Source organism: Lentzea sp. NPDC051213 (assembly GCF_044455585.1).
Taxonomy (GTDB): domain Bacteria; phylum Actinomycetota; class Actinomycetes; order Mycobacteriales; family Pseudonocardiaceae; genus Lentzea.
Map to the genome: position 1 here is coordinate 55,646 of NZ_JBITEX010000012.1, position 113,211 is coordinate 168,856.

General features: G+C 68.0%; 120 protein-coding genes and 2 riboswitches (2 of these 122 only partly in view). Of the genes, 55 read left to right on the top strand and 65 right to left on the bottom strand.

Annotation, left to right across the window (positions count from 1 at the left end; genetic code table 11):
• Both ACIA8G_RS40170 and ACIA8G_RS40175 read right to left on the bottom strand, forming a co-directional pair.
• Positions 1-791: the 5' portion of an NAD-dependent malic enzyme gene (locus tag ACIA8G_RS40170; protein ID WP_396424038.1), read on the bottom strand. It extends 592 nt beyond the left edge of the window; the window shows 791 of its 1,383 coding nt (coding positions 1-791); it begins with the start codon at positions 789-791; its stop codon lies beyond the left edge, outside the window.
• Positions 792-953: 162 nt separating this feature from the next.
• A complete protein-coding gene (locus ACIA8G_RS40175; RefSeq protein WP_396424039.1) occupies positions 954-1,139 on the bottom strand; it encodes a hypothetical protein in 186 nt (61 codons plus the stop codon).
• Positions 1,140-1,241: 102 nt separating this feature from the next.
• On the opposite strand from ACIA8G_RS40175, the gene ACIA8G_RS40180 reads away from it, so the two are divergent.
• A complete protein-coding gene (locus tag ACIA8G_RS40180) occupies positions 1,242-3,494 on the top strand; it encodes a helicase-associated domain-containing protein (protein ID WP_396424040.1) in 2,253 nt (750 codons plus the stop codon).
• A gap of 117 nt (positions 3,495-3,611) precedes the next feature.
• The gene (locus tag ACIA8G_RS40185; RefSeq protein WP_396424041.1) at positions 3,612-4,277 is read left to right on the top strand and encodes a hypothetical protein; all 666 of its coding nucleotides are present in this window, start codon (positions 3,612-3,614) and stop codon (positions 4,275-4,277) included.
• Between the two features lie 137 nt (positions 4,278-4,414).
• On the opposite strand, the gene ACIA8G_RS40190 is transcribed toward ACIA8G_RS40185, so the two are convergent.
• Genes ACIA8G_RS40190 through ACIA8G_RS40205 form a run of 4 tightly spaced genes read right to left on the bottom strand, consistent with a single transcriptional unit; the run spans position 4,415 to position 9,520 of the window.
• Entirely contained in the window at positions 4,415-5,020 is a 606-nt protein-coding gene (locus tag ACIA8G_RS40190; protein WP_030470877.1) for an ATP/GTP-binding protein, read from the bottom strand.
• Positions 5,001-5,747 (bottom strand): DUF742 domain-containing protein, encoded by a 747-nt coding sequence (locus ACIA8G_RS40195; protein WP_396424042.1) that lies wholly within the window; start codon positions 5,745-5,747, stop codon positions 5,001-5,003. Before ACIA8G_RS40195 ends, ACIA8G_RS40190 begins: the two co-directional genes overlap by 20 nt.
• 30 nt (positions 5,748-5,777) lie before the next feature.
• Positions 5,778-6,197, bottom strand: coding sequence for a roadblock/LC7 domain-containing protein (locus ACIA8G_RS40200; RefSeq protein WP_396424043.1), 420 nt, complete (start codon positions 6,195-6,197; stop codon positions 5,778-5,780).
• Positions 6,194-9,520, bottom strand: a complete 3,327-nt coding sequence (locus ACIA8G_RS40205; protein WP_396424044.1) for a nitrate- and nitrite sensing domain-containing protein — start codon at positions 9,518-9,520, stop codon at positions 6,194-6,196. The genes ACIA8G_RS40200 and ACIA8G_RS40205 overlap by 4 nt, the downstream gene beginning before the upstream one ends.
• 591 nt (positions 9,521-10,111) lie before the next feature.
• On the opposite strand from ACIA8G_RS40205, the gene ACIA8G_RS40210 reads away from it, so the two are divergent.
• Positions 10,112-10,981 (top strand): ABC transporter substrate-binding protein, encoded by an 870-nt coding sequence (locus ACIA8G_RS40210; RefSeq protein ID WP_396424045.1) that lies wholly within the window; start codon positions 10,112-10,114, stop codon positions 10,979-10,981.
• Positions 10,982-11,040: 59 nt separating this feature from the next.
• On the opposite strand, the gene ACIA8G_RS40215 is transcribed toward ACIA8G_RS40210, so the two are convergent.
• From ACIA8G_RS40215 to ACIA8G_RS40230, 4 genes are all read right to left on the bottom strand, one after another.
• On the bottom strand, positions 11,041-11,859 hold the full coding sequence (locus ACIA8G_RS40215) for a hypothetical protein (protein ID WP_396424046.1): 819 nt from the start codon (positions 11,857-11,859) through the stop codon (positions 11,041-11,043).
• An 84-nt stretch (positions 11,860-11,943) separates the two neighbouring features.
• On the bottom strand, positions 11,944-12,492 hold the full coding sequence (locus tag ACIA8G_RS40220) for a hypothetical protein (RefSeq protein ID WP_396424047.1): 549 nt from the start codon (positions 12,490-12,492) through the stop codon (positions 11,944-11,946).
• 105 nt (positions 12,493-12,597) lie between these two features.
• A complete protein-coding gene (locus tag ACIA8G_RS40225) occupies positions 12,598-13,080 on the bottom strand; it encodes a hypothetical protein (RefSeq protein ID WP_396424048.1) in 483 nt (160 codons plus the stop codon).
• A 50-nt stretch (positions 13,081-13,130) separates the two neighbouring features.
• On the bottom strand, positions 13,131-13,715 hold the full coding sequence (locus ACIA8G_RS40230; RefSeq protein WP_396424049.1) for a hypothetical protein: 585 nt from the start codon (positions 13,713-13,715) through the stop codon (positions 13,131-13,133).
• A gap of 109 nt (positions 13,716-13,824) precedes the next feature.
• On the opposite strand from ACIA8G_RS40230, the gene ACIA8G_RS40235 reads away from it, so the two are divergent.
• Entirely contained in the window at positions 13,825-15,465 is a 1,641-nt protein-coding gene (locus ACIA8G_RS40235) for a DNA repair helicase XPB (RefSeq protein WP_396424050.1), read from the top strand.
• Complete coding sequence (locus tag ACIA8G_RS40240) at positions 15,462-15,890, top strand: hypothetical protein (protein WP_396424051.1); 429 nt, start codon at positions 15,462-15,464, stop codon at positions 15,888-15,890. The genes ACIA8G_RS40235 and ACIA8G_RS40240 overlap by 4 nt, the downstream gene beginning before the upstream one ends.
• Before the next feature lie 55 nt (positions 15,891-15,945).
• On the opposite strand, the gene ACIA8G_RS40245 is transcribed toward ACIA8G_RS40240, so the two are convergent.
• Positions 15,946-16,584 (bottom strand): phosphonatase-like hydrolase, encoded by a 639-nt coding sequence (locus ACIA8G_RS40245; RefSeq protein WP_396424232.1) that lies wholly within the window; start codon positions 16,582-16,584, stop codon positions 15,946-15,948.
• Entirely contained in the window at positions 16,584-17,330 is a 747-nt protein-coding gene (locus tag ACIA8G_RS40250; RefSeq protein ID WP_396424052.1) for a GntR family transcriptional regulator, read from the bottom strand. The genes ACIA8G_RS40245 and ACIA8G_RS40250 overlap by 1 nt, the downstream gene beginning before the upstream one ends.
• Before the next feature lie 96 nt (positions 17,331-17,426).
• Between ACIA8G_RS40250 and ACIA8G_RS40255 the strand changes: the two genes are divergently transcribed.
• The 8 genes from ACIA8G_RS40255 (at position 17,427) to ACIA8G_RS40290 (ending at position 24,427) form a co-directional block, all read left to right on the top strand.
• Positions 17,427-18,542 (top strand): TIGR03364 family FAD-dependent oxidoreductase, encoded by a 1,116-nt coding sequence (locus ACIA8G_RS40255; protein WP_396424053.1) that lies wholly within the window; start codon positions 17,427-17,429, stop codon positions 18,540-18,542.
• Entirely contained in the window at positions 18,542-19,426 is an 885-nt protein-coding gene (locus ACIA8G_RS40260; RefSeq protein WP_396424054.1) for a phosphate/phosphite/phosphonate ABC transporter substrate-binding protein, read from the top strand. Before ACIA8G_RS40255 ends, ACIA8G_RS40260 begins: the two co-directional genes overlap by 1 nt.
• Entirely contained in the window at positions 19,426-20,043 is a 618-nt protein-coding gene (locus ACIA8G_RS40265) for a phosphonate ABC transporter ATP-binding protein (protein ID WP_396424055.1), read from the top strand. Before ACIA8G_RS40260 ends, ACIA8G_RS40265 begins: the two co-directional genes overlap by 1 nt.
• Positions 20,040-20,825, top strand: a complete 786-nt coding sequence (gene phnE, locus ACIA8G_RS40270; RefSeq protein ID WP_396424056.1) for a phosphonate ABC transporter, permease protein PhnE — start codon at positions 20,040-20,042, stop codon at positions 20,823-20,825. The genes ACIA8G_RS40265 and phnE overlap by 4 nt, the downstream gene beginning before the upstream one ends.
• Positions 20,826-20,902: 77 nt before the next feature.
• On the top strand, positions 20,903-21,583 hold the full coding sequence (locus ACIA8G_RS40275) for a response regulator (protein ID WP_396424057.1): 681 nt from the start codon (positions 20,903-20,905) through the stop codon (positions 21,581-21,583).
• On the top strand, positions 21,580-22,953 hold the full coding sequence (locus ACIA8G_RS40280) for an ATP-binding protein (protein WP_396424058.1): 1,374 nt from the start codon (positions 21,580-21,582) through the stop codon (positions 22,951-22,953). The genes ACIA8G_RS40275 and ACIA8G_RS40280 overlap by 4 nt, the downstream gene beginning before the upstream one ends.
• Complete coding sequence (locus ACIA8G_RS40285; protein WP_396424059.1) at positions 22,950-23,483, top strand: hypothetical protein; 534 nt, start codon at positions 22,950-22,952, stop codon at positions 23,481-23,483. The genes ACIA8G_RS40280 and ACIA8G_RS40285 overlap by 4 nt, the downstream gene beginning before the upstream one ends.
• Positions 23,484-23,491: 8 nt before the next feature.
• Entirely contained in the window at positions 23,492-24,427 is a 936-nt protein-coding gene (locus ACIA8G_RS40290; protein ID WP_396424233.1) for an o-succinylbenzoate synthase, read from the top strand.
• On the opposite strand, the gene ACIA8G_RS40295 is transcribed toward ACIA8G_RS40290, so the two are convergent.
• From ACIA8G_RS40295 to ACIA8G_RS40345, 11 genes are all read right to left on the bottom strand, one after another.
• On the bottom strand, positions 24,415-24,972 hold the full coding sequence (locus tag ACIA8G_RS40295) for a Uma2 family endonuclease (protein ID WP_396424060.1): 558 nt from the start codon (positions 24,970-24,972) through the stop codon (positions 24,415-24,417). The two genes, ACIA8G_RS40290 and ACIA8G_RS40295, sit on opposite strands and share 13 nt — an antisense overlap.
• A gap of 66 nt (positions 24,973-25,038) precedes the next feature.
• Complete coding sequence (locus tag ACIA8G_RS40300; RefSeq protein WP_396424061.1) at positions 25,039-25,428, bottom strand: hypothetical protein; 390 nt, start codon at positions 25,426-25,428, stop codon at positions 25,039-25,041.
• Positions 25,415-26,071 carry a DUF433 domain-containing protein gene (locus ACIA8G_RS40305; RefSeq protein ID WP_396424234.1) on the bottom strand — a complete coding sequence of 219 codons (657 nt, stop codon included), beginning with the start codon at positions 26,069-26,071 and terminating at the stop codon, positions 25,415-25,417. Before ACIA8G_RS40305 ends, ACIA8G_RS40300 begins: the two co-directional genes overlap by 14 nt.
• Before the next feature lie 102 nt (positions 26,072-26,173).
• On the bottom strand, positions 26,174-27,289 hold the full coding sequence (locus ACIA8G_RS40310; protein WP_396424062.1) for a CapA family protein: 1,116 nt from the start codon (positions 27,287-27,289) through the stop codon (positions 26,174-26,176).
• Between the two features lie 5 nt (positions 27,290-27,294).
• A complete protein-coding gene (locus ACIA8G_RS40315; protein WP_396424063.1) occupies positions 27,295-27,891 on the bottom strand; it encodes an SRPBCC family protein in 597 nt (198 codons plus the stop codon).
• Positions 27,888-28,712, bottom strand: coding sequence for an FAD binding domain-containing protein (locus tag ACIA8G_RS40320; protein ID WP_396424064.1), 825 nt, complete (start codon positions 28,710-28,712; stop codon positions 27,888-27,890). The genes ACIA8G_RS40315 and ACIA8G_RS40320 overlap by 4 nt, the downstream gene beginning before the upstream one ends.
• A complete protein-coding gene (locus ACIA8G_RS40325) occupies positions 28,709-31,135 on the bottom strand; it encodes a xanthine dehydrogenase family protein molybdopterin-binding subunit (RefSeq protein ID WP_396424065.1) in 2,427 nt (808 codons plus the stop codon). The genes ACIA8G_RS40320 and ACIA8G_RS40325 overlap by 4 nt, the downstream gene beginning before the upstream one ends.
• Positions 31,132-31,665: a (2Fe-2S)-binding protein gene (locus ACIA8G_RS40330; protein ID WP_396424066.1), complete on the bottom strand. Its 534-nt coding sequence runs from the start codon at positions 31,663-31,665 to the stop codon at positions 31,132-31,134. Before ACIA8G_RS40330 ends, ACIA8G_RS40325 begins: the two co-directional genes overlap by 4 nt.
• A gap of 80 nt (positions 31,666-31,745) precedes the next feature.
• Entirely contained in the window at positions 31,746-32,837 is a 1,092-nt protein-coding gene (locus ACIA8G_RS40335; protein ID WP_396424067.1) for an XdhC family protein, read from the bottom strand.
• A complete protein-coding gene (locus ACIA8G_RS40340) occupies positions 32,830-33,804 on the bottom strand; it encodes a VWA domain-containing protein (protein ID WP_396424068.1) in 975 nt (324 codons plus the stop codon). The genes ACIA8G_RS40335 and ACIA8G_RS40340 overlap by 8 nt, the downstream gene beginning before the upstream one ends.
• The gene (locus ACIA8G_RS40345) at positions 33,801-34,631 is read right to left on the bottom strand and encodes an AAA family ATPase (protein WP_396424069.1); all 831 of its coding nucleotides are present in this window, start codon (positions 34,629-34,631) and stop codon (positions 33,801-33,803) included. The genes ACIA8G_RS40340 and ACIA8G_RS40345 overlap by 4 nt, the downstream gene beginning before the upstream one ends.
• A gap of 79 nt (positions 34,632-34,710) precedes the next feature.
• Here ACIA8G_RS40345 and ACIA8G_RS40350 point away from each other — a divergent pair, with 79 nt between their 5' ends.
• A complete protein-coding gene (locus tag ACIA8G_RS40350; RefSeq protein ID WP_396424070.1) occupies positions 34,711-34,941 on the top strand; it encodes a PspC domain-containing protein in 231 nt (76 codons plus the stop codon).
• Here the strand turns inward: ACIA8G_RS40350 and ACIA8G_RS40355 are convergent, their stop codons facing one another.
• The 5 genes from ACIA8G_RS40355 to ACIA8G_RS40375 all read right to left on the bottom strand — a co-directional run bounded on the left by ACIA8G_RS40355 (position 34,942) and on the right by ACIA8G_RS40375 (position 40,042).
• The gene (locus ACIA8G_RS40355) at positions 34,942-36,309 is read right to left on the bottom strand and encodes a beta-N-acetylhexosaminidase (RefSeq protein ID WP_396424071.1); all 1,368 of its coding nucleotides are present in this window, start codon (positions 36,307-36,309) and stop codon (positions 34,942-34,944) included.
• Positions 36,306-37,139, bottom strand: a complete 834-nt coding sequence (locus tag ACIA8G_RS40360) for a carbohydrate ABC transporter permease (RefSeq protein ID WP_396424072.1) — start codon at positions 37,137-37,139, stop codon at positions 36,306-36,308. The genes ACIA8G_RS40355 and ACIA8G_RS40360 overlap by 4 nt, the downstream gene beginning before the upstream one ends.
• A complete protein-coding gene (locus ACIA8G_RS40365) occupies positions 37,136-38,020 on the bottom strand; it encodes a carbohydrate ABC transporter permease (protein ID WP_396424073.1) in 885 nt (294 codons plus the stop codon). Before ACIA8G_RS40365 ends, ACIA8G_RS40360 begins: the two co-directional genes overlap by 4 nt.
• 2 nt (positions 38,021-38,022) lie before the next feature.
• Complete coding sequence (locus tag ACIA8G_RS40370; protein ID WP_396424074.1) at positions 38,023-39,303, bottom strand: extracellular solute-binding protein; 1,281 nt, start codon at positions 39,301-39,303, stop codon at positions 38,023-38,025.
• A gap of 79 nt (positions 39,304-39,382) precedes the next feature.
• Complete coding sequence (locus ACIA8G_RS40375; RefSeq protein ID WP_396424075.1) at positions 39,383-40,042, bottom strand: copper homeostasis protein CutC; 660 nt, start codon at positions 40,040-40,042, stop codon at positions 39,383-39,385.
• 353 nt (positions 40,043-40,395) lie between these two features.
• On the opposite strand from ACIA8G_RS40375, the gene ACIA8G_RS40380 reads away from it, so the two are divergent.
• Positions 40,396-41,001: an RNA polymerase sigma factor gene (locus ACIA8G_RS40380; RefSeq protein WP_396424076.1), complete on the top strand. Its 606-nt coding sequence runs from the start codon at positions 40,396-40,398 to the stop codon at positions 40,999-41,001.
• Positions 41,002-41,006: 5 nt separating this feature from the next.
• On the top strand, positions 41,007-41,483 hold the full coding sequence (locus tag ACIA8G_RS40385; RefSeq protein WP_396424235.1) for a carboxypeptidase regulatory-like domain-containing protein: 477 nt from the start codon (positions 41,007-41,009) through the stop codon (positions 41,481-41,483).
• A gap of 718 nt (positions 41,484-42,201) precedes the next feature.
• Here the strand turns inward: ACIA8G_RS40385 and groL are convergent.
• From groL to ACIA8G_RS40405, 4 genes are all read right to left on the bottom strand, one after another.
• On the bottom strand, positions 42,202-43,821 hold the full coding sequence (gene groL, locus ACIA8G_RS40390; protein ID WP_396424077.1) for a chaperonin GroEL: 1,620 nt from the start codon (positions 43,819-43,821) through the stop codon (positions 42,202-42,204).
• Between the two features lie 226 nt (positions 43,822-44,047).
• Positions 44,048-45,271, bottom strand: coding sequence for a serine/threonine-protein kinase (locus ACIA8G_RS40395; protein WP_396424078.1), 1,224 nt, complete (start codon positions 45,269-45,271; stop codon positions 44,048-44,050).
• A gap of 83 nt (positions 45,272-45,354) precedes the next feature.
• The gene (locus tag ACIA8G_RS40400; protein WP_396424079.1) at positions 45,355-45,558 is read right to left on the bottom strand and encodes a cold-shock protein; all 204 of its coding nucleotides are present in this window, start codon (positions 45,556-45,558) and stop codon (positions 45,355-45,357) included.
• 76 nt (positions 45,559-45,634) lie between these two features.
• On the bottom strand, positions 45,635-46,276 hold the full coding sequence (locus tag ACIA8G_RS40405; RefSeq protein WP_396424236.1) for an AIM24 family protein: 642 nt from the start codon (positions 46,274-46,276) through the stop codon (positions 45,635-45,637).
• Between the two features lie 71 nt (positions 46,277-46,347).
• Between ACIA8G_RS40405 and glp the strand changes: the two genes are divergently transcribed.
• The 4 genes from glp to pssA all read left to right on the top strand — a co-directional run bounded on the left by glp (position 46,348) and on the right by pssA (position 50,870).
• A complete protein-coding gene (glp, locus tag ACIA8G_RS40410; RefSeq protein ID WP_396424080.1) occupies positions 46,348-47,553 on the top strand; it encodes a gephyrin-like molybdotransferase Glp in 1,206 nt (401 codons plus the stop codon).
• 25 nt (positions 47,554-47,578) lie between these two features.
• Positions 47,579-49,003, top strand: a complete 1,425-nt coding sequence (locus ACIA8G_RS40415; RefSeq protein WP_396424081.1) for a M48 family metalloprotease — start codon at positions 47,579-47,581, stop codon at positions 49,001-49,003.
• A gap of 203 nt (positions 49,004-49,206) precedes the next feature.
• Positions 49,207-49,902 (top strand): phosphatidylserine decarboxylase, encoded by a 696-nt coding sequence (locus ACIA8G_RS40420; protein WP_396424082.1) that lies wholly within the window; start codon positions 49,207-49,209, stop codon positions 49,900-49,902.
• Entirely contained in the window at positions 49,902-50,870 is a 969-nt protein-coding gene (gene pssA, locus ACIA8G_RS40425; RefSeq protein ID WP_396424083.1) for a CDP-diacylglycerol--serine O-phosphatidyltransferase, read from the top strand. Before ACIA8G_RS40420 ends, pssA begins: the two co-directional genes overlap by 1 nt.
• A 443-nt stretch (positions 50,871-51,313) precedes the next feature.
• On the opposite strand, the gene ACIA8G_RS40430 is transcribed toward pssA, so the two are convergent.
• Positions 51,314-51,712, bottom strand: coding sequence for a hypothetical protein (locus tag ACIA8G_RS40430; RefSeq protein ID WP_396424084.1), 399 nt, complete (start codon positions 51,710-51,712; stop codon positions 51,314-51,316).
• Between the two features lie 476 nt (positions 51,713-52,188).
• Positions 52,189-52,650, bottom strand: a complete 462-nt coding sequence (locus ACIA8G_RS40435) for a hypothetical protein (RefSeq protein WP_396424085.1) — start codon at positions 52,648-52,650, stop codon at positions 52,189-52,191.
• A gap of 63 nt (positions 52,651-52,713) precedes the next feature.
• Between ACIA8G_RS40435 and ACIA8G_RS40440 the strand changes: the two genes are divergently transcribed.
• A complete protein-coding gene (locus ACIA8G_RS40440) occupies positions 52,714-52,860 on the top strand; it encodes a hypothetical protein (RefSeq protein WP_396424086.1) in 147 nt (48 codons plus the stop codon).
• Between the two features lie 110 nt (positions 52,861-52,970).
• Here the strand turns inward: ACIA8G_RS40440 and ACIA8G_RS40445 are convergent, their stop codons facing one another.
• The 3 genes from ACIA8G_RS40445 to ACIA8G_RS40455 all read right to left on the bottom strand — a co-directional run bounded on the left by ACIA8G_RS40445 (position 52,971) and on the right by ACIA8G_RS40455 (position 54,385).
• The gene (locus ACIA8G_RS40445) at positions 52,971-53,219 is read right to left on the bottom strand and encodes a hypothetical protein (RefSeq protein WP_396424087.1); all 249 of its coding nucleotides are present in this window, start codon (positions 53,217-53,219) and stop codon (positions 52,971-52,973) included.
• A 42-nt stretch (positions 53,220-53,261) separates the two neighbouring features.
• Positions 53,262-53,780, bottom strand: a complete 519-nt coding sequence (locus ACIA8G_RS40450; RefSeq protein ID WP_396424088.1) for a DUF4265 domain-containing protein — start codon at positions 53,778-53,780, stop codon at positions 53,262-53,264.
• 188 nt (positions 53,781-53,968) lie between these two features.
• Complete coding sequence (locus tag ACIA8G_RS40455; protein WP_396424089.1) at positions 53,969-54,385, bottom strand: hypothetical protein; 417 nt, start codon at positions 54,383-54,385, stop codon at positions 53,969-53,971.
• A gap of 218 nt (positions 54,386-54,603) precedes the next feature.
• Between ACIA8G_RS40455 and ACIA8G_RS40460 the strand changes: the two genes are divergently transcribed.
• Positions 54,604-56,769, top strand: a complete 2,166-nt coding sequence (locus ACIA8G_RS40460; protein WP_396424090.1) for an AAA family ATPase — start codon at positions 54,604-54,606, stop codon at positions 56,767-56,769.
• A 3-nt stretch (positions 56,770-56,772) separates the two neighbouring features.
• Here ACIA8G_RS40460 and ACIA8G_RS40465 read toward each other — a convergent pair whose 3' ends face one another.
• Together ACIA8G_RS40465 and ACIA8G_RS40470 are read right to left on the bottom strand one after the other, a co-directional pair.
• Positions 56,773-57,369, bottom strand: coding sequence for a LytR C-terminal domain-containing protein (locus tag ACIA8G_RS40465; RefSeq protein ID WP_396424091.1), 597 nt, complete (start codon positions 57,367-57,369; stop codon positions 56,773-56,775).
• Entirely contained in the window at positions 57,369-57,647 is a 279-nt protein-coding gene (locus tag ACIA8G_RS40470; RefSeq protein WP_396424237.1) for a DUF3263 domain-containing protein, read from the bottom strand. Before ACIA8G_RS40470 ends, ACIA8G_RS40465 begins: the two co-directional genes overlap by 1 nt.
• Before the next feature lie 108 nt (positions 57,648-57,755).
• On the opposite strand from ACIA8G_RS40470, the gene ACIA8G_RS40475 reads away from it, so the two are divergent.
• Entirely contained in the window at positions 57,756-58,331 is a 576-nt protein-coding gene (locus tag ACIA8G_RS40475; RefSeq protein ID WP_396424092.1) for a peptide deformylase, read from the top strand.
• Here the strand turns inward: ACIA8G_RS40475 and ACIA8G_RS40480 are convergent.
• The gene (locus ACIA8G_RS40480; protein ID WP_396424093.1) at positions 58,328-59,275 is read right to left on the bottom strand and encodes an aldo/keto reductase; all 948 of its coding nucleotides are present in this window, start codon (positions 59,273-59,275) and stop codon (positions 58,328-58,330) included. The two genes, ACIA8G_RS40475 and ACIA8G_RS40480, sit on opposite strands and share 4 nt — an antisense overlap.
• 74 nt (positions 59,276-59,349) lie before the next feature.
• On the opposite strand from ACIA8G_RS40480, the gene ACIA8G_RS40485 reads away from it, so the two are divergent.
• From ACIA8G_RS40485 to thiD, 5 genes are all read left to right on the top strand, one after another.
• Entirely contained in the window at positions 59,350-59,952 is a 603-nt protein-coding gene (locus ACIA8G_RS40485) for a LysE family translocator (RefSeq protein WP_396424094.1), read from the top strand.
• Between the two features lie 96 nt (positions 59,953-60,048).
• The gene (locus ACIA8G_RS40490; RefSeq protein ID WP_396424095.1) at positions 60,049-60,186 is read left to right on the top strand and encodes a hypothetical protein; all 138 of its coding nucleotides are present in this window, start codon (positions 60,049-60,051) and stop codon (positions 60,184-60,186) included.
• Between the two features lie 22 nt (positions 60,187-60,208).
• Positions 60,209-60,490, top strand: coding sequence for a hypothetical protein (locus ACIA8G_RS40495; RefSeq protein ID WP_396424096.1), 282 nt, complete (start codon positions 60,209-60,211; stop codon positions 60,488-60,490).
• Positions 60,491-60,661: 171 nt separating this feature from the next.
• A riboswitch (TPP riboswitch) is annotated at positions 60,662-60,784 on the top strand.
• Positions 60,776-62,416, top strand: coding sequence for a phosphomethylpyrimidine synthase ThiC (gene thiC, locus ACIA8G_RS40500; RefSeq protein WP_396424097.1), 1,641 nt, complete (start codon positions 60,776-60,778; stop codon positions 62,414-62,416). Its footprint overlaps the riboswitch before it by 9 nt.
• Positions 62,413-63,231 carry a bifunctional hydroxymethylpyrimidine kinase/phosphomethylpyrimidine kinase gene (gene thiD, locus ACIA8G_RS40505; RefSeq protein WP_396424098.1) on the top strand — a complete coding sequence of 273 codons (819 nt, stop codon included), beginning with the start codon at positions 62,413-62,415 and terminating at the stop codon, positions 63,229-63,231. The genes thiC and thiD overlap by 4 nt, the downstream gene beginning before the upstream one ends.
• On the opposite strand, the gene ACIA8G_RS40510 is transcribed toward thiD, so the two are convergent.
• Complete coding sequence (locus ACIA8G_RS40510; RefSeq protein WP_396424099.1) at positions 63,174-63,719, bottom strand: TetR/AcrR family transcriptional regulator; 546 nt, start codon at positions 63,717-63,719, stop codon at positions 63,174-63,176. The two genes, thiD and ACIA8G_RS40510, sit on opposite strands and share 58 nt — an antisense overlap.
• A 58-nt stretch (positions 63,720-63,777) precedes the next feature.
• Between ACIA8G_RS40510 and ACIA8G_RS40515 the strand changes: the two genes are divergently transcribed.
• Entirely contained in the window at positions 63,778-64,197 is a 420-nt protein-coding gene (locus ACIA8G_RS40515; RefSeq protein WP_396424100.1) for an SRPBCC domain-containing protein, read from the top strand.
• Positions 64,198-64,223: 26 nt separating this feature from the next.
• On the opposite strand, the gene ACIA8G_RS40520 is transcribed toward ACIA8G_RS40515, so the two are convergent.
• The 4 genes from ACIA8G_RS40520 to thiO form a co-directional block, all read right to left on the bottom strand.
• Entirely contained in the window at positions 64,224-64,667 is a 444-nt protein-coding gene (locus ACIA8G_RS40520; protein WP_396424101.1) for a MarR family winged helix-turn-helix transcriptional regulator, read from the bottom strand.
• A 162-nt stretch (positions 64,668-64,829) separates the two neighbouring features.
• A complete protein-coding gene (locus ACIA8G_RS40525; RefSeq protein WP_396424102.1) occupies positions 64,830-65,585 on the bottom strand; it encodes a thiazole synthase in 756 nt (251 codons plus the stop codon).
• Between the two features lies 1 nt (position 65,586).
• A complete protein-coding gene (gene thiS / locus ACIA8G_RS40530) occupies positions 65,587-65,787 on the bottom strand; it encodes a sulfur carrier protein ThiS (RefSeq protein WP_396424103.1) in 201 nt (66 codons plus the stop codon).
• Positions 65,784-66,761 carry a glycine oxidase ThiO gene (gene thiO, locus ACIA8G_RS40535; RefSeq protein WP_396424238.1) on the bottom strand — a complete coding sequence of 326 codons (978 nt, stop codon included), beginning with the start codon at positions 66,759-66,761 and terminating at the stop codon, positions 65,784-65,786. The genes thiS and thiO overlap by 4 nt, the downstream gene beginning before the upstream one ends.
• Before the next feature lie 3 nt (positions 66,762-66,764).
• Positions 66,765-66,876: riboswitch (TPP riboswitch) on the bottom strand.
• 26 nt (positions 66,877-66,902) lie between these two features.
• Between thiO and thiE the strand changes: the two genes are divergently transcribed.
• The gene (thiE, locus tag ACIA8G_RS40540) at positions 66,903-67,541 is read left to right on the top strand and encodes a thiamine phosphate synthase (RefSeq protein WP_396424104.1); all 639 of its coding nucleotides are present in this window, start codon (positions 66,903-66,905) and stop codon (positions 67,539-67,541) included.
• A 31-nt stretch (positions 67,542-67,572) separates the two neighbouring features.
• Positions 67,573-68,331: a dioxygenase gene (locus ACIA8G_RS40545; protein WP_396424105.1), complete on the top strand. Its 759-nt coding sequence runs from the start codon at positions 67,573-67,575 to the stop codon at positions 68,329-68,331.
• Positions 68,332-68,333: 2 nt separating this feature from the next.
• Here ACIA8G_RS40545 and ACIA8G_RS40550 read toward each other — a convergent pair whose 3' ends face one another.
• Positions 68,334-69,317, bottom strand: a complete 984-nt coding sequence (locus tag ACIA8G_RS40550) for a S1 family peptidase (RefSeq protein ID WP_396424106.1) — start codon at positions 69,315-69,317, stop codon at positions 68,334-68,336.
• Positions 69,318-69,823: 506 nt separating this feature from the next.
• The gene (locus ACIA8G_RS40555; protein ID WP_396424107.1) at positions 69,824-70,405 is read right to left on the bottom strand and encodes a hypothetical protein; all 582 of its coding nucleotides are present in this window, start codon (positions 70,403-70,405) and stop codon (positions 69,824-69,826) included.
• On the opposite strand from ACIA8G_RS40555, the gene ACIA8G_RS40560 reads away from it, so the two are divergent.
• Both ACIA8G_RS40560 and ACIA8G_RS40565 read left to right on the top strand, forming a co-directional pair.
• The gene (locus tag ACIA8G_RS40560) at positions 70,376-71,308 is read left to right on the top strand and encodes a threonine/serine dehydratase (protein WP_396424108.1); all 933 of its coding nucleotides are present in this window, start codon (positions 70,376-70,378) and stop codon (positions 71,306-71,308) included. The genes ACIA8G_RS40555 and ACIA8G_RS40560 overlap by 30 nt on opposite strands.
• Positions 71,305-72,207, top strand: coding sequence for a threonine/serine dehydratase (locus tag ACIA8G_RS40565; RefSeq protein ID WP_396424109.1), 903 nt, complete (start codon positions 71,305-71,307; stop codon positions 72,205-72,207). Before ACIA8G_RS40560 ends, ACIA8G_RS40565 begins: the two co-directional genes overlap by 4 nt.
• On the opposite strand, the gene ACIA8G_RS40570 is transcribed toward ACIA8G_RS40565, so the two are convergent.
• Together ACIA8G_RS40570 and ACIA8G_RS40575 are read right to left on the bottom strand one after the other, a co-directional pair.
• The gene (locus tag ACIA8G_RS40570; RefSeq protein WP_396424110.1) at positions 72,184-73,641 is read right to left on the bottom strand and encodes an MFS transporter; all 1,458 of its coding nucleotides are present in this window, start codon (positions 73,639-73,641) and stop codon (positions 72,184-72,186) included. The two genes, ACIA8G_RS40565 and ACIA8G_RS40570, sit on opposite strands and share 24 nt — an antisense overlap.
• Entirely contained in the window at positions 73,638-74,393 is a 756-nt protein-coding gene (locus ACIA8G_RS40575; RefSeq protein WP_396424111.1) for a GntR family transcriptional regulator, read from the bottom strand. The genes ACIA8G_RS40570 and ACIA8G_RS40575 overlap by 4 nt, the downstream gene beginning before the upstream one ends.
• Before the next feature lie 223 nt (positions 74,394-74,616).
• On the opposite strand from ACIA8G_RS40575, the gene ACIA8G_RS40580 reads away from it, so the two are divergent.
• The 6 genes from ACIA8G_RS40580 (at position 74,617) to ACIA8G_RS40605 (ending at position 81,196) form a co-directional block, all read left to right on the top strand.
• On the top strand, positions 74,617-75,891 hold the full coding sequence (locus tag ACIA8G_RS40580; RefSeq protein WP_396424112.1) for a sugar ABC transporter substrate-binding protein: 1,275 nt from the start codon (positions 74,617-74,619) through the stop codon (positions 75,889-75,891).
• 10 nt (positions 75,892-75,901) lie between these two features.
• The gene (locus ACIA8G_RS40585) at positions 75,902-76,903 is read left to right on the top strand and encodes a carbohydrate ABC transporter permease (protein WP_396424113.1); all 1,002 of its coding nucleotides are present in this window, start codon (positions 75,902-75,904) and stop codon (positions 76,901-76,903) included.
• Positions 76,900-77,715, top strand: coding sequence for a carbohydrate ABC transporter permease (locus ACIA8G_RS40590; RefSeq protein ID WP_396424114.1), 816 nt, complete (start codon positions 76,900-76,902; stop codon positions 77,713-77,715). Before ACIA8G_RS40585 ends, ACIA8G_RS40590 begins: the two co-directional genes overlap by 4 nt.
• 3 nt (positions 77,716-77,718) lie before the next feature.
• Positions 77,719-79,137, top strand: coding sequence for a glycoside hydrolase family 3 protein (locus ACIA8G_RS40595; protein ID WP_396424115.1), 1,419 nt, complete (start codon positions 77,719-77,721; stop codon positions 79,135-79,137).
• Positions 79,134-80,177, top strand: coding sequence for an SIS domain-containing protein (locus ACIA8G_RS40600; protein ID WP_396424116.1), 1,044 nt, complete (start codon positions 79,134-79,136; stop codon positions 80,175-80,177). Before ACIA8G_RS40595 ends, ACIA8G_RS40600 begins: the two co-directional genes overlap by 4 nt.
• A gap of 359 nt (positions 80,178-80,536) precedes the next feature.
• Positions 80,537-81,196 carry a hypothetical protein gene (locus tag ACIA8G_RS40605; protein ID WP_396424117.1) on the top strand — a complete coding sequence of 220 codons (660 nt, stop codon included), beginning with the start codon at positions 80,537-80,539 and terminating at the stop codon, positions 81,194-81,196.
• A gap of 214 nt (positions 81,197-81,410) precedes the next feature.
• Here the strand turns inward: ACIA8G_RS40605 and nagA are convergent, their stop codons facing one another.
• Positions 81,411-82,610: an N-acetylglucosamine-6-phosphate deacetylase gene (gene nagA / locus ACIA8G_RS40610; RefSeq protein ID WP_396424118.1), complete on the bottom strand. Its 1,200-nt coding sequence runs from the start codon at positions 82,608-82,610 to the stop codon at positions 81,411-81,413.
• A 189-nt stretch (positions 82,611-82,799) separates the two neighbouring features.
• On the opposite strand from nagA, the gene ACIA8G_RS40615 reads away from it, so the two are divergent.
• On the top strand, positions 82,800-83,474 hold the full coding sequence (locus ACIA8G_RS40615; RefSeq protein WP_396424119.1) for a FadR/GntR family transcriptional regulator: 675 nt from the start codon (positions 82,800-82,802) through the stop codon (positions 83,472-83,474).
• Here ACIA8G_RS40615 and ACIA8G_RS40620 read toward each other — a convergent pair.
• From ACIA8G_RS40620 to ACIA8G_RS40630, 3 genes are read right to left on the bottom strand one after another with little or no spacing between them, the layout of a single operon-like run.
• Complete coding sequence (locus ACIA8G_RS40620) at positions 83,460-83,645, bottom strand: DUF397 domain-containing protein (protein ID WP_396424120.1); 186 nt, start codon at positions 83,643-83,645, stop codon at positions 83,460-83,462. The genes ACIA8G_RS40615 and ACIA8G_RS40620 overlap by 15 nt on opposite strands.
• An 8-nt stretch (positions 83,646-83,653) precedes the next feature.
• A complete protein-coding gene (locus tag ACIA8G_RS40625) occupies positions 83,654-84,466 on the bottom strand; it encodes a helix-turn-helix domain-containing protein (protein ID WP_396424121.1) in 813 nt (270 codons plus the stop codon).
• 48 nt (positions 84,467-84,514) lie between these two features.
• Positions 84,515-85,393: a LysR family transcriptional regulator gene (locus tag ACIA8G_RS40630; protein WP_396424122.1), complete on the bottom strand. Its 879-nt coding sequence runs from the start codon at positions 85,391-85,393 to the stop codon at positions 84,515-84,517.
• A gap of 71 nt (positions 85,394-85,464) precedes the next feature.
• Between ACIA8G_RS40630 and dapA the strand changes: the two genes are divergently transcribed.
• The gene (gene dapA, locus ACIA8G_RS40635) at positions 85,465-86,325 is read left to right on the top strand and encodes a 4-hydroxy-tetrahydrodipicolinate synthase (protein WP_396424123.1); all 861 of its coding nucleotides are present in this window, start codon (positions 85,465-85,467) and stop codon (positions 86,323-86,325) included.
• Positions 86,326-86,332: 7 nt separating this feature from the next.
• On the opposite strand, the gene ACIA8G_RS40640 is transcribed toward dapA, so the two are convergent.
• The 11 genes from ACIA8G_RS40640 to ACIA8G_RS40690 all read right to left on the bottom strand — a co-directional run bounded on the left by ACIA8G_RS40640 (position 86,333) and on the right by ACIA8G_RS40690 (position 97,096).
• Positions 86,333-86,830, bottom strand: a complete 498-nt coding sequence (locus ACIA8G_RS40640; RefSeq protein WP_396424124.1) for a class I SAM-dependent methyltransferase — start codon at positions 86,828-86,830, stop codon at positions 86,333-86,335.
• Positions 86,831-86,854: 24 nt separating this feature from the next.
• The gene (locus ACIA8G_RS40645; protein ID WP_396424125.1) at positions 86,855-88,057 is read right to left on the bottom strand and encodes a DUF222 domain-containing protein; all 1,203 of its coding nucleotides are present in this window, start codon (positions 88,055-88,057) and stop codon (positions 86,855-86,857) included.
• Between the two features lie 490 nt (positions 88,058-88,547).
• On the bottom strand, positions 88,548-89,378 hold the full coding sequence (locus ACIA8G_RS40650) for an amidohydrolase family protein (protein ID WP_396424127.1): 831 nt from the start codon (positions 89,376-89,378) through the stop codon (positions 88,548-88,550).
• Positions 89,375-90,331 (bottom strand): aldo/keto reductase, encoded by a 957-nt coding sequence (locus ACIA8G_RS40655; RefSeq protein WP_396424128.1) that lies wholly within the window; start codon positions 90,329-90,331, stop codon positions 89,375-89,377. Before ACIA8G_RS40655 ends, ACIA8G_RS40650 begins: the two co-directional genes overlap by 4 nt.
• A complete protein-coding gene (locus ACIA8G_RS40660; RefSeq protein ID WP_396424130.1) occupies positions 90,328-90,639 on the bottom strand; it encodes an L-rhamnose mutarotase in 312 nt (103 codons plus the stop codon). Before ACIA8G_RS40660 ends, ACIA8G_RS40655 begins: the two co-directional genes overlap by 4 nt.
• A 3-nt stretch (positions 90,640-90,642) precedes the next feature.
• Positions 90,643-91,659, bottom strand: a complete 1,017-nt coding sequence (locus tag ACIA8G_RS40665) for an ABC transporter permease (RefSeq protein ID WP_396424131.1) — start codon at positions 91,657-91,659, stop codon at positions 90,643-90,645.
• Positions 91,656-93,131, bottom strand: coding sequence for a sugar ABC transporter ATP-binding protein (locus tag ACIA8G_RS40670; protein WP_396424132.1), 1,476 nt, complete (start codon positions 93,129-93,131; stop codon positions 91,656-91,658). Before ACIA8G_RS40670 ends, ACIA8G_RS40665 begins: the two co-directional genes overlap by 4 nt.
• Positions 93,131-94,165: a sugar ABC transporter substrate-binding protein gene (locus ACIA8G_RS40675; protein ID WP_396424133.1), complete on the bottom strand. Its 1,035-nt coding sequence runs from the start codon at positions 94,163-94,165 to the stop codon at positions 93,131-93,133. Before ACIA8G_RS40675 ends, ACIA8G_RS40670 begins: the two co-directional genes overlap by 1 nt.
• Positions 94,166-94,182: 17 nt before the next feature.
• Positions 94,183-94,935 carry an SDR family NAD(P)-dependent oxidoreductase gene (locus ACIA8G_RS40680; RefSeq protein ID WP_396424134.1) on the bottom strand — a complete coding sequence of 251 codons (753 nt, stop codon included), beginning with the start codon at positions 94,933-94,935 and terminating at the stop codon, positions 94,183-94,185.
• The gene (locus ACIA8G_RS40685; protein ID WP_396424135.1) at positions 94,928-96,238 is read right to left on the bottom strand and encodes an enolase C-terminal domain-like protein; all 1,311 of its coding nucleotides are present in this window, start codon (positions 96,236-96,238) and stop codon (positions 94,928-94,930) included. The genes ACIA8G_RS40680 and ACIA8G_RS40685 overlap by 8 nt, the downstream gene beginning before the upstream one ends.
• 3 nt (positions 96,239-96,241) lie before the next feature.
• Entirely contained in the window at positions 96,242-97,096 is an 855-nt protein-coding gene (locus ACIA8G_RS40690; protein WP_396424136.1) for a fumarylacetoacetate hydrolase family protein, read from the bottom strand.
• A 383-nt stretch (positions 97,097-97,479) separates the two neighbouring features.
• Between ACIA8G_RS40690 and ACIA8G_RS40695 the strand changes: the two genes are divergently transcribed.
• From ACIA8G_RS40695 to ACIA8G_RS40720, 6 genes are all read left to right on the top strand, one after another.
• Positions 97,480-100,026, top strand: coding sequence for a S8 family serine peptidase (locus tag ACIA8G_RS40695; RefSeq protein ID WP_396424137.1), 2,547 nt, complete (start codon positions 97,480-97,482; stop codon positions 100,024-100,026).
• A 51-nt stretch (positions 100,027-100,077) separates the two neighbouring features.
• The gene (locus tag ACIA8G_RS40700; RefSeq protein WP_396424138.1) at positions 100,078-100,995 is read left to right on the top strand and encodes an N-acetylglucosamine kinase; all 918 of its coding nucleotides are present in this window, start codon (positions 100,078-100,080) and stop codon (positions 100,993-100,995) included.
• Positions 100,996-101,062: 67 nt separating this feature from the next.
• Complete coding sequence (locus ACIA8G_RS40705; protein WP_396424139.1) at positions 101,063-101,590, top strand: YbaB/EbfC family nucleoid-associated protein; 528 nt, start codon at positions 101,063-101,065, stop codon at positions 101,588-101,590.
• Complete coding sequence (locus ACIA8G_RS40710; RefSeq protein ID WP_396424140.1) at positions 101,590-101,916, top strand: hypothetical protein; 327 nt, start codon at positions 101,590-101,592, stop codon at positions 101,914-101,916. The genes ACIA8G_RS40705 and ACIA8G_RS40710 overlap by 1 nt, the downstream gene beginning before the upstream one ends.
• The gene (locus ACIA8G_RS40715) at positions 101,913-103,169 is read left to right on the top strand and encodes a hypothetical protein (protein WP_396424141.1); all 1,257 of its coding nucleotides are present in this window, start codon (positions 101,913-101,915) and stop codon (positions 103,167-103,169) included. Before ACIA8G_RS40710 ends, ACIA8G_RS40715 begins: the two co-directional genes overlap by 4 nt.
• The gene (locus ACIA8G_RS40720; RefSeq protein ID WP_396424142.1) at positions 103,166-104,350 is read left to right on the top strand and encodes a hypothetical protein; all 1,185 of its coding nucleotides are present in this window, start codon (positions 103,166-103,168) and stop codon (positions 104,348-104,350) included. The genes ACIA8G_RS40715 and ACIA8G_RS40720 overlap by 4 nt, the downstream gene beginning before the upstream one ends.
• A gap of 1 nt (position 104,351) precedes the next feature.
• On the opposite strand, the gene ACIA8G_RS40725 is transcribed toward ACIA8G_RS40720, so the two are convergent.
• On the bottom strand, positions 104,352-104,996 hold the full coding sequence (locus ACIA8G_RS40725; protein ID WP_396424143.1) for a DUF3159 domain-containing protein: 645 nt from the start codon (positions 104,994-104,996) through the stop codon (positions 104,352-104,354).
• A 126-nt stretch (positions 104,997-105,122) separates the two neighbouring features.
• Between ACIA8G_RS40725 and ACIA8G_RS40730 the strand changes: the two genes are divergently transcribed.
• The 8 genes from ACIA8G_RS40730 to ACIA8G_RS40765 form a co-directional block, all read left to right on the top strand.
• Complete coding sequence (locus ACIA8G_RS40730) at positions 105,123-106,334, top strand: ROK family protein (protein ID WP_396424145.1); 1,212 nt, start codon at positions 105,123-105,125, stop codon at positions 106,332-106,334.
• Positions 106,335-106,350: 16 nt separating this feature from the next.
• Positions 106,351-107,679: an extracellular solute-binding protein gene (locus tag ACIA8G_RS40735; protein ID WP_396424146.1), complete on the top strand. Its 1,329-nt coding sequence runs from the start codon at positions 106,351-106,353 to the stop codon at positions 107,677-107,679.
• 12 nt (positions 107,680-107,691) lie between these two features.
• On the top strand, positions 107,692-108,666 hold the full coding sequence (locus ACIA8G_RS40740; RefSeq protein WP_396424147.1) for a carbohydrate ABC transporter permease: 975 nt from the start codon (positions 107,692-107,694) through the stop codon (positions 108,664-108,666).
• Positions 108,663-109,556, top strand: a complete 894-nt coding sequence (locus ACIA8G_RS40745) for a carbohydrate ABC transporter permease (RefSeq protein WP_396424148.1) — start codon at positions 108,663-108,665, stop codon at positions 109,554-109,556. Before ACIA8G_RS40740 ends, ACIA8G_RS40745 begins: the two co-directional genes overlap by 4 nt.
• Positions 109,553-110,821 carry a 6-phospho-beta-glucosidase gene (locus ACIA8G_RS40750; protein WP_396424149.1) on the top strand — a complete coding sequence of 423 codons (1,269 nt, stop codon included), beginning with the start codon at positions 109,553-109,555 and terminating at the stop codon, positions 110,819-110,821. The genes ACIA8G_RS40745 and ACIA8G_RS40750 overlap by 4 nt, the downstream gene beginning before the upstream one ends.
• 5 nt (positions 110,822-110,826) lie before the next feature.
• Positions 110,827-111,849 carry an N-acetylglucosamine kinase gene (locus ACIA8G_RS40755; RefSeq protein ID WP_396424150.1) on the top strand — a complete coding sequence of 341 codons (1,023 nt, stop codon included), beginning with the start codon at positions 110,827-110,829 and terminating at the stop codon, positions 111,847-111,849.
• A gap of 244 nt (positions 111,850-112,093) precedes the next feature.
• On the top strand, positions 112,094-112,285 hold the full coding sequence (locus tag ACIA8G_RS40760) for a hypothetical protein (RefSeq protein ID WP_396424151.1): 192 nt from the start codon (positions 112,094-112,096) through the stop codon (positions 112,283-112,285).
• A gap of 379 nt (positions 112,286-112,664) precedes the next feature.
• On the top strand, positions 112,665-113,211 hold the 5' portion of the coding sequence (locus ACIA8G_RS40765) for an SGNH/GDSL hydrolase family protein (RefSeq protein WP_396424239.1). Its footprint extends 239 nt past the window's final position; only the first 547 of its 786 coding nucleotides appear in the window; the start codon lies at positions 112,665-112,667; the stop codon falls past the right edge of the window.

Consider the following 113,211-nt stretch of genomic DNA (forward strand, 5'->3'; position numbering starts at 1 on the left):
ATCCGGCAGTCCTTGATGTCCTTCTTCACCACGCGCAGGGCGTTGCGCAGCGCGGCGACGACCACGATCGCGGTGCCGTGCTGGTCGTCGTGGAAGACCGGGATGTCGAGCTTCTCGCGCAGGCGGGCCTCGATCTCGAAGCAGCGCGGTGCGGAGATGTCCTCGAGGTTGATGCCGCCGTACACGGGAGCGATGAGCTCGACCGCGCGGATGATCTCCTCGGTGTCCTGGGTGTCCAGGCAGACCGGCCAGGCGTCGACGCCGGCGAACTTCTTGAACAGCGCCGCCTTGCCCTCCATCACCGGCAGCGCGGCGGCGGGGCCGAGGTTGCCCAGGCCCAGCACGGCCGACCCGTCGGTGACGACGGCGACGGTGTTGCGCTTGATCGTCAGGCGGCGCGCGTCGTCCGGGTTCTTGGCGATCGCCTCACACACACGAGCCACACCCGGCGTGTACGCGCGGGAGAGGTCGTCACGGTTGCGGAGCGGGACCTTCGACGCGATCTCGATCTTGCCGCCGAGGTGCACGAGGAACGTGCGGTCCGACACCTTGCGGACGACGATGCCGGGCAACGTCTCCAGCGTGTCGGTGATGTCCTTGGCGTGGTTCGCGGAAAGCGCGTTGCACGTGAGGTCGATGACGACGCGGTCGTTGTGCGACTCCACGACGTCGAACGCCGTGATCACACCGCCGGCGCGGCCGACGGCCGAAGTGAGGTCACCCGCGGCGCTCGCGGACGGCGGCGCCTCCAGACGAACGGTGATCGAGTAACCAGGGCCGGGGACCGGCATCGTCGTCCTCCCACGAATTGCTGCTCACGCGGGAAGTGAGCCTATCCCCGGCCTCTATCCGGAACGCACGCGACTCGGCCGAAGTTAAGACCGGCCTGACAAACGTAACGCGGGGGCCCCGCGTTACCCAGAAGGAAACGAAAGGCCCCCGCGTTACGTTGTTCAGGACTTGTTGATCTCGGTCACCGGGTGGGTGTAGCCGAGGGTCTCCACCGGCAGCGGGAACGTCACCGTGCCGAACGGGGAGAGCGCACCCTGCACGTCGCTGGTGAGCTCGGTGACGGGGTGACCGCCGTCGGGACCCTCCGGCCAGTGCGGGTCGACCCGTCCAGGGCGTCCTTTCGCCACGTTTCCTCCTCGGTGGTGCCTGCGACGGGCACAAGTGTGACAGACCCGGTTTCTGGTCCGGGCGACGACGAGATCGTCAGCGCCCCATATACCGTGGTGAGAATGTCCGGCATCACTCTCGCCGACTGGCTGCGCGCCCAGGACGACGTCTCGCTCGTCGCTCTGCTGCGCACGCGTCCTGACCTGGCAACGCCCCCACCTGCCGATATGTCCGTGCTGGCGACACGGGTCGGCACCAGGGCGTCGATCGCGCGCGCCTGCGAGGACCTCGACACGTTCACGCTCACCGTGCTCGAAGCCCTGGTCGTGCAGGGTGCGGACGCCGAGCCCGTGGCGTTGACCACACTCGCGGAGGTGCTCGGGCCGGACGTGAAGCCCCGTCCGCTCAAGCAGGCCCTCGTCAAGCTCAGGTCACTCGCGCTCCTGTGGGGTGACGACGAAGCGATGTCGGTCCCGCCGGTCACGCGGGAGGCCTTCGGCACGTATCCCGGCGGTCTCGGCCGGTCGACCGGCCAGACGTACGACCTGGGCGGCATCACCGAGGGCGAGCAGCGCGTGCTGCACAAGCTCGCCGCCGGCCCGCCGATCGGTGACACCAAGGACGCCTCCCGGATCGTGCCGCTCGACAAGGCGGAGACGCCCGTGCAACGGCTGCTGGCCCGCGGCCTGCTGCTGCGCCGCGACCCCGGCACCGTCGAGCTGCCGCGAGAGATCGCGCTCCACCTGCGCGGCGAGCGCCCGCTCGGCCCGATCCAGGTCAGCGAGCCGAAGCCCAAGACGAGCACCCTTCAGCAGACGAGCATCGACGCCACGGGCGGCGGTGAGGCGCTGGAGCTGGTCCGGCACGTGGAGAACCTGATCGCGAGCTGGTCAGTCGAGCCGCCACCGGTGCTGCGGACCGGTGGGCTGGGCGTCCGCGAGCTGCGCAAGGTCGTCAAGGACCTGGACGTCGACGAACGCCGTGCCGCGTTGCTGATCGAGCTGGTGGTCGGCGCCGACCTGGCCGCGAACACCGAGGCCGCCGAGCCGGAGTGGGTGCCGACGACCAAGGCCGACGTCTGGATCGCCGCGACCACCGAGGTCCGCTGGGCCACACTCGCGCACGCCTGGCTGGAGCTGCCCCGGCTGCCCGCGCTGGTCGGCCGCCGCGACGAGAAGGACAAGCTCTTCAACGCGCTCGCGGACGAGATCCGCCGCGTCCAGGCTCCCCGCGACCGCAGGTGGATCCTCGAGTCGCTCGGCGCGTTCCCCAAGGGCACCGCGATCGCGAACGCGGTCGACCTGGCCGCCCTGCTCGCCTGGCGGGCACCGCGCCGGGGCGGGCGGCAGCGCGACGAGGTCGTGCGCTGGACGATCGAGGAGGGCACCGCTGTCGGCGTGCTCGCCCTCGGCGGGATCACCAGCGCCGGGCGCGTGCTGCTCGACGAGGGGCCCGGCCACGCGGCGAAGACGCTCGCGGACGCGTTGCCCGCCCCGCTCGACCACGTGCTCGTGCAGGCGGACCTGACCGTCATCGCGCCAGGCCGCCTCGAGCCGGATCTCGCGGACGAGATGGCCCTCGTCGCGAACGTCGAGTCCGCGGGCAGCGCCACGGTCTACCGGATCAGCGAGACCACGGTCCGGCGCGCTCTCGACTCCGGGCGCACCGCCGATGAGCTGCAGGAACTCTTCAAGGTCCGCTCGCGCACGCCCGTTCCGCAGTCGTTGAGCTACCTGATCGACGACGCCGCCAGGCGGCACGGGAGACTGCGCGGCGGTGCCGCCGGTTCGTTCCTGCGGTGCGACGACCCGGTGCTGATCAGCGAGGTGCTCGCGCACCCGGAGGCGACGAGGCTCGAGCTGCGCCGCGTCGCACCGACGATCCTGGTCAGCCCGTTGCCGCTGGCAGACGTGCTGGACGGGCTGCGCGGGGCAGGGTTCGCCCCGGCCGCGGAGGGTCCGGACGGCCAGGTCCTCGACCTGCGACCGGGCGGACGCCGGACCACGCCGAGGCAGCGGACGGCACGCAAAACCGCGTCACCCGCAGTGCCCACCGAAGAGCGGTTGGGTGACCTCGTCCGGCTGGTGCGGGCCGGTGATCGTGCCGCCGCGACACCACGGGGTGAACGCATCGCGGTTCCCGGCCACCTCGGTGCCGGGCCGTCCGCCACCCTGTCGTTGCTCCAGCAGGCAGCACGGGCGCGACAGAGGGTGCTCGTCGGGTTCGTCGACTCCCACGGCACGGCCGCACAGCGCGTGGTCGAACCGCACGTGGTGGGCGGGGGCGTGCTCGAGGGCTACGACCACAGCTACGGAGAGGTGCTCAGGTTCCCTCTTCATCGCATCACGTCCGCCGCTTTGGTGGACGAGGCCTGACTGGCAGTCATCCCCCGGTAGGGCCGCACGTCCACCCTTGCGGGAGTGCGTCGCGACCTAGCGTCGAGTGGCGTGGGCGTTTCACGACGCTCGCTCGACGAAGGAGGAGCAGCGCAAATGGCCATCTCCCGGTGGGCGCGTAGAGCCGTCCTCACCGCAACGGCACTGGCAGTCGCTTTGCCGTTCACGACCGGAACAGCACAGGCCGACCCGATCATCCAGGTTCTCGCGGACAACAACGTCAACTTGACGGTTGGCGCGTCCAACAACAACGTGAACTCGATCCCGGTCAGCCTGAACGCGGGCGCGAGCCTCAACACGGGTAGCGGCATCACCCTCGACACCAACGAGGGCATCCAGCTCGCCCTGGACATCGGCCACGCCGAGATCTGGGCCGACGCGTCGGTCGGTGTTCCCTTCACCGACATCGGCGTCGAGGCCTCGGCCGCCGCCTCGGTCGACGCTCCGGCGGTGACCATCGCGGTCGAGCACGCCGAGGTGGGCGTCACGGCGGACACGACGGCGAACGTCGACGTGTCCGTGAACATCGCGGCACCACCGGCCGAGCCTGAGGTCGCCGCACTCCAGGCCGCACCGATCCTGGAGGCCGCCGTCACGATCACCGACGAGACCGCGGCCACGCCGGAAACCATCGCCGACGAGTCCAAGGGCGACGAGGAGGAGGTGCCGGACGAGGCCGGGCCGTCAGGCTGCCCCAACATCACCGTCGGGTCACTCCTGAGCGCGTGCCTGCTGCCGAACCTGCTCCAGCTCCACATCTGAGCCCGGCCGACTGACCCGAGAGGAGACAGCCAGGACGTGACCTACAGCTGAATCAGACCGCAACTACGAGGCGAGCGCCGCACCCGAAGGTGGCGCTCGCCTCGTCACGTTTGCAGTTGTGTCCCGGCGACTGGAGATCAGCCGGCGCGGACGGACATCCACTGGCGCATGGCGTGCTCGACCAGCGTGATGAGCGTCTGCTTCGTCGACTGCCGGTTGCGCGCGTCGCACGTGACGATCGGCACCGACTCGTCGATCGTCAGCGCCTCACGCACGTCCTCCAGCCTGTGGTGGAGGAGACCGTCGAAGCAGTTGACGCCGACGACGTACGGCAGCTGCCGGTCGTCGAAGAAGTCGATCGACGCGAACGCGTCCGCGAGTCTGCGGGTGTCGACCAGCACGATGGCGCCGATGGCACCCCGTACGAGGTCGTCCCACATGAACCAGAACCGGTGCTGACCCGGCGTACCGAAGAGGTACAGGATCAGATCGCTGTCGAGCGACACACGGCCGAAGTCCATCGCGACCGTCGTGGTGACCTTGTTGGGCGTCGCGGAGAGGTCGTCCACCCCCGCGCTGGCCTCGGTCATCACCGCCTCGGTGGTCAACGGGACGATCTCGGACACCGAGCCGACGAACGTCGTCTTGCCAACACCGAAGCCACCAGCCACCACGATCTTGGCGGAGGTCGTCGGCTTCCGTGCGCCCTCGGCGCCCTGGGGACTAGAGCCTGCGAAGCCCACTGAGCACCCTCTCCAGGAATTCCATGGAAGGCCGGTCCCCCACGACCAGACCGCCCTGGTGAATCAAAACCAATCCCATGCTTGCCATGTCGCCGATCAACACCCGCACGACGCCAAGTGGCAAGCGTAGGAGTGCCGCGACCTCGGCCACCGACCGCGTGTCCACACACAGCCCGCAGATCGACCTGTGCTCGGGAAGCACGGCGGCATCCCGCTCGAGGCCTCGTTCGCTGGTCGAAATCAGCGCCTCGATAGCCAGGTCGTAATCGGGTCGTGTGCGTCCACCGGTGCGCGTGTAGGGCCGCACCAGTGAACCCGAGTCCGCAGACGAATTCTCCTCCGGAAGCACAGCAGACTGCGCACCGGTGGCGTACACCGGCTGCGGCCCGGTGGTGTACGGCAGTTGTTCCGGTACCGCTTCCGGCATTTCGTGCTGGCCGAAGAGGTCCGCACCGGGCCCACCGAACAACCCGGTGCCGTACCCGTCGATGTCGAACCGGTTCGGCACGTCGTCGTACGGATACGACGACGAGTCATCCACCTCACGCTGAGACATATCGCCTAGCCCTTGCCCTGTAACCCGCTCATCGTGGGGTGCGTCCTCGGCTTCCTCTAGTTCTTGGGGTATCGCGTCAGGCTCGTCGAACTGGAACCCACCAGCGGCCCACTCCTGGTAGTTGAAGTTCCTACCGAAGCCACGGCCCCTAGCGCCAGGTCTTCCAGCCATCTCTTCTCACCCCTGAACTGCTAGTGAGGTCTAGCGACGGACCACACCCTGAAGCTGCGCGCGCAGCTCAGGGGTGAGTTGTTGACCGACTCTCTCCACCAAAAGCGTCATCTCATAGGCCACCAGGCCGATGTCACAGTTTGGTGCCGCAAGGACGGCAAGACACGAACCGTCACTGATCGACATGAGGAACAGGTAGCCCCGCTCCATCTCGACCACGGTCTGGTTGACCCCGCCTGCCTCGAAGCAGCGGGCGGCGCCCTGCGTGAGGCTCACCAACCCGGACGCGACGGCGGAGAGCTGCTCTGCACGGTCCCTGGGCAGACCCTGGGACCCCGCGAGCAACAGCCCATCCGCGGACACCACGACGGCGTGTGCCACACCGGGCACCCTCCGCACGAAGTCGGTGATAAGCCAACCAAAGCTGCCTGGCTGCGCTGCGGTCGTCACTCCTGCTCCTCGTTCTGCCGGCTCGATTGGTCACCAGCGTATGCCTCGATCAATGCGTGCCGGCCTCGCTTGACACCACTCTGCAGGCTCGACATGCGTCCACGCACCGCATCCGCCGAACGCGGAGGCAGCGGCGGGCGCTGGGCTGTCTGTGTCCCGGACTGCGACTTCATGGCCGCAGAACCTGGCACTAGTTGAGCCTTCGGTGTCCGTTTTGGCAATCCTGCCGTGGTCTTCGACTCCGGCGCCTTGTTCAACAACGCCTGAGCCGCGTGCCATCCCTCATCGGCAGGTGATTGCCAAGCCGACTCGGAAGTGGGTGCCGCCGCTGGAGTCTCCTCCACAACGGGCTCCGGTTCCACAACTCGCTCCTGCTCGGCGGGTGCGGTCACTGGTTCTTCGACCGCTGGCTTCACCCTCGCGCGCGGCGGGCGCACGGGCAGGCCGGCAGCCGACGTGGTGGTGGGTGCCACCGCCGGGACAGGCTTCGGTTTGCGGGTCGGCAAGTCCGGCTCGGGCCCGTCCGAGAGCGGAGGGGTCGTCACCGGCTCGTCGATGTACTCCACAGCGGCCTTGTCGGCCCTGTCGGCCTTGTCCACGCCGCCGAGCCTGGATTCGACCCGTCCGTTGGTCTCCGCGGGCTCCTCGGCCGCGGGAACCGGCTGAGCCGTGGCCGCGGAGGTCTCGCTGCCGACCGCCTGGAACCACTGCGACAGAACCGCCTCGTAGATGGGCAGGCGCTCGGTCGGGGCGTCCAGGTCGTGCTCGACCTGCTTGCGAGAGGTCTCCGACGTGCCGTTGCGGTGCGCCAGCCCGGAATCGACGATCTCCGTGTTGACGGCAGCGCGCGAGACACCGTTGGCCGAGGCCGCCTCGTCCTCCATCGGAGGAATCGGCACGAACTGCGTGGTCTCGTAGCCGGGCTCGAAGGAGAGCTCGCCCTCCTCCTCCTGACGGTCCTCGTAGGCCGTGAAGAGGGTGGGCTCGCCGAAGGAGCCTTCCGGCTCCATGGCCGCGAGCTGGTCGCGCCGCCACTGCTGCGACGGGGTCGAGTCCTCGACCGGCGGCTCGCTGTAGACGGGAACCGCGGTCGCGCCGGCACCGGTGTCGGTGAGCGCGCTCGGCACGAAGCTCACCGGGATGCTCGGGCTCGACTCGTCGATCCTCGGCATGGCTCCGGTGGCACCGCCGAACGCACCCGCGATACCGCTGGCCCTGGTGGCCGTGTTCGGGTTGGCGCCGAACTCGGTGGTGTACTCCGCCGGGGCCTGAGCCGGGGGCTGCATGCCGAAGGCGGAGGCGAGGCCACCGGAACCGGACGGCGGGGTCGAGGTCACGGCACCGGGCGACGCGATGAGCGTCTCCGGGACGATGACCAGCGCGGTCGTGCCGCCCTCGATGTCCTCGTTGCCGCGCAGGCGGACCTTGATGTCGTGGCGCTTGGCGAGCCGCGCGACCACGTACAGGCCCATTCGGCGGGAGACGGCGACGTCGACGTCCGGCGGGTCGGCCAGGCGCTCGTTGGCGTCCAGGATCTCCTGGTCGCCCATGCCCACGCCGCGGTCCTGGATCTCGATCGCCAGCTCGCCCTTGCGGGTCTTGGCCGTGCGAACGGTGACCTTGGTGACCGGGTCGGAGAACGCCGTGGCGTTGTCCAGCAGCTCCGCGATGAGGTGCACGAGGTCGTTGACCGCGCGGCCCTGAACGGTGAGCTCCGGGGTCTGGCCGACCTGCACGCGGGCGTACTGCTCGACCTCGGACACCGCGGCGCCGAGCACCTCGGCGGCCGGGACGGGCCTGGTCAGGCGCCGCGAGAGGTCCGTACCCGAGAGAACCAGCAGGTTCTCCGAGTTGCGGCGCATACGCGTGGCGAGGTGGTCCAGCTCGAACAGCGAGGCCAGCTGGTCCGGGTCCTGCTCGTCCTGCTCGAGCCGGTCGATCAGGTTCAGCTGGCGTTCGACCAGCGCCTGCGAACGGCGGGAGAGGTTGACGAACATCGCGTTGACGTTGTCACGCAGGAGGGCCTGCTGGGCGGCCAGTCGCACCGCTTCACCGTGCACCGCGTCGAACGCGCGCGCCACCTGACCGACTTCTTCACGCGTGTGCACCGGCACGGGCTCGACGGCACTCTTCGCCGCGTTCTCCGGGTCCGGGTCCGCGAGGATCCGCTCGACCGCGTCCGGAAGACCGTGGTCGGCGATGTCGAGGGCGGTGCGGCGCAGCAGGCGCAGCGGGTTGAGGATCGAGCGGGCGACGAACAGCGCCATCAGCAGGGCGAGCGCGAGGACCGCCAGCACGATGCCGGACTCGACGTAGGCACGGGTACGGGCGGCACCGGCGGCCTCGTCGGTCTGGTTCTGCAGCTGCTCGACCAGCAGGTTCTCGACGTCACGGGTCAGGTTGACCGTCAGCGTGGCGGCGATGTCCCACTTCTCGGACGTCAGCTGGCTGAAGTCCTTCTTGCCGGACTGCTGGTTGATCGCCGATTCCTGCATGTCGTTCGCGGTGTCGACGATCAGGCCGGTGACGGTGTCGTCGTAGATCTTGGCCTGGTCGGGCGTCGCGGACTTGCGGAAGTCGTTTCGCGCGGCCTCGAGCTCGGCGTCCGCGCCCTGCAGCGAACGCAGCTGGGCCGGGGTGAACGCCTTGCGCTGGAAGACGTCGAGGAGGATCGCCCGCTTGAGCGACTCCTGCTCCTTGATGCGCGCGATGGCGTTCGTGGTCAGGTGCAGTCGCACCAGCTCGGGGTCGTTGATCTCGGAGATCGTCTGCTCACCGAGACCGATGAGCGTCTCGATGGACTCCGAGTAGGTCCGCTGGACGGCCTCGGCGGGGTACTGCGTGTCGCGTACCGAGTTGCGGAGGCTGTTGAGGCGGTTGAGCTGGTTGAACGCGACCTGGAAGCGCTCGACGGCCGGCGGGTTCAGGTCGGAGCTCAGCTCGGCGATCTTGTTGCTGAACGCCTCACTGGTGTCGTTCACCCGGCGCAGCTGGCGCTCCAGGACGACCCGGTCGACCTTCTTGTTCGACGCGACGTAGCTGACCGACAGGTCGCGCTCGCGCTGGAGCTGCTGCACCAGGTCGGCGACCGCGGTCTCCAGGCGGATCTGGTTCGCGAGGTTGTTGAACTCCGTCGCGGCCTGCAGGTCGCTGCGCACGCGCAGGCCACCGAGGGCGAGCGCACAGACAGTCGGGATGAGCAGAACGGCGAGCAGCTTCGTGCGCAACCGCCAGTTGCGCAGCAACCAGCCCGCGGATCGGCCAGGTCCTTGTCCGGATCCGGGCGCGACGTCCTGCTTCACCGGGATCGGTGTCACATTCATCGTTCCGTCACCCAGCGCAGCCAGTCCGTCACCCGATTCGGGCCTTTCGGAGCGTGTGGTGTCACCCACGCCAAACTGGCTGGGACCTCTCTCGCGTCGGGCCACTCTGGGCTTCCTCTTCCAGCAGCAGTGTCCCGGTCTCTCCCCAGGACCGAGCATGGACTCGTTAAACGGGCCGAATTGCAGCACAGAGGTCGTTCGCCCGGTGAGGCGCCCTACCCCGTCTGAAGACACGTGGGTCTACTACAACCAGTGCCACCCGGCGGGGAGCGTAATGGCCAGCCCCTACTCGGGGGAAGTCTCCAGAAGCACTCACCGTATCGAGACGGGGTGTCGTTTCATACGTTCAGGTGGTTAACATCCCCGGTTGTCGGCATGCCTCAAGTCCGTCCGAACGCCCTGTTGGGGCTGCGGACGACCTGGTCTGTGGCGACACTCACTGATCAACTTGATGCTACTCAAGGCCTACCGGCGAGAGGTGCCATGGCTACCCGAGCCAAAGCTCTGCGGCTTGCCGCAGTGCTCATCACATGCGTTCTGACCGCGAGCTGCAGCCTGTTCGGAAGTTCGTCGAACGGCGGAACGGCAGACGTGGAACGCGACACCCTGCGCATCGGCGTGCTGCCGGTCGTCGACGTGGCCCCGCTGCGTATCGCGTTGAACGAGAAGCTCTTCGAGAAGGCCGGTCTGCAGGTCAGCCTGATCACCCAGCCCAGCGAGGCCGAGGCGATCAAGCAGCTCGACACGACGCTCGACATCACCTGGGCCACGCACGTCAGCCTGTTCCGCTCGGTCGCCGACGGCGCCGAGCTGCAACTGCAGGGCGAGGCCTACCAGGCGGGTCCGAACTCGATGGCCCTGGTCACCCCGGCCAACTCGGACTACGACGACCCCGGCAAGCGGCCGGCGCCGACCATCGCGGTGAACAGCGAGACCGACATCGGCGCGCTGACCACGCGTGCCGTGCTGGACACCGCCGCGATCGAGAAGCAGAAGATCAAGTTCAGGTCGATGCCGTTCGCCGACATGGAGAACGCGCTGAAGTCCGGCACGGTCGACGCGGCGTTCATGATCGAACCGTTCATCACGAAGTCGCAGCGGAACATCGGCGCGAAGATCCTCACCGACACCGCGCGCGGCCCGACACTGGACTTCCCGATGTCCGGCTACGCGGCGTCGAAGAAGTTCGCCGAGGCGAACCCGAAGACGCTGAAGGTGTTCCGCGATGTGCTGCGTGAGGCGCAGCAGCGCGCGCAGGCCAACAAGCTCGCCGTGCAGGACTCGCTGACCAGCTACGCGGACGTCGACGGGCCCACTGCGGCACTCGTGTCCGTGGGCACCTTCCCGCTGTCGCTGAACCCGATCCGGCTCCAGCGGGTCGCGGACATGATGGACACCGAGGACGTGCTGTCCGGCCGTCTGGATGTGCAGCAGCTGCTGCCACCAGGCACCACCAACTAGCTGTCACCGGACATGCGAAAGGCGGGCCGTTCTCCGGCCCGCCTTTTCGTCGTTCCTGCTCACTGCCCCGCGACGGGGCTCAGGCAGTAGGTGATACCCGGTGCCGGTTCGGGGTACGAGACCGCGGTGGCCTCACCGCAGTCGGCGGTCGCGGCCTTGACCACCTTGTCGACCTTCACGACAGGCTCGAGGGTGGACTGCCCGGCAGTGCACTCGACCGCCTTCGTGTCCATGTTGATGGCGACCATCTCGTCCTTGTAGCACTTGCCCTCTTCGAGCTTCTCGACCAGGCAGAGCTTGAGGCCCGAGCTGCGGCGACCGGTCTCCGTGTAGGTGGAGTACTTGTCGCTCGGGCACGCGTCCGAGGTCGAGTTCATCGCCTTGCCGACGATGTAGTTCGCCTCGGGCGAACCGCAGTCGACCGCCTTGTACTTCGGGCTGAACGTGGTGCCCGTGAGGTTCGCGCAGTCGCCCGCCTTGGCCGACGGCTCGGTGAGGGCGCTCAGGCCACCGCCGATGACGGCCTTCACCAGCAGGACGCCGCCCACCAGCACGATGATGCCGATGAGCGAGCCGATGATCTTGCCGGCGCCGCCCTTCTTCTTCGGCGGCGGGCCGTAGGGCATGGGCTGGCCGGGCGGCATCTGGCCAGGCGGCATCTGACCGGGAGGCGGGCCGTACTGACCGGGCTGACCGGGCTGTCCCGGCTGCGGCTGGGCGTACGGGTCGCCGGGGTAGCCCTGCTGGGGCGCGCCCTGCGGCGGTCCGTAAGGCGGCGGCTGCTGACCGTAGGGCTGCTGGCCGTAAGGCTGCTGGGGCTGCTCACCGGGAGGCGGGCCGTATGGCCCCGGCTGCTGGGGGTAGTTGGGGGTAGTCACTTGATTCCTCTCCGATGGGTCGCACGAAAGACGGCGAAACCGGAGCCGTGAGACACGACTCCGGTTTCGCCGAGATCGAACCTGCTACGCGGGCGCACCAACGCAGTAGTGGAGCTTCGCCTCGGGGAAGGTGCGAACTTCCTCGGTCTCGGGGCACTGCGGTGCGGCAGCGTCCTTGACGACCTTCGTCACCTTGAAGGCGGCCGTGTCGTTGCACGTGACGGCCTTGGCGCCCACACCGCCGATGTTGTCGCCGTAGCACTTGCCCTCGGCGTAGAGCGGCGCGAGGCAGAGCTTCGTCTTCGGGCCACGACGCTGCGTCTGGGTGTACTCGTCGTAGTTGTCGCCGCACACCTCGCTGGTGCCGCCGGCCTTGGCGACCGTGTAGTTCGCGTCGGCAGCACCGCAGTCGACCTGCTTGTACTCCGGGCTGGCCGACGTGCCGGTGATGCTGGCGCAGTCCCCCACCTTCGCCTGCGCGACATCGCTGGTGAAGTAGTTGAAGCCGTAGATCGCGACGCCGGCCACGATCAGGCCGACGACGTAGGTCAGGATCCGCTTCCCGATGCTCGCCTTCTTGGGCGCGGGCTGCTGCTCCGCAGGTACGGGCGCAGCGGACTCAGTCGTGCTCATGCGGTTTCTCACTTCCGGATTACCCCAGATGGCCCATGCCCCCCGACACAGCCGGAGCAGAGAGTGCCACGCGGGCGAGAAAACCGCTGCCGCTTTACGGAAACGTTACTGCTGCTTGTCTCCACGCTCGAGGCAGAAGGTGACGGCGGGCTCCGGGAAGACCGCGGCGCGCGCGTCTCCGCAGGCAACGCCCTCGGTCTTGCCGCTGACGACCTTGGCGACCTTGACCGAGTCCTTGGTGGTGCACTCGACCCTGGCGATGCCGGTTTCGGAGTCCTGGCCGTAGCAGGCGCCCTCGACGAAGTTCGGCATGAGGCAGAAGGTGGAGTCGCCCGTGTACGTCGAGTAGTCCATGCCACCGGAAGGGCACTTGTCCTCGTTCCACGGCAGGATCTTGGCGATCTTGACGTTGGCCTTCTCCGAGGCGCAGTCCAGCGCCTGGTACTTCGGGTTGTCCAGCGCGCCGGAGATGCGCGCGCAGTCGCCGACCTGCGCCGCCTTCGCCACGTCCCCCAGCTGGTTCAGCACGAACCCGCCGAGCAGCACGAGCGCGAAGACAACAGCGATACCCAGGCCGACCTTCTTCATGGCCTGGGTATCGGCCGCGTCAGGTGATCAACTCAACCGAGTTCACCCGATCAGGATCCTTCGTGCACACCCATGCAGTAGACCGAGGCGGGCTCGCTGAAGCGCAACTCGCTCGACCCCTCGGGGCACACGGTGCCCTCCTCGGGGAGGCCGTCGACCTTCTTCACGATCTTCACCGGTGACTCCTGGGTGCACGCCTCCTTCTTGAAGGCGCCGTCGTCACCCGAGGTGTAGCAGTTGCCCTCGGCGAGGTTCGGCATCAGGCACAGCGAGTCGCCACCGGTCTTGACCGGCTCGTAGATGCCCTCGTCGGGGCACGGCTCCTCGGCGTTGGCCAGCAGCTTGGCGACCCGGTGCGTCGCGGCCGCGTCCCCGCAGCCCTCCGACTTGACGTTCCACTCGCCGTCCGGCTTGTCCACGTCCTTCGGCGACGCGCTCACGCAGTCGCCGACCTTGGTGCCGTTGAGCGCGGTGAGCGCCCACACGCCCCCACCGACCAGCACGACTGCCAGTACGCCGACGATGACGAACTTCAGCCAGTTGTTGTTCTTGGGCGACTCGTCGGTCTCGGCCTCCGTGGAAGCCGGCGCCACCGATGCAGGGGGCTCGACGGGATCAGTCGACTCGGTGCTCATGGGCGAGAACGTACGACACGTCGTGTTGGCTGCGTGTGTCGCCTCACACTTCCCGTCGCCAGTTGACGCAGGTCGAACGCATTTGGCGTCGTCAGGGAGACTTGTGCTCGTGACCGATGGCCCCTTGATCGTCCAGTCGGACAAGACGCTGCTGCTCGAGATCGACCACCCGCTCTCGAACGACGCGCGTACCGCCATCGCGCCGTTCGCCGAGCTGGAGCGAGCACCTGAGCACGTGCACACGTATCGCGTGACGCCGCTGGCATTGTGGAACGCCCGTGCGGCGGGCCACGACGCCGAGCAGGTGGTCGACGCGCTCGTGCGGTTCAGCCGCTACCCGGTGCCGCAGCCGTTGCTGGTGGACGTGGTCGACACGATGAGCCGGTTCGGGCGGCTGGTGCTCACCAACAGCCCGGTGCACGGGCTCGTCCTGCACTCCACCGACCGCGCGGTGCTGGAGGAGGTGCTTCGCCACAAGAAGGTCGCGCCGATGTTCGGCGCCAGGATCGACGACGACACGGTGATCGTGCACCCCAGCGAGCGCGGCCGGCTCAAGCAGCTGCTGCTCAAGGTGGGGTGGCCGGCCGAGGACCACGCCGGGTACGTCGACGGCGAGGCGCACCCGATCGAGCTGGACGAGAACGGCTGGAAGCTGCGCGACTACCAGCGCATGGCGGCGCAGGCGTTCTGGGCGGGCGGGTCGGGCGTCGTCGTCCTGCCGTGTGGCGCGGGCAAGACGCTCGTCGGCGCGGCGGCGATGGCCGAGGCGCAGGCGACCACGTTGATCCTGGTCACGAACACCGTGGCCGGGCGGCAGTGGAAGCGGGAGCTCATCGCGCGGACCTCGCTCACCGAGGAGGAGATCGGCGAGTACTCGGGCGAGCGCAAGGAGATCCGGCCGGTCACCATCGCGACCTACCAGGTGATCACCCGCAAGTCGAAGGGCGAGTACAAGCACCTGGAGCTGTTCGACTCGCGGGACTGGGGCCTGATCGTCTACGACGAGGTGCACCTGCTGCCCGCGCCGGTGTTCCGGATGACCGCCGACCTGCAGTCGCGCCGCCGCCTCGGGCTCACGGCGACCCTGGTGCGCGAAGACGGCCAGGAAGGCGACGTCTTCTCGTTGATCGGGCCGAAGCGGTACGACGTGCCGTGGCGCGACATCGAGGCGCAGGGCTGGATCGCTCCCGCCGAGTGCACCGAGGTCAGGGTGACGCTGACGGACAGCGAGCGGCTGCAGTACGCGACGGCCGAGCCGGAGGAGCGGTACAAGCTCTGCTCCACGGCGCGGACCAAGATCCCGGTGGTCAAGCGGGTGCTCGCACAGCATCCCGACGAGCCGGCTCTGGTGATCGGTGCTTACCTGGACCAGCTCGACGAGCTGGGAGAGGAGCTGGACGCACCGGTGATCAAGGGATCGACGAAGAACAGGGAGCGCGAGGAACTGTTCGACAAGTTCCGCAAGGGCGAACTGCAGACACTGGTGGTGTCCAAGGTCGCCAACTTCTCCATCGACCTGCCGGAGGCGTCGGTAGCGGTGCAGGTGTCCGGCACGTTCGGCTCCCGGCAGGAGGAGGCCCAGCGACTCGGCCGGCTGCTGCGCCCCAAGGGCGACGGCCGGCAGGCGCACTTCTACTCGGTCGTCGCGCGCGACACCCTCGACACCGAGTACGCCGCGCACCGGCAGCGGTTCCTGGCCGAGCAGGGGTACGCGTACAAGATCGTCGACGCGGACGACCTGGTCGGATGACGTTCTGGTGGATGTGGGACCCGGCCGGGACCGTGCCTGTGCGGCGGTTCCGCTCGGAGCTGTCGCTGGCCCGGTCGGCGCCGGACGCGCAGGTGGTCCGGTCGACCGACTTCACCTGCCCCGAGCAGCGCCGCCGTGCCACGGCCGTGCGTGCCGACTTCCTCGCCGTCACGGGTGACCCGGTGCAGGTGGCTCTCGTCGAGCAACGGCTCTGGATGCTGCTGACCGCACTGCGCCGGGCCCAGCCGATCCGCAACGCGCTGGCCGTGGCGGTGCCCAAGGCGGGGCGGGCCGCGCTGGTCGCCGAGCCGACCCGTGAGCTCGCGGAGTTCGACCGGCGGTTCGACCAGTTCGCGGTGGCGTTGCAGGTGCTGATCGCCGATCCGACTCCCGAACAGCTACGCCACACCGCCGCCCTCGACTAGCTGTTGGCGTCTGCAAGTACCGCCAACAGCCCTGTTGGTGGTACTTGCAGACGCCTCAAGCCAGCAGGGTGGGGATCTCGGCGACGCCTTTCAGCAGGTGCGTGTGCCGGACCGCGCCCAGTTCCTCCGCGGTCTGGCTGCCGGTGAGCACGCCGACCACGTACCTGGCGCCGGCGTTGTTGCCCGCATCCAGGTCGCGCACGGTGTCGCCGGCGGTCAGCACCCGGCGCACGTCCTGCACGCCGGTCCGCTCCATCGCCTTGAAGATCATGTACGGCGCGGGGCGGCCGGCGGGGACGTCGTCCACGCAGACGACCGCGTCCAGCACCCCCTCGCGCCACCCCAGCACGTCGAGCAGCCCGTCCACGATCGGCCGGTCGAACCCGGTCGTCAGCGCGACCTTCACACCGTTGGATCGCAGGTGTGCCAACGCCTCCGGCACGCCGGGCAGCGGTGCCGGCGGCGTCTCGGCGTAGAGCTTCGCCAGCCGGTCGTGGAAGTCGGCGAACTCGGCATCCACTTCGGAGCGGCCGAGCATCGACGAGATCGCCTCGTACTTGTCGGCCCCCATCCAGCGGCCGACGTCCCGCGCCGAGCCACCGGCCGCGATCACGGTGTCCGCCAGCGCGCGGTAGACGAGTCCGTGCTCCTGCACGGTGGTGCCGGCGATGTCCAGCACGACCAGGTCGACCATCACGAGGCCCTCCAGTCCCGCAGCAGCGCCGGGTGCGCCTGCTGGGAGTTCTCGATCGAGAAGCTGACCAGGTCCGGCCGGTAGCGGTCGTCCGAGTACTCCACCGGCCGTCCGTCCACTCCGGACGCACAGCGCCGCTCTCGCAGAAGCGGTGCCCCCAAAGCGACTTCCAGCAGTTCGCTGTCGGTCTCGTCCGCCGCGACGGCGTCGATCTGGTGGCGCGCGACGGTCATGTCCACGCCCTGTTCCCCCAGGTGCGCGTAGAGCGAGCCGCTGTCGCAATCGAAGTCGAACAGCAGCCGCCCCACCGGTTCCACGAACGTCGTGCGCTCCAGCATCGTGGGCCTGCCGTCGATCAGCCGCTGCCGCAGCAGTTGCACGACCGGCGTGCCCTCGTCGAGCGCGAGCGCGTCGGCGACCTCGGCGTCCGCCGGGCGGCGCGCGATCTCCAGGGTTCGTTGCCCCGGCACGTGTCCGACACCGGCGGCCCAGCTGGAGAACGACAGGAACGTCTCGAACGGCTGCGACAACGTGTGCCTGCGAACCACCGCGGGCTTGCCGCGGCCGCCGCCGATCATGCCCTCCGCGCGGAGTGTTGTGAGTGCTTGCCGGACCGGCGCGCGCGAGGCGTTCCACTGCGCGCACAGCTGCGATTCGGACGGCACCTGGGCGCCGACAGCCAGCTCACCCGAGGCGATGCGGCGCCGCAGATCGGCCGCTATCCGCTCGTGCAGGGGCATCTCCATGCCGCCAACCATACATGTCATAACAAGTCTGAACTCCAAGTGAACACATCAGAACAGCCATTGACCCTCGTCAGGCCGCCGCTCATCGTTCTTGTCATGACAAGTGTGGACCTGGTGGTCGTCGGCGCGGGGATCGTCGGGCTCGCGCACGCCTGGCACGCGGTGCGGGAAGGCCTCTCCGTCACCGTGGTCGAGCGCGACGAGCACGCGGCCGGAGCGTCCGTGCGCAACTTCGGGCACGGCTGCTTCACCGCCCAGGACGGGGTGGCCTTCGGGTACGCGATGGCCGCGCGCGAGGAGTGGCTGAAGCTCGCCCAGGAGGCCGGCTTCTGGCTCCGCGAGTCCGGCACGCTCGTGGTGGCCCGCTCGGAGGACGAGCTCGCGGCGCTGGAGGAGTTCGCCGAGGTCCGCGACGTTCAACTGTTGAACAATCCAACAAGCAGATCGTTCAACGATCCAAATGTAGAATTGTTGAACAATCCTTCGATCCTCGGCGCGGCCCTGCTCCCCCTCGACATCCGCGTCGATCCTCGCGAAGCCGTCCACGCGATCGCCGGATTGTTGAACAATCGCGGCGTCCAGTTCCAGTGGTCGACCAACGTGCTCACGGTCGAGCCGGGCCTGGTCCGCACCGCGCGCGGCGAGATCCGGTGCCGGGCTGCGGTCGTCGCGGTCGGGCACGACGTCGACAGGTTCTTCCCCGGCCTCGCCGAGCGGCACGAGGTGCAGCGCTGCCAGCTGCGGATGCTGCGCGTCGCGCACGGCGGCGTGATCGACCCGGCGGTGCTGACCGGGTTCTCGATGCTGCGCTACGAGGCGTTCAACCGCTGCCCCAGCACCGAGAAGGTCCGCGAACGCCTCACCAGCGACCACCCGGAACTCGTCGAGGCCGGGCTGAACCTGATGTTCACCCAGCTCCCCGACGGTTCGCTCACGATCGGCGACACCCACCACTACAGCCGCACCGTCGAGCCCTACCGGCCGGAGCACCTGGACGACCTCGTGCTCACCGAGACGGCTCGGTTGCTCGGCGTCCCCGCCCTGAAAGTCCTCGAACGCTGGCGCGGCATCTACGCGTCCGCCCCCGAACCCTTCCTGACCGCGACGCCCGCTCCTTCGATCAGGGCCGTCTCGGTCACCTCCGGCATCGGCATGACCACCGCGCTCGGCCTCGCCCCGGCCGTGCTCGACGACCTCCTCCAGGAGATGTGATGAGAGCCATCAGCGTCGTACTCGCCGCGACACTGGCCCTGACAGCCTGTGGCACAACGGACTCCGCTTCAGGTGGTGACTGCCCCAACAGCGGCAAGGTGCGCTTCGGCGTCGAGCCCTACGAGGACCCGGAGAAGCTCAAACCCGCCTACGACGTGCTCGCGAAGGCGTTGGCCGCCAAGCTCGGCTGCGAGGTCGAGCTGCAGGTGGTCGACGACTACGCGGCCGAGGTGCTGGCGATGCGCAACGGCAAGCTGGAGATCGCCCAGTTCGGCCCGCTCGGCTACGTCTTCGCGTCGCAGAAGGCCAGGGCCGAGCCCCTCGCCTCGTTCGCCGACGGCTCCGGCAAGCTCACCAGCTACACCGCCGGCATCTGGGTCGCGAAGGACTCGCCGGCGCAGAAGATCGAAGACCTGCAAGGGAAATCGCTCGCGTTGAGCAGCGTCGGCTCCGCCTCCGGTGACGCGCTTCCCCGCTTCGGCCTGAAGAAGCACAACGTCAGCGACGTGAAGCTCGACTACGCGGGCGGTCACCCGGAGGCGATGCTCGCGCTGCTCAACGGCAAGGTCGACGCCGCCGAGATCAACAGCCAGCAGCTCGCCACCGCCAAGGCGGCCGGCACGTTCGACGAGACGAAGTTCCGGCAGATCTGGAAGTCCGAGCCGATCCCGAACGACCCGATCACCGTGCGCGGCGACCTCGGCCAGGAGTTCAAGGACCGGGTGCGCAAGGCGTTGCTGGAGCTTTCGCCCGCCGACGTCGAGAAGGTCGGCGCGTTCCTCGACGTCACCCCGCCGGGACCGCTCGTGCAGGTGAACAACGACACCTACCAGGTGCTCTTCGACCTCGCGGCCACGCTCGGGCTCAAAGAAGAGGACGTCTGATGCTGGCGATCCGCAGCCTGCGCAAGTCGTTCGGCGGCCGGGTCGTGCTGGCCGGGTTCGACCTCTCGGTCGAGGCCGGGGAGTTCGTGGCGCTGCTCGGGCCGAACGGCTCGGGCAAGTCCACGGCGCTGCGCTGCGTCGTCGGGCTGGAGACCCCGGACGGTGGCTCGATCGACGTCGGCGGGAACGCCGCGATGGTGTTCCAGAAGATCCACCTCGTCGGCCGCCGCACCGCGCTGGACAACGTGTGTTCCGGTGCTTTGGGCCGGCTTCCGCTGCACCGCTCGTTGTTCTTCCCGCAGGACGTGCGGGAAGAGGCGATGCGGTGCCTGGACCGGGTCGGGCTCGCGGACCGCGCGCTGGACCGCTGCGCGCGGCTTTCCGGTGGCCAGCAACAACGTGTGGCGGTCGCTCGGGCGTTGTGCCAGCGCGCCAACGTGATCCTCGCCGACGAGCCGGTGTCGGCACTCGATCCTCAGGCCGCGGTCCAGGTGATGGAGCTGCTGGTGGACCTGGCGGCCGAGGGCCTGGCGGTCGTGGCGGTGCTGCACCAGCCGGAGCTCGCGCGCACATACGCGCACCGGATCGTGGAGATGCAGACGGTGGTGGCGGCATGACGCACGTGGTTCCGCGCCGCCGCTGGCCTTCGACCACCGTCTGGGTCGTCGTCGCGGTGGTTCTCGCCGTGCACGTACTTGCCTGGCAGGCCACGGAGTTCTCCCCCGCCGCGCTCATCGCGGGGTGGAGCGGCATGGCGGACTTCCTCGCCCAGTCGCTGCCGCCGGACGTCTCGGTGCTCGGGAAGTCCCTGGAAGCAGCGGTGATCACCCTCTACATCGGACTGCTCGGCACGACGTTCTCGATCCCGTTCGCGTTGGTGCTGGCACTGGTGGCGTCGAGGGCGACGACTTCGGCGGTGTGGGCCCAGCAGGCGGCCCGCGCGGTGCTGTCGTTCCTGCGCTCGGTTCCGGACGTGGTGTTCGCGCTGATCTTCGTGACGGCGGTCGGGCTCGGACCGTTCGCGGGCGTGCTGGCGTTGGTGTTCCACAACACCGGCGTGATGGGCAAGCTCTGGGCGGAGGCGATGGACGAGAGCGACCGCGGGCCGCGCGAGGCGTTGCGGGTGACCGGTGCGTCCGGTCCGCAGATCGCGTTGCACGCGGTGCTCCCGACCGTGCTCCCGTCACTGGCCGGACTGCTGCTCTACCGGCTGGACGTGAACGTGCGCTCGTCGCTCGTGCTCGGCCTGGTCGGCGCGGGCGGGATCGGGTTCCTGATCAACCAGTCGATCAAGCTGTTCCGGTTCGACGAGATGGTCACGCACATCCTCGTGGTGCTGCTTCTCGTTGTCGTGGTCGATCAGGCTTCTGCGTTCGTGCGCCGGCGACTAGGTGCTTGACCTGCGCACGAGCGGCCGTTACGCAACGATGACACGGCAAGCACGTCCTCATGAGACCCGTCGGGAAGGCTGGAGGTATGCCGCGCGTACTGCTGATCGAGGACGACGAAGCGGTCCGTGAGGGACTGTCGCTCGCCCTGACCTACCAGGGACACACCGTGGACGCGGTGCGCACGGGCGAGGAGGGACTCGAACTGCTCAGCAGCATCGCGCCGGACGTGGTGGTGCTCGACCTGATGCTGCCGGGCGTGGACGGCTTCGAGGTGTGCCGCCGCATCCGCGCCTCCGGCGATCTTCCGATCATCATGCTGACCGCGCGCAACGACGACATCGACGTGGTCGCGGGGCTGGAGGCGGGCGCCGACGACTACGTGGCCAAGCCCGCGCAGGCCCGTGTGCTGGAGGCCCGCATCCGCGCGGTGCTGCGCCGTTCGTCGGTGTCCGTGCATGAGGTCGTGACCGAGCGCTACGGCGACCTGACCATCGACCGCGACGGACTCGTGGTGACGCGGCTCGGCCAGCCGGTCTCGCTGGCCCCCACGGAACTGCGGCTGCTGCTGGAGCTGTCCTCGTCGCCGGGCAGGGTGATGTCACGCCAGCAGCTGCTGGAGTCCGTGTGGGACCAGGGCTACCTCGGCGACTCGCGCCTGGTCGACGCCTGCGTGCAACGGTTGCGCTCGAAGATCGAGGACGACCCGGCGGCCCCGCTGTACGTGCAGACCGTACGAGGCTTCGGCTACCGCTTCGGGCCGCTGTGACGCTGCGCCTGCGGCTGCTGCTCGCCTTCGCGTTCCTCTCGGTGGTGACCGCCGCCGCGGTAGCCGGCGCCGGCTACGTCCAGGCCCGCGACGCCATCGTGCAGCGGGCCCAGGACAACGCCGTCATCGAGACGACGAACCGCGTCGAACAGCTCTACCCGCTGCCGGCCAGGCCACCCGACGTCGCCGCCCTGGAACGCATCGCCGGACGGGTCTCCGGGCGCGAGGGCATGGCCTACGCGCAGGCCAACGGCCTCTCGGCGGGCTCGATGAACCCCGCGGTGATCACCGCCGAGCTGCGGTCCCTGGTGGCGTCCGGGTACGTCGGCTGGCAGCGCGTCCCGTACGAGGGCGGCGTGTGGCTGGTCGTGGGCATGCAGCTGCGGGTTTCCAGCGGCGGGGCCTCCGGCATCGAGGTGTACGTGCTGCGACCGTTCACGTCGGAGATGCAGGTGGTCAGCGATCTCGCCCGCAACGCGTGGCTCATCGGCGGCGCCGGACTGGTGCTGGCCCTCCTGCTGGGCCTGCTGGCAGCACGGGGCGTGCTTCGGCCAGTGCGCGAGCTGCGAATGGGGGCCTGGCAGCTCGGGCAGGGCGACCTGTCCACGCGCGTGCCGGTGCGGGGCCGCGACGAACTGGCCGAGGTGGCGTCGACGTTCAACAGCACGGCCGCCTCGCTGGAGCACCACGTCGGCGAGCTGCGACGGATGGAAGCAGACGCACGCCGGTTCGTGGCAGACGTGTCACACGAGCTGCGCACGCCGCTGTCCGCGATGACCGCGGTGACCGACGTGCTGGACGCCGAGACCGCGGGCCTGCCCGGCGTCGCGGGGCAGGCGGCGCGGCTGGTGAACCGCGAGACGCAGAACCTGACCCGGCTGGTGAACGACCTGATCGAGGTCACGAGGTTCGACTCGGGCACGGCCGCCCTCGCCCTGGACGACGTCGACGTGGCCGAGGTGGTGCGGGCGACGTTGCGGATGAGGGGCTTCGACGTCTCGGCCTCACTGCCGACCGATGTGCGCGCCCGGCTGGATCCGCGCCGGTTGGACGTGATCGTGGCGAACCTGGTCGGGAACGCGCTGCGGCACGGTGCCCCGCCGGTGACGGTGTCGCTGTCGGTGCTGGATTCGTCGTTGACGATCGAGGTGGCGGACTCCGGGCCCGGCCTGCCCGCGGACGTGTTGCCGCACGTGTTCGCGCGGTTCTATAAGGCCGATTCGGCTCGTGGGCGGTCGGAGGGTAGCGGGCTCGGGCTGGCTATCGCCTGGGAGAACGCTCGGTTGCACGGGGGGACGCTCGTGGCGGAGAACCGGGCGGGTGGTGGGGCGTTGTTCACGCTTCGGTTGCCGTTGGGGGGTGAGCGGTGAGGCCGGAAACTGTCGGTGCTGCCTGGGATAATGGAAACAGGGGGACCCCCTGGAGGGGACCCCTGCGTGAGCTTGGCCGCAAGGCGCGCGTCCTGGCCCTCCTGACAGCCCTGACCCTCCTGACCGCCTGCGGCATCCGCCCAACCGAGCCGATCACCGGCCTCCAAGCCCCCAGCGGCCCGGTAGAAAACGCCTCCCCCTCCCTCTACTGGCTCTTCGAAGGCAAGATCATCGCCGTCACCCGCCCCCAAGGCAGCCTGAGCGGCTTCGACGTCATCGCCCTGCTGGCCCAGGGCCCCAACAACGCCGAACGGGCCCGCGGCCTCTCCACCGAAGTCCCGTTCGACGCCGCACCCGCCACCGTCGACCGGGTCGCCAACGGCCTCGACGTCAGGATCTCCACCGACGTCTCGCTGCTCAGCACCGCGGCCGTGCAGCAGATCGTCTGCACCCTGCTCGGCATCCAGGCCGTCGGCACCGTGAACCTGCGCGGCGGCGGCCATTCGCTCGAGTTCCAGAAGTGCGCTTGAATCGCCGCGTGCACGTCTACTCCATCCCGATGCGCGCGCGGTTTCGCGGCATCACCCAGCGCACCGGCCTGCTGATCGAAGGGCCGGCCGGGTGGGGCGAGTTCTGCCCGTTCGAGGAGTACGACGACGCCGAGTCCATGCCGTGGCTCGCCTGCGCTCTCGAGGCCGCGAACGAGGGCTGGCCCGCCCCGGTTCGCGACCGCATCCCGGTGAACTGCACGGTGCCGGTCGTCAGCCCGGAGAAGGCGCACGAGATCGTCAAACGGTCGGGCTGCTCCACGGCCAAGGTGAAGGTCGCCGAGTCGACCCTCGACGAGGACTGCGCGCGGCTCGAGGCCGTGCGGGACGCGCTGGGACCTCAGGGCTTCGTGCGGGTCGACGCGAACATGATGTGGGACGTCGACAGGGCCGTCGCCGCGATCAAGGCCATGGACCGGGCCGCCGGCGGACTCCAGTACGTGGAGCAGCCGTGCCGGACGCTCGACGAGCTCGCGCTGGTCCGCCGGAGTGTGAACGTGCCGATCGCCGCGGATGAGTCGATCCGCAAGGCCGAGGATCCGCTCAAGGTGGCCGTGTCGGGTGCCGCGGACATCGCGGTGATCAAGGTGGCGCCGCTTGGTGGGGTGCGGAAGGCGCTGGAGGTGGCCGAGGCGTGCGGGCTGCCGTGTGTGGTGTCGTCCGCTCTTGAGACGTCTGTGGGGATGGCGGCTGGGATCGCGCTGGCTGCAGCGTTGCCTGGGCTCGATTACGCGTGTGGGTTGGCGACTCTTCAGCTGCTGGACGGGGATGTCACCAGCGACTCGGTCACGCCCGTTGACGGGTTTCTGCCGGTGCTCACGAAGGCGCCGACACCTGACCGTGTCGGGGAGTTCGTGAGTGAGGACGCCGAGCGCTGGATCAACCGGTACGGCCGGGTGAAGAGCAGGCTCGGTCAGACGAGCTGATCAACGCGGATCTTCAGCGAGAACGGTTCGAGCGCACCAGCGACGGCCGGTGCCTCCTGGTAGCGGGACTCGGTGAGCCGCAGAGCCGTGAGCGAGACCTGCTCGGGGACAGTGACGTCGACGATCCAGTAGAACGGGATTCCGGCGTCGGCGTACTCGTCGCGCTTCACGTTGTAGTCCGTGCGGCGGGAGTCCGGCGCCACCACCTCCACCACGAGCATCACCTCCGCGGCTCGGATGACACCGCCCACGCGAGAGGTCCGCGTCACCGCGGCCTTGGGCACGACCACCAGGTCGGGCCGCCGGGAGAAGCCGGGCGCGCTGGAGGGCACGAGCTCGAGATCGATGTCGATCCGCGGGATGACGTGGAAGTCGGCCGGCAGTTGGGAGCGAAGTTGAAAGCCGAGCTCCGCCGACGCGATCTGGTGGGCAGCCGAGCCGTTGGGCGAGAGCAGCACCTTGCCTTCGTGCAGCTCGGTGTAGCCCCACTCGATTTCGCCGAGGTCCAGGTACTCGGACACGGTCCGCAGACGGGCGTCGTTCAATTGTATGCCCCCACTTGTTCGAGTGACCGCTACACCCCACACCCACCAAGACGACTCCGCCACAGCTCACGGCCAGGTGCGGCGAATACCGTCTGCGGACACCGCGTAAATCGCTGGGCCACCTCGCACGATCGCACGGTGAATGGCGTCTCTCGCGTTGTGGAAGCGACTGATCATCTCTGATCGACGAAGCTGCTGGTTGTCCAGGTAGAAGAGGACAGCAGCGCGAACTTCGATCGGTGCGCGCTCGGCGCGACGTCCCCTGATTCGGCCGTCCTTGCACATCGGCACCCAACCGCGCTCCAACCCATAGGTCAGCCAGACCTCATCTTCGGTCTGCTGCGCGTCATCGGGAAAGTGGTCCGTTATGCGATGAACCTGCCAGCCGAGCTCACGCAAGCCGTCCGCGACGCCACGACCAAGGCCCCTGTCGAGAAAAAACTCAGGCAACGACACGCTGGGCAGCTCGGCAAATCGACTCGGCTTGTTCGGTGGTCAGGTCGTACTCGTAGGCGACTTCCTCGAGCGAGTCGCCCGCCAGCCACATGTCGACAACCGCATCCACTGGTACGTGGTTGGACTCAATGACCGGCGCTCCCCACCCAAACCGGGGATCAATAATCACAGGAGCTACGTCGGAATATTGTCGCAGCCTCAGAGTCGACGCGAACTCGTCGTTCGAGTCCCAGCCGATGTACCTGAGATACCCGTCCAGTACCTCACGAATGGGCCGTTGCTGATCGCCGACGCGTGCGATATCGCCATGCGCGTAGTCGAGAAAGATGTCGATACCGTCGGTCACGATCTTCCTGGTTGCCAGCCCGTAAGGTGTTTTGAACTCTCTGCGCACAGCCTCAGCCGCGTCACGGATCTTGTGCTTACGCAGGCCAAGATCACGCAAAGAGCGAAGGACGTAAGCCTCGACCACGGCTACGAACGGAACCGAAGGCCAGCCGCGGCGCTCGGGCGTCACACGATGCACGAGCGGCGAACCGTCAGCTTCCTCAGCCAGCCAGAAGTAGAGCGTGGAACGCGGAATCTGGAGATGCCGAGCGGTCTCTCTCGGAGTCAGCAGCGGATCATGGAACTTGTCGACCATCACGACACCTCCTCTCAGGCGTACGTTCTGAATCCTATCCCTGGGCACGCCAGACCTCGGTCGTTCGCCTCAAACTGGGCCGAGACCCACCCGTCCGTGTGATCACGGCTTAGCCCTGGACAGCCCCTGCCCATTGGCCCCCAAGCTGAACACCACACCCTCGGTCCGATTGATCGCCTCAGTCCGCCGCCCAGAAGCCGGCACCCGAGTCAGATCAACCAACCGAATAGGCGGCCCCAACTCAACCAACGTCGGCGTATAAGAGGCCTCGACAACAGACCACCCCTCCGCCCCCTGCTCGAACTTGAACCGCGCGATCACCCCTTCCTCGGTGACCCCACGAGGCTCAGCGTGCCGGGCAACCTCGTTCCCCAGCCCATACGCGACCCACTTCTTGCCGATCTTCTCGAACGGCTGCACCACGTGCACATGCGTACCGATGATCAGATCCAACGCGGGATCGGCCAGCAACTGGCGGGCCAGGGCCTTCTGATCGGCAGTGGCCTCGTGCTGATACTCGTTGCCCCACTGCACAGACAGCACAACAACCTCAGCACCGGCAGCACGAGCCGCACGGGCGTCGGCCAGGATCTTGGTGGCGTTGATCTGGTTCGCGCGCCACGGCTGGGGCAGCGGGATGCCGTTGAAGCCGTAGGTGAACGAGAGCTGGGCGACCTTCACCCCGCCCGCGTCGAGGATCAGCGGCGCGGCCGACTCCTCCGGCGTGCGGAACGAGCCCGTGTGCTTCAGGCCGACGGCGTCCATCGCGTCCAGCGTCGTCTGGATTGCCGAGACACCGCGGTCCAGCGTGTGGTTCGAGGCCGTCGAGCACGCGTCGTAACCCACGTCGACCAGGCCTTTCGCTACCTCGGGCGGCGCCAGGAAGGACGGGTAGCCGAAGAACGGGCCCTCCTTCTTGCCCAGCGGCACCTCGAGGTGGCACAGGGACAGGTCGGCCTTCAGCGTGTCCTTGATCCCCGAGAACAGCGGCAGGAAGTCGCGGCCGGCGGCACCGCCGTCGGCGACGGCCTGGTCGGTCAGCGCCGGGTGGATCAGCACATCGCCGCCCGCGGTCAGCACGAAGGAACGCGGCGGTGGCGGGCCCGATGACGTGGGAGTGGAGGGCGTCAGCGGTGCGGTGGTGATGACCACCGGGGAACCCGTGCACGCGGACAGCGCAAAGCCGGTGGCCAGCACGAAGGCCGACCACCGGACCACCGGCTTCAGCGCTGCCGCCTGCGCCGCAGGACCACGAACAGCACGACGGCCAGCACCGCGGCCGCGATGGGTAGCACGCGCTTCAGGACCGGTACGCCTGCGGTGTCGATCAGGTCGATCGGCTCGTCGGGGACCACTCGGAGATGCTGCTGTTGCGCCACCTCGTCAGGATCCACGGAACCCAGCGTGCCCGCCAGGCATTCGGCGAACTGGTCGACGAGCCTGCCGCTGACCTCGGCGATCAGGCCGCGGCCGAGTTGGGCCGGACGGCCCGTCACGCTCAGTTCCGTCTCGACCTCGACCGTTTCGCCTACCTGGAACGTCACCACGGCCGCTGCCGTGCCGTTGCCGCGGGTGTCCTTACCTGCGGCTTTGAGCACGGCGCGGCGCAGCACCGGATCGATCTCCACGAACTCGCCGCTCCCCCGGTACAGCAGTCGCACCGGGCCGAGCTTCACCTGCACCTCCCCGTTGAACGTCTTGCCGTCGACCGAGGTCAACGAGGCACCCGGCAGGCACGGCGCCACCCGTTCGGGGTCGAGCAGCGCCTCCCACACCTCCTCGGCCGGAGCGGGTGCCTTGAACGAGTGCGTCAGCTTCATCCCGCTACCGCCGCCGTCAGTGCGCGGCCGGTCAGCACTCGAGCCAGGTTGTCCTTGTAGGCGTCACCGGTCGATGCCCGCAGTGCGGCCGCGGAGATCGACTCGGCGGTGGCGGGCTGCCCGACCAGGGCCTCCTCCACCTCGGTGGCACGCACGGGGCCCGCGCCGACGTTCGTCAGGCCGACCCTGGCCGCGGTGATCGAACCGCCGCTGACCTGCACGGCCGCCGCGACGGCGACGATCGACCACGCCTGCGCGACCCGGTTGAGCTTCTCGTAGTGCGCGCCCCAGCCGGTGTACTTGGGCACCCTGATGTCGATCAGGATCTCGTCGGGCGCGAGCGCCGTCTCGAAGTAGCCGACGAAGAACTCCGAGGCGGGCACCTCACGACGGCCGCCGGGGCCTGCGATGATCATCACGGCGTCCAGCGCCAGCGCGGGGGCCAGCAGGTCGCCTGCCGGGTCCGCGTGGCACAGCGAGCCGCCGAACGTGCCGCGGTGCCGGACCTGCGGGTCGGCCACCGTGTCCGTGACCAGCCTGAGCAACAGCGCGTGGTCCTGGATCAGGTGGTCGCGCTGCACCTCGTAATGCGTGGTCATGGCACCGATCAGCAACGAGTCGCCATCGTCGCGCACGCCCGTCAGCTCGGTCAGGCCACCGATGTCGATCAACGCCGTGGGCGCCGCCAGCCGCATGCGCAGCACCGGCACGAGCGACTGCCCGCCCGCGATGATCTTGGCTTCCTCGCCTTCCTGGGCGAGCATCCGCACCGCTTCGTCCACAGAGGACGGGAAGAGGTACTTGAACTCCGCCGGGTTCATGACGGTTCTCCCGTCGCGTCGATGGAACCGAGCCCACCGGCGGCCACGTCATCCGCGACGTCGGTCGACCGGCCCTGCAACGCGCGCCAGACCCGTTCCGGCGAACACGGCATCTCGATGTCGCGCACACCCAGGTGCCGCACGGCGTCGAGAATCCCGTTCACCACGGCTGGCGTCGACGCGATGGTGCCAGCCTCGCCGACTCCCTTGACTCCCAACGGGTTCGACGTCGCCGGCGTCGCGGTCCGGGCGGTCAGGAAAGCAGGCAGATCCGCGGCGGAAGGCACCAGGTAGTCGGCCAGCGTCGCCGTCGTCAGCGTGCCCGTCTCGTCGTGGACGGCCTCCTCGTACAACGCCTGCGCGATGCCCTGCGCCAGCCCGCCGTGGACCTGACCGTCGACGATCAACGGGTTCACGACCGTGCCGACGTCATCGACCGCCACGTACGTGCGGATGCGCACCATCCCGGTCTCGGTGTCGACTTCCGTTGCGCACAAATGGGTTCCGTGCGGGAACGAGAAGTTGTCCGGGTCGAACGTGGCATCGGCGTCCATGCCGGGTTCCATGCCCTCGGGCAGGTCGTGCGCGACATGGGCGGCCAGCACGACATCGCCCAACGTGCGCACAGTCGAAGTGCCGCGCACACCGAACGACCCGGAAGCGAACTCCACGTCCGACTCGTCGCACTCCATCATGTGCGCGGCCAGCCGCCGTGCCTTCGCGAGCACCTTGTCCGCGGCGTGCACCAGAGCGGTGCCACCAACGGCCAGCGAGCGCGATCCGTAGCTGTCCATACCGCGATGTGACGACGCCGTGTCGCCGTGCAGCACCTCGACGTCGTCGAACGGCACGCCGAGCCGGTCAGCGACGATCTGCGACCACACCGTCTCGTGGCCCTGCCCGTGCGGCGACGTCCCGGTGATCACCTCGACCTTGCCGGTGGGCAGCATCCTGATCGACGCGGACTCCCACCCACCTGCGGCATAACGCAAAGCGCCCAGGACACGGGACGGCGCGAGGCCGCACATCTCGGTGTACGTGGAGATTCCGATGCCGAGCTGCACCACCGAGCCGTCCGCACGACGGCGGGTCTGCTCCTCGCGCAGTTCGTCGTACCCGAACAGCTCCAGCGCGCGAGCCGTCGCGGCCTCGTAGTTGCCGGAGTCGTAGGTCATGCCGGCGACCGTGGTGAACGGGAACTCCTCGTGCTTGATCCAGTTCTGCCGGCGGAGCTCGAGCGGGTCCCGGCCCAGTTCGACCGCGAGCTCGTCCATCATCCGCTCGATCGCGAACGTGGCTTCCGGCCGTCCGGCGCCGCGGTAGGCGTCGGTGGGCACCTTGTTCGTGAACACGTTGGTGCACACGAACCGGTAGGCCGCGAACTTGTAGATCGCGTTGAACATGAACGCACCGAGGATCGGGACACCCGGCGTGACCAGCCGCAGGTACGCGCCCATGTCGGCGAGCAACTCGACCTTGAGGCCGGTCACCGTGCCGTCGCGGCGGGCGGACAGCGTGATCTTCTGGATCTGGTCGCGGCCGTGGTGCGCGGACACCATCGACTCGGTGCGCGTCTCGGTCCACTTCACCGGACGGCCCATCCGCCGCGCGACCAGCAGGCAGAGCAGCTCTTCCGGGGTGACCTGGAGCTTGCCGCCGAACCCGCCGCCGACGTCCGGCGCGATCACTCGGATCTTGTGCTCGGCGATGCCGCTGACCGCGGACAACATCCAGCGCAGGATGTGCGGGATCTGCGTCGCGGACCAGACGGTGAACATGTCGGAACTCGGGTCCACGACGACCGAACGCGGCTCCATGAACGACGGAATCAGCCGCTGCTGCCGGAACGTCCTCTCCAGCACCACTTCGGCGGAGGCGAACTCGTCCTCGACATTGGTGCCGCTGCCAGCCTCCGCGGAGTCGAAGACCCACGTGGCGCACTTGTTCGTGCCGAGATCCGGATGCACCAGATCCTTGTCCTGCAAGGCTTCCTGCATGTCGAGCACGACCGGCAGCTCGTCGTAGTCGACGTCGATCGCGGCCAGCGCGTCCGCCGCGCGGTAGGCGTTGTCGGCGATCACCAGAGCGATGGCCTCACCGGCGAAGTTGACCTGGTCGACGGCCAGCGCGGGCGCGGGCGGCGCCTTCATGTCCTCGGTGATCGGCCACGCGCACGGCAGCGAACCCTGTTCGTCAGCGAAGTCCTGGCCCGTGAACACGATCGCCACGCCGGGCATCGCGGTGGCTCGGCTGCAGTCGATGTTGCGGATGCGGGCGTGTGCGACGGGGCTGCGCAGCACGGCCATGTGCAGCATTCCGGTGAGCTGGAGGTTGTCGGTCCACCTGGTCTGACCGGTGATCAGCCGTGCGTCTTCCTTGCGGAGCCGGGCCTTGCCCACTTCCGGTTCCGCGGTGGCGGTCATTCGCCACCTACCGGTTGTTTCGAGACGACGTGGTCGTCCGTGTGCCGTTCCATGTCCGGCCCGGCGCCCGGACGCATCCGGTGTGCCGCGTCCTGGACCGCGCGGACGATGTTCTGGTAGCCCGTGCAGCGGCAGAGGTTGCCCTCCAGGCCCTTCCGCACGGTCTCGTCGTCGGGATCCGGTTCGTCGGCGAGCAGGTCGATCGCCTGCATGATCATGCCGGGCGTGCAGAATCCGCACTGCAACGCGTGGTTGGCGCGGAACGCCTCCTGCACCGGGTGCAGCCTGCCTTCGCGGGCGAGGCCTTCGATCGTGGTCACCTCGTGCCCGTTCGCCTGCACGGCGAACATCTGGCACGACTTCACGCTGTGGCCGTCAAGATGGACGGTGCAGGCGCCGCAGTTGCCGGTGTCGCAACCGACGACCGTACCGGTTTTGCCCAATCGCTCCCGCAGGTAGTGCACGAGCAGGAGCCGGGGTTCGACCTCGTCGGCGTACGTCACTCCGTCGACGTTGACCGAGATGTGCATTGAACCCTCCCAGGGTGGTGGGCCTTTTAGTGACGAGGGTCACTTCAGCCTCCTCCCTGTGTGCCGGTTCAACAACCTGATCAGTGGTGGATCGGTTCACCAAGGTCGACCAGGCGCCGGCCAGATCCGTTCCACCGCAAGGAAATGATCTCCGCGGCGATCGACACCGCGGTCTCCTCCGGTGTCCTGGCGCCGAGATCCAGGCCGATCGGCGAGGCCAGGGTCGCCAGCTCGCTCTCGGTCATCCCCGCTTCCCGCAACCGTTGCAGCCGATCTTCGTGCGTACGGCGGGATCCCATCGCACCCACGTAGCCGACCTTGAGTCGCAACGCGACTTCCAGCAACGGCACGTCGAACTTCGGATCGTGGGTGAGCACAGCGATGACCGTGCGTTCGTCGAGCTTGGACGCTTCGGCCTGGAGGTACTTGTGCGGCCAGGCGACGACGACCTCGTCCGCCTCGGGGAACCGGCTGCGCGTGGCGAACACCGGCCGCGCGTCGCAGACGGTCACGCGGTAGCCGAGGAACGCGCCGAGTCTGGCCATCGCGGCAGCGAAGTCGATCGCACCGAACACGAGCATGCGCGGCGGCGGTTCGAACGAGTTCACGAACACGCTCATGCCCTCACCACGGCGCTGACCGTCCCGGCCGTAGTGCAACACCCCGCTGCGCCCGCTCGCCAGCATGCCGCGCGCGTCGTCGGTGACCGCGTCGTCCGCCCGTGCCGAGCCGAGGCTGCCCGCGCGCCGATCAGGCCAGACCACCATGCGCCGGCCGATGCCGTCCGGGTGCTCGATGACCGTCGCGACGGCCACCGGCTGTTCGGCCCGCACGGTCTCCACTACCTCACTGAGCTGCGGAAACGTCGCCGAGCTGATCTTCTCGACGAAGATGTCGATGATCCCGCCGCAGGTCAGCCCGACCGCGAACGCGTCGTCGTCGCTCACGCCGTACCGCTGGAGCACCGCGCCCTCGGTCGCCTGCGCGAGGTCGTAGACGGCGCCCTCGACGCAGCCGCCGGAGACACTGCCGATGGCCTCGCCGTCCTGCGTCACCAGCATCGCCGCGCCCGCGGGCCGCGGCGCCGAACTGAAGGTCGCGACCACCGTTCCGACGCCGACCGTCTCGCCGTTCGCCACCCGTTCGGCGAGGTCGAACAGGACATCACGCATCGCGCACTTCCTTCAGCAGTTCTTCCAACGCGTGCACGCTGTGACCGGCGACCATCCTGTCCACGTGCGGAAGCGCGGCCAGAACGCCGCTCTGCACAGGCTGGTAACCGGGTTTGCCCGCGTGCGGGTTGGCCCAGATGACCTTGTGGCTCACCCGTCCCAGCCTCGCCATCTCGCTCGCGAGCAGGGCGGGGTCGCCGCGTTCCCAGCCGTCGCTGAACAGCACGACCACCGCGCCGCGCTGCCGCCACTGCTGGTTGAACCGGCGCAACGCCTCGCCGAGCCTGGTGCCACCCTCGTAGTCCGGAATGGCACGTCCCGCCGCTCGCAACGCCCGTTCCTGATCACGTTCCCGAAGCTGACGTGTGACACGGGTGAGCCTGGTCCCGATCGTGTGCACCTCGACAGGCAACCGACAGGCGACGACGTGCGCGAACCGCAGCAACGCGTCGGAGTAGGCGGCCATCGAGCCCGAGACGTCGATGAGCAGCACGAGCCGGCGCGCCTTCACGCCACGGCGGCGGTGGCGCGGCCGGGTGATCTCGCCGCCCATCTCGATCATCGCGCGCACCGTGCGGCCCAGATCCATGCGGCCACGCCGGGCCTTCTTCAGCCGGCGCGAACGCCTGCGCGGCGGGAGCGGCGTCAGCCGTTGGATCAGCGGTGCCGCGTTGAACTCGGAGATGTCCTTGTGCCGCAACACTTCTACCTCGGACGCGGCGACGCCGACAGTGACCGAGTCGATCTCGACGGTCGCGCGCGGCCGCGGTGGGGTGCCGCCGAAGTACGCCCGGTACGCGGCGTCGTAGCGCGGCAGGTCGTCCGGGTCGGTGCAGAGCGTCAGCCGCCCGGCCCAGTACAGGTCGACGTGCTCGGTCGCCCGCAGGTACGCCTGGACCCGGTCCGGGCCGCACTGGAGCCCCGCGCCACGCAGCACGCGGGTGAATCCGACACAGGCCGCCGTCACCCCACGATTGTGCTCCCGATCACCCGTTCCGCGTCCTCCCGATACTTCAACACTGCACCTAGCGTCGCCACGGTCGGCACGGTCTGACCCAACGCCTGCAGTGCCCGCGCCCAGTCCAGCGACTCCGCGACGCCGGGCGGTTTGAGCAGGTCGAGGCCACGCATCTGGGCAACGGCCTGGGCGACCTGCCGCGCGAGCCGTTCGTCGAGGCCGGGCAGGGTGCGGCGGAGGATCGCGACCTCGCGATCGATCGTCGGGTGCTCCAGCCAGTGGTAGAGGCAGCGCCGTTTCAACGCGTCGTGCACCTCGCGGGTCCGGTTCGAGGTGAGCACGGTCAGCGGCGGCGTCGTGGCCCTGATCTCACCGAACTCCGGGATGCTGACGGCGTTCTCGGACAGCACCTCCAGCAGGAACGCCTCGAACTCGTCGTCAGCCCGGTCGATCTCGTCCACGAGCAGCACGCACGGCGCGCTTTCCAGGGCTTGGAGGAGAGGCCGGGCCAGCAGGAACCGTCGCGTGTAGAGGGAAGCCTCGTCGACCTCGCCGCGGGTCTCCAGCACCCGCAGGTGCATGAGCTGGCGCGGGTAGTCCCAGTCGTACAACGCCTGCGTGGCGTCGATGCCCTCGTGGCACTGGAGTCTGATCAGCGGCACGTCCATCGTCCTGGCCAGCGCCAGTGCCAGCGAGGTCTTGCCGGTGCCGGGTTCACCCTCGAGGAACAGCGGCCGCCCCATCCGGACCGCGAGGAACGCCGCCGTGGCGATGCCGGCGTCCGGCAGGTACCCCGCGCGGTCGAGCCCTGACCCCAGTTCCTCAGGGGACTCCATGACCCTCAGCCTACGACTCAGGGTCGGATTCGGGGTGGTCACCGATGTGCGAGACCTTCGAAACCACGAGTCTTGTGGCATGACGAACAACGTGCTCAACGACGCAACGGCCCAGGTCAAGAAGCTCCGCCGCAGCAGGTCCGACCGGATGATCTCCGGCGTCTGCGGTGGCGCGGCGAAGCTGCTCGGTGTGGACGCGGCCCTGCTGCGGATCATCCTGGTGGCGGCGACGCTGCTGGGCTTCGGCACCGGCGCGATCCTCTACGTGGCCGCCTGGATCCTCATGCCCGAGGAAGACGCGGCGGTGTGATCAGCGCGGAAAGCCGGGCACGCCGGGAAGTCGTTGCCAGGGGTGGGGACCGCTGAGGGGTCGGTACTCCACCCCGAGGGCGTCGAGCCTCGGCAGATGATGTTCGGCCAACCGCGCCACGAAGTCCGGATCCTTCTCCGCCGGGGACCACACGACCTCGGCGAACGCGGCCAGCCTCGGAAACGCCGCGTAGTCGACCCTGCGGGCCGAGTCGAGGTGCTCGGTCCAGATGTTCGCCTGAGCCCCCAGCAACCGGCCAGGCTCGTCACCGGTCACCGATGCGGGCACCGGATCCCACGCGTAGACGTCCTCCAGCGTCGTCACGGTGCCCACCGGGATCGGCTCGTCGGGCGAGTCCGACTGCCGGTAGTCGAGATAGACGTGCTCCTCGGGGCACATCACCACGTCGTGGCCCTCGCGCAACGCCGTGACGCCGCCCTCGACACCGCGCCACGACGCGACGACCGTGCCGACCGGCAACGGCCCGGACTCGAGGATCTCGTCCCACCCGTACGGCCGCCGGCCGTTGCGGACGATGTGCCGCGCGATCGCACGGACCAGTTCACCGTCGTGGCCGGGCGCCTCGTCGCCGCCGAGTCCGATGAACTCGCAGGGGAAGACGTCCATCAGCTCGTCGAACACGCCCCGGTAGAAGTCCACAGTGGACTCCTCGGTGTTCAGCACGCGTTCGTTGACGCCCCAGTCCGTCCAGACGTCGCCGCCGTGCACCCCCAGCTCCGGATACGCCGCGATCGCCGCCTGCGAGTGGCCGGGGATGTCGATCTCCGGGATCACGATGATGCTGCGCAGCCGCGCGTACTCGACGATCTCGCGCAGGTCTTCCTGGGTGTAGAAACCGCCGTGCGGGCGGCCCGCCATCCCGCCCGCGCGACGGTCCCCGAACCGCGAGTCCTCCCGCCACGAGCCGACCTCGGTGAGCTTCGGGTAGCGCTTCACCTCGAAGCGCCAGCCCTGGTCGTCTGTGAGGTGCAGGTGCAGGACGTTGAGCTTGTGCGCGGACAGCAGCTCGACGTACCGCAGGACCTCCCGCTTGGGCAGGAAGTGCCGCGCCACGTCGAGCATCACGCCACGCCACTGAAACCGCGGGTAGTCGACGATCTCGCACGCGGGGATGACCCGCGGCTTCTCCCCCGACACCCGGAAAGCGCCCACGCCGAGCAGCTGCCGCAACGTCTGCAGCGCGTTCATCTCGCCGGCCTCGTCGTGCGCCTCGATCAGGACGCCGTCATCACCGGACAGGAGCCGGTAGCCGCCTGGCGGCCCGTCGACGAGAACCGTCTCCCAGCCCTTGTAGTCGCACGTCCTGCCGCCGTCCACGTAGGACACCGGGCGTGGGAGGAGGTTCATCCCTTCACCGCCCCCGCGAGTCCGGACACCAGGCGGCGCTGCACGAGCATGAAGAAGATCAGCACCGGGATCGTCATCAGGGTGGAGCCCGCCATGATCGCGCCCCAATCGTTCTGGTCGGGTTTGACGAACACCTGAAGAGCCAGCGGCAGGGTCTGGTTCTCCACGGCCGAGATGATGAACGTCTTGGCGAACAGGAAGTCGTTCCAGGCGTGGATGAACGACAGGACGGAGGTCGCTACCAAACCAGGCGCCACCAACGGGAACAGCACCTGCCACAGGAACCGGAAGCGGGAGGCACCGTCCAAAGTGGCCGCCTCTTCCAGCTCGACCGGGACGGCCGCGACGAACCCGCGCAGCATCCAGATCGCGAACGGCAGGCTGAAGGCCAGGTGCACCAGCACCAACGACCCCAGGTGGTTCAGCCCGAACGCCGGCACCGAGTCACCGACCGAGCGCATCAGGAAGAACAGCGGCACGGTCAACGCCTCGACCGGCACCATCTGCACGATCAGCAGCATGATCAGCAACGTCGTCCTGCTGCGGAACCGGAACCGGGTCAGCGCCGTGGCCGCGAGGAACGAGATCAGGATGCTCAGCACCACCACGACCAGCGCCACCACGATGCTGTTCAGGAAGTAGCGCCCGAAGTTCGCGACGGTCAGCGCGCGCGTGAAGCTGTCCAGCGTGGGCCTGGTCGTCCACGGCACCGGATCGGCCGAGATGATCTCGTCCTCCGGCTTGAACGCGCTCAGCACCATCCAGAACAGCGGGAACGCCACGACCGCGGCGATGATGAGGACGAAGCCCTCGGTCAGCCAGCGCCTCACAGGACCTCCCCGGAACGGCGCAGCGCGCGCAGGTAGAACATCGTGATCGCCAGCAGCAGCACGGTCATCACGACACCGATCGTCGCGCCCAGGCCGTACTCCGACGCCGCGAACGCCTGTTGGTAGGCGTAGACGTTGAGCACGAGGTTGCGCCCGGCGATGCCGCCGCCGTTGGTCATCACGTAGATCTGCGTGAACACCTTGAAGTCCCAGATGATCGACTGGATCGTCACCACGAGGATGATCGGCCGCAGCAACGGCAGGGTGACGCTCCAGGCCGTGCGGAACGTGGACGCACCGTCCAGTGCCGCTGCCTCCAGCACCTCGCCCGGAATCGCCTTGATGCCCGCGTACAGCGTCACCATGACGAACGGGAACGAGCACCAGATCACCTGTGCCGCAACGAGTCCGAACGCCGTCCACTTGTCGAACGTCCAAGAGAAGCCCTGGATGCCGAGCACCTCGTTGACGAGCCCGAAGTTCGCGTCGAACAGGAAGAGCCAGATCGTCGAACCGGCGACGGCGGGCGTGGACCACGCACCGAGCGCCGCCAGGAACAACGTCATCCGAACCCACGTGCGCACCCTCGTGGCGAGGATCGCGAGAAAAGCGCCCACAAGCAACGTGCCGACCACGCAGACCGCCGCGAACGCGACGGTCTGCCCGAGCACCGCCCAGAACTGCTGGTCCGCCAGCAGCTTCTGGTAGTTGCCGAGGCCCAGGAAGGTGAGCGGCGCACCGCCGCTCACCTGCTCCTGGCCGTAGTCGTAGAGCGAGATGAGCACCAGCTGGTAGATCGGGTAGGCCAGCAGGCCCCCGAGCACCAGCAGCGCTGGGATCAGGTAGGCGAAGGCGGTCCGCCCCTGACCTTTGGCGGTCATGCTCACGATGCGAAGGCCGCGTTCATCGTCTTGGCGGCGTCGGCGGTGGCCGTGTCGACGCTCTTCGCGCCGGTGACGACCTCCTGGAGCATCGTCGGCACCACGGTCTGCGCCTCGATCTTCGCCCACGCCGGCGTGACGGGGACGAACTTCGTGCCGGCCTGCAGGGTCTTCGTGAACGGCTCCAGGAACTTGTCGGAGTCGCTGACCTGCTTCTGCACGTCGCTGAACGTCGGCAGGTTGCCCATCGCCGTGTACATCTTCTGCTGGTACTTCTTCGACGCGAGCAGCTGCGTGAACTCGTTCGCGAGCGTCTTGCGCTGCGTGCCCTTCATGACACCGAGCAGGTTGCCGCCGGCGAACGCGGGTGCGATCGAGCCCGCGGTCTTGCCAGGCAGCGGCACCACCGCGTACTTGCCGGCCGCGCTGGACGCGTCGACGGACTTGCGGTTGAAGTCGCCGCCGATGGTCATCGCGGCCTTGCCGGCGCGGAACGCCTCGACGCTCGCGTCACCACCGTTGCCGGCGCAGGTGGCGGGCGGGCAGATGTCGTCCTTGATCAGCTCGGTGTACTTGGCGACACCGGCCTTCGCCTCGGCGCTGTCGATGGTCGCGGTGAACTTGCCGCCGTCCTGCTTGGCGATGTCACCGCCGTTGGCCCAGATGAACGGCAGCGCGGCGAACAGGTACTTGCCACCGGCGGACATGCCGATCAGCTCGGGCTTGGCCTTGCGGATCTGCCGCGCCGTCGTGGCGATCTCGTCCAGCGTCGCCGGCGGCTTGAGGCCGAGCTCGGTGAACACGTCCGTGCGGTAGTAGAGCGCCCGGACGCCGACGAACCACGGCACGCCGTAGGTCTTGCCGTCCACCTTGGCCGTGTCGAGGATCGTCGGGACCAGGTCCTTCGACTCGGACCACTTGCTCAGGTCGAGCTCGGAGAAGCCTCCGGCGGACACGTAGCCCGCGAGGTCGGTGTTGCCGAACTCCGCGACGTCCGGCGCGCTCTTCGGGTCGCTGAAGGCGGCCTTGAAGCGTTCCGCCCTGCTCGACACCTGGATGTACTGGACGTCGACCGTGACCCCTTGGTGGGCCGTCTGGAACTCGGAGATCGCCTCCTTGACGACGCCTTCCTTGGGGCCCCGGTTGACCTCGTCGAACAACCAGACCCGCAGCTGTCCCGTCTTCTCGTCGGTACCCGTGTCGGTGGCCGGTCCGGACTGCACGGGCGCGCAGGCGACCACCGCGCCCACGCCCAGCACGGCCACGAATGTCTTCAGTCGCATCGCGCCCTCCATGTTGCGTATTTTGCAACGGCTATTTCACAGGAAGCAACGTGACTGTAGAACGGTCTGCGTCAAGGGTCTAGACCAGACGATTGACCCATTCCCGAACTGATGCACTGGCAACCGGCGTATCCCACCCTCCCGGGCGAACCGCGCTGCCGACGTGGAAGCCCGACACGCCCGCTGCCAGCAGTTCCGCGACGAAGCGCTGCTGGAGTCCGCCGCCGACGAGCAGCGCCGGAGGGGCCTGGTTGACCAGCTTCTTCAGGTTCGCCATGCCGTCCTCCACCCCCTTGGGACTACCGGCAGCGAGCACCGTGTCACAGCCGAGGGTCTGCACGACCCCCCAGGACCGCAGGACGTCCACCGAGTTGTCGAGCGCGCGGTGGAAGGTCCAGGCACAGCCCTCCAGCTCGGCGACCAGGTTCAGCGTGACACCTTCGTCGATCTCCCCCTCGGCGTCGAGGAAGCCGAGGACGAACTCGGTGGCGCCCGCCTCCCGGAGCTCCCTGGCCTGCCTGCGCAGCTGCTTGAGGTCGCCGGGCGCGAAGCCCTTGGCGTCGCGCAGCATCACGCGGATGGGCAGGTCCGTGGCTGACTTGACGTCCTTGAACGTGGCGACCGACGGGGTGAGGCCGTCCGAGGCCATGTCGGCGACCAGTTCCAACCGGTGCGCGCCGCCCGCCTGCGCGGCCTCGGCGTCCTTCGCGTCCAGTGCGATCACTTCGAGAATCGGCATGGTCTAGACCATAACGGTCAACCCGATGTGCTTTCGTGAATCCGGAGCGAGGCACGCCGATCCTGCGTCTGACGTGTATCTGCTCGCCTGGCAAACGCTCCTTCTCGGTAAGCGCTTGTTCAGGCGTGGAGCACGCGTCAGCCGGTTCGAGGGGTGCCGGCTGGCGCGAGCTCCCACCATGGCGGCCCGTGATGCGGAGGGGGAATCACGGGCCGCTGGCGTACCCGGAGGAAGATGAACATCGGCACAGCGGTGATACTGCTCCATTCGAGTGATTTTTGTATCTACCGCCCAGTTAGCCCTTCATGAGTTGGCGAACGGCGCTGACCAGGGCGGCCGATCGGAGGTGCTGCGTGGACGAGCTGCACACGGCGGATGACCGTCCGCCGTGGGACGGACTTGAAGGCACCGAACGGCACGCGGTGTGCGTTTCCGCCGCGCGCGAAGGGAACCGTGACGCGTTGGACGTCCTGGTGACCGAGCTGACCCCACTGCTGTGGCACGTGGCCCGCGGCCAAGGCCTGGACAGGGCCGCCGCGGAAGACGTCGTGCAGACCGTGTGGCTCGCGTTCCTCAAGAACATCGAGAACATCCACGAGCCCAAAGCCCTGGTCGGCTACTTGGTCGTCACAACGAGGCGTGAAGCACGCCGAACTTGGACACCCAACAAGCGTGAGACCCACCTGTCCGACGAATACGCCGAACAGCTCGAGTCCGACACCGGCCTGCCCGAGGACGTGACGCTGATCGACGACCGCGACCGCAGGCTGTGGCTCGCGTTCGGCCGACTGACCACGAGGTGCCAGGAACTGCTCCGACTCACCGTGCTCGCGGGGCGCGCCGAGTACCGAGCGGTGGCAGAGGCACTCGCCATGCCCCACGGCAGCATCGGTCCGACCAGGGGACGGTGTTTGAACCTGCTGCGCAGCTACCTGGAATCGGAAGGAGGATCGCGGTGAACGAGATCGACCCGCGCGACGACCGCAGGGGCCTTGAGGACACCGCCGTCCTCTCCGAACTGAACAGGCTGGTCGACGAACTTGACCCGCCACCAGCAGACCTGGTGGATCGCGTGAAGTTCGCGATAGCGCTGGAAGACCTCGACGTGGAGGTCGCCCGCTGGGAACGCGCGGGCTCCTTCGCCGGCGTCCGCGGTGGCCAGACGGGCACGATCACCTTCACCGTCGACAACCTCACGCTCATGGTGAACTTCACCTCGACCGGGTCCCGCCACCGCATCGACGGCTGGCTGGTTCCTGCCGGGGAGCACACGGTGGAGGTGCGGGTGGCCGACCACAAGTCCTCGTCCACCCGTGCTGATGACGGGGGGCGGTTCGTGCTGCCTGACGTGCCGGCTGGGACCACTCAGATTCTGGTGCATCTGGTGAACTCTCGGGGCGAGCCTGGGCGGACTGTGGTTACGCCGACGATCATGCTTTAGCGGGTTCGATGGCTATGGGGGGTTCGATGGTTTTGGCGGGTTCGATGGCCTTGGCGGTTTTGGCGGCTTAGTGGCTTAGCGGCTTTGGCGGTTTCAACGGCAGTACGGCTTGCGGCGGTCTTTCAGCAGTTTGCGGCGGCTTACGGCGGATCTTCAGCGGTTTGCAGCGGCTTTCGGTGGCTTGCGGCGGTTTTGCGACGGCTGGTGGCGCGGTGGGTTGGGCTTTGGGGGCGTACCGCGCCTGGTACTGGGGTTTCTGGCTTCCCCTGGGGGATCGGCTTGCGCACGCTTGCGCAGGGGTCCCCTTGGATTTGGTGTCCCCCGCGGCCCAACGTACCGACGGGGTCTGACACTCCCGCGCGGTTGCAACGAGACCGTTGGCGAGCGCCCTTGATCGCGATGACGCCACCACCCGCCCACCACCGCCCACCGGGCACCACCCGCCCACCACCGCCCACCGGGCACCACCCGCCCACCACCGCCCACCGGGCACCACCCGCCCACCACCGCCCACCGGGCGCCACCGCCCACCGGGCGCCACCGGCCCAGCACCGCCCGCCCACCGTCCACCGAGCACCACGCGCCCAGCACCGCCCGCCCACCGTCCACCGAGCACCACCCGCCCAGCACCGCCTGAGCCCCCTCCCCCAGAAACGCCGAAAGGCCCGGCCCCGCCAAAGGCGGAACCGGGCCGATCAGAGCAATCAAGCAGCCGGACTCAGAAGTCCATGCCGCCGGCGTCCGGCGCGGCCGGAGCAGCGTTCTTCTCCGGCTTGTCCGCGACGACCGCCTCGGTCGTCAGGAACAGCGCGGCGATGGACGCGGCGTTCTGCAGCGCGGAACGCGTGACCTTGGCCGGGTCGATGATGCCCGCCTTGATCAGGTCCTTGTACTCGCCGGTCGCGGCGTCCAGGCCCTCGCCCGCGGGCAGGGACTTGACGCGCTCGACCACGACGCCGCCTTCGAGGCCGGCGTTGATGGCGATCTGCTTCAGCGGAGCCTCGACCGCGACCTTGACGATGTTGGCACCAGTGGCCTCGTCGCCGGTCAGGCGCAGACCCGCGAAGGCGGCCTCGGCAGCCTGAAGCAGCGCGACGCCACCACCGGCGACGATGCCCTCTTCAACGGCGGCCTTGGCGTTGCGGACCGCGTCTTCGATGCGGTGCTTGCGCTCCTTGAGCTCGACCTCGGTGGCCGCGCCCGCCTTGATGACGGCAACGCCGCCGGCGAGCTTGGCGAGGCGCTCCTGGAGCTTCTCGCGGTCGTAGTCGGAGTCCGACTTCTCGATCTCGGCGCGGATCTGGTTGACGCGACCCTGGATCTGCTCGGCGTCACCAGCACCCTCGACGATGGTCGTCTCGTCCTTGGTGACGACGACCTTGCGGGCCTTGCCCAGCAGCGAGATGTCGGCGTTCTCCAGCTTCAGGCCGACGTCCTCGGTGATGACCTGGCCACCGGTGAGGGTGGCGATGTCCTGGAGGATGGCCTTGCGGCGGTCACCGAAGCCGGGCGCCTTGACGGCGACGGACTTGAAGGTGCCGCGGATCTTGTTGACGACCAGCGTGGCCAGGGCCTCGCCCTCGACGTCCTCCGAGATGATCAGCAGCGGCTTGCCGCCCTGCATGACCTTCTCGAGGAGCGGGAGCAGGTCCTTGACCGTGGAGATCTTGGAGCCGAACAGCAGGATGTACGGGTCCTCGAGGGTCGCTTCCTGGCGCTCGGGGTCGGTCACGAAGTAACCGGAGATGTAGCCCTTGTCGAAGCGCATACCTTCGGTGAGCTCCAGCTCGAGCCCGAGGGTGTTGCTCTCCTCGACGGTGATGACGCCTTCCTTGCCGACCTTGTCCATCGCCTCGGCGATGAGCTCGCCGATCGTGGGGTCAGCGGCGGAGATGGACGCGGTAGCAGCGATCTGCTCCTTCGTCTCGATCTCCTTGGCGGCCTTCAGGAGCTGCTCGGCAATCGCCTCGACGGCCTGCTCGATGCCGCGCTTGAGGCCGAGCGGGTTCGCGCCCGCGGCCACGTTGCGCAGGCCCTCGCGGACCAGAGCCTGTGCGAGCACCGTCGCGGTGGTCGTACCGTCACCGGCGACGTCGTCGGTCTTCTTCGCGACCTCCTTGACGAGCTCGGCCCCGATCTTCTCCCACGGGTCCTCGAGCTCGATCTCCTTCGCGATGGAGACGCCATCGTTGGTGATGGTCGGCGCGCCCCACTTCTTCTCGAGCACGACGTTGCGGCCCTTCGGGCCGAGCGTCACCTTGACGGCGTCAGCGAGGATGTTCATCCCGCGCTCGAGACCGCGACGGGCTTCCTCGTCGAACGCAATCATCTTGGCCATTGCGGTGTGTTCCTCCGCCTTTGTGGATTCTGGGCCACTGCGGGCGCACGCCCACAGCGGAACACGGTGCGAGTGGCCAGGCTCGGTGCCCGCGACGGACGACTCCCCCGTTGATCACGAGGGTGCCTCACCGTCCCAGCCTCACTGCATTGGCACTCGGACGTGCCGAGTGCTAGTTCGTGTTTAGCACTCGTGCACGGCGAGTGCAAGCGAACCCGGGGCGAACTCAGCGGGAGGTGCGCACCGGCACAGAGGTCGGCAGCGGCTTCTTCGAGGTCGACCCGTCGTCGATGTTCAGCGTCGGCGAGGAGTTCGTCTTCGGCTGCCTCGGCGGCTCGTCACCAGGCGTCAGGATGAGCACCACGACGATGATCAGCGCGATCGCCGCGGCGGCCGCGATGACCGGCGCGAACCACGCCGGGCGCTCTTTCTTGGTGGACGTGAAAGCGCTCACGCCGACCTGGTTCGGCGGGCGCAGGCGGACCGGGTCCGCGAGCCCCTGCTGCTGGTAGCCGCCCTGGTACTGCCCCTGCTGCGCGGGCATCGGGCCGGACATCGGCGACTGCACCGGGATCGAGCCGGACTGCGGCCCGGCTGCAGCGGGACCCGAGCCCTGCGCGACCCCGGCTAGAGCGCCGCGGGCGGCGTTGACCAGCTCGGCGCAGTTCGCGAACCGCTGCGACGGGTCCTTCGAAGTGCCCTTGCGGATGACCTCGTCGATCGCCGGCGGCAACGCGACGAGCTGCGACAGCGCCGGCACGGTGCCGCCGAGGTGGCCCTGGATGACCTCCTGCACGCCGCCCCGGAACGGCGGGCGGCCGCTCAGACAGGCGAACAGCATGCAGGCGAGCGCGTACTGGTCGGTGCGGCCGTCGACGGGCTCGCCGCGCAGGTGCTCCGGCGCCGCGTAGGTCGGCGAGCCGAGGAAATCACCCGTTCGAGTGCGGTGGCCGGTGGCGCCGCGCCGGGTCAGGCCGAAGTCCGCGACGTAGACGTGCTCGCGCGTGCCTTCCTTGGTGGTCACCAGCACGTTCGCCGGCTTCACGTCGAGGTGCACGAGACCCTTGCCGTGCAACATGTCGAGCGCTTCGGCGACCTGGGCGAGCAGCGTCAGCGTGCGCGCGGGGCTGAGCGGCCCCTCCTTGATGTGGCCGGCCATGTCCTGGCCGTCCACGAGCCGCATCGCGATGTAGAGCAGGCCGTCGACCTCGTCGAAGTCGTAGAGCGGCACGATGTTCGCGTGGTCGATGGCGGAGGTGTTGCGCGCCTCGTCGACGAACCGCTCGCGGAACTCCGCGTCGGGCGCGAGGTGCTCACCGATGACCTTGAGCGCGACTTTGCGGCCAAGTCTCACGTCCGTGGCCCGGTAGGTCACGCTCATGCCACCGCGACCGAGCACACCATCGATCCGGTAATGCGCGATCCGCCGCCCGCTCAGGTCCTCCGACACGCGAGGCAGCCTAACGCCCGCCCGGATCAGCTCGGCGGGGGTTGGTCAAAACGCTGGTCGAAGCGGCACTACGCCTTGCGGACCTACGCCTTGCGGACGTCCGATGCCTGGCTGCGCCCGTCCCGCCCGGCCTGCACCTCGAACTCCACCCGGTCGCCCTCGGAGAGCGTCCGGAAGCCGTCCATCTGGATCGCCGAGTAGTGCACGAACACGTCGGGCCCGCCGTCGGTTGCGATGAAGCCGTATCCCTTTTCGGAGTTGAACCACTTGACGGTACCGAGAGCCAAGGCGTCCTCCTTCAAGTCACGCAAGCAGAACGCAACGCTAAGAGAAGAAATGTCACGCGGATACCTCCTTACGGAGTCATGAACGCGAGCTGACTCCGTTGGCGCGCAACCAGGTGGCGAGTCGGCGTGGTCCCCTCGTCTGGGTCAGCACCGCACCTGGACCAGCGAAGTCGAACACCAGTCCTTCGCCGGAGTGAATGGATTGCGCACCATCCGGCGGCAACGCGCGAAGGCGGCATTGCACGGTGTCCGCGAACGCCACGACGTGGTCGCTGGCGATCGTCACCGCCTCGCCGGCCGCGAGCGTCACGAGGTCGAGCGCGCCGTAGCAGGCGAGCACGACGGAACCCTGGCCGTGCGCGTAGTTCAGGAAGCCTTCGACACCACCGAAAAGCGCTTTCATGGGCGGCGCGTCGGGGTTCATCGCGACCGTGCTGCTCGACGCGACCCAGCCGAGCCGTGAGACGCACCAGCCGTGGGTGCCGTCGAGCTCGACCAGGTGCAGGTCACCGGGCAACGCGGGCGCCGCGTCGATCCAGCCGCCTTCCGCACCGGCCGTGCACAGCGCGACTGCCTTCGCACCCGCGCCCTTGACGTCGACCGCGAGCCCGTAGCTCGTGGCCACCAGGGTCTGCGGGTCGGCCAGCACCATCTCTCCGGGCGCGAGCACGAGTCTCGCCACGCCGAACGTCGGTGTGTGCCTGGTCCGGACCTGCACTAACAACACCTCCGGGAGCAACGAGGTCCAAGCGATCCCCACGACCACCTCGACGTTGGCAGTATGCAGTCGTGTCCCCCACCACAGTCGCCGAACACCGCCAGCGCGTCGCGGAGCTCGTCGGGCGCATGCCCGTGCTGCAGCTCCCGCTCGACGAGTGCCTCGGGCTCGTGCTCGCCGCCGACGTCATCGCCCCGCTGTCCCTGCCGCCGTTCGACAACTCCGCGATGGACGGGTACGCCGTCCGCGCCGCGGACCTGGTTGGCGTGCCGGTCCGCCTCCCCGTGACCGACGACATCCCCGCAGGTCGCACGGAGCTGTCCGCCCTCGAACCCGGCAGCGTGCAGCGGATCATGACAGGCGCTCCGGTGCCGCCCGGCGCGGACGCGGTGGTCCAGGTCGAGTGGACCGACGGCGGCCCCGGCACGATCACTGGCACCGTCACGATCAACGCGGCGGTCGAGGCCGGTGCGAACATCCGGACCGCCGGCGACGACGTGCAGAAGGGCGACGCGGTGCTGGTCGCGGGCACGGTGCTGCGCCCGGCCCAGCTCGGTCTCGCGTCGGCGCTCGGTCTCGCCGAGCTGCCGGTGCGCCGCCGCCCGCGCGTGCTGATCCTGTCCACCGGCTCCGAGCTGGTCGAGCCCGGCCAGCCGTTGCAGCAGGGCCAGATCTACGAGTCGAACGGCATGATGCTCGCCTCCTCGGTGCGCGAGGCGGGAGGCATCGCCGTGCAGCTGCGGTTCGTGCCGGACGACGTGGACGCGTTCCACCGCGCGCTGGCGCCCTATCTCGGCTCGGTGGACGTGATCGTGACGTCCGGCGGGGTCAGCGCGGGCGCCTACGAGGTGGTCAAGGACGCCCTGGTCAGCCACGACGTGCGGTTCACCAAGGTCGCCATGCAGCCGGGCGGTCCGCAGGGGGCGGGCAGGTACGAGGGCGTGCCGGTGCTGACGCTGCCGGGCAACCCGGTGAGCGCGCAGGTGTCGTTCGAGGTGTTCGTGCGGCCGGCGCTGCTCGCGGCGATGGGCCACCTCCAGGTCGAGCGCACCACCGCGCGGGCAACCATCACGACCGGGCTGACGTCTCCAGCAGGGAGGACGCAGTTCCGGCGGGGTGCGTACGACCCGTCGTCCGGGCAGGTCGTGACGCCGGTCGGGGGGCCGGGATCGCACCTGCTGTCGGCGCTGGCGCTGTCGAACTGCCTGATCGAGGTGCCGCAGGACGTCACCGAACTGGCGGCGGGCGCCGAGGTCACCATCAGATACCTGCAATAAGGACGACGTTCTGGGGGACGGATCGATGAGAGCGACGCTGGCGCTGGCGATGCTCGCCGGTTTCTTCGTGCTGGCGGTGGGCCTGTTCGTCGGGCTGGGCGGGGCCGCGCTCGCGGTCTTCGACCAGGGCGACGTCGAGGGCGGCGTGTACCTCGGGCTGCTCGCCCTCGTGCTGGGCGGTCCTCCGCTGGTGGCGATGCTGGTGGCGTTGTGGATCAGGCCGCAGCCGAGCGGCGTCGCGATGACCCGCGCGACGCACCCCGAGCTCTGGCAGCACGTCGACGAGCTGGCGCGGATCGCGGGCACCCGCAGCCCGGACGACATCAGGCTCGTCGACGGGGCGAACGCGAGCGTGTGGGAACGCCGCGGTGTGCGGTACCTGGAGCTCGGGCTGCCGCTGGTGGCGGGCACGGGCATCGGCGAGCTGAGGTCGGTCCTCGCGCACGAGCTGGGTCACTACGGCGGCGGGCACACGAAGGTCTCCGCGGTGACGTACCGCGCGAAGCTCGCACTCGGGCTGGCGGTCGGGCGGGTCGACACCTCGTTCGGCGTGCTCTACGCGTGGGCCAGGCTGTACGCGCTGGTCGCCGCCTCGGAGAGCCGCAAGCACGAGCAGTTCGCCGACGAGGTCGCCGTGGCCGCGGCCGGGCAGGAGGCGGCGTCGCGGGCGCTGTTGCGGATGGGTCCGGTCGGCGAGGGCTGGAACGACTACCTGCGCTGGTACGTCTCGCTCGCCGTCCTCGCGGGCCGCACGCCGCCGCTGGTCGAGGGCTTCCGCGCCTACCTGGACCACCCGCGGCGCGTGCACGAGCTGCGAGAGCTGGAGCCCCTCCTGGCCGAGCAGGAGCCGAAGACGGTGTTCGACAGCCATCCCCCGGTCCGGGAGCGAGTGGCCGCGATGAGGCAACTCCGGCCGGCCGCGATGACGGTGGCGGAGGCCGTCGACGAGCGGCCCGCGTGGACGTTGCTGCGGGGCACGCCCGCGGAGGAGATCGCGAAGCTGGTCGACGTGAAGGGACCGCCGATCACCTGGGAGCAGCTGGCCCCGCTGACCGGGCCGGAACTGCTGCGCCGCTACGCCGAGGCGCTGCGGCACGCGGGCCGGGTCAGCAAGATCGGCGACACGCTGGCCGCGCTGTTGACGGGGTTGGAGCAGGGCCGCCTGCACGAGCTGACCGGCAGGCCGGTCGACGGCTCGCTGACCGCCGAACAGGTGCACGACGCGGCTGTCGAAACCGTGACGGAACTCCTCGGCTGCATGATCGCCGACCAGCTCGTGACGGCAGGGCGCGCCGAGCTGGAGCTGAACTGGGGCGGACTCTTCGTGCTGCGGCTGCCCGACGGAGCTGCGGTCTATCCCGACGACCTCGTCGCACCCGCCGTCCGTGACGCTTCACGAGTCCCTGAAGTGCGACGTCGGTTGCAAGCCATTGGTCTCGACGGACTGTGACGGAACGCTCACAGTACGACGTTGTTCACCCCATGTGACGGGGATTACACTGCCCGCAGGGGCCGTTGGGCCCGTGCATTCGTCGGGGGATGCATGGGCCCACCGGCCACTTGCTTTTCCGGCAGTCCTGATGGGCGGTTTGGCGTGTTGGCGTAGCGTGATGCCGCCCGACAACCACGGAAGCTACGGAACCCCACGACACGATGAGCAGCGAAAAGCCCGTCTCTCACTTCCTCGAACTCGCGCGCGGCATGGTGCCGCCGATGCACCCGGCCGGACGCCCGTTCGTCGCGGGCGCGGCCATCGCGACCCTCCTGGTCCGGCTGCGCTTCAAGCGGCTCGGCGTGGTCCTCGCCCTGGTCACAGCGTGGGTGGCGTGGTTCTTCCGCGAGCCGAAGCGCGTGACGCCGACCCGCCCGAACCTCGCGGTGGCCCCGGCCGACGGCACCGTCTCGCACGTGGTCGACGCCGTCCCGCCCGCAGAGCTCGGCCTCGGCACCGAGCCGATGACCCGCGTGAGCGTGTTCCTCTCGGTCTTCGACGTGCACGTGCAGCGCGTGCCCGCGGACGGCGAGATCGTCCAGGTCTCGTACCACCCCGGCAAGTTCCTCTCGGCCGACCTGGACAAGGCGTCCGAGGAGAACGAGCGCAACACCGTGTGGCTGCGCACCACGTCGGGTGTGGACTTGGTGGTCGTGCAGATCGCCGGCCTCGTCGCCCGCCGCATCGTGTGCGAGGTCGCCGAGGGCGAGAAGGTCGCCGCCGGCCAGACCTACGGCCTGATCCGCTTCGGCTCGCGCGTCGACCTCTACGTCCCGCGCGGCAGCCGCGTGCTGGTCGAGGCCGGTCAGCGCACCATCGGCGGGGAGACCGTCCTCGCTGAGCTCCCGGAGGCCTGATGGCTCCCAGCGGGCCCGGCGTTCGCCTGCTGCCGAACGCCATCACGGTCCTCGCGATGTGCTCGGGCCTCTCGGCAGTGCACTTCGCGAACATCGGCATGTGGGGCGCGGCCATCGCCTCCATCGCCGCGGCCGCGGTGTTCGACGGCCTGGACGGCCGCATCGCCCGCCTGCTGGACGCGACGTCGAAGATGGGCGCGGAGCTGGACTCCCTGGCCGACGCCATCTCGTTCGGCGTGGCACCCGCCCTGGCGATCTACCTCTGGAAGTTCGAGGGCAGCCGGGCGGGCTGGGTCATCGCGCTGATCTTCGCGGTCTGCATGGTGGTCCGCCTGGCCCGCTTCAACACGTTGCTGGAAAAGGAACAGCCGCCGTTCGCGAAGGAGTTCTTCGTAGGCGTGCCCGCTCCCGCCGGCGGCCTGTTGTTGCTGCTGCCGTTGATCGTCGAGGAGCAGGTCCGCCGCGACGGCTGGTGGAACTCACCGCTTGTCGTCGGAATCTGGACCGTCGTGGTCGCGATGCTGCTGGTGTCGCGCATCCCGACCTTGTCCGTGAAGACCGTGAAGGTGCCGCCGCGCGCGGTCGCGCCTCTGCTGGTCCTGATCGGACTTCTCGCCGCCGCGATCATCACGTTCCCGCTGGTGGCGCTGATCATCGCGATGGTCGTTTATCTCGCGCACCTGCCTTACTCGGTGCGGCGGTACATGTGGCTTTCCAAGCATCCTGAGGCTTGGACCGTCACCGGTGCCGATCGCCGGGCTATCAAGCGGGCTCATGGGGTGGCTGCTCGTCGGCTTGGGCTGCGTCAGCCGTTGCATGGGCGGGTTGCTGGTGCGGCTATGCGGGCTGTTCGGCGGCCTCGGCGGGATGTTTCTTCCGCTGTTGCTGCGGAGGGTGTTGTGCCTTCTGCCAATGGGCGGCGGCGGTCTTGGCGGCAGTTGGGGCTTCGGCGGCAGCCGAAGCGCTGATCGTTTCCTGAACAGACTGCGGGCCGGACACGTTGAGCGTGTCCGGCCCATAGTTTTCGCGCCGGCGTCTGCCTCAAGTTCCGGCGCGGCGGTACATGTGACTGTCCAAGCCTTCCGAGGCTTGGACTGTTACCGGTGCCGATCGTCGTGTTATCAGCGTGCGCATGGGGTGCCTGCTCGTCGACTTGGGTTGCGTCAGCCGTTGCACTGTCGTGTCGATGGTGCGGCCATGCGCGCGGTGCGCAGGCCTCGGCGTGATGGGGCTGCGCCTACTGCGGTGGACGGCTCGGTGCCCTCGGCCAACGGATGCCGCCTGTCATGGCGGCAGTTGGGCTTGAGGCGCCAGCCGAAGCGGTGGCCCTTTCACTCAGCTCCCCGAACCCAGCAAACGAGAAGCCCACCGGAAGTAGTCCGGTGGGCTTTTCGCATTTCACGGCTACCACTCAGTCCGTCGCCACATTCCAAACGCCGAGCACCTCGACGAGGTGCGAAGATTGGATGATCAGATTCGGCGGTCCCGGCCTGTCGGACCGGAGCTTTTCAACGATGCCGGCCGCCTTGTCAGAGCCCAGCGTTCCGGACGGCGGCCAGACAACGCCGCCTCCTTCGACACCTCCGTACTCATCGAACAGGGTCGAGCCTTCCTGCTCTGGAAGAGCCCAGAGAGCGAAGAGTCGGTCGCCGAGCGTTGCCGTCGCCTCCTGCCGCTCCGCAAGCAACTTGAAGTACCAGCAAGCTTGTCCGCCCTTGCGCTTCACGATCCCTTCAAGTGGTCCGTCGCGCCAATCAACCATGACCAGAATTTGCAGCTGATCGAGCTCACCGACTGATATTTCATTCATTTGCGCCGCCCAAAAACCCTGTTGAATACTTTTGCTACTCCCGAGTCCACGAGCTACGGATCAGGGAATGTACCCAGGCTTGGATGAGTCGACAGCTACTGCAGCCAGAACGTCAGACCGGACATCAATACTCACCCAGTAGTCCTTCTTGCAGAAAGGACACTCAGCATACCCTTCGCCGCTGAAATTTCCTTCCTCCGGCCTCGTCTTCGGCGACCGATCACCCCACTCCCCCCACTCCAACCGATCCCCTAAGGCATACTCGCGAAATTCGAACAATCCGAAACGGAAATCCACCGGAGTAGTGCCCGTCTCGCCGCAGCGCGGACACCGAAGTGAAACTTGAAGCAAGTTGTAACCGCTCATCAGCGCATAACTCTCTTCATCGGAACACCGCTGCAGGCGCAGCGCCCGAAATGACACTTATGTTGTTGTCTGCGATCATCGTGTCCGGCCCGTTTCTGTCTCGGGAATCCTCAGCTGTCCAACCATTCCGCTAGGTTCGAGACCTCCCACACCTGCCCTGAGGTCAACTGACGCACATCCCAGATCAAGCCAGCCACATCACGGTTCTCGGGCGAATGCACATGATCTCCGATCGCCGGATCCACTTCCATCAAGGTTGCGAGGACAGCGACCGGAATCCCGACAACCGCCGCGAGACCAGTGATGAGCTCCGCATCAAGCTCTCGCACTCCACGCCCTATCGCACCGATGGTCGAAGCCGAGAGGTAAACGCCTGACATCTCGCGCAGCACATGGGCCGCCGCAGACCAACCCATGTTGCGAAGGGCCAGCATTCGCACTAAAAGGGAGCCGAATCCCGGAGGATACTGCTCACCAGACGGCAGCGCACCCCACCGCAGGATCGTTGACGTTGGCATCACCGGCAGCGACTGAGCGAATTCACGTAGCCGTTCCCGGTCGGATTCAGGCAAGCGAAGCGCACGCTCTACCAGTCGAGGAAGCGCACCGCTGCCAACTCCGTCGGAGGGCGAGGCGTGTTCTGGGACATCCAGACCGGCGACAAGGAAGAGGTCAAGCGTCTGCATGTCAAGCCGGTCCGCGAGCCTGCGGAGAAGTATCTCATCGGAAGCTATATTCACGTCACGCAGAAGATCGTCACCCTGACTCCGCACCAGGCGTGACAGAAGTACGTCGTGGCCGGGAAAGTCCGAACTACTCATGGACACCACCACCTCGAAGGAAGCCACCTTCTGAGAAAATCCGGCGACCTCAACTGAATCTTGCCGACCTATTAAGGTTCTTCGGGAAGGTCAACAAGTCCTAACCGCCTCCGCGAGTAGGCGATCATCTGCAGGAAAGCAGTCGCCTCGATCTCGCCCTCCATGCTGACGCGGAGCGCTCTCGCAGGATCGTCGTCTCTCGTGGTGATCGCAACACTCGGCCCGCCTTCAGCCACGAACTCAATGCTTTCGCAATCATCGACGATGTTACTGACAGACGTGACACAAAAGTTGATCCCCCCAAAGGATTCGATCACCATCGTCCCCCTTCGCAAAGCCACGAATCCGACCAGCCTACCTTGCTACGGAAATTCAGGCAGCTGTCGTCGATGAATCTTCGATATTGCATTTTCCTGGAGATCGATGTCCTCGGCCGCAGCCTGCTCCAGCAGCCACCCACGCAGCTCACCATAGTCGACAACAGGAGGAATGCTGATAGAAATCAGGTTTTCGAAGGTACTCAAGGTGCCGATGTCGCAGCCAGATTCCCGAAGCTTCCTTTCGACCTCGCCCCTCTTACTATGCCGCCGAAAGACAACGAGAACTGCCGAATGGCCAGATTCAGACTTCAAGCCGTCGAAGACGAGCTCCCGACGCTCGTGATCCGGACGAACACTGATGAGGTCGCCGAACGCGATTCCACGCACGAAGAACGGCGTGTTCACCACCCGCAGCTCCAACTTGCCCGTTTTTTCGCCCCAGAGACGCTCGATCAAGACCGGAGGCCAATCCGCACCCTCTGATTTGAGGTCGAACACCGCTTGAAACAGGCTGGCGCCACTCTCCGAAACAGGAATATCACTCGACTGCGCCACATCCACCCCTAGTCGTTCTTAGCCCACCCTGGGGAGATCGCCATCTACGAGAAGCTCGAAGGAGATAGTGCAAGCACATAGTAGGTGTGGACGCCGTTGACTGTCAGGCGGTCGAGAGCGATCCGTCCGCCCCCATTCCTGAAGGTCTGGCCACCAGAACCGGCATCCGTGCGGAAGGTCCCCAGCACCTCACTTCAGGCTGTGACCGCCTCGGCAAGAAACCTGGCGATCCCCGACGCCGTGGCCGCCATGTCTCCCTGGTCGAGAGCAGCGGCCTCCAAGTGGATAAGGACAGTGGAGTTCTCCTGGTCCGGTAGTTCTCTCCGGTACGCCTCGACGCAAGCGCCGAGGACAGCCAAGGAGAACACCTCGCGATCGGCTTCCACGGGGTCGAGACCGGCGGTGAGCCCAGGTCCCGGCGGAGTGGCCAGCACGAGTTCCGGGGCGTCGTCGCGCACGTTCAACAGGACGCGTGCGATCCCGTCTTTCGGAGTCCCTCCATGCCTTTCGTATGCGATCGGCCACCACATGACCATCGCGGCGCAGCCGTGCCAGGTCTCGGCAACACTTCCGAGCCGGAACTCGACACCGCTCCCGAGTCGATCCGCCACCACCGCCAGCGTGGCAGGAGTGGCAGACGCGATCACATACCTCACGGACGCCCCGAACTCTGACCAAGTCTCGGCTTGCCCAGGTCACCGTCCTGGAGCGCGACTCCACCATCCACGACGTCAGTCATGTACGCCATCCTCGCCTCCCTAGTACGCGCGCCGCGCACTGCGGCAGATCAACCACCCTGCACGCCAACCACCGCACTAGAGTCGTCGACGTGATCACGCTGACGGCCCGCCTGTCCCCGTCCGCTCTGGACACCCGACGGGGCGTAGTCCGCCTCCACCGCGAGGTCCTCGACGCGCTAGGCCTGCGCGCCTGGGACGCCGTGAAGCTCACCGGCGCCCGTGTCAGCGCGGCCCTGGCGGCCGCCGGCGACCACCCGCCGGGCATCGTCCTGGTCGACGACGTGACGCTGACGAACCTCGGCATCGTCGAAGGCTCGGAGATCGTCGTGGCACCGATCGAGGTCGCCGCCGCACGGTCGATCACCGTGGCCGGCTCCCGCCTGGCCAGCACTGCGCTGACGCCTGACCACGTGCGGTTGGCGTTGACCGGCAAGGTCCTCACCGTCGGCGACAGCGTTTCGCTGCTGCCTCAGGACCTCGCGCCGCCGCCTGGCACCAACGTGTCCGAGACGCGTCGCAAGTTGTCCAACGCCATCGGCATGACGTGGACCAACGAGCTGATCACCATCACCTCCACCGACCCTGCGGGGCCGGTGGCCGTGCAGCCCTCCAGCGTCGTCGGCTGGCGGGCGCCTGCAACGTCTAAAGCGGCCGCTTCGGCTGTCACACCTGTTGTGGTGCAGGAGAAGCATGAGGCTTTGCCCGTTGCGGACCTGGTGGGTCAACGGGACCAGGCTCGCCGGCTGACCGAGTGGCTGGAGCTGATGTTCCGGCAGCCGGAGCTCCTGACCCGGTTGGGGGCCTCGGCGCGGCTGGCCGCTCTGGTCAGCGGGCCGGAAGGCGTCGGCAAGGCCACGCTTGTGAGGGCGGTGGCTAGTTCAGTTGGCGCCTCCGTTGTCGAGTTGGCCGCTCCCAGCATTGCCGTTCTTGAACCTGGCGCGATGGCCAAGCAGCTCGGCGATGCGATCGCCCGTGTCCCCGAGCAGCCGACTGTCCTGCTCGTCACGGACATCGATGCGTTGCTGCCCACTGCGCCGCCGCCGGTGGCGACGGTTGTACTGGACATGTTGCGCACCGCTGTGTCGCGTCCGAACCTGGCTTTGGTGGTCACCTCCGCGCGGGCCGAGTCGGTGGACGCTCGTCTGCGGGCGCCGGATCTGGTGGATCGTGAGCTCACGCTTCCGCTTCCCGATGGCGCCACTCGGACCGAGTTGCTGCGGATTCTGCTGCGCGACGTTCCGTTGGAGTCCGATGTGGACTTCGGTGCGGCGGCTGAGCGGACGCCTGGCTTTGTGGCGGCCGATTTGTGTGCGCTGCGGCGGGAGGCGGCGGTTCGGGCTGCACTGCGGCAGCGCGAGGTGGCGGAACCCCGTGTGGGGCAAGAAGATCTGCTGGCTGCGCTGGGCACGATCCGGCCGATCTCGATGTCCGCCTCCGACACCATTCAGACCGGTGGCTTGACGCTCGACGACGTGGGCGACATGACCGAGGTCAAGCAGGCTCTGACCGAGGCTGCTCTGTGGCCGTTGCGGTACCCGGATTCCTTTGCACGCCTGGGGGTGGACCCGCCGCGGGGCGTCTTGCTGTACGGGCCGCCCGGCTGTGGCAAGACGTTCCTGGTGCGCGCGCTCGCAGGGTCGGGGCAGCTGAACGTGCTGACGGTCAAGGGTGCCGAGTTGATGGACAAGTTCGTGGGCGAGTCGGAACGCGCCGTTCGCGAACTGTTCCGGCGGGCCGCCGATGCCGCGCCGGCACTGATCTTCCTCGACGAGGTCGACGCGCTGGCGCCTCGGCGTGGTCAGTCGTCCGATGCCGGTGTCGCGGACCGGGTGGTGGCGGCGCTGCTGACCGAACTGGACGGCGTCGAGCCGCTGCGGGACGTCGTGGTGATCGCGGCGACCAACCGGCCGGAGCTGATCGACCCTGCACTGCTGCGGCCGGGGCGGTTGGAACGTCTTGTGAACGTGCCGCCGCCGGACGCCGACGCTCGCACGGAGATCCTCAAGGCCGCCTCGCGGAACACGCCGCTCGCCGGCGATGTGGATCTGGCCGTGCTGGCCGGTGAGCTGGACATGTACTCGGCCGCCGACTGCGCGGCTCTGGTGCGGGAGGCTGCGCTGACGGCGATGAGGGAGTCGCTGGAGGCGGCCGAGGTCACGCAGGCCCACCTGGCCAAGGCGCGCCAGGTGGTGCGCCCGTCGCTGGACGCGGCGCAGCTTGCTTCGCTGGCGGCCTACGCGGCCAACCGCGGCTGAGGGCTACTTGCTCTTGGACGGGCCCTGGTAGTCGTTGGTGACGATCAGGATGATCCCGGCCGCCGACGACTGGATCCCGTCGAACCGGGGCTCCACCCGAGCCCTCAGGATCCCGGCGAGTTCCTTCGCGGACGCTTCCTCGTCGGTGCCCGGCCGGTAGTACACGGTGGTCGTCGGGATCGTGCCCTGCGAGTAGTTGCCGGTCTCGGCGACCGTCCAGCCGCCTGCCCGGACCTCGTCCGACGCCTTGCCTGCCAGCCCGGTGATGGTGCTGTTGTTGTAAACCCGCACCGGAACCTTCGCGACCCCGGGCTGAGTGACGGGGGGCGGCGGCACAACGGCAGACGACGTCGGAGCGGAAGGCGGCACCGTCGAGCTGGTGGCGGGCGGCGCCGACGAGGGCTCCGTGGACGGACCCGCGGAGGAGGAGGTCTGAGTCGGCGGAGCGGAGGTCGTGCCGCCGGCGGACGGCGGCGAATCTGACCCGTTGCTGAACAGGCTGACGATGCCGATCACCAGTGCCACGGCGGCGACGCCGAGCAGGGCGAAACCGGCGGCCTTGGCCGGACGGGACGGGCTAGCGGACTCGGGGGAGGTCATCAGTCCTCGGTGCTCCTGGCGCGTGCACGGACCCTTTGGCGGCCTGTCCGCACGCCGCGCAACCGCTTGACCAGCATCGGATCGGCAGCCAGGGCGGCTTCGGACTCGATCAGGCCGTTGAGCAGCTGGTAGTAGCGGGTGGCGGACATGTCGAACAGTTCCCTGATGGCCTGTTCCTTGGACCCCGAGTACTTCCACCACTGACGCTCGAACGCGAGCATCGTGCGTTCGCGGCTGGTGAGCCCGTCAGCGGTAGCAAGCGCCTCGGCGTGATCCATCTGGCTCCCCACGGTCGCCGCACCATCTCAGGTGCGGGCAATTCAATCACGTGATCGTTCCAACCTACCGCGCGACACCGACAGTTTTGGACGGCTTAAAGTCTGACCATGGCCGTGCATCGCATCCGCATCGCTGGTGACCCCGTGCTGCACAACCCAGCGCGTGAGGTCACCGAGTTCGACACCGAGCTGAAGACGCTCGTCGACGACATGTTCGACACGATGGCAGCAGCTCACGGAGTCGGGCTCGCAGCCAACCAGATCGGTGTCGACCTGCGGGTTTTCGTGTACGACTGCCCGGACGACGAGGGCGTGCAGTACCGCGGCGCGATCGTGAACCCGGTGCTGGAGACCTCCGAGATCCCGGAGACCATGCCGGACCCGGACGACGACTTCGAGGGCTGCCTGTCCGTGCCGGGTGAGGCGTACCCGACCGGACGCGCCCGTTGGGCGAAGGTGACCGGGCAGGACCTGGACGGACAGCCGTTCGAGGTCGAGGGCACCGGCTTCTTCGCGCGCTGCCTGCAGCACGAGACCGACCACCTCAACGGCTACCTCTACACCGACCGTCTCATCGGCCGGTACAAGAAGGAGTCGAAGCGGATGCTGCGCGACAACGAGTGGGGCCGGCCGGGCCTGTCCTGGGACCCGGCCGACCCCGCGAACTTCGAGGACGAGGACTAGGGGCGCAGCGCCGACTCCACCTGGGCCAGCTCCCCCGAAGTCAACGGCCCGAACGCCAGCGCACCCGCGTTCTCCTCGGCCTGAGCCACCGTCCGGATGCCCGGAATCGGGATCAGCCGGGGAGAGCGCGCCCAGAACCACGCCAGCGCGCCCTGGACCAGCGACCGTCCACCCGAGGTCAGCACGTCGCGCACGGACTCCCGCGCCTTCAAGAACTCGGGCGAAGGCCGGCCGTCGACGAAGAAGTGCAGCCACGACATGTTCGTGACGCGCACGTCGTCGGAAGGCAACTGCTCGAACGTCTCCCGCGCGAGCAGCCCCATCGCCAGCGGACGACGACACAGCACCGCAAGACCCAGGTCGTACATCGCCGGGTTGTCGAACAGCACGTTGAGGTCGGCCTGCACCACCGCACAGTGCTCACCCTCGCCGAAGAACCGGGCACGCTCGGGATCGTCGGTGCTCCAGCCGTACGAGCGGATCTTGCCCGCGGCGACCAGCGCCTCGCACTCGTCGCGCAGCAACGCGGCCTCGTCGAGTCCGAGGTCACCGAGGTGGAGCTGGTACACGTCGATCCGGTCGGTCCCCAAGCGCCGCAACGACCCCTCGACGGCACGGCGCAGGTGCTCGACCGACCCGTCGCTCCCGGTCATCTCCCGGGAGTCCGGGTCGAACACATATCCCCACTTGGTCGCCATCACCACTTCGTCGCGCACCGACGCAAACGCTTGCCCCACGAGCGTTTCCGAGTGCCCGCAACCGTAGGTGTCCGCCGTGTCGAACAGCCGGACGCCGAGGTCGAACGAGCGTTGCAACGCCTTGAGCGACTGCGCGTCGTCGGTCGGTCCCCACCCGACCGGCTGGCCGCCGGACGTGACCGGCCCGCCCATCGCCCACGTGCCGATGCCCAGGGCCGGCACTTCGAAGTTCCCCACAGCTGTCATGGCACTCACCGAACACCCTGGAGTGCACTCCAGGTCAAGAAAAAGGATTGCTTCGGTCCGCCACCATCAATGGCATGCCACTCGACAACCTCGTCGCCTTCATCGCGGCCTCGTTCCTCATCGCACTGTCGCCAGGACCCGGCACGGCCATGGTCCTGCGACAGTCGGTGCACGGGCGAAAAGCGGCGCTGGCGACGGTGTTCGGCATGGAGGTCGGCGTCGCGTGCTGGGCGATCGCCGCGGCTCTGGGGCTGAGCGTCCTGCTCACGGCGTCCGAGATCGCCTACCACGCGCTGCGGATCGGCGGCGCGGTCTTCCTGATCTACCTCGGCCTGAAGGCCCTGATCAGCAAGACCAAGCCGGAGACGGCACCGCCGCCTGCCAGCCACGCGTTCCGCAGCGGGCTGATCGTGAACCTGGCCAACCCGAAGCTCGGCGTGTTCGCGATCTCGTTCCTACCGCAGTTCGTGCCTGCCGGGGAGGCCGGCCAGGGGGTTCTGCTCTTCCTCGCCGTGTTCTGGGTCGCCATCGACACCGTCTGGTACCTGATCATCGTGTCGATCCTGCACACGATCCGCGGCTGGCTCAGCAGGCCGCGGGTCCGTCCCGCGCTCGAGAAGCTGTCGGGCGGCGTGCTGCTGGCGCTCGGAATCCGGCTGGTACTCGACCCGCGTTGAGATCGGGTTGCCCCGGCGCCAGAACAGCTCGGGCAACCCGGCCAGCTCGGCGAACGTGTGGCAGGCGGCCATCGACGCGTAGCCACCGGCCAGCACGTGCGCGCGGATCCGGTCGAGACGGCCGAACTCGATCACCTCACCGGCGATCAGGAACGGCAGCACCAGCTGCCAGGCCTGCACCACGGCCGGACGACGCCGGTGAGGTGCGCGCAGGGCCGCGCGGGCGACTCGTAACAGGTGCTCGTTCGCGCTCATCGTGTACGGATGGGCCGAGTGGTCCCAGTTCCACCGGCGCTCCTCGGTGACGGCGCACCGCACGCACTCGACCGGCCCGGTGCCGAGTTCGGCACCGCAGCGGGAGCACGCGAGCAGCGTCATCGCCCAGTCGACACAGGTCCACGGGTACTGGCCGACGTCCGCGGAGGTCACCAGCTCGGCGAGTTCCCGGTCGGCGAGCTGCGAGGACGTCCGCAGCGCCTCCCAGTCCGCGAGCCAGAACTGGTCCAGCAGCTCGGCGCAGAAACCGCAGTCGGGGTAGCCCCTACCTGCGAGTCCTCCGCACGACGGGCATGCCGAGACCACGGCGGGACGTTGACCGCGACGCGCGCCGGGCGGGAACGGCTGGTGATCAGCCACGGGGAGAAGATTAGGGGCAAACGGTCCCCTTGGCAGCTACGCCGCACCGTGACTATCGTCGGGTCTCGACAACTCAACAAAACGCGGGAGCTCGCGCCTGAGCGGGCTGAGAGGGTGACTGGCTGTAGTGCCGGTGTCACCGACCGCCTGAACCTGACCGGGTAATGCCGGCGTAGGGAGGAATGTCGTGACGACACTTGACGACCGTTCGGTCAAGCCCACTGTTACCACCGGCCCGATCTCGGGCTCGCGCAAGGTGTACCGCGATGGTGTGCCTTTCCGCAGGGTGGAACTGACCAACGGCGAGCATGTCGATCTCTACGACACTTCCGGTCCGTATACCGACGAGAACGCGACCATCGACGTCCAAAGTGGACTTTCCGACCTCAGGTCGGGGTGGATCGCCGAACGGGAACCGATCAACGGAGCTGTCAGCCAGCTCGCGTACGCGAAGGCCGGGATCATCACCCGGGAGATGCGCTACATCGCGACGCGGGAGAACCTCGACGCGGAGTTCGTGCGCAACGAGGTCGCCATCGGGCGTGCGGTCATTCCGTTGAACCGCAAGCACCCCGAGGCCGAGCCGATGATCATCGGCAAGAAGTTCCTCGTCAAGATCAACGCCAACATCGGCAACTCCGCCGTGTCGTCGTCGATCGAGGACGAGGTCGAGAAGATGGTGTGGGCGTCCCGCTGGGGTGCCGACACGATCATGGACCTCTCCACCGGCAAGCGGATTCACGAGACGCGCGAGTGGATCCTGCGCAACTCGCCCGTGCCCATCGGCACCGTGCCGATCTACCAGGCGCTGGAGAAGGTCAACGGCGATCCGGCCGCGTTGACGTGGGAGATCTACCGCGACACCGTGCTCGAGCAGTGCGAGCAGGGCGTCGACTACATGACCGTGCACGCGGGCGTGCTGCTGCGGTACGTGCCGCTGACGGCCAAGCGCGTCACCGGCATCGTCTCGCGCGGCGGGTCGATCATGGCCGCGTGGTGCCTCGCGCACCACAAGGAGAGCTTCCTCTACACGCACTTCGAGGAGCTCTGCGACATCCTGCGCGCCTACGACGTGACGTTCTCGCTGGGTGACGGCCTGCGGCCGGGTTCCATCGCGGACGCCAACGACGCGGCGCAGTTCGCCGAACTGAAGACCCTGGGCGAGCTCACGCACATCGCCCGCGCCAAGGACGTCCAGGTGATGATCGAGGGCCCCGGCCACGTGCCGATGCACAAGATCGCCGAGAACGTCCGGCTCGAGGAGGAGTGGTGCGGCGAGGCGCCGTTCTACACCCTCGGGCCGCTGGCCACGGACATCGCGCCGGCGTACGACCACATCACGTCCGCGATCGGCGCGGCGCAGATCGGCTGGCTGGGCACCGCGATGCTCTGCTACGTCACCCCGAAGGAGCACCTGGGCCTGCCCAACCGCGACGACGTGAAGACCGGCGTGATCACGTACAAGATCGCCGCGCACTCCGCCGACCTCGCCAAGGGTCACCCCGGCTGCCAGGACTGGGACGACGCGCTGTCCAAGGCGCGCTTCGAGTTCCGCTGGGAGGACCAGTTCAACCTGTCGCTCGACCCGGACACCGCGCGCTCGTTCCACGACGAGACGCTCCCCGCGGAACCGGCGAAGACGGCGCACTTCTGCTCGATGTGCGGACCGAAGTTCTGCTCCATGAAGATCACGCAGGACGTGCGGCGCTACGCCGAGGAACACGGACTGTCCACTGTGGAGGCCATCGAGGCGGGCATGGCGGAGAAGTCCGAGGAGTTCGCCGACACCGGGAACAAGGTCTACCTGCCAGTGGTGGAAACGACGTGACAGCAACACCCCCGAGGGTCCTCACCATCGCCGGAAGCGATTCCGGCGGTGGTGCGGGCATCCAGGCCGACCTCCGCACGCTCTTCGCGTGCGGGGTGCACGGCTGCGTCGCCCTGACCGCCGTGACAGTCCAGAACTCCTTGGGCGTCACGGGTGTCAGCGAGATTCCGGCGGACGTCGTCGCGGCGCAGATCATCTCGGTCGCCGAGGACATCGGCCTGCAGGCCGCGAAGACCGGCATGCTGGCCTCCGCGGCGATCATCGAGGCGATCACCCCGGCGCTGGACCGCGTCGGCATCGGCCGCGAGGGGTGGACACCGTTCGTCGTCGACCCGGTCTCGGCGTCGATGCACGGCAACCAACTCCTCGCGGACAACGCGCTGGACGCGTTGCGGGGCCTGCTGTTCCCGCGCGCGACGCTGGTGACGCCGAACCTCGACGAGGTGCTGCTGCTCACCGGTATCGCGGTGAAGGACCGTGCCGACCAACGCGTGGCCGCGGAAGCGTTGCACGCCATGGGTCCCGAGTGGGTGCTGGTCAAGGGCGGCCACATGTGGGACGACCCGGAGTGCCTCGACCTGCTCTACAACGGTCGCGAGTTCATCGAACTGCCCGGGCCGCGCTACGACACCGAACACACTCACGGCAGCGGTGACACCCTGGCGTCGTCGATCAGCTCGGCGCTGGCGAAGGGTGCCTCCGTGCCAGAAGCGGTGCGGTTCGGCAAGGACTTCATCGTGAAGTCGGTGGCCGCGTCCTACCCGCTTGGCGGTGGTGTCGGCCCGGTGTCGCCGTTCTGGAGGCTCGACAAGTAGCGGGCGTACATCGCCTTGAGGTCGGTCTGCTCGGGATCGAGCAGCCAGACCGTCAGCGCGCCTTCGAGGAACGCGATCAGCTCGGTTGCGGCCGCTTCACCCAACGCCTCGGTGAAGTGGCCGCGGAGCATCCGGTTCCGCGCGCGGAACCGCTGCGTGATCTCGTCGTCGCGGGCCAGGTGCTCGGCCTGCAGCACCGTGTGCAACGTCGCCAAGCCCTTGTGCGCCATGGTGAACTCGGCGTCTTCCAGCAACGCCGACACCAGGTCTTTGGACGACACGCGCGCAGCCGCCCGTGCGTCGAACTCGTCCAGCACCGCCCTGAGCAGGTTCTCCTTGGACCCGAAGTGGTGGATCACCGCGGACGGCGTGACGCCGGCCTTCTTGGCGATGGCCGCGACCCCGGTGCCCGCGTACCCGTTGACGCCGAACAACTCGATCGCGGCGTCGACGATCTCGCGACGTCGCTCGACGCCGCGCTGCTGCACCTGCCCCTTGATCCCGACGATGGAAAAAGACTAGCTGTCGTCATTAGACTGAACAACCATGCAGGAAAATGAGGTCAGGACAGAGCTGGTCATCCCCGCGCCGATCGGCGACGTGTGGCAGGTGCTGGTGGACTTCGCGGGCTACGCGAAGTGGAACCCCGTCATGGAGTACACGCAGGTGGACGGGGTGAAGACGAAGGTGAAGGCGGCCAAGGGCTCGCCGTTCGAACGCGACTTCGAGGGCGAGATCACCTCGGTCGAGCCGTACGCGCTGACGTCCCAGGGCGGCGATCCGGAGACGTTCTTCGGCCGCCACCGCTGGGAGCTCACCTCGTTGGAGAGCGGCGGCACGCACCTGGTGAACGCGGAGTCGTTCACCGGCACGATGGCCGCCGGCGTGCTGGCGCAGACCCGCGACGTGCTGGTCGCGGAGTTCGACGCCTTCAACCAGGCGCTACTTCGCGCCGTCGTCAGCTAACCGGGTACGCACTTCGTACGCGACGGCTACTTCGGCTCTTCGCCGACCAGCGTCTCCAGCGCGTCGAGGGCATTCACCAAGGCAGCCACGTGCTCTGGCTTGAGCTGCTCGATCCGGCGCTGCAGCTCACGCACCCGCGCGGACCGCACCCCGGACACCATCGTCTCGCCCTCGGGCGTGGGTGTGGCGAGCCAGGCGCGGCCGTCCTGCGGGTCGGGTTCGCGCTTCACGTACCCGGCCTCGACCAGCGCGGCGACGATGCGGGACAACGTCGGCGGCGCCACGCCTTCCTTGTTCGCCAGGTCGCCGAGGCGCATGGGGCCACAGCGGGCGAGGGTGGCCAGCGCGGAGACCGCACCGGGGCCGAGTCCGGGGGAACCGGTGCGTCGCAGCAACCGGGCCAGCCGGCCGATCGCCAGGTACAGGCGCGCGGTCGCGTCCTCGACCTCGGCGTCAATGGGGGCCGTCACGGCTAGTCGTCCTCCTCGGCGGATTTCAGGTAATGGTCAATCATCCCCCAGCACGTGTGCACTCACGGTATCGGCTCCAGGCGTTCAGGTTCTGGCGAAGCGCTAGATCCGAGCCAGCGCCATATCGGTGAATTTCCCACCCACCAGGGAGGAAACTCGGTTCTACAAGGCCGGCGAGGACGCCTGGGCCCAGAAGCGTTGCGGAATCCGGCCGGCCAGCCGCGCGAGGCGGCCGCCTTCGACCGCGTAGCGCATGGCCGCGGCCATGCGTTCTGGGTCACCGGCGCGTGTCACCGCGGTCGCCAGCAAGACCGCCGAGCAGCCGAGTTCCATGGCCAGCGCCGCGTCCGACGCGGTCCCGATGCCGGCGTCCAGCACCACGGGCACGGACGCCCGCGAGGTGATCAGCTCGATGTTGTGCGGGTTGCGGATGCCCAGGCCGGTGCCGATGGGCGAGCCGAGGGGCATCACCGTGGCGCAACCGATGTCCTGGAGCTTCGAAGCCAGCACCGGATCGTCGTTGGTGTACGGCAGGACGACGAACCCGTCCTGCACCAGCCGTTCGGCCGCGTCCAGCAGCTCGACCGGGTCCGGCAGCAGGGTCTCCTCGTCGTGGACGACCTCGAGCTTGACCCAGTTCGTCTCCAGCGCTTCGCGCGCCAGCTGCGCGGTCAGCACGGCCTCGGCGGACGTGCGGCAGCCCGCGGTGTTCGGCAGGACCTCGATTCCCAGGCGCCGCAACAACTCCAGCACACCGGTCTGGCCCGCGGCGTCGACCCGGCGCATGGCCACGGTGGTCAGCTCGGTACCGGAGGCGACCAGAGCCCGTTCCAGCACCGAGAGGTTCGCGGCACCGCCGGTGCCGGTGATGAGCCGGGACCGGAACTCCCGGCCCGCGATGATCAGCGGATCGTCCACGTCAGCCTCCCTGCACCGCGGTCAGCACCTCGATCACGCCGCCGTCCGGCACGATCGTCTTGTCCCACAACGCCCTCGGCACCACCGCGCCGTCCAGGGCCACGGCCACCCCTGAGGACGGCGCGCCCACCAGCGACACGACCTCGGCTACCGAAGAGCCGTCGGCAAGATCCCGAGAACTGCCGTTGACCTGTGCCTTCACGAACTTCCTCCCTCGAGCAGCTCCACCACGGCGCGCGCGGTGTGCGGGGCCAGCAGCAGCCCGTTGCGGTGGTGGCCGGTCGCCGCGATCACGCCCGGCTCCAGGTACCGCACGATCGGCAGGTTGTCCGGACTGCCGGCGCGGAACCCGACCGCGGCCTCGGTCAGCGCGTACTCGGCGATGCCCGGCAGCACGGTTTCCGCGTCCCGCAACAGGTCCCGCACGCCCGCGACGGACACGTCGGTGTCGAACCCGGCCTCGTACTGGGTCGCGCCGACGACCACGCCGTCCCTGCGCGGCACGAGGTACACGGACCTCCCGGAGACCGAGGCCCGGATCGTGCGGGTCGGCGGCGGCAACGTGCCCGGGCGTCGGCCCAGCCGGAGGATCTCGCCCTTCACCGGGCGGATCACGTCTTTGAGTGCCGGGTGCAACGAACCACTCCACGCACCGGCGGCGATCACCGTCACCCGGCCATCCACTGTGGACTCGAATCGCACTCCTGCTTCCACGCAAGCCTTGCGCAGCGCGGAAAGCAGCTCGCGGTTGTCCACCGCCAGATCGCCGGGAATGAGCACGCCGCCGCGCACCGCCGGGCCGATGGAAGGCTCAAGTTGTCGGATCGTCCGATTGTTCAACAATTCAACAGTCGAATCGTTGAACAATCCGACGATTCTACGCAGATCAGCGAGGTCACCGGGCGTCGTGCCGACCGTGATCGTCCCGTTGTTGAACAATTCTACGTTCAACTCCGCAGCGAACTCCGGCCACTGCGCCAACGCCTCGATACCTTGTGCTGTAACGACTTCCTCGCCCGGCCACGCCTCCGCGACCGGCGCGAGCATGCCGCCCGCGACCCGTGAACCGGCATGCGGCGACCCGAGATCGTGCAACGACACCGAGAACCCGGCACGTGCCGCGAACCAGGCCACGGACAGGCCGATGACACCGCCGCCGACGACGGTCACTTCCACACTGCTCAAGGCATTCACGCTCCCTGCGCCGGCATGACCCGGATCAGGTTCGACGGTCGGAGCGAACCACGCTCCCTCTCAGCCCGGTGTTCTCCAGGCTCCCGTGCGGACCGACTTCAACATAACGGTTAACGTGCGTACGTGCCAGGACTCGACGGAAACCTGATCAGGCAACGACTCGCCGACGCGACGCTCTACCTCTGCACGCCGAACCGGCCTGATCTGGCCGAGTTCGCCGATGCCGCGCTCGCCGGCGGGGTCGACATCATCCAGCTGCGCGACAAGTCACTCGAGGCCAAGCAGGAACTCCAGGCCCTCGAAACACTCGCGGAGGCCTGCGAACGCCACGGCAGGCTCCTCGCCGTGAACGACCGCGCGGACATCGCCCACGCGGTCCAGGCGGACGTGCTGCACCTGGGCCAGGACGACCTGCCGGTGCCGCTCGCCCGCAAGATCATCGGCGACGACGTGGTGATCGGCCGCTCCACCCACGACGTCGAACAGATGCAGGCCGCCGCCACCGAACCGGGCGTGGACTACTTCTGCACCGGCCCCTGCTGGCCGACCCCGACCAAGCCCGGCCGCCCGGCGCCGGGACTCGACCTCATCAAGGCGACCAAGAGCGAGCGCGCGTGGTTCGCGATCGGTGGGATCGACCTCACCAACCTCAAGGAGGTCCAGGCGGCGGGCGCCACGCGGGTGGTCGTCGTGCGGGCCATCACCGAGGCCGACGACCCCCGCAAGGCCACCGAGTCGTTCAAGGTTGAACTTAGTAGTTGAAATTTGAACAAACCGGCGTACGCTCGAATTCGTGAGCGCACCAGTGCTGTACCTGAGCCACGGGGCACCCCCGCTGGCTGACGACGCGACGTGGACCAGAGAGCTCAAGGACTGGTCCGCCACCCTCCCGCGCCCGGAGGCCGTGCTCATGGTCTCCGCGCACTGGGAGGAGGCGCCGACCACGATCGGCGCGACCGGGACCGTGCCGCTGGTCTACGACTTCTGGGGTTTCCCGCAGCGGTACTACGAAGTGGAGTACGCGGCTCCTGGCGCGCCAGAACTGGCTCAGGACGTGCGCAAGCTGCTCGGCGACGTCCAGCAGGACGAGGAGCGGGGCCTCGACCACGGCGCCTACGTGCCGTTGAAGGAGATGTTCCCCGAGGCCGACGTGCCGGTGCTGCAGATGTCGATGCCCACGCTCGACCCGCGCGAGCTGCACGAGATCGGCCGCAAGCTCGCCCCGCTGCGGGACCAGAACGTCCTGATCGTCGGCAGCGGGTTCATGACGCACAACCTGAGCTGCGTGAACTTCCCCGCCGGGCCGGACTACGAGCCGCCGTCGTGGTCGAGGGAGTTCGACGACTGGGCACACCAGCAGCTGGCGAACGGTGACGTGGACGCGCTGCTGGACTTCCAGCAGAAAGCGCCCGCCGCCGGGATCGCACATCCGAGGACTGAGCACTTCGCGCCCTTGTTCGTGGCGCTGGGCGCGGCCAGCGACGAGAAAGCCCGTACCAGTGTTGAAGGCTTCTGGTACGGGCTCTCGAAACGATCAGTGCAGTTCAGCTAGGACTAGCCGCGCGTGAGGGTGAGGCCGTAGCGCGACAGGATCGGGTTGACCGGCTGGAAGAACGTGGTGCCACCGGACGAGCAGTTGCCCGAACCGCCGGACGTCACGCCCTGGGCCTGGCTGCCCGACAGCCACGAGCCACCGGAGTCACCCGGCTCGGCGCAGGCGTTGGTGCGGGTAAGACCCCGGACCTGACCCTGCGGGTAGTTCACGGTCTGATTCTTCGCCTGGACGGTGCCGCAGCGCCAGCCAGTGGTCGAACCCGAGCGGCAGATCCCCGCGCCGACACCGACTTCGGTGGAGCCCGAGACGGTCACGGTCCCGCCGTTGTAGCGGTTGACCAACGGCCGCGGGGTCCAGTTCGCGTTGGTGCGCACCCAAGCGTAGTCGTTGCCGGGGAAGACCGACCCAGCGAACGAGCCGGCCGCGACGCGGTTGAAGCCCTGGACAGCGGTGCCCGTGCGGCCGCAGTGGCCGGCGGTCACGAAGCCACCAGACACGGAGAAGCCGAGCGAGCAGCGGCCACCGCCCATGTAGATGGCGTCACCACCACGCAGGTCGTACAGCGGGGTCGGGCTCTCGGTCACCTCGGCGACCTCGACCGCACCGATGGACTTCGCCACGGCGATCCACTGGTCCGCCGTCGCGTCGCGGGTGTTGCGGTTCACCTCGACGACAACGGTGTTGGACTTCTCGTCGACGCGCCAGCCGGTGATCGACGTGGGCGCGGCCATCAGGTCGAGCACCGACTTGGTGCCGTTGAGCTGGGTCAGCGAGTTCTTGACGACCTGGACGTCGGCGCCGGTCACGGAGAGTCCCGGCCTGGTCACCGCGACAGTCAGCTTGCCGCTCGCCTGGTCGATCCACGCTCCACCAAATGCGTCGCCCAGCGAGGTCTTCGCCTGCTCGGCGAGGTCGGCGGACTTGAGGTCAGAGGCCAACCGGACGCGTGCCTGGTCAGCGTTCAGGCCCAAATCACGTTCCACCGCTTGGAGCAACTCTGCCGGGTAGCTCTCCGTATCGGAACCGGTTGGGGCGACTGGTGCGGCAGGCGCGCCAAACGCCGGTACGCTGAGAGCAGTCACGACTCCGGTGGCGAGAACCACGGCACCGGCGATGCGGGCCGCACTCGTGCGGTTCATCAGACGTCTCCCTCACTTTCGGGTGCAGGGGAACCCGAGAGACCGGTTGCAGGGACCTCTCTCGGGGGCCTTAGGGGGACGGGTGGTGGGGCGGCGGCAGGGGTCGCCCCACCCCTCCCAACTTCGTCCGTCTCGCGAAGGCGCTGCGCTCAAGTGGTCTGGCCACGAGCCTCATCGCGCCTCCTCACGGTCTCTTTCGGACCGAATGTGTCGCCCATTCGAGTGACTTTATGGGCCTGTTATCTATGACGCGCCACTCGAACTGTGGACGAAGTGTGTCACAGCTCACGACAGATCAACTGCGCTGCGTAGCAATTGACAGTTAACTATCGCTCAAAGTAGTGACGTGATCACCGAATGGGGTCGACAGTTGACGGGGGCGGCGAGCTGTCGGTCGGCTGTTGAGAACCTGTCGTCGTGGTGGTCGGTCCGGTCGGCGTGGTGCTTTCGGTGGGCGACTGACCGGACGTGCTCGGCGGGACCGTCACGGTCTTCGTCTCGGTCTTCGTGGTCTCGGTGTGGGTTTCGGTTTGCGTTGACGTGGCAGGTTTTCCGGGATCCGCGCCAACGGGTGTGCCGGTCACCAACTGGACGCTCGTGACGGTGATGACGGTCAGCACGAAGGCGAGCAGTCCGCCGACGGCGATTACCTGCCAACGCTTTTCGCGTTCCATCGACCGTTGGTAGAACACGGCGCCCACTGTGGTCACCACGCTCGCGAGGATCGCGCCGATGATGGTGCCGGCGACATTGAGGCGAAGGCTCAGCACGGCCGCGGTGGTGGCGGCGAGCACACTCGCGATGAGCTTGACGGGGGTGATTTTCTCCTTCTCAGACATGACACTTGTAGGACGTCGGGCACAGTTCACCGGTTGTGCCCCGGTGACGTGCATCATCGACATATGCGCCTGGTGACTCTCGAGGACATCCACGCGGCAGCCGCCGCGATCGCCCAGCACGTCGTGCACACCCCGTTGCTGTCCTTCGATTCCGGCTTGCGGATCAAGCCGGAGTCGCTGCAACCGATCGGAGCTTTCAAGCAGCGCGGCGCGGTGAACGCCTTGTCCCGCATACCTTCCGAGAACCGGGCGCGCGGTGTCGTGGCGTATTCGAGTGGTAACCACGCGCAAGCGGTCGCCTATGCCGCCAAGCTTCTCGGCATGCCGGCGGCGATCGTCGTGCCGGAGAACACCCCGCAGCTGAAGATCGACGCGACGCGGTCGCACGGCGCCGAGGTGTTCGTCGTCGGCATCACCGAACGCGAGTCGCGCGCCGCCGAACTGGTCGAGGAGCGCGGCGCGACGCTGATCCCGCCGTTCGACCACCCGGACGTGATCGCCGGCCAGGGCACCATCGGCCTGGAGATCTGCGCGGACCTCCCGGACGTGGCGACGATCCTCGTCCCGGTGAGCGGCGGCGGGTTGATCTCGGGGGTCGCGACGGCGGTGAAGTCCTTGCGCCCCAACGTCCGCGTGATCGGCGTCGAGCCGGAGCTGGCCGGTGACACCGCCGCCTCGTTCGCCGCCGGGTCGCTGGTTCGCTGGGACGCGCACGACCGCGCCCGCACGATCGCCGACGGCCTGCGCGCCGAGCCGTCCGAGCTGACGTGGGCGCACATCAGCGAGTACGTCGACGACATCGTGACCGTGACCGAGGCCGAAATCCGGGACGCGGTAGGACAAATCGCCCGGCGCACGCGGGTCGTGTCCGAGACCAGTGGCGCGGTTCCCGTTGCCGCGTACCTGAACCGCACGCTGCCCTCCGGTCCGGCCGTCGCCGTGGTGTCCGGCGGCAACATCGAGCCCAAGCTGTTCGCCGAGCTGATCAACGGATGATCTCGCTCGACGACATCCGCGCGGCAGCCACCGTGATCGCGCCGCACGTGGTGCGCACGCCGCTGCTGCCGTTCGGCGATGGCTGGCTCAAGCCGGAGAACCTCCAGCCGATCGGTGCGTTCAAGCTCCGCGGCGCGCTGAACGCGTTGGCGCGCCTGGAAAACCGCTCGAACGGCGTCGTCGCCTACTCCAGTGGCAACCACGCCCAGGCGGTGGCGTTCGCGGCCCGTCTGCACGGGGTGCCCGCGGCGATCGTGATGCCGTCGAACACCCCGGCGGTCAAGATCGAGGCCACGAAGGCGCTGGGCGCCGAGGTCTTCATCGTCGGCATCACCGAACGCGTGCAGCGGGCGGAGGCGCTCGTCGCCGAACGCGGCGCCGCGCTGATCCCGCCGTTCGACCACCCGGACGTGATCGCCGGCCAGGGCACCATCGGGCTGGAGATCCTGGAGGACCTGCCTGAGGTCACCACCGTCGTCGTGCCGATGTCCGGCGGCGGGTTGATCTCCGGTGTGGCGACGGCGATCAAGGCGCTGCGGCCGGACGTCCGCGTGATCGGCGCCGAGCCCGCGCTGGCCGCCGACATCGCGGATTCCCTGCGGGCGGGTGCGCTGGTCCGCTGGGACCCGGCTGAGCGGGCGAAGACGGTCGCCGACGCGTTGCGCGACGAACCGTCCGAGCTGACGTGGGCGCACATCAGCAAGCTCGTGGACGACGTGGTCACGGTGACCGAGGACGAGATCCTGACCGCGGTGGCCGGCCTGGCCCGGCGAACGCGACTGATCGCCGAACCCAGTGGAGCCGTCGCGGTGGCGGCCCAGGCCAAGATCGGGAGCAGCGTCGCCGTCGTCTCCGGCGGCAACATCGACCCCGCGCTACTGGCTGACCTTCTGGCTTGACCTGATGTGGGTCGGCGGGCCTTCGACGCCGCAGTGCAGACAGTCGCCGGGGTGTGGGTTGTCCGGCTGATCGTGCTCGGTCGAGAGCACCCGGTTGTCCACTCCGAACGCGAGCAGGCCGCCGATGATCGCGGCAGCCGCGCACAGGACGAGGGCCATCTCCCAACCGGCGGTCATGACGACCGGGTCCGCGTAGTCGGCGCCCGTCAGGCCGACAGCGGCGGGCAGCACGGCCATGGCGAGCAGGCTGCCGGTGCGGGCGACGGCGTTGTTCACGCCGGACGCGACGCCCGCGTGGTGGTCGGGCGCGGAGGCCAGCACGGTCGCGGTCACCGGGGCGACCACGACGGCCAGGCCGATGCCGAACACCACGACGCCGGGCAGCACACCGAAGACGTACGACGCGCCCGGCACGGTGTTGCGGAGCAGCAGCATGCCGACGCCGACCAGGATCGGGCCGATGATCAGCTGGAGGCGGGGGCCGTAGCGCTGGGCGAGCTTGCCCGACGTCGCGGAAGCCAGCAGCATGATGATCGTGATCGGCAGGCTGGCCAGACCCGACGCCGTCGGCGAGTAGTTCAGCGAGATCTGCAACTGCAGGACCAGCAGCACCATCACGCCGCCGAGGGCCGCGTACACCAGGAACGTCAGAACGTTCGACAGCAGGAACGTTCTATTGTTGAACAATTCTACAGGGACCAGCGGATCGCTGGACCGTTTCTGCAGCACGCTGAACGCGACCATCGCGAGCAATCCGAGGATTGTCACAACGTAGGATTGTTCAACAATCCCACCTGTCAACAATGCGAGGCCCAGCGCCCCGACCAGCGCGGACAGGTAGTTCGGGTGGCCGGCGGTCTCGTCGCGCGACTCCGGCACGTAACGAAGGGCAAGCCACACGCAGACGACGGCCACCGGCAGGTTCACCAGGAACGCCAGCCGCCACGACCACGCCTGGACCAGCAGGCCGCCGACCAGCGGGCCGACGGCCGTCGCCACACCGGACAGCCCGGACCAGGCCCCGATCGCCCGCGATCGGTCCTCCCGGTTGAACGACGACTGCAGGATCGCCAGCGCACCCGGCGTCAGCAACGCCGCCCCGACGCCCTGCAGCACGCGGGCGGCCACCAGCACCGGCACGTTCCACGCGGCGCCGCACAGCAGCGATGCGACGCCGAACCACACGATGCCGATCACGTAGACCTTGCGCCGCCCGAACCGGTCACCGAGCGAGCCGGCGATCAGGATCAGCGAGGCCAGCGCCAGCAGGTACCCGTTCAGGATCCACTGCAGGTCGGTGACCGAGGCGCTGAACTCGGCACCGATCCTGGGCAGCGCGACGTTGACGATCGTGCCGTCGAGCATCGCCATGCCCGAACCGAGGATCGTCGTGGTCAGCACCAGGCGGGCACGCGGCGTGCCCCAGGCGATCAAGACGGTCGGTTCAGCGTGGCGACGAACTTGTAGCGATCACCCCGGTAGACCGATCGGACCCACTCGATCGGACTGCCCTCGGTGTCGTACGAGTGCCGCGACAGCAGCAGCATCGGCAGGCCGATGTCCGCGCCGAGCAGCTCGGCCTCCTCCGGCGAGGCCAGCGCGGTCTCGATCGTCTCCTCGGCGTGTCCCATCTCGACGCCGAACCGCTCGGACAGCACCTGGTAGAGCGAGGCGCCGGGCGCCAGGTAGCGGCGCAGCCCGCGGAACCGGCCCAGCGCGAGGTGCGTGGTCTCGATGGCCATCGGCTCGTTGTCGGCCAGGCGCAGGCGGTGCAACCGCAGCACCTTCGCACCGGGCCGCACGCCGAGCAGGCGGGCGAGCTCGGCCTCGGCCGGCATCTCCGAGGCCTCGATCAGCTTCGACGACGGCACGCGGCCCTGGGCCCGCATGTCCTCTGTGTACGAAGACAGCTGCAACCTCTGGGCGACCTTCGGTTCGGCCGCAAAGGTGCCCTTGCCCTGCACACGGAGCAGCCTGCCTTCCACCGTCAGCTCGGCAAGCGCCTGGCGCACGGTGGTCCTGGAGACGTCGAACTCCGCCGCGAGCGACCGTTCCGTTGGGATCGGTGAACCGGGCGGCAGCGCCCTCAACAGGTCGAGCAGGTGCCGCTTGAGACCCCAATACTTCGGCTCGCGTTGCGCACGCGTCCTGGCGTCCACGCCTGATGCAGGCGTCGTCTCCAGCATGGCCTCCTCCTCGCACTCCATGTCACGCCACACAAGGATGCCTTGTCCGTGTCGTTTCGTGCGTCCGAACCCCCGCCAATCGACACAAAAATGATCGGAGGACTCCGCAACGCTTTGGCAACGCGCTTGACAGACTCGGTGACGCAGCACACGCTGTTCCGCATTGGTCTACACCACTTGGGCGTTCCGGCCGAGGGGCCGGGCTTGCTGAAAGGGCGCGACTGTGAAGGGCTGGAGAGGACTCGCTGCTGGTGCCGCCGCACTGGCAGTGGCCGTGTCGGGATGTGGCACGAGCACGAACAGCGGTAGCACCACGGAGACCAAAGAGATCACCGTGTGGCTCATGGACGGCTCCGCGCCGACGACCCTGACCGACGCCTTGAACAAGGAGTTCGAGTCGGCGAACGGGATCAAGGTCAAGTACGAGGTCCAGAAGTGGACCGGCATCCAGGAGAAGCTGACCACGGCGCTGGCCAGCAGCACGCCCCCGGATGTGATCGAGCTCGGCAACACCCAGACGGCGAGCTTCGCCGACCAGGGCACGCTCGCCGACGTCACGGCTGACGCGGGTCAGTTCAACGGTGGCGAGTGGCTGGGTGGCCTCAAGGACTCGCTGACGCTGAACGGCAAGCAGTACGGCGTGCCGTTCTACGCCGCGAACCGCACCGTCATCTACCGCACGGACCTGTTCCAGGCGGCCGGCATCGCGAACCCGCCGACCTCCCGTGCCGAGTGGATCGACGCGATCAACAAGCTCAAGGCCGCGAACGCGTCCAACCCGGAGTTCCAGGCCCTGTACCTGCCTGGTCAGTCCTGGTACTTCCTGCTGTCGCTGCTCTGGGACGAGGGCGGCGACGTCGCCAAGCAGGACGGCGGCAAGTGGACCGGCGCGCTCGACACCCCGCAGGCCAAGGCCGGCTTCGAGGCGTACAAGTCGCTCTACGACGCGTCGGCCGCCAAGAAGGCCCCGGCTGACACCGACGAGGCGAAGCCCCAGCAGATGGAGGTCTTCGGCACGGGCAACGTCGGCATGATGATCGGTCTGCCGTGGGAGCTCGCCGGTGCCGTCAAGGCGAAGCCGGACCTGAAGGACAAGACCGCGGCGTTCCCGATCCCGTCCAAGAAGGCCGGCTCTTCCGCGCCGGTGTTCCTCGGCGGCTCGAACCTCGCGATCCCGACGGCCAGCAAGAACTCGGCCGCGGCCAAGAAGTACCTCGCGCTGCTGTCGTCCAAGAAGTACCAGGAGCAGCTCGCCGAGGGCGGCTCGGTTCCCGGTACCTCGAAGGACACCGCGAAGCTCGCCACCACCCCGCTCGGCAAGGCCATGGCGACCTCGTCCCAGAACGGCAAGGTCACCCCGGTGACGCCGAAGTGGGCGGCCGTCGAGGCGGGCCAGAACCCGCTGAAGGACGCGCTGACGGCGTACCTGTCCGGGGCCAAGCCTCTGGACCAGGCGACGAAGGACGCGAGCGACGCCATCACCAAGGCCATGGGCTAGCCCAGCTGAGATGACGGCCGTCAAGACGACCGAAACGGCAGCGCCGGCCGGGGGTAACACCCCGCCGGCGCTGCCGCCTGCCGTTACGGGTGGGGCGCGCAAGCGCCGCCGCCGGGGCGGCGCCTTCGATCGGGCGCTGCCCTACCTGCTGCTGGCTCCGGCGCTCATCGCGATCCTCTGGCTGATCGGTTTCCCGGTCGTCTCGGTCTTCGTGACGAGCTTCCGCGAGCTCAACCTCGGTGAACTGGTCCGCGGCGAGATCGTGTGGACCGGTATCGACAACTACGTGACGGTCCTGCAGGACTCGCGGTTCTGGGACGTCACGGTCCGCACGATCGTGTTCACCGTCGCCGTCGTCGTCGCCTCGGTGGGCGCGGGTCTGCTGATCGCACTGCTGATGCGCGTGCTCACCCCGTGGGTGCGGATCGCGTTGCAGGTCGCGATGCTGTGCGCGTGGGCGATGCCGATCCTCGCGTCCACGACCGTCTACCAGTGGATCTTCGACCAGAACTACGGCATCTTGAACAAAACCTTGGTGCAACTGGGTTTTGATTCATATGCGGGCTATTCGTGGTTCTCGTCCGGCACGTCGACGCTGTCCGTCGTCGGCCTGCTGATCATCTGGCAGGCGATCCCGTTCCTCGCCTTCTCCCTCTACGCCGGGCTCGTCGGCATCCCGCGTGATCTCTACGAAGCCGCGGGCATCGACGGCGCGACGGGCTGGCAGACGTTCCGCGCGGTCACGTGGCCGGAGATCCGGTCGCTGCTGATGATGGTGACGTTCCTGTCGACGCTGTGGGACTTCAAGGTCTTCGCCCAGATCTGGGTGTTCCGCGAGGGCGGTCCGAGCGGTGAGAGCACGACGCTGCCCGTTCTCCAGTACCTGGAAGGGATCGCGAAGAGCCACTTCGGCGTCGCGGCGGCGATCAGCGTGCTGATGATGGTCATCCTCGGCCTGATCACGTTCCAGTACCTGCGCAAGCTGCTGCAGACCGAGGAGGGCAAGCTGTGAAGAAGACCGCCGCGAACACCGCGGGCGTCCTGCTCGCGCTGTTCTTCCTCTTCCCGACGTACTGGATGATCACGTCGGCGCTCAAGCCCAAGGGCGCGTCGCTGACGTCGGACTACGACCTCATCCCGTTCTCCGTGACGTTCTCGAACTTCATCACGGCGTGGACGAAGCCGGGCTTCCTCTCGTCACTCGGCAACAGCCTGCTGGTGACGCTGACCGCGGTACTCGCCGCGATCATCATCGGCATCACCGCCGCCGTCGCCATGTCGCGCTTCGCGTTCCGCGGCCGCAAGAGCTTCGTGCTGCTGATGCTGATCGCGCAGATGGCGCCGTTCGAGGCGTTGCTGATCCCGATGTTCCTGATGATGCGGGACCTCCAGCTCTACGAACACCTCTCGTCGCTGATCCTCGTGTACTTCGCGGTGACGCTGCCGTTCTGCGCGTGGACGTTGCGCGGGTTCGTCAACGGCATCCCGATCGAACTCGAGGAAGCCGCGATGGTCGACGGCTGCGGGCGGTGGGGTGCGTTCCAGAAGGTGACGCTGCCACTGCTGGGTCCCGGTCTCGTCGCGACGTCGGTGTTCGCGTTCATCACGGCGTGGAACGAGTTCCTCTTCGCCAAGGTGCTGATCCGCAGCCAGGACCTGGAGACGCTCCCGGTGTGGCTGTCGGGTTTCCAGACCGCGTTCGGCACCGACTGGGGCGGCGCGATGGCCGCCTCGGTGCTCTTCACGGTGCCCGCGCTGGTGTTCTTCCTGATCGTGCAACGCAAGATGGTCGCCGGCGTCACCGCCGGTGCGGTGAAGGGATGACAAGTGGATCAGTTGGCCGCTGCCGTTCTGCTACCTGGCTTTCACGGAACGACCGCCCCCGACTGGTTGCTGCGGCGGGTCTCTGACGGTCTCGGCGGTGTGGTCCTCTTCGGCCGCAACGTCGTCGACGACGCTCAGGTGACCAAGCTGTGCAGCGAGCTGCGTTCGGTGCGCCCGGACGTGGTGATCGGCATCGACGAGGAGGGCGGCGACGTCACGCGGCTCGACGCGGGCCGCGGCTCCGAGGTGCCGGGCAACCACGCGCTGGGCGCCGCCGACGATCTCGACCTGACCCGCTCGGTGGCCGCGTCCATCGGTTCGCGGCTGGCCAAGTGCGGGATCTCGCTCAACCTGGCCCCGTCCGCGGACCTGGTGCTCACGCTCGACGACCCGATCATCGGCGTGCGCGCGTTCGGCTCGGACCCGGTGCTGGCCGCGCGGCACGTCGCCGCGTGGGTCGAGGGACTCCAGGCCGTCGGCGTTGCCGCGTGCGCCAAGCACTTCCCGGGCCACGGGGCGTCCACTGAGGACTCTCACGAGCAGCTGCCGGTGCTCCCGCGCACCGAGGAGCAGTTGCGCGCGGTCGAACTGGTGCCGTTCCAGGCGGCGGTGAACGCGGGGGTGCGGTCGATCATGACCGGCCACCTCGTCGTGCCCGAGTGGGGCACCGCGCCGGTGACGTTGAACAAGCACGCGATCTCGCTGCTGCGCGAGGAACTGGGCTTCACCGGTGCGGTGATCACCGACGGCCTGGACATGAAGGCCGTCGGCGGCGACCTGGCCGTCGGTGCCGTCCGCGCGCTGGCCGCCGGTGTCGACGCGCTGTGCCTCGGCGGCATCGCGCTGGACGACGACGACCTGCAGTGGTTGATCGAGTCGATCGTCGCCGCCGTGAAGGCCGGCGACCTCTCGGAGGAACGGCTCACGCAGGCGGCCACGAGGGCACTCGCCCTGGGCCTCCCGCCGTCGTCGATCGACGCGCACGACGCTGAGATCGGTCTCACGGCCGCTCGACGTGCTGTTTCAGCACGCGGCCGGGTTAGTGTCGGTACGGCACCAGTGGTCGTCGACCTGGTGGTGGACCCGTCGATCGCGGTCGGCGACGTCCCGTGGGGCCTCGGCCCCTACCTGCGCGAGGTGCTGCCGGACGCAGAGGTGATCGCCGCACGTGACGTCACCGCGGACGAAGTTGCGAAAGCCGCCGGCGACCGCACGATTGTGGTGGTGACGCGCGACGCGCACCGCCACACCGCCGCTCGACAACTGGTAACAAACTTAACTAATCTGGGCCTGGACGTGGTACACGTCGAAACCGGCGTGCCGGGTCCTGACCTGGGCAGCGTCGCCCGCATCGACACCCACGGCGGTTCTCGGGTGAGCCTCCGAGCCGCGGCCGAGCTGATCCTGAAAGGCACCACATGACCACGCCCCAGCCAGGCCGGCACATGGCGGCGGAGATCGCCGAGCAACCGTCGATCTTCTCGTCGCTGTACGCGTCGCGTTCGACGATCGCCGAGGTAGCGGCCGTGATCCGCGAGCGCGCACCGCGCTTCGTGCTGTTCGCGGCCCGCGGCTCCAGCGACCACGCGGCGATCTACGCGAAGTACCTGACCGAGATCCTCCTGCAGCTGCCCGCCGGCCTGGTCTCCGCCTCGACCACGACGCTGTACGGCGCGGAGCCCGACCTGCGCGACGTGCTGCTGATCACCGTCTCGCAGTCCGGCGGCTCCCCCGACCTGCTGGAAGTCACCGCCTCGGCCCGCCGCCGCGGCGCCCTGACCGTGGCCGTGACCAACACCGCCTCCTCTCCCCTGAACGCGGCCGCCGAGCTGTCGGTGGACGTGTCCGCGGGCGTCGAGCACGCGGTGGCGGCCACGAAGACGTACTCGGCCACGCTGCTGGCCCTGTACCTCCTGATCGACGCCGTACGCGGCGGCGATGGCGAGGCGGCGGCCTCCCTGGGCGACCTGGCCCAGGTGACGCTGGACGCCAGCACGCCCACGGTCGACGAGGCCGTGCGCCGCTACCGGTTCGTGGACCGGGTCCTCACGACCGGCCGCGGCTACTCCTACGCCACGGCCCTGGAAGCCTCGCTGAAGCTGGCGGAGACGTCCTACCTGGCAGCCCGCGCCTACAGCGGCGCGGACCTGCTGCACGGCCCGGTCGCGGCCGTGGACGGCGAGACCGCAGTGCTGGCCATCACGTCCCTGGGCAAGGGCGGCGACTCGCTGCGCGACGCCCTGGACGTGGTCCACCAGCGCGGCGCGGACGTCGTCGCCGTCGGTTCGGCCGCCGAGAAGATGGGCGCGACGTTGTCGATCGGCATCCCGGAGACGGCCGAGGAGGTCGCCCCGGTGCTGGAGATCCTGCCGGTGCAGCGTCTGGCCCACGGCCTGGCGCTGGCGCGCGGCGGGGACCCGGACAGCCCGCGTGGCCTGAACAAGGTCACCCGCACGCTGTAGTTCCTCATGCGAAGAAGGGCCCCGCTCAGGCGAGCGGGGCCCTTCTTCGTTTCTTCACAACAAATTTCACGTTCTCCCATACATCCACGCCTACGGCACGACCTGCAAAAGCTTTTTTCGGGGGCCGCCGCAACCAGCTGTGGGGGTCGTCCGTCCTTAGCTCTGAACAGGTACTGGTCGATGAGTTCGGGGGCGTCATGGGAAAGATTGTTGTGGGAGTTGCGAGCGCGGTAGTGGTCGCTGGCGTAATCGCGGGAGGCGTCACGCTTGCGCAAGCGGGGACGTCACAAGAGGGCGCGAAAGCCGATACTTCCGCCTCTGCGACCAGCGCGGACTCGTGGAAGAACACGACCGAGTTCATGCAGATCGAGTCCGGTGCCGTTCGCGGCGACACCGTGTTCCTGAAGGTGCGACCGGCCAAGAAGGAGATCCTCGGCGAGAGCTTCGACACGGTGGCCATTCCCGGCCCCTACACCGAGGTAGCCATGGCCAACCCGTCCCGGGCGCTGCTCCTCAACGGCGAATCGGGCGACCCCGAGGTCTTCGTCGACACCTTGAAGAAGCGCTCAGCGTCGGATGCCAACGCGGCTTTCGACATCACGTTCGACCAGAACGGCAAGGTCACCACCGTCGAATGGCTCTTCGTCATGGAGCCGGGCACGAACGCGCCCAAGCCCCCACCGCCGGCTGTCAAGCCCCCGTCGTGGAAGAACAAGACCGAGTTCATGCAGGTCGAGTCCGGTGCCGTGCGCGGCAACACCGTGTTCCTGAAGGTGCGACCGGCGAAGAAGCGCATCCTCGGCGAGAGCTTCGACACGGTGTCCATTCCCGGGCCCTACACCGAGGTAGCCATGGCCACCCCGTCCCGGGCGCTGTTCCTCAACGGCGAATCGGGCGACCCGAAGGTCCTCGTCGACGACTTGAAGAAGCGCTCAGCGTCGGATGCCAACGCGGCTTTCGACATCACGTTCGACCAGAACGGCAAGGTCACCACCGTCGAATGGCTCTACGTCCCCTGACACGCTGGTGAGGCACGATCCAGGGTCGCTCTCCATCACCGGAGAGCGGCCCTGATCCATGTCGACACCGGGTCCCACTCGTCCCGTGACTGCACTTTCGCGCCGAAAATGTGCACTTAAGGGAAAGGCACGCAACCTGACAATCTAGGGACCCCGAAAAAGTGGACCCCCTGAACAACCGACGTTGGTCAGGGGGTCCGACAAGATCCTCTACTCACTGCCCAGCCGTGGCATACCCGGCAGAAACCGGCCGAGCAGGAACAGCAGCATCAAAAACAACCTGCCCGTCGACCCAAACCTTCTTGGGCCGCAGCTCGTCGTCCCACCAAACGAGGTCCGCGACAGCACCGGGCGCAAGCCGGCCAAGCCCGGACTCACCAATCACTTCGGCAGGCACAATCGTCGCCGACGCCAACGCATCAGCCACAGGCACACCAACGGAGACGATGTTCCGAACAGCCCGGTCCAGCGTAAGAGCAGACCCGGCAATGGTGCCCTCAGGCGAGCGCGGCACACCCTCCTCGGTGAGCAACACATCCGCTCCACCCAGGTGATACCGCCCCGGAGGCATTCCAGCCGCCGCAACAGCATCGGTGACCAGCGCGACCCGAGCACCGGCGGCGTTGAACACCAACCGGCACACGTCCGGCCCCACGTGGGCCAGGTCCGCGATCAACCCGAGGGTGAACCGCTCGTCCACCAACGCCACCCCGGGAACGCCAGGCTCCCGATGGCCGAGCGGCCGCTGGGCGTTGAACAGGTGCGTCACCATCCGGGCGCCGGCATCGGCGGCAGCGCGAGTCTGCTCACCAGTGGCGTCGGAATGTCCCACGGCGACAAGCACACCCGCCTCGACGAGCCGGCGCACTGCCTCCAGCCCACCGGGCTGCTCGGGCGCCATCGTCACCATGCGGAGTGCGCGACGAAGCGTGTCGTCGTTGAGCAGGGCCGAGATCTGGTCCGGCCCAGGCTCGACCATGAACGACGGATCGTGCACCCCGGCCCTCTTCGGCGACAGAAAGGGGCCCTCGAGGTGCACGCCGAGGGGGCGTGCTCCCACTCCGTCCGGCAAGGCGGCCGAAGCCGCCAGCACCGCCCGGGCCTGTCTGATGACCACGTCGACCGGTGCGGTGATCAACGTGGGCAGAAAGCGGGTCACACCCGTGGACGGCAGTGCTTCGGCGACCGATCGCATGCCGGCGGCGTCCACCTCGGCGAAGTCGACGCCGACGGCGCCGTTCACCTGGACGTCGACTAGTCCGGGTGTGAGGAGTCCGTCGGATAGGACCTCCGCGCCGGGTGGTGCTTCACCGGTGGTCACCTCGACGATGCGGCCATCCCTGATCCGCACCGAGGCAGGACCGACGATCGTGCGACCGAGCAATGCGCGCGGTGCTGCGACAACGGCGTCCAAGATCCCTCCTTGAATGGTCCAGACCATTATGGCGACAACAGGGGTTCGCGTCACGTCTCGTTAGTAGATAACCATCTCACATACCAACTGGTGAATCACGACCGTTCGTCCCGGTATGCGCGGAAGATGGTCAACCGTGGCGCATACTGGTCCTCAGACATCCGAGGTCTACGACGAGTTGAGGGTGCCGTGGCAGTCACTGACGATGCGATCCTGCGCGTCAAGGAGATGATCGTTTCGGGCGAGCTCAAGCCCGGCGACCGGCTCCCGCGGGAGGCTGACCTGGCCGAACGCCTCGGCCTGTCGCGCAACTCGCTGCGCGAGGCCGTGAAGGCGCTGTCACTCGTTCGAGTGCTGGATGTGCGTCAGGGCGACGGCACCTACGTGTCGTCCCTGCGCGCCGACGACCTGCTCGGCGCACTCTCGTTCGTCCTCGATCTGCACCGCGGCGAAGATTCGGTACTCGAAGTCCTGCAGGTCCGCCGCATCCTGGAACCCGCCGCCGCCGCGATGGCCGCCCAGCGCATCGACCCCGAAGAGGTCATCAAGCTGCGCGCGCTCTGCGACGCCGCCGAGTCCGCGAAGTCCGTCGAGGAACTCGTCGAGCACGACCTCGACTTCCACCGGGCGATCGCGCAGTGCTCCGGCAACGCCTACCTCGCCCAGCTCCTCGACACGCTGGCCGGGCCCACGGTCCGGGTGCGGATCTGGCGCGGCATCACTCAGTCCAACGCGGTGGACCGGACGGTCGCCGAGCACCGGATGATCGTGGACGCCCTGGCCGCTCACCAGCCGGAGCTTGCGCGCAGCTGGTCGACGGTGCACGTGGCCGGCGTCGAGCAGTGGCTTTCAGACCTGGCCTAGATCTCCACGCTTGATCGCACCCAGGAACTCGGCCCAGCCGGACACACTCACGGTTGCGGCCTTGTTCTTGGAGTCACGCACGAGCGCGGTGGAGCCGTTCAGCGCAACCTCGACGCATTCGGTTTGGTCCCCGTTGTTGCTACGAGTGCTCTTGCGCCACACAGCGGACACTTCGACCCCTACCTCTCGGCAGCCAGCCTCTCGATCAACGCGGCGGTCCGCTCATGAGTCAACGCCAGCTTCGAGAGGTGCTTGAAATCGAGGCTAGCAGCCTTCACCAAAGCCGGATCCTCGATGTGGATCGATCCACGCGTGTACTCGATGTACAGGACCTGCGGATCAGAAGGGTAGGGAAAGTCAAGCAGGGTGAAAGCGCCGTTGTGCCCGTCGTGGGGGCCAGCCGAGTCGAGCACAACCTGGATGGTGACGTTGGGCAGCTCGCCCATTTCGTTGATGTGCAACAGTTGCTCGTGGTTCGCATGACTTAGGACGGCCTCTGCCATGATCGCATGGACTTCGAGCGGATTGTCGCCTCGCAACCGTTCCTGGCGACGCAGCCGGATTGCGACCTGCTGCTCGATCCACTTCCGCGACCGTGGCGTCCGTGAACCGCTGAACAGAGCATGCATGTACGACCTGGACTGAATCAGACCAGGGATACGGGTCGGGTGAAAATTTCGGACCCTGATCGCGTCGTGCTCAAGCCCGAAGTATCCGCGACCATCCTCCCGGTACTGATGCCACCAGGCCTTCTCCACCGCGAGCTGCCACATCTCGATGTACTGCCCCGCGTCCGCAGCGATGACGCCGTAGAGGTCGAGCATCGTCTCGAACGCGGTGTAGTCGGGCACCTGGCCGTTCTCAATGCGGCTGACCTTCGCGATGTTGTAGCGCAGCCGGTCGCCGACCTCCTTCTGGCTGAGGCGGGCCTTCTCTCGAAGTGCTTGCAGCTCCCGGCCGAGCCGCCTCTGCCGGAACGTGGGTTCGGACACGAATGAGACGTTACGGCCGTGATCCCGAAAATGAGATTCTCACTTCGCCTAGATCTGGCGCAGCTGCTCCAAGACCACCCGAACGGCTGGTTGTCCGTCCGCCCGGTTCCGCACAACCGCTGAAACAGTCCGAAAAACCTGCTGCTTCAACGGCCGCAACGCCACCCCGGGCCGCCGAGCCGCCGACGGAACCAACGCAACCCCAAGCCCAGCCTCAACAAGCCCGCACATAACGCCAAAGTCGTCGCAGTAGGCCTGTGCGCGAGGCACGAACCCAGCAGCACCACACGCCCGTTGCGTCAGCTCATGGCAGGACGCATCTGTCCGCGGCATGATCCACGGCCGTTCGGCCAACAGCGCCAGATCCACAGAATCCTGCTGCACCAACGGATCGTTCAACGGCAGCGCCACATTCACCGGCTCCACGAACAGCTCGTGCGACTCGCACGACTGTGGCAATGACCGCGGCATGATGTTGTACGAGTGGATGACCGCGATGTCGATGTCCCCACGCCGCAACGCCGGCAACGACGCCTCGGGTTCCATCTCGTGCACGAACAGGTCCACATCGGACCCGTGCTTCTCGCGCAGCACCTGAATGACCCGCGGCAACAAGGCCGCGACCGACACGAACACCCCGACCCGCACCACACCCGACACAGTGGTCCGCAGCGACGCCAGGTCGGCCTCCGCAGCCGCGAGCTGATCCAGCACGAGCTGCGTGTGCGCCGCCAGCACGTGCCCGGCGCGGGTCAGGACCAGCCGCCGCCCGTCCCGTTCGACGAGAGCGACACCGGCCTCGCGTTCCAGCGCGGCGAGCTGCTGGGACACGGCAGGAGAGGTCACGTGCAGGGCCTCCGCGGCGGCGGTGACCGTGCCGTGAACAGACAACGCATGGAGCAACCGAAGGCGGCGAACGTCCAACACAAAGCTCAGCTTAACGTTCCGGGCAGAACTTCTAACTGGAACTTTCCAAACGTTCAAGTCACCCTGGAGTCATGTTCGGACGAGTGCTGGTAGCGATGGTCACCCCGTTCACCCCCGACGGTGACCTGGATCTCAAGGGTGCGCAGGAGCTGGCGGCGCACCTCGTCGACAAGCAAAGCGTGGACGGGCTGGTCGTCAACGGCACGACCGGCGAGGCGCCCACCACGACGGACGCCGAGAAGGCGCAGCTCATCAAGGCTGTCACCGAAGCCGTCGGCCACCGGGCGCAGGTGCTCGCGGGTGTCGGCACCAACTCGACCCGCCACACCATCGAGCTCGCGCACCAGGCCGAGGAGAACGGCGCGCACGGCCTCCTCGTGGTGACGCCGTACTACAGCAAGCCCACGCAGGAGGGCGTCGAGAACCACTTCCGGAAGATCGCCAACGCGTCCGGCCTGCCCGCGCTGCTCTACGACATCCCCGGCCGCACCGGCACCGCGATCGAGACCGAGACGCTGTTGCGACTGTCGGAGCACCCGCGCATCGTCGGCGTGAAGGACTGCAAGGTCGACCTGCTGGCCACCGCCCGCGTGATCGCCGAGACCGGGCTGGACTTCTACTCCGGCAACGACGAGCTGATCCTGCCGCTGTACTCGATCGGCGGCGTCGGCGCGGTCAGCACCGTCGGCCACGTCGTCGGCAACGAGATCAAGGCGATGCTCGACGCCTACGACGAGGGCGACAACAAGGAAGCCCTCCGGCGCCACCAGGCCATGTTGCCGGTCTTCACGGCGATCATGACCCGCGAACCCGGCGCCGTGGCGGTGAAGGCCGCGCTCAACCTGCTCGGTCTGCCGGCGGGCCCGGTCCGCGAACCGCTCGCCGAGGCCACGCCGAAGCTGATCAACGAGCTGAAGGCCCTCTTCGCCTAGAAGCTCGTCACCTCGGGCTTACCAACAGATAGCGCTCGTCATCGATCTGCTTTCCCCACAACGCAGGATCGTCCAGCCGTCTCGTGACGGCTTCCTGACGAACCGCGAGCACAAGCGCCTCGCATTCTGCAGCGGTGAGCCCTGCGCCCGTCGACCAACGCCCCTCAATGAGCACGAGCCGACCGCCAGGCTTGAGCAGGCTCGTCCACACCACTAGCGCGGCAGCAGGATCAGGCAGCGCCCAGAGCACATGACGCGCGAGCACCACATCGAAAGATGCTGGCTCAAAAGGAGGTTGGGCGGCGTCGCCCTGCACGAACTCGGCTGACACACCGGAGGCTCGGGCTTTCGCAGCGGCAGCCGCGATCATTCGTGCGGAGAGATCCACACCGCGAACGTCTTGACCAGCCTGCGCGAGGAGAAGGGCAAGGCTGCCGGTTCCACACCCGAGATCAGCGACCGACGCCGAACTAGACGGCATCAACGGCAGCATCAGGCAGATCACTCACCCCACAGGTGGAAGTCGGACCTAGACGGTGTGGAGGAGGTTGCGTCTGGGTTTTCGCTCCGGGTCCAACCACCGGGGCCGGGTGAACATCGGAATCCCTGCCACCATCGTCACTTCCCACTCGCTCCGATGTAGGAGCCTGTGATGCAGGCGGCAAACCAGCACGGCGTTGTCGACAGAGGTGTCCCCTCCGTCTGCCCAGCTGCGCACATGGTGGGCGTCACAGTGTCTGGGCGGCCGGCCGCATCCGGGAAAGGCACAACCGCGATCTCTGGCGACCAGCAGGCGACGGATCGCGGCGGGGAAGGTGCGGGTCTTGCGGCCGATGTCCATCGCCTCCGACCGCCCACCCAGCACCACCGGAATCACCCCCGCATTGCACGCGAGCTGACGCACCTCGGCGGCACGAATCCGTTCGCGGCTGTCCAGCATCGCCGCACCCACCTCACGAACCAGATCCTCATACGCCATCGTGACCGTCAGGGTGACCGGCTCGCCGCCGTGTTCGGGCAGCAGGTCGGCGCGCAGCAGCAGGTCGACCAGCTCCGCGAACGCATCACCCTCACGCTCGGGCCGCGACCGCAGATCAGGACCTTCGTCAGCCGTTTCGGGGCGAGGCTTGGCCAGCGGGTCGATCATCGCCTCGAACTTGGCCCCAGCGACCTCGTCCAGCTTCGCCCACACCTCCAGCTGATCCCCGGCCCACCGCGTCCGCAACTCGTTGTGCGGCCGTTTCGCCTCGGGCTCACGCGGCTCCGGATCATTCTGAAACAGCCGGTACGCCAACTCTTTGCCGAACGACCGCACTGCCGCAGGCTCGTGCTCACGCGCGTACTCGACCACAGACTTCTCGGCCTCGGCGGGCAGGACTTTCATCACCTCGGCGACCACCGTGATGTGCTCGCCGGACAACACGCCCTCCGCCACCACCTCACCGGTGACCGGGAGTGCGGGGTCGAGCCGGGCACCGGTCGGCGTCAGCTCCCCGGTCAACGACAACGCCCGCGCCAACCACTGCCTGGCGGTCGTCAGATCCCACCGCACCGCATGCCGCAACACCTGAGCCAGGTTCTTGTACCCCAACTCCGCCGCCGCACCACGCCGCTCCAACTCGGCGATCTGACACATCATCACGTGCTCCCGAACCCGAATCTCCGCCACCTCCGAGACAACGCTGCGCAGCAGCGAGTCGGTAGCGAGAAGACCTAGGTCGGGTTCGTTCACATGTTCGATCCTATCGCAAGATCACCACAAAACAGCACGTCACAGCCTTCCCGATCGGGTGAACCACCCAAGATCGAGTGCCAAGGCCGAAGCCGAAGGCGAGGCGTCCTTCCCATACAAATCCGGTGGGGTGGTCCCGTCACGAGTCGTGCCGGTGCACTCGCCGCGCCTGAGGGGATGGGTCAACTCGGACACGCTTTTCGTCCGAGTTGACCCATCCCCTCAGGTGTGGCTCGCTCCAGCGCGACTCGTGACGGGACCACCCCACACACCCCGCAACCCACCTACGCAGCCGCAAGCCGCCGTAAGCAACAGGCGTGCCATCAACCCGCAGACGGCGCTGGCCGGTCCTTGATCAGATTGGCGGGGTCTGGGGCAGCGCCCCAGAAAGGGAAGCACGCAACCGCAACAGCCGCACGCAACCGCACCACAGGCCCGCAGCCGGAACCCGCAATCGCAACCGGACCACCTACGAACACGGGACCAGCGCTCAAAGCGAGTAAACCCGCCGAGCCGTCCCAGAAAAGATCTCAGCCTGCTCATCAGCCGACAACTCCGAAACCAACTCCCGAGCAGCCCCCAACCACTCCTCAAAAGAAGCCGCCAACAGACACACCGGCCAGTCCGAGCCGAACATCAACCGCGACGGCCCGAACGCGTCCAGCACGACCTCGAAGTACGGCCGCAGCAGTTCAACGTCCCACGACTTCCAGTCGGCCTCGGTGACCAGACCGGACAGCTTGCACGTCACGTTCTCGTGCGCGGCCAAAGACCGCACCAGCTCAGCCCATTCACCAGGATCAGACCCGATCGCGGGCTTCGAGCAGTGGTCCACCACGAACGAAACGTTTCCCAAGGCCGCCACGGTCTTGCGCGCGGCCGGCAGCTGGCTCGGCAACGTCAGCAGCTCGTAGATCAGCCCGGCAGCACCGACCTGAGCGAGCCCGTGCCAGACGTCCTTGCGGCACAACCACTCCGGATCCGGCTCACCCTGGACCTGATGCCGGATCCCCCGCAGCCAGGAGCCGTTGGGGCTGTCCAGCAACGACGCCAGTGCATCGCCGACCGAAGCAGAGGTCAGGTCGGTCCAGCCCACCACCGCGCCAACGACGTCGGAAGAAGCCGCCACCGCGAGGAACTCCGGCGTCTCCTCGGGCACGCACACCGTCTGCACCAGCACAGAAGCAGAAACAGATGGCGCGGCAGCGATGAAGTCCGGCTCCAGGAACGACCGCCGGATCACGCCCATCGGCGGATCGGTGATCCAGTCCTGGTCCCGCACGGAGAGGTCCCACAGGTGGTGGTGAGCGTCGACGATCACGGGGTGGGCACCTCCGAACCCAGCAGGTTCAACGATTTCAGCTCGTCCCACAGCTCGCCGGGGATCGGCTTGTCGAACGCGGCCGCGTTGGCGTTCATCTGCTCCGCCGTCCGCGAGCCGATCACCACCGACACCACGGCGGGATGACCCAAAGCGAACTGGATCGCGACCTCGGGCAACGTGACGCCGTGCCGCCCGCACACCTCAGCGATCGAGCGAGCCCGCATGACCAGTGCAGCGGGCGCTTCCTCGTAGTTGTACTTCGCATCGGCAGCCACCGAAGGCTTCGACAGCAGGCCGGAGTTGAACACGCCGCACGCCACCACCGAAACGCCGCGCTCAACGCACAGCGGCAGGAACGACGGCAGCGAAGGCTGTTCCAGCAGCGTGTACCGCCCGGCCAGCATCACCACGTCGATGTCGGTCTCGCGGACGAACCGCTCCGGCATCTCCCACTGGTTCATGCCGACGCCGATCGCGCCGACGACGCCCTGCGACCGCAGCTCCTCAAGAGCCGGGTAGGCCTCCTCAAAAGCAACGTCCCAGTAGTCATCCGGATCGTGGAGGTAGACGATCTCCACCCGGTCGGTCCCGAGACGCTCCAAAGAGGACTCGATGGACCGACGGACACCGTCGGCGGAGTAGTCGCGAATCCGGCGGAAGTGCCGCGGCACCGCGAAGCCCTCGTCGTCGAGCCCGGAGCCGTCGAACGGCTCCAGCAGCCGCCCGACCTTCGTGGAGATCACGTACTCGTCGCGAAGCCGACCGGCCAGAGCAACGCCGAGACGCCGTTCCGACAACCCGAGCCCGTAGTGCGGCGCGGTGTCGAAGTAGCGGACACCGGTCTGCCAGGCGGCCTCGACCGCACCGAAAGCCTCCTCGTCGGAGACCTCCCGGTACAGGTTGCCGATCGGCGCGGCGCCGAAGCCCAGACGAGAAACAGCAACCTTCACGGCAGCTCCCACACAAGTCGCACATCGGGTTCGGCACCGGAGTAGTCGTCCTCGACCTCCAGCAGCGCGGCCATCTCAGCCTGCCACGGGATGTTCGCCGGGTGCTCGGCGAGAAACGCCCGCATCGCGCGGTAGTCGTCCACCTCGACCAGGTGGAACAGCTCCCGCCCGCTGCGCCAGATCCGCCACGAGTGCACCCCGGCCTCGCGCAACGCGACATCCAGCTCGACCGGAATCCGAGCGTGAACGCGGTCGTAGTCGGCTTCCCGGCCTTCACGAAGCCGGGTGTGCAGTGCAACGGTCTCCAAGACTCACTCCTGCTTCTGGCCGGTCGCGAACCGCGTCACGATCAGCGCCAGGATGATCACCGCGCCGTACGAGGCCTTGATGTAGAAGCCGGACACGCCCTGCAACCGCAGGATCTGCTCGACCAGGCCGAGCATCAGCACGCCGGACAGCGCACCGAACAGCGTGCCCTTGCCGCCCTGCAACGAGATGCCGCCGATCACCGCGGCCGCGAAGACCTGGAAGATCATGCCCTCGCCCTGCGTCGCGGCGACCGAGCCGAGCCGGCCGGTCATCAGGATGCCCGCGATCACGGCCAGCACCGAACCGATGATCAGGACGATCCACACCACGCGGTCCACCCGGATACCGGCGGCCCGCGCGGCCTCCGAGTTGCCGCCGATCGCGTAGAGCGACCGACCGGCGCGCAGGTACTTCAGCACGAAGATGCCTGCCGCGTAACAGACGATGCAGATCCACACCGCCGCCGGCAGACCCAGCCAGGTCGTGGAACCCAGGTACAGGAACGACTCCGGCACGTCGATCAGCGACTTGCCCTCGGTGATCGCGAGCTGCAGACCGCGCAGCATCGTCAGCATGCCCAGCGTCACCATGAACCCGGACAGTCCGACCTTCAGGATCAGGAACCCGTTCAGGCCACCGATCCCGACACCGATCAGCAGGCACAACGGCAACGCCATCCACGCGGCCAGACCGACGTCGAGCCCACCTGCCGACGCGGGGATGATCAACGCGACCGCCAGCGCCGGTGCGAGGCCGACCGTGGACTCCAGCGAGAGGTCCATCTTGCCGACGATCAGGATCATCGCCTGGCCCAGCACCAGCAACGACAGCTCGCTCTGCTGTGTCAGCACCGCGATCAGGTTGCCGGGCGTCAGGAAGATCGGCGAGAGGATCGCCCCGATGATCAGCAGGAGGATGATCACCGGGACCAGCGCGAGGTCCTGGTACCGCGCGAACTGGAACTTCTGCTTCCCAGGCGGCGTAGGAGCCGAGACCGGCGGAGTCATGGCTTTCGTCATTCCGAGCTCATTCCCTCAATAGCCGCGATGAGTTCCTGATCGCGCCAGCCCCGTGCGAACTCCCGCACGACCTGGCCGTGGAACAGCACCAGAACACGGTCGCAGACCCGGAGGTCGTCGAGCTCGTCCGACACGACGATCGCCGCCTTGCCCCGGCGCGCCTGCGCGTCGACGACCCCGAGCAGCGACTCCTTGGACTTCACGTCGACGCCCGCGGTCGGGTTGATCAGCACCAGCACGGACGGGTCGCCTGCCAGCGCACGCGCCATCACGACCTTCTGCTGGTTGCCGCCGGACAGGTCGGACACCGGCTGGTCCGGCCCCGCCGCCTTCACGTCGTACGACGCGATCGCGGTGCTGCCGGCGGAACGCTGCGCCGACGGCCACACGAAGGCGCCCGCCGTGCTCATCGTCGCGTTCTCCGCGATCGACAGGTCCAGCACGAGCCCCTGGTGGTGGCGATCCCTTGGCACACAGCCGATTCCGGCCCGAAGAGCAGCCGGAACATCGCCGCTGCGCACAGCGGCACCGTTCACCGAGATCGTGCCGACGGACGGCTTGCGCAACCCGTAGACGGTCTCGGCGAACTCGTGCTTGCCCGACGACGCACTGCCGGCGAGCCCGATGACCTCACCGCGCGTCGCCGACAGCGAGATGTCCGAGAAGTGCTCGCCGCTCAACGAGGACACGGTCAGCACAAGATCCTCGGACGACGGCCGGTCGTCGCCGCTCGGCACGTTCAGCCCGCCTGCCTCACCGGTCATCGCCTCGATCAGGTCCGGCTTGGACATCTCGTCGACCGGCGCGGTGACGATGTGCCGCGCGTCGCGATAGACCGTCACCGTCTGGCAGACCTCGTAGACCTCTTGCAGGTGGTGGGAGATGAACAGGAACGTCACTCCCTTGTCCTGCAACGACCTCATCCGGTCGAACAGCCGCTCGATCGCCGGGCCGTCGAGCTGCGCGGTCGGCTCGTCGAGGATCACGAACCGTGAGCCGATCGACAGCGCCCGCGCGATCTCCACGAGCTGCCGCTGCTCGACGGTCAGCGCGGACACGAGTTCGTCCGGGTTCACCGCGACGTCGTAGGTCTCCAGGAGCTCAGCAGCCTGGTGCCGCAGCTTCTTCCAGCTGATCAGGCCGCCGCCGAGGTCCTGCCGGTTGATGAACAGGTTCTCGGCGACGGACAGCTCCGGCACGACCGTCGACTTCTGGTACACGCACGCGACGTGACGACGCCACGCCGCACGATCGGCCACGGCCGGCGCGGGCTCGCCGAAGAAGCTGACCTCGCCCGCGTCCGGCACCTGCATGCCGGTGAGGATGGAGACCAGCGTCGACTTGCCCGCGCCGTTGCGCCCGACGAGCGCGTGCGACTCACCGGCCCGGATCTCGATGCCCACGTCGTCCAACGCGAGCGTCCGCCCGAACCGCTTCGTCACGCCACGCGCGATGGCTGCGAACTCACTCATCAGATCTGGTTGCCCCAGAACGCCTTGTCATCGACGTTCTCCTTGGTGATCAGCGGCGCGGGCAGCTGGTCCTCGAGACGGCCGCCGCCGACGTCGACGATCGTGGAGTCGTGGTCGGTCTTGCCGGGCGAGAACGTCTTCTTCTCCACCGCGGCCTTGGCGTAGAACAGCGCCCACTTCGCGTACAGGTCGGCGGGCTGGGAGACGGTCGCGTCGATCTCACCCTTGCGGATCGCCTCCAGTTCCGACGGGATGCCGTCGTTGGAGACGATGAAGACGTGCTTCGGGTCGGTCGGCGGGACCAGCAGGTTCCGCTGCTTCAACACCTGCAGCGTCGGCGCGAGGAACACGCCGCCGGCCTGCATGTAGATGCCGTTGATGTCCGAGTGCTGGTTCAGGCGGGTCGTGAGGGCGGCGGACGCCTTCGGGCCCTCCCAGTCGGTCGGCTCCTCGAACACCGTGATGCCGGGGAAGTCCTTCTTCATGCAGGCGGCGAACGCCTCGGACCGGTCCCGGCCGTTGACCGACGACAGCGCGCCCTGGAACTCGATGACCTTGCCCTTGCCACCGAGCTTCTCGCCCAGGAACTTGCAGGCCTTCTCGCCGTACGCCTTGTTGTCCGCGCGCACGACCATGTAAGTCTTGCCCTTGTCCGGACGGGTGTCGACGGTGACGACCGGGATGCCCGCCTTGTCCAGCCGGTCCAAAGTGGACGCGATGGCGCCGGTGTCCTGGGGCGCCATCACGATCGCCTTGGCGCCCTGCGACTGCAGCGACTGGGCGTTCGCGACCAGCGTCTCCACCTTGTTCTGCGAGTTGGTGGGGTTCAGCAGGTTGATGCCGAGTTCCTTGGCCTTGTCCGGGAAGTACTTGATGTACGAGTTCCAGAAGTCGGAGTCGGCGCGCGGGTGGTCGGCACCGATCGGGCCGACGCCTCCGGCCCCGGACCCGCTGGCCCCGCTGCCACAAGCGGTCAATGTGAGTGCACCGGCGAGCGCGAGGCACACCGCGGCGGTGAGGTTGCGACGCTTCATCGTTGTATGGCCTTTCATCACTGCTGCTTGGGGCGCAAGCGCAACCCGTACATGCCACCGTCGACAGCCAGGATGGTGCCTGCGGTGGAACCGGACAGCGGGCTCGCCAGGTAGGCGACGGCTCCCGCGACCTCGTCGGCGGAGACAAGTCGCCCGTGCGGCTGACGTGCCTCCAGTGCGGCCCGTTCGGCTGCCGGATCCGGCGCCGAGTCGAGCAGGCGGCCCACCCACGGGGTGTCCGCCGTGCCGGGGGCGACCGCGTTGACGCGAATGCCTTCGCGCACGTGGTCGGCGGCCATCGCGAGCGTCAGCGAGTACACCGCGCCCTTGCTGGCCGAGTAGAGAGCGCGCTGCGGGAGCCCGGCCCAGGCAGCGATGGAGCAGGTGTTCACGATCGCCGCGGACGGCGAGTTCCTCAGGTGCGGCAACGCGGCCCGCGACACGCGGACCATGCCGAGCACGTTGACGTTCAGGACCTTCGACCACTCCTCGTCGGAGTTGGCCGCCACGTCGCCCTGCGCGCCGATGCCCGCGTTGTTCACCACGACGTCGAGGCGGCCGAACCGCTGCACGACCTCGTCGATCGCGGCCTTCACGCTCTCGTCGTCCGACACGTCCGCGCGGATGCCGACGAGCGGGTCCTTCACGTCCGGGTTCAGGTCCAGCGCCACGACCGTCGCCCCGCGCGACGACAGCAGGTTCGCCGTCGCGAGGCCGATGCCGGACGCGCCGCCCGTGACAACGGCGACAAGGCCTTCGAAGTCAGTCACTCTCGCCCTCCAATGCCGTCCACACCGGACCCTCCGGGTACAGGTAGTCGGACAGCGTCTCGTCTTTGAGCTGAGCGGAGAATCCCGGCGCGGCGGGTGCCAGGTAACGGCCGTTCTCGACGACGGCCGGGTCCAGGAAGTGCTCGTGCAGGTGGTCGACCCACTCGATCACGCGCTCGCCGACCTCGCCGGAGACGGCGACGTAGTCGAAGAACGACAGGTGCCTGACCAGCTCGCAGAGCCCGACACCGCCGGCGTGCGGGCACACCGGGATCTCGAACTTCCTGGCCAGCAACAGGATCGCGAGGTTCTCGTTCACACCGGCCACCCGGCAGGCGTCGAGCTGCAGCACGTCGATCGCGCCGGCCTGCAGGAGCTGCTTGAAGATCACGCGGTTCTGCACGTGCTCGCCGGTGGCGACCCGGATCGGGGCCAGCGCGTCCGCGATCGCGCGGTGCGCCAGCACGTCGTCCGGTGAGGTCGGCTCCTCGATCCAATACGGGTTGTAGGGCGCGAGCTCACGCATCCAGCGCACCGCCGTGTCGACGTCCCAGCGCTGGTTCGCGTCCACCGCCACGCGCACCTCGTCGCCGACGACCTCGCGGGCGAGCTTCATCCTGCGCACGTCGTCGTCGAGGCTGCCGCCGACCTTGAGCTTGATCATGTCGAAGCCGTCGGCGAGTGCCTGCCGCGCGAGCCCGGCGAGCTTCTCGTCGGAGTAGCCGAGCCAGCCGGGTGACGTCGTGTAGGCCGGATATCCGTCGCGGGCAATGGTCTCCGCACGTTCGGCCTTGCCGTGCTCGACCTTGCGCAGGATCTGCAGCGCTTCGTCGGGCGTCAGCGCATCGGAGAGGTAGCGGAAGTCGACGAGGCTGACGATCTCCTCGGGCGTCATCTGGGCGAGGAACCGCCAGACGGGTAACCCGGCGCGGCGGGCGGCGAGGTCCCACGCGGCGTTGACCACCGCGCCGATCGCCATGTGCGCGACGCCCTTCTCCGGGCCGAGCCAGCGGATCTGCGAGTCGCCGATCAGCTCGAAGTACAGCTCTGCCAGCGCTTTCGCGTTCTCCGGCACGTCCTTGCCGACGACGTGCGGTGCCAGCGCCTTGATGCCGGCGGCCTGCACGTCGTTGCCGCGGCCGATGGTGAACGCGAGCCCGTGGCCCTCCGGTCCCTCGTCGGTCCGCAGCACCACGTACGCGGCGCTGTAGTCCGGGTCCGGGTTCATCGCGTCGGACCCGTCCAGCTCACGCGACGTGGGGAACCGGATGTCCAGCACGTCCAGTGCGGTGATCTTGGGCATGGTTCAGGCCTGCCCCAGGGTCTGCCGCTGCTTCCCGAGGCCCTCGATCTCCAGCTCGACGACGTCACCGGCGCGCAGGTACGGCTTGGGCTCCGGCTGGCCGAGAGCGACACCAGCGGGTGTACCTGTGTTGATGACGTCACCCGGTCGAAGGACAAGGAACTGGCTCAGGTAGCGCACGATCTCCGCCACCGGGAAGATCATGTTCTTGGTTGACGAGTTCTGCTTGAGCTCGCCGTTCACCCAGAGCCGCATCTCCAGGCTCTGCGGGTCCGCGATCTCGTCGGCAGGGACCAGGAAGGGGCCGAGCGGGTTGAACGTCTCGCAGTTCTTGCCCTTGTCCCACGTCCCGCCGCGCTCGATCTGGAACTCCCGCTCAGAGACGTCGTGCGAGAGCACGTACGCCCCGATGCAGCTCAGAGCGTCCTCTTCGGACTCGAGGTAGCGAGCGGTGCGCCCGATGACGACGCCGAGCTCGACCTCCCAGTCGGTCTTCACCGACCGGCGCGGGACGAGCACCTCGTCGTACGGGCCGACGATCGTGTCCGGCGTCTTGAGGAACATCACCGGCTCGCCGGGGATGGCGGCGCCGGTCTCCTCCGCGTGGTCGCGGTAGTTGAGGCCGATGCAGATGACCTTGCCCGGATGCGCCAGCGGCGGCCCGACCCGCAGTCCTTCGACGTTCAGGACCTCCAGCTCGCCGGCTTCGAGCGCCTGCCTGGTGCGTGCCACGCCGTCGTTCGCGAGGAACGCGCCGTCGATGTCCGGGGTGATCGGCAGGAGGTCGTATGTGGTCCCGTCGTCGACCTTCACTGCGGGACGTTCGTCGCCGACCGGCCCGAGGCGCAGAAGCTGCACGGCCGTTCCTCCTCTAGTCACACCGCACGAAATACATCGGATGTATAGCTCCGCAAGGGCACGTTCGTCTAGGTCTCGGCGTGAAGTCGTCCGATGACTAGGAGGAATTGATCATGAGGCTGGTAGCAGCATCACTCCTGGTGAGCGCACTGCTCGCACCCTCCGAACCCGCCGAGCGTGTAACCGTTTTCGTCGAGCTGACCTCGGCCGCAGCCGTCGATGCGCGGTCTGTTTCACAGGCCCGTTCAGCCAGGGACCAGACCTCCGAGCACGCATCTCGGGTCGTCTCCCGGTCCGGAGGCCGGGAAGTGGCGCGCACCACGAACGCCGTGCCGGGCGTCGTGCTGTCGGTGGAAAAGTCTCGGATGTCTGCTTTGTCGAGCATGGCTGAGGTGCGCGCGGTGCACCGGATGGTGCCGAAAAAGCTCACGAACGCGCACGCCGTCCGCCTCACCCGGACCGCCGAGGCGTGGAAGTCGTTCGGGCGGTTCGGCGACGGTGTGAAGGTCGGGGTGATCGACACCGGCATCGACTACCGGCACGCGGACTTCGGCGGCGGCTCCTACCCGAACGCCAAGGTCGTCGGCGGCCACGACTTCGCCGGCGACGCGTACACCGGGAAGCCCGGATCGCTGCCGGAGCCGGACGCCGACCCGCTCGACTGCGAGGGCCACGGCACGCACGTAGCCGGGACCGCGGCCGGGTTCGGCGTGAACGCGGACGGCACGACCTACCGCGGTTCGTACGCGGACGTCGATCTCGACGCCATGAAGATCGGGCCGGGAACGGCGCCGCGCGCGTTGCTCTACGCGTTGAAGGTCTTCGGCTGCGACGGCGGAACGGAACTGACCGCGAAGGCACTGGACTGGGCGCTCGACCCGAACGGCGACGGCGACTTCGCCGACCGGCTCGACGTGGTGAACCTGTCGCTGGGCACCGACTTCGGGGCGTCGGACGACCCGGACGCGCTGTTCGTGCGCAAGCTCGTGGAGCACGGAGTGGCCGTGGTCGCGGCGGCGGGCAACGGTGGCGACTTCTACGACGTGGGCGGCTCACCCGCCAACGCGCCGGACGCGATCTCGGTGGCGAACAGCCGGGACGCGTTCTCGATGCTGGACGGCCTCGAGGCGCAGGGCAAGCAGTGGGCCGGGCAGTACAGCGTCAACTACAAGGGGCCGATCGACCTCTCACTGCCCGTGGTGCGGCTCTCGTCCAATGTGGACGGCTGCAAGCCGATCACGGAGGCCCTGGCCGGGAAGATCGTCTGGCTGGAGTGGGACGACAACGACGCCACGCGCGCCTGCGGTTCCGGCGGGCGCACCGACAACGCGTGGAAGGCCGGAGCTGCCGGCGTGCTGCTGCCGACCACATTGCCGGTGTTCGCCGCGGGGATTGCGGGCAACGCGCACATTCCGGCGTTCCAGCTCACGGCAGCTGCTTCCAAAGCCCTGCGGCCTGCGCTGGAAGCAGGGACGTTGGCCGTGCGCATGACTTCCGCCTTGAAGCTCGCGGTGCCGTCGCTGGAGCCGGCGATCGCGGACACGATCACGCCTTCGTCCTCGCGATCCCGCTCGTCGATCGCGGTGGCCGCGCCAGGTGACACGATCTTCTCAGCGGCTGCCGGGACAGCCTCCGACGGCGCCTCGCTGGGCGGTACCTCGATGGCCACGCCACACGTGGCCGGCATCGCCGCCTTGCTGCGCGAGGTACATCCACAGTGGACTGTCCCGGAGCTCAAGGCAGCGCTGATGAACACCGCTTCGGGCGTGGTGCGATCCGCTGACGGCGTGCGCGAGGCCCCGATGCGGGTCGGTGCGGGCCGGGTGGACGGGCTCGCGGCGTTGTCCGCGGACGTGCTGGCCGTGGGTGACGCGTCGTTCGGCACGGTCGAGGTCGGCGGTCCGGTGCTGACCGGCCGAACGATCCGCCTGGTCAACAAGGGCACGGAGACCGTCCGCCTGCACGCGCGGTACGAACCGATCACCGCGGTGCAGGGCGTGTCCTTCCAGGTAGCGACGCCGCACGTGGTGCTGCCGCCGGGCGGGTCGGCGTCGGTAGCCGTGCAGCTGCGAATCGCGAACCCGGCGGCGTTGCGCAAGACACCAGATCCGACGGTGGACCTGACCGATGGACGGCAGTTCCTGGCGGAGGCGTCCGGCCTGCTGATGTTCACCGGCGACCGTTCGCTGCGCGTGCCCGTGTACGCGGCGCCGAAGCCGGTCTCGCGTCTGACCGTGGCAGGCGGCAAGGTCGCCGGGCGAGGCCTTGATCAGCAGGATTACTTTTCCAGGATGACCGTGCTGCAGCTCGGCGCCCGCTCGGACCGCCTGCCGGACTGCGGCCCCGACCTCCAGACCGACTGCGCGATCAACCGCACCGCCCGCGGCGCCGATCTCCGTTACGTGGGCGCGACGGCGACCCCAGACCTGCTGGCGTTCGGCGTCGCGACGTGGGACACGTGGGTGAACCTCGGCAGCAACATCCAGCCGGAGGTGCGTTTCTCGGTGGGCGGCAAGAAGTTCGTGACCAAGGCCGTGAAGCCGACCAACGCCGACGACGACGTGATCGCCGACATCTGGCTTGCACGCACCACCGACGTGGAGTCGGACGAGGTCATCGACGAGCAGCCGTTGAACGGCCTGGACGGCTCGTTCGACACGAACGTGTTCGACAGCGACGTCGTGGTGCTGCCGGTCTCGCGGTCAGTGCTGCCGTCCGGCCCCGTGACCTACGCCGTCGGCGTGCACAGTCCCTACACCGCACCCGGCGACCCCGACAGGCTGGTCGACGTTGCTCCTTCTGCCGTCTTCTCCTACGAATTGGTCGTCCCGTCACTGTCCACTGTGGTCCATCCGGGTGATCAAGTTCCTTCTGGATCGTTGGTGTTGTTCCACCACAACGCAACCGGTAACCGTGCGCTAGCGCGGTGATACCCGGTTGGGCGTGCCTTAGCTGAGCGTCTCTCGGCATACTCGGTCTTTATGGATCTGGTGGTCGGACTCGACGCGGGTGGCACGTCCACGAGGGCTTTGGTGCTGGATCTGGACGGCGCCCGCCTGGGCCAGGGCCTGGCGGGCGGCGCGAACCCGAACTCGCACCCGCCCACGGTCGCCGCCACCCACATCGGCGAGGCCCTGGCAGAAGCCCTGGACGGCCTGGACACCCGCAAGGTCCGCTCCGGCGTCCTGGGCATGGCCGGCGCCTCGCGGATGTCGGACCCCACCGTCGCCACGCACTTCCAGGAGGCCTGGGAACGCGCGGGCCTGCAGTGCCCGATGCGCGTGATCACCGACTGCGAGGCGGCGTTCGCCACCGGCACCTCCTCCCCCGACGGCACGGTTCTGGTGGCGGGCACCGGTTCCATCGCCGGCCGGATCGCGGGCCACCGCATGGTCGCCCAGGCAGGCGGCTACGGCTGGCTGATCGGCGACGACGGCTCGGCGTTCTGGCTGGGCCGCGAGGCGGTGCGCGCGACGTTGCGGTTGCTCGATCTGGGCGCACCCCTGGAAGGCCTGGCCACCGCCGTGCTGACGGCCGCCGGTGCGCGGGGTCGCGCCCAGCTGATCAACGCGGTCAACTCCGCGCCGCCGATCAAGCTGGCGCAGTTCGCCCCGCTGGTCAGTTCCGCCTATCACCACGGTGATCCGGAAGCGCTGGCGATCGTTGCCTCGGCGGCGCGGTTGCTCGCCGACACCGCGTCCGCTGTTCGCTCGCCCTCTGATACTTCGCCGATCGTGCTGGTCGGCAGCCTGATCAAGACTCCTGTTGGGATCCATCTGAAGCAGGAGCTGATCACTCGCTGCAATGCTCAGGTGATCATGGCTACGGAGGGGGCGGCTGGGGCGGCCTGGTTGGCGGCTGTTGACGTGCTCGGGCCCACGGCGCCGCGGCCTGTTTAGCCGTTCGACAGGTTTCTCGTTGTAGCTCTCGGTAACGTCCCCTTCACGCACTTTGCTTGGGGGGAACGTGACCGATCCGAATCAGCTGCTCGCGGATTACGAGCAGCGCACCGCCGAGCTGCGCGAACGCGCCGAGGAAGCCAAGTCCAAGATCGCCGAGCTGACCGGTTCGGCCACGAGTTCCGATGGCGCGGTGACGGTGAGCGTCGGCGCTGGCGGGGCTTTGTTGAGTCTGTCGTTCGGGTCTAAGGCTGATGAGTTGCCGAAGGAGCGCCTGGCGGCGTTGGTGATGGCCACGGCTAAGCGGGCGCAGGCTCAGGCCGTGGGGCAGATCGCCGCGATCATGGCGCCGGTGATCGGGGAGAACAGCGACGCGATGCGGTTCCTGCAGGAGCAGGTCCCGCCCGTCGAGGTTCCCGACGAAGAGGCCTATGCACCCGCGCCACAGCAGCAGTTCGTGGTGAACGAGGAACAGCGCGACGAGGCAGCGACCCGGCCCTCACCGCCGCCACCACCTGTGCGCCGTGCTCCGGCCGCGGACGACGACACCGACTTCGACCAGCGCTCGCTCTTCAAGAAGGACGGTGGTTGGTGATGTCCGGCTTCAAGGTCGATCTCGCGGTGCTCGAAGCCCACGAGCGTGAGCTGAAGGCCCTCATCGCCGGCCTTCCCTCCGCAGCCGAAGCCGGCTCCGACTACATCGGCAACCCACAGGCGTGGGGCATCGTCGGCATGTTCTTCGCCGAGGTCATGCAGCGCTGGACGAATGACGCGAACGAGTACGTCGATGCCGTGAAGGCAGCCGGTGATGACGTGGTCGAGCGCTTCGGGGGGATGCGCCAGACCTACGCCGAGCAGGAAGAAGCGATGGGTCAGGTGTTCAAGAAGCTGCGTGAGGACCTGGACGGGGTGCAGCCGTGAGCGACGAAGCACCGAACCCGCTCAACGCGACCGAGCAGTTCGACCCGATGAGCCTGGCGCAGAAGTCGAACTTCGACAGCCCGACCCAGGCCTGGGACGCGGCGGGCATCTTCAGCAGCTCCGCGAACCTGATCTACGACGGCATCAAGGGCGACTGGGGCGCGATGGCCGGCGACCTGGCGGCGTTCGGCATGGACCTGCTCGGGTTCGTCACCAACCCGATGGGCAGCCTCCTGTCAGCGGGCATCGGCTGGCTGATCGAGCACATCGGGTTCCTCAAGGAGGGCCTCGACCTGCTGGCGGGCGACCCCGACGCGGTGAACGCGATGGCGCTGACGTGGAGCAACATCGCCAAGCGCATGCAGGAGACCGCCGACAAGTACTCCGGCACGCTGAGCTCGCTCAGCGAGTCTCAAGGTGCCGCGGTCGACGGCTACCGCAAGGCCGTGCAGGACTTCTCGAACGTCGTCGCGGGAGGCGCGAGCCACGCCACCTCGGCTGCCTCCGCCATGACGGTCGCTGCCTCTGCTGTGGGTGTCGTCCGCGGAGCGGTGCGGGATGCGATCGCGAGCTTCGTCTCCAACGCGATCATCAAGTTCGCGGCGGCCAGTGCGCTGACGCCGATCACCTTCGGTGCCTCGCAGGCCGCGTTCATCGCGGACACCGTGGTGCAGGGCACGATCACTGCGGGCAAGAACGCCAAGAAGATCAGCAAGGTCGTCAAGCAGCTCGAGAAGGTCGCGGACGACGCCAAGAGGTCGCGGGACATGGTCAAGGGCACCACTCGTAACCTCAGGTCGAGCGTGAAGCAGTACAACCAGGACGCCGCGAAGCACGCCCAGCAGGCGCTGCACATGGCGAAGAAGGCGCAGGCGGGCAAGCTCGACGCGAAGGACGTCGACAAGCTCAAGGAACTCGGCCAGCGGGGCGACAAGCTCGACAAGGACTACAGCAAGGTCAAGGCGGACCTCGGCGACAACGTCAACCACAACCTCCGCGACAACCTGGGCCTCGGCGACCGCCGGCTCGACACCGCGGCCGGCATGTTCGACGGCGGGATCACTCCCAAGATCGGCGGGAAGGAGTTCCCCGAGATCGCTCTGCCGAAGTACCCGAAGATCCTCGGCAACGCGATGGCACAGGAGTGGAGCGACCAGTCCCACCGAGAGACCGATGCCCAGGTGAAGCAGGACGAGCGGAACAAGGAGTGGCGCGAGTACTGGGAGGAGCAGCGCAAGGTGGGCGAACTGTGATCGAGCGGTTCCTCCGCCGGACAGCCGGTCTGGCGCTGATCGCGTTCGCCGCTGTCCTCGCACTGGTCGTCGCCACCCGCCTGGCCGGATGGGAGAACACCCTCGCCGGCCGGAAGTCCGTCCAGCCGACCAGTCTCGACGAACTGGCCGCCGGAGCCGTCGCGTTCTGGGTGATCACCATCGTCGGCCTCTGCTGGCACCGCCGCCGATTGCCGATGTGGCGGGTCTGGGCTCGCTGGGCAGCCTTCCCCGGCGTGTTCATGGCGGTCTTCCACAGCGTGCAGATCGCCGGCGATCATGATCGACCGATCGGGTGGGCGATCGGAGCAGGCCTGATCGTGGTGTGCTGGGCCTTGAGCGAGTTGGTCGTGCTGGTCACCACTCGCCCGGTCACGTCCTCGTTGGCCCGGTCGAAGCTGGAGATTCCGTTCCCCACCAGGGGGTTGAAAGCCCGGCTTTGCGTGCGCGAGGACCGACTGGTGCTGGACAGCCTGGCGTCACGCCGAAAGCGGTCTCGTGATGTGGTCGCGGTCCCGTGGACGGCAATGCGCTCGATCGAACTCGTGCAGATCGAGCAGGAGATGGTCTGTCAGGTGATCATCTACACCGACGGCGACGTGGGGAAGCCGCGCACGTTCGACGTACCGCCCGGTCCCGCCCTGCACGTCATCGGCACTGCCCGCGAACTGCTGATTCCGGTGACCGAGAAGGTCGGCGCGGAAGCGCTTGCGATGGTGCAGACGCGTTCGGCAGGTGTCGAGCTGGTCGAGAGGCCGCTCTGGTCGAGCAACCGTCGAGCGAGGAAGCAGCGTGACCAGCCCCGTGCGGCGCAGTCGGAGTACCGGACCGACAGCCGCCCGTACATCCTGTGCCTGGTGGGTGCGTTCCTGCTCATGCCGCTCTACATGCTGACGATGATCACGTTGTCGCTGGTCACAGGCTCGCCGGAGCTGCAGGAGGATTGGGGCACCACTGGCGGGCTGGACAAGGGGGCTCAGGTGGTCGTCGCCGGACTCGGCCTCGTCGCAGTCGGCTTCTGCTATCTCGCATACCGCTTCTGCTTCAAGAACTTCCTGGAGTTCATGGAGACCCAGGACCGGATCGAGGCGTTCCCCGAACCGCCGCCCCCGCCGCCCAAGACCGGCACGGCTCCCGGCTCCAGCAAGAAGAAAAAGCGCTGACCTAAGCAGCCTCCGGCACCTGCGGATGCCGGAACCCGGGATGATCAGCAGGCAGAGCCCGCTTCAACAACCACCCCGACACCAGAATGCAGACGATCTGCAACGGCCAAGACAACACAGCCCGAACCGTGGCCAGCCACAAAACCTGAGCATCGAGCCACAACGGCGTGAAGACAGCGACCCGCAGCACGTACTGCCCAACCCAGGCCCAAGAGGCCAAGGAGTAGGCCCGCAGCAACGCAGGATCGCGCCGCCACCGAGTCTTCTGCCCCAAAAGCGTCCCCACCACCACGCCGAGCAACGGCCAGCGGATGGCGATCGACCCGGTCCACGCCAGCGCCGAGGCGACGTTGGACAGCAGCTGGATGAGGAAGAAGTCCTCGACGCGGCCCGTGTAGAGGGCGACCAGGGCGGCGGCCACGACCAGCAGGACGGACAGGATCACCGCGCGGGGCCTCTCGCCGCGGACGAACCGCACTGCGGCGATCACCAGGCCGCACAGGACAGCCGCCACCGCGCCCGCGCCGATCGAATGGCCCCAGATCAGCCACCCCGCGACGAACGCCAGCGGGGGCAAAGAGGCGTCGAGGGCGCCGCCTCGGCCTCCGAGCAGTGATGCGAGCGACTCCTGGCGCACGTCGGTCATGGTTCCAGGGTGCCTTAGGCGAACCTAAGTCAGGTAACGGACCCATATCGGGGATTGACCACGGTGAACCAGGTCACTACCGTCTGCGGAAATCGTCTGGAAAGTTAACAGACAGGAGCGGACCTAATGCGTGCCGGAAGCCCACGACTGCTGCGGGAGATCAACGACCGCGCTGCGATCGAGGCTTTGCTGCGCAACGGCCCGCTGACCAGGTCGGAGTTGGAAGGCCTGATCGGTCTCTCCAAGCCGGCGACCGCACAGCTGCTCACGAGGCTGGAATCCGCCGACACCGTGGTCCGCAACGGACTGCGCGGCGGAGGACGCGGGCCGCGTGCCCAGCTGTGGTCGGTCAACGGGGCGCTTGCGCACATCGCGGCGATCGACCTCACCCCCGAGACGGTCGACATCGCCATCGCGGACATCTCCGGTGCCGTGCTCACCGAGCACAAGGCGCCGATGCCCGCGAAGCACGGTGTGCTGGAGGCGTTCGTGAGCGCGGTCGGCAAAGCTTGCGGGCAGGCAGGCCTGAGCCCCGACCAGCTGCTGCACGTCGTGGTGGGCTGTCCTGGCGCGGTGAATCCCGCGAACGGCGAGCTCGCCTACGCGCCACATCTGCCTGGCTGGAGCGGTTTCGACATGCCCGGCCGGTTGCGCGCGCAGCTCGCGACCTCGGTGAGCGTCGAGAACGACGTCAACCTCGTCGCGCTGGAGGAGATGGTCGCCGGACGGGCCACCGAGGTGCGCGACTTCGTCGTCATCTGGCCCGCCGACCTCGTCGGTGCCGCTGTCGTGATCAACGGGGTGCTGCTGCGCGGCGCCTCCGGTGGCGCGGGCGAGATCGACGGGCTGATGATCCCCGACCGCGCGGCCGCCGACACCGACACGGACCGCTCCGGCGGCACGTTCGGGGAGCTGCTCAGCAACACGTCGATCTGCAAGCTCGCCAGGGCTCACGGGCTCGCCGCGCGCAACGGCCACGGGGCCGTGCGCAAGGCGCTGGCCGCGGGACCGGCGGGCAGGGAGTTCATGGGTGATCTCGCCAGGCGCATCGCCACGGGCGTGGCTAGCGTCGTCGCGGTGCTCGACCCGGAACTCATCCTCCTGTCCGGCGACATCGCCCAGGCAGGTGGAACCACGCTCAACGATCTCGTTGCCGCGGAACTGCGGCAACTGGTGGTGCCGAGGACGCCCATCCAACTGGCTCTGGTGACCGGGAAGCCGGTGCGCAGCGGCGCACTGCACTCGGCACTGGCTGTTGCACGCGAGACGGTGTTCGGCCTGCCGGCAGCCACCACTGCTCCATTCCGCGGCCCTGTAGTCGCCGGGTCCCCACGTTGATCGAGAAGGAGTGCACATGCGCAAGCACACCCGTGCTGCCTTGCTCTGTGTCGCCGCAGCGCTGACCCTCACCGCATGTGCGGCGGGCAAGGGCGGCGGTTCCACTGATGGTGCCGCCGCGGCTCCCGGTAAGGACGACAAGCTGACGCTCACGGTCTGGAGCAACTACTCCGACCGCGAGTACGAAGAGGTCACCAAGGCCCTCAAGACGTTCAACAAGAAGTTCCCGAACATCGAGATCAAGCACGAGGGCTCGCAGGACGACGACAAGATCACCGCGGGTATCCGCTCGGGCAACACGCCGGACGTCGCGCTGTCGTTCACGACCGACAACATCGGCCAGTTCTGCTCCTCCGGCGCGTTCCAGCCGCTGAAGGCGTACCTCGACCGGGACAAGGTCGACCTGAACCAGCTGTCCCCGGCGGTGCAGAAGTACACCGAGTACAAGGGCAACCGCTGCGCGATGCCCATGCTCACCGACGTCTACGCCATGTACTACAACAAGGACATGCTGTCGACGGCCGGCATCACGACGCCGCCGAAGACGATGGACGAGCTGTACGACGCGGCCGTGAAGGCGACGAAGAAGGCCGCGAACGGCGACATCGAGGTGGCGGGTTACCTGCCCACGATGGGCTTCTACGCCAACCGCCCGACCATCCTGGCGCCGTCCTACGACGCCGCGTGGGAAACCGCTGACGGCAAGTCTGCGCTCGCCTCCTCGCCGGGCTGGACCGAGATGATGAAGTTCCAGAAGAAGCTCGTGGACTTCTACGGCTTCGACGCGCTCGAGCGCTTCCGCGCCGGTCTCGGCCAGGAGTACTCCGCCGACCACGCGTTCCACCAGGGCAAGATCGCGATCATGATGGACGGTGAGTACCGCACCGCCTTCCTCAAGGCCCAGGCGCCGCAGATCAAGTTCGGCACCGCTCCGTTCCCGACGCTGAAGGCCGACCAGTACGGCACCGCGTTCACCACGGGCACGATCATGGGCATCCCGAAGGGCGCCAAGAACCCCGGCGCCGCGTGGGAGCTGATCAAGCACCTGACGTTCGACACCGACACGATCGTCGACCTGTCCAACGCCATCAAGAACGTCCCGAGCACCAAGGCCGCCATGGAGAGCTCCAAGCTCGAGGTGGACGAGCAGTTCAAGACGTTCATCGACCTGGCCAAGAGCGACAAGCTCAAGGGCAACCCGGTCACCCCGATCGGTGACGCGCACATCAAGGCTGTCACCGACTTCTCGGTCTCCTACCAGTCCGGCAAGGTCCCGGACCTGGCAGCCGGGCTGAAGGAAGTCGACAAGAACATCGACGACCAGATCGCCAAGAGCGGCAAGTAGGGGATTCCCAAGATGACCGCCACGCTCGGAGCTCGGCCCGCCCCCGGCAGGGGGCGGGCACGTGCCCGCCACCGTCTCGCCGTGCTCGGGTTCATGGCCCCGGCCATCATCGGCTTCGTCCTGTTCTTCGGCTATCCACTGATCGCCACGATCGTCTTCAGCTTCACGAAGTACGACCTGATCAACCCGCCGGAGTTCAACGGCCTCGACAACTACACGTTCATGTTCAAGGATCCCTTGCTGATCAAGGCGATCTCGAACACGCTGTGGTTCGTCGTGGTGCTCACGATCGCGCGGACGGTGTTCGCGCTGGGCGTGGCGTCGGTCATCGCACGTCTCAAGTCCGGCGTCGGACTGATCCGCACGCTCTGCTACCTGCCGTCGCTGGCACCGCCGGTGGCCGCGACGCTGGTGTTCTTCATGGTGATGCGGCCCAACGGCGGCCCGCTCGACACCGTGCTCGGCTGGTTCGGGGCCGACTCCCCGCTGTGGTTCTCCGACCCGGCGTGGGCCAAGCCCGGCATCACCGCGATCATGCTGTGGATCTCCGGCGACCTGATGATCATCATCCTGGCCGCGATCCTGGACGTGCCGCAGGAGCAGTACGAGGCGGCCGAGCTCGACGGCGCCGGCCCGATCCGGCGGTGGTGGCACGTCACCCTGCCGACGATCTCGCCGGTGCTGCTCTTCGGCATCGTGAACTCGGTGATCCTCGCCCTGCAGCTCTTCACCCAGGCGGTGGTCGCCGGTTCGGCCGGATCCGGTGCCGCGGACGCGACGGGATCGACCAAATATCTCGGTTTCCCGGACAACTCCACGCTGACGTTCCCGGTTTACCTGTACACGCAAGGCTTCCGCTACTTCGACATGGGCTACGCGGCCGCCATGGCCACGGTCCTGTTCGTCATCTCGTTCGCCGTGACCATCGTGCTGGTGCAACGGATGCGCAAGAACTCCACCGCTGAGGAAGGGGGCCCGGGAGCATGACCGCCACGCTGACCAAACCACCGGTCGACGTATCAGCGGAACCCGAGCAGCCGCGCAGGAAGCGCGACGTCGGCGGTTTCCTGAACTGGGTCGCGACCCACGCGATCGGCCTCGCGCTCGGCCTGATGTTCGCCACGCCTGTGGTGTTCGTCTTCCTCACCGCGGTGATGTCGGACAACCAGGCCTTCACCTCGAACCTGTGGCCGACCGAGTGGCACTGGGAGAACTTCGTCGAGGTCTTCGAGAAGGCCCCGCTGTTCCAGTACCTGATCAACAGCCTCACGTACTCGCTGCTCGCGACTCTGGGCATGCTGCTCTCGTCGATCCCCGCGGCCTACGCGCTCGCGAAGCTCAAGTGGCGCGGCCGGAACGTGGCCTTCATCCTCGTCATCGGCGCGATGATGCTGCCGCCGCAGGTCGTGGCCGTGCCGCTGTACGACACGTGGTCCTCGCTGGGCCTGACGGGCACGCTGGTCCCGTTGATCGCTCCCTACTTCATGTTCGACGCGTTCAGCATCTTCCTGCTGCGCCAGTTCATGCTCACCATCCCGCAGTCCTATGTGGACGCGGCGAGGGTGGACGGCTGTTCGGAGTTCCAGGCACTGGTGCGGATCATCGTGCCGATGGCCAAGCCTGGCATCGCGGCCACCGCGCTGTTCTGCTTCCTCTTCACCTGGAACGACTACTTCGGCCCGTTGCTCTACACCGGCGAAGTGAAGGACCAGTGGACGTTGTCGCTGGCGCTGGCGACGTTCAAGGGCATGCACATCGTCCAGTGGAACTCGTCGATGGCGGTGACGTTCCTGACGATGATCCCGGCCGTCATCCTCTTCGTCTTCGCCCAGAAGTCGTTCGTCAAGGGAATCACGTTCACAGGAGTCAAAGGATGAAACTCACCGTCGTCGGTGGCGGATCCACCTACACACCGGAACTGATCGACGGCATCGCAGGCCGTCGCACCAGCCTGGCGGTGGACGAGATCGTCCTGGTGGACCCGGACGAGCAGCGCCTGTCGATCATCGGCCCGTTCAGCCAGCGTCTGCTGGCGCACGCGGGCCACCCGGCGAAGGTGCGCACCACCACGTCGTTGGAAGAAGGCGTCGAAGGCGCCTCCGCGGTGCTGCTGCAGCTGCGCGTCGGCGGCCAGGCGGCCAGGGCGTCGGACGAGACGTTCCCGCTGGGCTGCGGCTGCGTCGGCCAGGAGACCACCGGCGCCGGCGGCCTCGCGAAGGCTCTGCGCACGGTGCCGGTAGTGCTCGACATCGCCGACAAGGTCCGTGCGCTGGCGGGCGAGGACACCTGGATCGTGAACTTCACGAACCCGGTGGGCATCGTGACGCGTGCTCTGCTGCAGGCAGGTCACAAGGCGATCGGCCTGTGCAACGTGGCGATCGGGTTCCAGCGCTGGACGGCCGGACTGCTCGGCGTCGACCCGTTCGACGTGGAGCTGGAGCACGTCGGCCTGAACCACCTGACGTGGGAACGCGGCGTCCACGTCAACGGTGTCGACCGCCTGCCGGAGCTGCTGACCGAGCACATCGGCCCTCTCAGCGAGCACATGGGCTTCGATGGCGCGCTGATGCAGCGGCTGAACATGGTGCCGTCGTACTACCTCAACTACTTCTACAACCACGACGAGGTCGTGAAGAAGCAGCTGACCGAGCCGCCGCGCGCGGAAATCGTTGCCGCGGTCGAGAAGGAACTGCTCGGCATCTACAACGACCCCTCCGTGGTCACGAAGCCGGAACAACTGTCCCAGCGCGGCGGCGCGTACTACTCCGAGGCGGCCGTGCAGCTCGTGCACGCGCTGACCGGTGGCGCGGGTGCCGAGAAGCACGTCGTGAACGTGTTGAACCGGGGCACGCTGCCGTTCCTGCCGGACGACGCCGTGATCGAAGTTTCCTCCACTGTGGACTCCAACGGCGGCGTCCCGCTGCCGGTGCGCCCGGTGGAACCGACCATCTCCGGCCTGATCTCGCACGTCACCGCGTACGAGTACCTGGCGCTGGAAGCCGCGATCCACGGCGGTCGTGACCGCGTGGCGGACGCACTGCTCGCCCACCCGCTGATCGGCCAGCACGCCATCGCGGACCAGCTGGCCGACGAACTGATCGCGCAGAACCGCGATCTGCTTCCGTGGGCGAAGGGAGCCTGACAACGATGACGGACCGGGTGCTCGCTATCGACGGCGGGAACAGCAAAACCGCGGTCATGCTGGTCGACGCGGACGGCAAGGTGCTCGCGCAGGTGCGCGGGCCCGGCGCCCCGCCGCAGACCGTGGGCATGAAGCGCGGGCTCGACGTGTTCGAGGCACTGGCACGCGAGGCCGCAGCTCAAGCGGGTCTGTCCCCCGGCGAACCGATCGCCTCGCACACAGCCGCCTACCTCGCGGGAGCAGATCTGCCCCGCGAGGAGGAGGACCTGACGCGAGCGATCACCGAGCGAGGCTGGTCCCCGTCGGTGGTCGTGGGCAACGACACCTTCGCGCTACTGCGTTCCGGCACACCCTCCGGCATCGGCGTCGCGGTCGTGTGCGGCGCCGGCATCAACGCCGTGGGCGTGGCCGCCGACGGCCGCACGCACCGCTTCCCCGCGCTGGGCCCCATCTCCGGCGACTGGGGCGGCGGCAGCCACCTCGGCGAGCAGGCCCTCTGGCTGGCCGTCCGCGCCGACGACGGCCGGGGCAAGCCGACTGAACTGCTCCCCGCGCTGCTGGAGCACTACGGCGAGCCCTCGATGTCGAAGGTCGTCGAGAAGCTCCACTTCCAGGAAGTGCTGTTCGACCCGCACGTCCTCTGCCCGATCCTCTTCGACGTGGCCGCCCGCGGCGACGCCGTGGCCCAGGAGGTCGTCGACCGCCTGGTCGAGGAGATCGTCCTGCTCTCCACCGTGTCCCTGCGCAAGCTCGACCTGGTCGACGAGGTCGTGGACGTGGTGCTCGGTGGCGGCGTGATGACCGGCACTGGCGAGACCGTCCTCGGCCCGGTTCGCCGGCGGGTGCTGGAGGTGGCACCGCTGGCCCAGGTCCGGGTCGTGGATCTTCCCCCGGTGGTCGGTGCCGCACTGCTCGGCCTCGACACCATCGGTGCCTCGCCCGGCGCGGAGCTGAGGCTGCGCTCGGCCTACGAAGACCACGTCCCAGCCGACGACTCCACGTTGTCGAACGTGGCGGTCAGCGGATAGCTCGGCAGACAACTCCACAGACCCCGTCTCAGGGGGTAGACCGGCGGCGGCGCCCCCTGAGACGGTCCCAGCCCCACTGCTCGGGGCAGATCGGCGGCGGCGTCCCGGGCAGTGGTCCCACCCCTTTCCGGGGGAGCTGGTCGGCGGCGGCACTCCCCCGGAAAGGTCCCAACGGCCCCCGCAGCGACTTCACGCGCCGAAGTCGCTGCGGGGGTTTTCCGTTGGGGCGGAAGACGAAGACTCGATGGACGGGGACGGGAGCGCCGGCAGCGACACCGACGGCACGACCGTCGTCCCGACGACGCTGACCCGCGGCTCGGCCGCCTCGGGCGTCACCACCGGATTGGAATGCGGCGGCGGAGTACCCGGCCGGGACGTGGTCCGCGGCCCCACCTTCACGGCGGAAGGCGCCGGCGTGAACTCCATGGGCGGCTGATCCCCGCCGATCTGGGCCACCTCGGGCTCACCGGGCCCGACCCCGGCGGGCGGAGCCGCCGGAACCACGCCGGTGCTCCACGCCACTCCAGCGAGAACCCCCACTGTGACAAGCGCAACACCGAGCGAAATGGATGGAAGCGGCAAAGAGCGGCGCACCCGGCAGAAACTAGCGACCCGAATGCGACGAATCCCCCGGATCGCCTGGGAGACCCCTCAAGCTTCGCTCGATCGTGTGGCAAAAACGTCGTCACCGACAGCGACAGAACCTACGATGCCGTAACCGACGGTGGCGTAACCAGCGGTTGGTTGTGCATGCTAACCAGTCGCCGCGAACGGGAGCCGCGGTACTAGGGAGCGCATGAAGGGGGATGTTTGTGCTGCTGCGATGGAACAGTCTGGTGTCCCTGGGGGACAGCTTCACCGAGGGCATGGACGACCCAGGCCCGGGAGACACGTTCGTCGGCTGGGCGGACCGGCTGGCGGGCATGATCGCCCAGCAGGCACCTGACTTCAGGTACGCCAACTTCGCGATCAGGGGCAAGATGCTGCAGGAGATCGTGGACGAGCAGGTGCCGCTCGCGATCTCGCTCAAACCGGATCTGGTGACGTTCTGCGGGGGCGGCAACGACATCATGGTGCCGAACAGCGATCCGGACGCGCTGGCCGAGGTCTACGAGGTGGCCGTGGCCGACCTCAGGACGGCCGGCTGCGACGTCGTGATCTTCACCGGGTTCGACACGCGGAGCACGCCGCTGCTGCGCAGCCTCCGGGGCAAGATCGCGATCTACAACACGCACCTGTGGTCGATCGCCGAGCGCTACCACTGCCGGATGGTCGACCTGTGGTCCATGCAGGCGCTGCACGACCGTCGCGCGTGGAGCGAGGACAGGCTGCACCTCTCGCCGGAAGGGCACCAGCGGGTCG

Coding starts and splice junctions, on each gene's coding strand:
- ACIA8G_RS40575 (WP_396424111.1), bottom strand. CDS start 74,393: ATGCTGGAGACGACGCCTGCATCAGGCGTGGACGCCAGGACGCGTGCG.
- ACIA8G_RS40415 (WP_396424081.1), top strand. CDS start 47,579: ATGAGAGCGACGCTGGCGCTGGCGATGCTCGCCGGTTTCTTCGTGCTG.
- ACIA8G_RS40275 (WP_396424057.1), top strand. CDS start 20,903: ATGCCGCGCGTACTGCTGATCGAGGACGACGAAGCGGTCCGTGAGGGA.
- ACIA8G_RS40320 (WP_396424064.1), bottom strand. CDS start 28,712: ATGAACCCGGCGGAGTTCAAGTACCTCTTCCCGTCCTCTGTGGACGAA.
- ACIA8G_RS40475 (WP_396424092.1), top strand. CDS start 57,756: ATGGCCGTGCATCGCATCCGCATCGCTGGTGACCCCGTGCTGCACAAC.
- ACIA8G_RS40445 (WP_396424087.1), bottom strand. CDS start 53,219: ATGGTGATCGAATCCTTTGGGGGGATCAACTTTTGTGTCACGTCTGTC.
- ACIA8G_RS40225 (WP_396424048.1), bottom strand. CDS start 13,080: ATGAAGAAGGTCGGCCTGGGTATCGCTGTTGTCTTCGCGCTCGTGCTG.
- phnE (WP_396424056.1), top strand. CDS start 20,040: ATGACGCACGTGGTTCCGCGCCGCCGCTGGCCTTCGACCACCGTCTGG.
- ACIA8G_RS40220 (WP_396424047.1), bottom strand. CDS start 12,492: ATGAGCACGACTGAGTCCGCTGCGCCCGTACCTGCGGAGCAGCAGCCC.
- ACIA8G_RS40480 (WP_396424093.1), bottom strand. CDS start 59,275: ATGACAGCTGTGGGGAACTTCGAAGTGCCGGCCCTGGGCATCGGCACG.
- ACIA8G_RS40375 (WP_396424075.1), bottom strand. CDS start 40,042: ATGCCGATTCTCGAAGTGATCGCACTGGACGCGAAGGACGCCGAGGCC.
- ACIA8G_RS40240 (WP_396424051.1), top strand. CDS start 15,462: ATGACGTTCTGGTGGATGTGGGACCCGGCCGGGACCGTGCCTGTGCGG.
- ACIA8G_RS40515 (WP_396424100.1), top strand. CDS start 63,778: ATGCAGGAAAATGAGGTCAGGACAGAGCTGGTCATCCCCGCGCCGATC.
- ACIA8G_RS40685 (WP_396424135.1), bottom strand. CDS start 96,238: ATGCCCAAGATCACCGCACTGGACGTGCTGGACATCCGGTTCCCCACG.
- ACIA8G_RS40245 (WP_396424232.1), bottom strand. CDS start 16,584: ATGGTCGACCTGGTCGTGCTGGACATCGCCGGCACCACCGTGCAGGAG.
- ACIA8G_RS40750 (WP_396424149.1), top strand. CDS start 109,553: ATGAAACTCACCGTCGTCGGTGGCGGATCCACCTACACACCGGAACTG.
- ACIA8G_RS40305 (WP_396424234.1), bottom strand. CDS start 26,071: ATGGTCGACAAGTTCCATGATCCGCTGCTGACTCCGAGAGAGACCGCT.
- pssA (WP_396424083.1), top strand. CDS start 49,902: ATGGCTCCCAGCGGGCCCGGCGTTCGCCTGCTGCCGAACGCCATCACG.
- ACIA8G_RS40730 (WP_396424145.1), top strand. CDS start 105,123: ATGCGTGCCGGAAGCCCACGACTGCTGCGGGAGATCAACGACCGCGCT.
- ACIA8G_RS40205 (WP_396424044.1), bottom strand. CDS start 9,520: ATGAATGTGACACCGATCCCGGTGAAGCAGGACGTCGCGCCCGGATCC.
- dapA (WP_396424123.1), top strand. CDS start 85,465: ATGTTCGGACGAGTGCTGGTAGCGATGGTCACCCCGTTCACCCCCGAC.
- ACIA8G_RS40585 (WP_396424113.1), top strand. CDS start 75,902: ATGACGGCCGTCAAGACGACCGAAACGGCAGCGCCGGCCGGGGGTAAC.
- ACIA8G_RS40350 (WP_396424070.1), top strand. CDS start 34,711: ATGACGAACAACGTGCTCAACGACGCAACGGCCCAGGTCAAGAAGCTC.
- ACIA8G_RS40695 (WP_396424137.1), top strand. CDS start 97,480: ATGGCTGAGGTGCGCGCGGTGCACCGGATGGTGCCGAAAAAGCTCACG.
- groL (WP_396424077.1), bottom strand. CDS start 43,821: ATGGCCAAGATGATTGCGTTCGACGAGGAAGCCCGTCGCGGTCTCGAG.
- ACIA8G_RS40255 (WP_396424053.1), top strand. CDS start 17,427: ATGACAAGTGTGGACCTGGTGGTCGTCGGCGCGGGGATCGTCGGGCTC.
- ACIA8G_RS40335 (WP_396424067.1), bottom strand. CDS start 32,837: ATGCGTGATGTCCTGTTCGACCTCGCCGAACGGGTGGCGAACGGCGAG.
- ACIA8G_RS40565 (WP_396424109.1), top strand. CDS start 71,305: ATGATCTCGCTCGACGACATCCGCGCGGCAGCCACCGTGATCGCGCCG.
- ACIA8G_RS40430 (WP_396424084.1), bottom strand. CDS start 51,712: ATGAATGAAATATCAGTCGGTGAGCTCGATCAGCTGCAAATTCTGGTC.
- ACIA8G_RS40665 (WP_396424131.1), bottom strand. CDS start 91,659: ATGACGAAAGCCATGACTCCGCCGGTCTCGGCTCCTACGCCGCCTGGG.
- ACIA8G_RS40330 (WP_396424066.1), bottom strand. CDS start 31,665: ATGCACATCTCGGTCAACGTCGACGGAGTGACGTACGCCGACGAGGTC.
- ACIA8G_RS40365 (WP_396424073.1), bottom strand. CDS start 38,020: ATGACCGCCAAAGGTCAGGGGCGGACCGCCTTCGCCTACCTGATCCCA.
- ACIA8G_RS40260 (WP_396424054.1), top strand. CDS start 18,542: ATGAGAGCCATCAGCGTCGTACTCGCCGCGACACTGGCCCTGACAGCC.
- ACIA8G_RS40710 (WP_396424140.1), top strand. CDS start 101,590: ATGTCCGGCTTCAAGGTCGATCTCGCGGTGCTCGAAGCCCACGAGCGT.
- ACIA8G_RS40195 (WP_396424042.1), bottom strand. CDS start 5,747: ATGGCTGGAAGACCTGGCGCTAGGGGCCGTGGCTTCGGTAGGAACTTC.
- ACIA8G_RS40355 (WP_396424071.1), bottom strand. CDS start 36,309: ATGAACCTCCTCCCACGCCCGGTGTCCTACGTGGACGGCGGCAGGACG.
- ACIA8G_RS40470 (WP_396424237.1), bottom strand. CDS start 57,647: ATGGATCACGCCGAGGCGCTTGCTACCGCTGACGGGCTCACCAGCCGC.
- ACIA8G_RS40755 (WP_396424150.1), top strand. CDS start 110,827: ATGACGGACCGGGTGCTCGCTATCGACGGCGGGAACAGCAAAACCGCG.
- ACIA8G_RS40370 (WP_396424074.1), bottom strand. CDS start 39,303: ATGCGACTGAAGACATTCGTGGCCGTGCTGGGCGTGGGCGCGGTGGTC.
- ACIA8G_RS40700 (WP_396424138.1), top strand. CDS start 100,078: ATGGATCTGGTGGTCGGACTCGACGCGGGTGGCACGTCCACGAGGGCT.
- ACIA8G_RS40675 (WP_396424133.1), bottom strand. CDS start 94,165: ATGAAGCGTCGCAACCTCACCGCCGCGGTGTGCCTCGCGCTCGCCGGT.
- ACIA8G_RS40745 (WP_396424148.1), top strand. CDS start 108,663: ATGACCGCCACGCTGACCAAACCACCGGTCGACGTATCAGCGGAACCC.
- ACIA8G_RS40670 (WP_396424132.1), bottom strand. CDS start 93,131: ATGAGTGAGTTCGCAGCCATCGCGCGTGGCGTGACGAAGCGGTTCGGG.
- ACIA8G_RS40740 (WP_396424147.1), top strand. CDS start 107,692: ATGACCGCCACGCTCGGAGCTCGGCCCGCCCCCGGCAGGGGGCGGGCA.
- ACIA8G_RS40560 (WP_396424108.1), top strand. CDS start 70,376: ATGCGCCTGGTGACTCTCGAGGACATCCACGCGGCAGCCGCCGCGATC.
- ACIA8G_RS40345 (WP_396424069.1), bottom strand. CDS start 34,631: ATGGAGTCCCCTGAGGAACTGGGGTCAGGGCTCGACCGCGCGGGGTAC.
- ACIA8G_RS40735 (WP_396424146.1), top strand. CDS start 106,351: ATGCGCAAGCACACCCGTGCTGCCTTGCTCTGTGTCGCCGCAGCGCTG.
- ACIA8G_RS40465 (WP_396424091.1), bottom strand. CDS start 57,369: ATGACCTCCCCCGAGTCCGCTAGCCCGTCCCGTCCGGCCAAGGCCGCC.
- ACIA8G_RS40600 (WP_396424116.1), top strand. CDS start 79,134: ATGACCACGCCCCAGCCAGGCCGGCACATGGCGGCGGAGATCGCCGAG.
- ACIA8G_RS40230 (WP_396424049.1), bottom strand. CDS start 13,715: ATGAGCACCGAGTCGACTGATCCCGTCGAGCCCCCTGCATCGGTGGCG.
- ACIA8G_RS40325 (WP_396424065.1), bottom strand. CDS start 31,135: ATGACCGCCACCGCGGAACCGGAAGTGGGCAAGGCCCGGCTCCGCAAG.
- ACIA8G_RS40420 (WP_396424082.1), top strand. CDS start 49,207: ATGAGCAGCGAAAAGCCCGTCTCTCACTTCCTCGAACTCGCGCGCGGC.
- ACIA8G_RS40265 (WP_396424055.1), top strand. CDS start 19,426: ATGCTGGCGATCCGCAGCCTGCGCAAGTCGTTCGGCGGCCGGGTCGTG.
- ACIA8G_RS40725 (WP_396424143.1), bottom strand. CDS start 104,996: ATGACCGACGTGCGCCAGGAGTCGCTCGCATCACTGCTCGGAGGCCGA.
- ACIA8G_RS40185 (WP_396424041.1), top strand. CDS start 3,612: ATGGCCATCTCCCGGTGGGCGCGTAGAGCCGTCCTCACCGCAACGGCA.
- ACIA8G_RS40760 (WP_396424151.1), top strand. CDS start 112,094: ATGGACGGGGACGGGAGCGCCGGCAGCGACACCGACGGCACGACCGTC.
- ACIA8G_RS40250 (WP_396424052.1), bottom strand. CDS start 17,330: ATGGAGATGCCCCTGCACGAGCGGATAGCGGCCGATCTGCGGCGCCGC.
- ACIA8G_RS40180 (WP_396424040.1), top strand. CDS start 1,242: ATGTCCGGCATCACTCTCGCCGACTGGCTGCGCGCCCAGGACGACGTC.
- ACIA8G_RS40605 (WP_396424117.1), top strand. CDS start 80,537: ATGCAGATCGAGTCCGGTGCCGTTCGCGGCGACACCGTGTTCCTGAAG.
- ACIA8G_RS40315 (WP_396424063.1), bottom strand. CDS start 27,891: ATGAAGCTGACGCACTCGTTCAAGGCACCCGCTCCGGCCGAGGAGGTG.
- ACIA8G_RS40485 (WP_396424094.1), top strand. CDS start 59,350: ATGCCACTCGACAACCTCGTCGCCTTCATCGCGGCCTCGTTCCTCATC.